We start from the raw sequence: 107,935 nt of genomic DNA on the forward strand, positions 1-107,935 counted from the left end.
TGGAGGCTGGGCTGGTGGAATACATCCAGTACTACAACCAGGAGCGCATCAAACTGAAACTGAAAGGTCTGAGCCCGGTAGAGTACCGGGAGCGGGCCCAATCGGCCGCCTGACCCCGTCCAAGTCTCGGGGGTCACTTCATGGACGGGTTTACGGCGTCCCCCACAACCTGGCCCACCCCGCCTACCCACAGGAAACCAGCTTTTGCCGTTGCTCTGGCTGTTGCTTCGGCCTCTGCGGGTTCCGGGCGCCGCCCGGACGACTACAATCCCGCTCATGCTGAAATTCTCGAATGAACCCCGCCGGGGGCGCCTGTGAGCGGCCGTGGGGGCAATGACGGCCAGGTCCGCATCATCGGCGGTCGCTGGCGCAATACCCGCCTGCCGGTGCCGACCCTGCCGGGGCTGCGGCCCAGCAGTGACCGCGTGCGCGAGACCCTTTTCAACTGGTTGATGCCCAGACTGGGCGGCGCGCGGGTGCTGGACCTGTTCGCCGGCAGTGGCGCGCTGGGCCTGGAGGCGGTCTCGCGTGGTGCCGCCCACGCCACCCTGGTCGAGCGCGACGCGCAGCTGGGACGCAATCTGACCGCGGCCGTGGCCAAGCTGCAGGCCGCCGATCAGATCACCGTGGTGCAGGCCGATGCCCTGCGCTGGCTGCAGGGCGCGCCCGCGCAGCAGGCCGATCTGGTCTTCATCGACCCGCCGTTCGCCGATGGCCTGTGGCAGGACGTGCTGGCGCAGCTGCCGCGGCACCTGGCCGCCGATGCCTGGCTGTACCTGGAATCGCCGGCCGGCCACGTGCCGGTGCTGCCGCCGGACTGGCTGCTGCACCGCGAGGGCGGCACCCGCGAGGTGCGCTTTGCCCTGTACCGCCGCGCCACTGCTACACTTTGACCTCATCTGAACATCTGCATCCGCCCATGACCGTGGCCAACCGCCGCATTGCCGTCTATCCCGGCACGTTCGACCCGATCACCAACGGTCATATCGACCTGGTCAGCCGGGCCGCGCCGCTGTTTGAAAAGGTCGTGGTGGGCGTGGCGCAGAGCCCGTCCAAGGGCCCGGCGCTACCGCTGGAGCAGCGCGTGCAGCTGGCGCGTGGCGCACTGGGCCACCATGGCAACGTCGAGGTCATCGGCTTCGACACCCTGCTGGCCCATTTCGTCCGTTCGGTCCAGGGCGGGGTGCTGCTGCGTGGCCTGCGCGCGGTGTCCGATTTCGAGTACGAGTTCCAGATGGCCAGCATGAACCGTCACCTGATCCCCGAGGTCGAGACCCTGTTCCTGACCCCGGCCGAGCAGCACAGCTTCATTTCGTCCTCGCTGGTCCGCGAGATCGCGCGCCTGGGCGGCGACGTGTCCGGTTTCGTGCCGGCCGCGGTGCTCGAAGCCCTGCGCAAGGTCCGCGAAGCGAAGGCGGCACAGTCGTAAGTCCTGCTGTACCCGCACCCCATTACGTACAACACCACGCACCATTCCGGGAGGAAACCCATGAACACCACCATGCGCGCGATGCTGATCGCTTCGTTGGCCCTGGCCTTCACCGCCTGCAAGAAGGAAGAGGCCGCTCCGGTCGATGAGGCCAAGCAGGCCCTGGTCGCCCCGGCCAAGGATGATGATGCAGGCTGGAAGAAGTACCTGCAGGAAGTGGCCATCCAGAACATGGGCAACATCAACAACAGCCCGTTCCTGTACTACCTCTCGCCGGAATCGGACCCGGACTTCCAGGCCAAGTACGAGCGCCAGACCGAGAGCGCGACCCAGGCCGTGGCCCGTGGCGTGCAGCCGGGCAACATGCTGGCCTTCGGTTCGTCGGCCTCGGGCAAGATGGCTGACATGATCCAGGCCGTGTTCAAGGACGTGTCGCCGGATTCGATGAAGGGCGTGCGCGTCGTCTTCATCGGCCAGTCGGCCGACAACGCCCGCGTTCAGGCTGCGATCCAGCCGACCGGTGCCGAGTACATTTTCGTCGAAGCCAAGTAAGACCGAGCCATGGCGGCCATGCTCCGGCATGGCCCGGGCGGCGTCCTGCAAGGGCGCCGCTGATGACCTGACCGGCCCGCGCGCCCGCGCTGGCCGGTCCTTTGTCCCAGGGCGCGGGCGAGGAGTATCGCCGTGTCGCTGAAAATCAACGAGCTCTGCGTCAACTGCGACGTCTGCGAGCCGGCCTGCCCGAACCAGGCCATTGCGATGGGTGAAACCATCTACGTGATCGACCCTGCGCGCTGCACCGAATGCGTGGGTCATTTCGACGAGCCACAGTGTGTGGTCGTCTGCCCGGTCGAGTGCATCGACCCGGACCCGGAGATCGTGGAAACGGAAGACCAGCTGCTGGCCAAGCTGCGCCAGCTGCAGCACGATCACCCCGAACTCTATGCGGAGCCCCCATCCGAATGAAGACGCTGATCGTCCGCCGCCTGTTGCTGCTCGGCCTGCTGCTGAGCCCGATTGCCTGGGCCGACAGCCCGGCCCGTGCCGAGCGCCCCGACGGCGCGGCCATTGCCAGCGGCCACGCGCTGGCCACCCAGGCCGGCATCGACATCCTGGCGCAGGGCGGCAACGCCTTCGACGCCGCGGTGGCGGTATCGTCCACGCTGGCGGTGGTCGAGCCGATCAGTTCCGGGCTGGGCGGCGGTGGCTTCTTCCTGCTGCACGACGCGGCCACCGGCAAGGACGTGATGCTGGACGCGCGCGAGACCGCGCCGGCCGCGGCAACGCCGCAGGCCTTCCTCGACAAGCAGGGCAACCTCGACCGTGACCGCTCGGTCAACGGTGCCTGGTCGGCCGGTATTCCGGGCCTGCCTGCGGCGCTGGTCGAGCTGTCGGCCAAGCACGGCAAGCTGCCGCTGTCTGCATCGCTGCAGCCGGCGATCCGCATCGCGCGCGAAGGCTTCCCGGTCTACGACCGCATGGCCAAGGGCTATGCCTCTCGCCGTGAGGTGATGGAGCGCTATCCCGGCACCCGTGAGGTCTACCTGCGCAACGGCAAGCCGATCGCCAGCGGTGACCTGTTCAAGCAGCCGGAGCTGGCACAGACGCTGGAGCGCTTGGCCGCAGGTGGCTTCGATGGCTTCTACAAGGGCCAGACCGGAAAGCTGTTGCTGGCCGGCGTGAAGCAGGCCGGCGGCAAGTGGACCGCTGAAGAGCTGGCCGGCTATCGCGTGAAGCAGCGCGAACCGATCGTGTTCAACTACAACGGCTGGAAGATCACCACCGCGCCGCCGCCGTCGTCCGGTGGCATCGCGCTGGCCAGCATGCTGCAGATCCTGGAAGGCTGGGACATCAACAAGATGGACCCGGCGCACCGCACCCACCTGGTGGTGGAGTCGATGCGCCGTGCCTACCGCGACCGCACCTTCTTCCTCGGCGATCCGGACTTCGTGCAGATCCCGCAGAAGGTGCTGACCAGCAAGGACTACGCACAGGGCCTGCGGGCGACCATCCATCCGGAGAAGGCCACGCCCAGCGACCTGCTGTCGGGCAACCCGACCCCGCTGGAAGACGACGAGACCACGCACTTCTCGATCATCGACCGTGACGGCAACCGGGTCGGCGCGACCCAGACCGTCAACCTGCTGTACGGCTCGGGGCTGATTCCGAAGGGCACCGGCGTGCTGCTGAACAACGAGATGGACGACTTCGCGCTGAAGCCGGGCACGCCCAACGCGTTCGGCGTGATGGGCTACGAGGCCAATGCGCCGAAGGCGGGCAAGCGCATGCTCAGCTCGATGACCCCGACCTTCATGGAGAACGCCGACAAGGTGGTGGTGCTGGGCACCCCGGGTGGCAGCCGCATCATCACCATGGTGCTGCTGGGCATCCTCGGCTACGACGCCGGCCTGGACGCGCAGCAGGTTGCCGCGCTGCCGCGCTATCACCACCAGTGGCTGCCGGACCTGATCGAAGCCGAGGACGATGCATTCGACGCGGCCACGGTGAAGCAGCTGCAGGCGATGGGTCACAAGATCGACCTGCCGGGCAATGTGGCCGCCGGGGGCCGCGGGTCCAGCCACGTGTGGGGCAACCTGCAGACCGTGGAATGGGACCGGAAGGCCAACAAGCTGTTTGGCGGCAGCGACCCGCGCAACCCGGTGGGCAGCGCCCTGGTCGTGCCGGCACGCTGATCCGGTCGTGCCGGCCGCTGGCCGCCAATCTGGCTGTTTACCGAAAACCCCGCCCTTGACGGCGGGGTTTTCTGTTTCCTTTCTAGCGATTATTTAACGAGCCGGCGCCGATAATCGACACATGAAACTCTGGTCTATTCGTGGAAACTCGCAGCGCCTCGACGGCGGCGCGATGTTCGGCAACGCGCCGCGCGCGTTGTGGGAAAAATGGGCGGCACCGGACGAGCTCAATCGCATCGAGCTGGCCTGCCGTGCGCTGCTTGCCAGCCCGCTGGAAGGCAAGACCGTGCTGTTTGAAACCGGTATCGGGGCGTTCTTCGATCCGCGCATGCGTGAGCGCTATGGCGTGCAGGAAAGCCAGCACGTACTGATCGATTCGTTGCGCGAAGCAGGTTTCGAGCACGAGGACATTGATGTCGTCGTGCTCAGCCACCTGCATTTCGATCATGCCGGTGGCCTGCTGGCGGCATGGAGCGAAGGGCGTGAGCCGGAACTGCTGTTCCCCAATGCGACTTATGTGGTCGGTGCGCAGCATTGGCAGCGCGCCATGCAGCCGCATCCGCGCGACCGTGCCAGCTTCATTCCGGAGCTGCCTGGCCTGCTGCAGGCCAGCGGTCGCCTGGAAGTAGTGGACGGCGAGTATTCGAAGGTTCTGGGTCGCAGCGTTCGCTTCAGCTACAGCGATGGCCACACGCCGGGGTTGATGCTGGCCGAGATCGTCGGCCACGCGCACGCCGGCGAAGATGCGCACGGCGGGGTGGTGTTCTGTGCCGACCTGATCCCGGGGCGCTCATGGGTACACGTGCCGATCACCATGGGCTACGACCGCAATGCCGAGCTCCTGATCGACGAGAAGCGGCAGTTCCTTGAGGACAAGCTGGCGCGCAACGTGCATCTGTTTTTCACCCACGACCCACAGGTGGCGCTGGCGCAGCTGGGTCGCGATGACAAGGGGCGTTTCGTGACCCTGCACGAGCAGGGTGAACTGAAGGCGCGCGCGCTGGGGTGACGGGTGTTCGGCAGGGCTGCTCCCTGCACCTGCACAAGCCGAAGCAAGATCAAGAACGGCATTCCGTGGGATGGCGGGGCGGTGTGGGTGGTCAGGACACGCCGTAAACCCATCCATGGGGGCTCGATGGCGCCATCCACGGCGCCTGCCCACCCACACCGCCCCCACCTCTGACAGGTGGCCGGTGGCTATTGGTGGGTGCCGACCGTTGGTCGGCACATCAGTCAGATATCGATATTCAAATGGGGTCGAATGCCATTGCTGTGCAACGGGCTCTGCCCCCATTCGATTGAACTGGACGAGCGATGCTACGACGCCTTCAGGCAGCTGCTCATGAAGGTCTTGCGCGCGTCACCGGCCAGCTTCTTGGCACCCGCGTCAGCGTTGCACTTGCGCATGCGTTCCTGTTGCGCGTTGGCCGGCTTGGCTTCGGCAGCGTGGCCACTGAGGCAGGAACTCTGCGCGGTCTTGTAGGCGTCACCCTTCGAGCCCTTGTTCTTGGCCGAGCAGTCGGCCATGCGCTGCTGCTGCGGTGTGGTGGCATTGGCAGCCAGGGGCAGGCCGACCAGCAGGACAGCGGCCAGCAGGAAAGAAGCTTTCATCGAGAGCACTCCAGGCGGTGGCGGGTGCGCGGAGCATTGGCCTGCAGGCAGCAAGGCCACGTGAAGAATCGTGCCTCGGCAGCGACCGCTTGCAGGGGCATTCAGATCGGCGTATTACTTAGCCATATGGGTAAGTATGATCCCGCCATTCAAGACGTGTTTCAGGCACTGGCCGACCCCACCCGATGCGCGATCGTGGCGGCGCTGGGGCAGGGGCCGCGCACGGTGTCGACCTTGGCCGAGCCTTTTGAGATGGCCTTGCCCTCGCTGATGAAGCATCTGGCCGTGCTGGAGCGCAGTGGCGTGGTGCGCAGCCGCAAGCAGGGGCGTGTACGCACCTGCGAACTGGTGCCGGAACGGTTGGGCCAGGCCGAGCAATGGCTGGCCGCGCAGCGCGTCGTGTGGGCAGCGCGCGCCGACCGCATGGTCGAGTTTGTCGAAACCCTTCACCGACAGGAGCAGGCCCATGGCCGTAGACGCAGCTAGCAACCCCGAGACCGATCTGGTCATCAGTCGCGTACTGAACGCACCGCGCGCCGCCCTGTGGCGGGCGTGGACCGACCCGGAGCTGCTGCGCCAGTGGTGGTGCCCGAAGCCGTGGTCCACCGAAGTGCGTGCCTTCGACCTGCGCCCGGGCGGCGCCTTCCACACCTTCATGCAGGGCCCCGACGGCGGCAGCAGTGACAACCCGGGCAGCTTTCTGGAGATCGTGCCGCAGCAGCGTCTGGTGTTCACCTCGATGCTGGGCCCGGGCTGGCGGCCGCAGTCACCGTGGCTGGGCTTCACCGCCATCATCTCGATGGAGGATGAGGGCCAGGGCTGTCGTTACACCGCGCAGGTGATGCACCCGGACAAGGCCCTGCGCGACCAGCATGAGCAGATGGGCTTCTTCGACGGCTGGAACACCGTCATCGGCCAGCTGGAAGCGTTCGCGGCCGGCCTGTAGGCCGGCATCCGGGGTGGGGTCAGAGCCCTTTCTGCGAAAGGGATCTGACCCCGGTTCACCGGATCAACCGACGCGGGTACCGAAGATGCGGTCACCGGCATCGCCCAGGCCGGGCAGGATGTAGCCCTTGTCGTTGAGCTGGGCATCGATGGCCGCGGTGTAGATTTCCACGTCCGGATGCACGGCCTTGACTGCTTCGATGCCTTCCGGCGCGGCCACCAGGAAGATGCCCTTGATGCGGCGGGCGCCAGCACGCTTGAGCATGTCGATGGTGGCGATCAGGGTGCCGCCGGTGGCCAGCATCGGGTCCAGGATCAGCGCGTCGCGCTCTTCCAGGCGGCCGGTCAGGCGCTCGAAGTAGGGCACCGGCTGCAGGGTTTCCTCATCGCGCTGCAGGCCGACCACGCTGACGCGTGCCGCCGGGATCAGCGACAGCACGCCGCTGAGCATGCCCAGGCCGGCGCGCAGGATCGGCACCACGGTGATCTTGGCGCCGGCGATGCGCTGCACGGTGACCGGGCCGGCCCAGCCGGCCAGGGTGTGCGGCTCGGTGTCCAGGTCGGCGGTGGCCTCGTAGGCCAGCAGCGTGCCGAGCTCGTTGGCCAGTTCGCGGAAATCCTTGGTGCTGAGCGCAGCGTTGCGCATCAGGCCGATCTTGTGCTGCACCAGCGGGTGGCGCACTTCGACGATCTTCATGGTCGGGAAGGGGGATAAGGAGAGAGGACGCCATTTTGCCGGATTGGGCGCCCAACCCCAAACCGGGGCCGGAGGCGGCCCGCATGAAATGTGCAGATGCATGTCATTGCCATGCAACCTTGCGGACATACCGTGCAGACCCATTCTTAACAGGAATGGGGATTCCCAGTGCATATCAAGACTCCGTTGGCCGTTGCCATCACCCTGACCCTGGCGATGGGGGCTGCTGCACCACTGCAGGCCGCCGGGCAGCAGGCGGTTGCCGCCACCGGTGCAGTGGCCGCCGATGCGGTCGACCTGGACCGCATTGAAGTGCGCGCCCAGCTTGAATCGCAGATCCGCGCGGTGGACCTCAAGCGCAGCAGCAACGCCATCGAGGATGCGGTGTCGTCCGACGCGCTGGGCCAGTACCCGGACAAGAACGTGGCCGAGTCGCTGCAACGCCTGCCGGGCATCAGCGTGACGCGCGACCAGGGCGAGGGCCGCTACGTGGTCGTGCGCGGACTGGATGCCAACCTCAACAGCGTCAGCGTCGACGGCATCGCCATCGGCACACCGGACAACTCCAGCCGCGCCGCACCGATGGACGTGATCCCGTCCGATTCGACCGAGCGCCTGCGCGTGGTCAAATCACCGACCCCGGACATGCCGGGCGACGCCATTGGCGGCGCGATCCTGGTCGAGACCGCCTCGGCGTTCGACCGCGAGGGCCGCAGCCTGCGTGGCAAGATCGAAGGCAGCCACCAGCAGCTTTCGGGCGAGACCAGCCCGAAGGCCGCTTTCAACTACAGCGAAGTGTTCAACGACACCTTCGGCATCGCCGCCGGCGTGAACTACCAGAAGCGGACGTTCGAATCGGACAACAGCGAAGTGGAGTACGGTGATGTCAGCGGGAACAAGGATCCGACCACCACCCGCCCGGGCGAAATCACCGCGCTGAACCTGCAGAACCGCAAGTACGAGATCGAGCGCAAGCGCATCGGCGCCAACCTCAATTTCGACTGGCGCCCGAACGAGGACAGCCGTTACTACCTGCGCACGCTGTACAGCCAGTTCGACGATGCCGAAACCCGCCAGCGCGTGATCTTCAACTTCAACAGCGCCGACATGATCGCCACCGGCACCGACCAGTATCGACTTGCCGGCATGCCGAAGGATTCGATCGACAAGCGCATGCGCTACCGGACCAAGGAAGAGAACACCTTCGCCGCCAGCCTGGGTGGCGAGAACAAGCTGACCGACGCGGTACTGGACTACAAGATCGGCTATACCCGCACCGAAGAACGCGTGGACGACGAGATCGAATCGCGCTTCAAGCTCAACGGCAAGGCCTTCAATGGCACGCTGGACCAGCGCAGTCGCCTGCCCACCTACACCTTCGACAACGACCAGTGGCTGGACAACGCCAACTACAAGTTCGACCGTGTGGTGGCCAAGCCGAAGAAGGTGGACGACGAGGAGCGCAGCGCGCAGGTCAATATCCGCTTCGACGGCGACAACAGCAGCTACAAGTTCGGCCTGCTCGGGCGCTGGCGCGACCGTGACGTGAATGTCGATGAGGCGTCGCTGCGCGTGGGTCCGGCGATCAAGCTCAGTGACTGGACGACCGGCTCGCCGGAACATCGCCACGGCCCGATGGGGCAGGGCATGGACTCATCGGCGATGCGCAGCTACTGGTCGCAGCACGGTGGCGAATACAGCGCGCGTCCGCAGGATGTCGGTGGCAACGCCGCGACGTCTCTGGAAGGCGACTACACCGCGCGCGAAGACGTGTTCGCCAGCTATGCGATGGGCACCTGGGACATCGGTGCGCTGCGCGTGATCGGCGGCGTGCGTGTGGAGAACACCCGCTTCAGCGCCACAGGCAATCGCGTGGACGTGGCCAAGGACGGGCGCTCCTACACCGCGACCCGGGTCACCGCCAGCAAGAGCTACAACAACGTACTGCCGGGCCTGCACCTGCGTTACGACGCCAGCGACGACTGGGTGTTCCGCTTCGCCGCCAACAAGACGGTGGCGCGCCCGGGCTTCGGCGATGCCTCGCCGCGCATCGGCCTGGTCCGCAACGACAATGAAGTGCGCCTGGGCAACCCGGAGCTGGATCCGTACGAGTCGACCAACATCGACCTGTCGGTGGAGAAGTACATCGGCGAAAGCGGCATCCTCTCGCTGGGCGTGTTCCACAAGTCGATCGACGGCTACATCGTGCAGGTCCGCCAGGCCGGCGCCGACGGCATCTACGACGGCCTGCCGGTGGTGACCTCGGTCAATGGCGACAAGGCCAAGGTGCGTGGCGCCGAGTTCAACTGGCAGCAGCAGCTGTCGTTCCTCCCGGCTGGCTGGGATGGCCTGCTGGTGGGTGCCAGCGGCACCTGGCTGGACACTGATTTCGACCCGGGCCTGGCCAAGCGCGCCGGTGAGGACTTCACCCTGCCGCGCGCCTCGAAGAACGTGTACAGCGCGCACATCGGTTACGAGAAGTACGGCCTGAGCACCCGCGTGGCAGCCGTACACCGCAGCGAGTACCTGGATACCCTTGGTGCCGGCCGTGCCTTCGACATCTACGTAGCGCCGAACACCCAGCTCGACTTCTCGCTTGACTACAGGTTCACTCCGCGCGTGAGCATGTATTTCGAGGCACAGAACCTGCTGGACAAGCCGCTGGAACTGTACCAGGGCACGCGCTCGCGCACCCTGCAGATGGAAGAATATGGCCGCACCTACGCACTGGGCCTGAAGGTGGCACTGTGAGCGGGCCTCGCATCACCCTGCTGGCCACCATGCTGGCCGTGACGTTGGTGGCCGGCTGCACGCCGGCCAACGGCAATGATCCGGCCGTGGCCAAGCCCGGGGCGAAGGCCACGAACGAGCGTGCGGTGACCACCATCGCCGAGGCATTCCTTTCACCGATGACGCCGGCTGACAACATCGATTCGCCTGCCGCCTGGCGTGCACCTGACGGAAAGCTCTGGCTGATCGCCACTGCCAAGGCCACCGACAAGCTGGTGGTCTACGACGGCAGCAGCGGCCAGCACCTGCGCGACGTAGGCAGCAGCGGCACCGCGCCAGGGCAGTTCGATCGCCCAAACGGCATCGCGGTGACCGACGATCTGCTGTGGATCGTGGAGCGCGACAATCACCGCGTGCAGGTGCTGAGCCTGCCGGACTTCACTCCACTGGCGACCTTCGCTGCGGACGATCTGCGCAAGCCGTACGGGCTGTGGGTCGACCGCCGTGCCGATGGCTACAGCGTCTACGTGACCGACTCCTGGGACAACGGCGAGGATGCACAGGGCCGTGACATCCTGCCGCCGCTGACCGAGCTGGACAAGCGCGTGCGCCAGTACCAGGTGACCCGCGATGGCGCGAAGGTCGAAGCGAAGCTTGTGGCCAGCATCGGTGATACCACTGAGGCGGGTGCCCTGCGCGTGGTCGAGTCGATCTGGGGCGACCCCGAGAACGATCGCCTGCTGATCGCCGAAGAGGACGAGGGCTACGCCAGCGAGTTCAAGGTCTACACGCTGGCCGGGCGTTTCACCGGCACCACCTTCGGCCGCGACGTGTTCAAGGCGCAGGCCGAAGGCGTAACCCTGCGCACCTGCGGCAAGGATGGTTGGTGGATCACCACCGAACAGGGCAAGCAGCGCAGCGTGTTCCACCTGTTCGACCGCCACACCCTGAAGCCGGTCGGCGCGTTCCAGGGCAATACGGTGGCCAACACCGATGGCATCTGGATGATGCAGCAGCCCAGCGCGCGCTTCCCGCACGGCGCGTTGTATGCGGTGCATGACGACCAGGGCGTGGTGGCGTTCGACTGGGAGAGCATCGCCAAGCAGTTGGCATTGCCGCTGGAGTGTGGTTCGTGAGCGGTCGTTGCCTGATGCGTACGTTGGCGCTGGGCCTGCTGCTGGCGGTGCCGTCGTTGTGCTTCGCGGCGGCTGAAGCGAACACCCAGGTGCCGCCGGGCAGCCGCCACTACGCAGCGACGACGGTGCCGGACCGCATTGTCGCTTCGCCGGCAGTCGATCCCGGCCATGGGTTCGCCGTGGCCTGGCGCACCGACGGCAGCGTGCAGGCGCCGCTGCTGGAGATTGCCCTTGCCGGTGATTCACCGGCCATCGAGGGCATCCGCCAGGTGCGCGCCACGACCCGCGCGCTGCAGACCGAGAACGGGCTGTCGCACCACCACCGCGCTGATGTCAGCGGCCTGCGGCCCGATACCCTGTACGTCTACCGCGTGCAGGGCAACGGCAGCTGGAGCGCCTGGAACCAGCTGCGCACGCTGGCTGCGCCCGACCAGCCGCTGACCCTGCTGTACTTTGGAGATACCCAGAACAAGAACGTGAGCCATGTCAGCCGCGTGGTGCGCGCCGCGCAGAAGGCCGCACCCGAGGCGCGCCTGAGCCTGTTCGCTGGCGATCTGGTCAGTGGGGGCGATGGTGCCGATGACAGCGAGTGGGGCGAATGGTTTGCCGCCGCCGGTTGGCTGGCGCAGGAAACCCTGGTCGCGCCGGCGATCGGCAACCACGAGTATGTCGAGGAGTTCGAGGACACTCCGCAGGAACGCCGCGTGCTGGGCAGGCACTGGCCGGTGACGTTCGCGCTGCCGGGCAATGGGGCATCCGCCGCACAGCAGACCAGCTACTGGTTCGATGCGCAGGGCGTGCGCGTCGCCGTGGTCGATGGCACGTCGGCACTCGACCTTGGCACGGCCAAGGCGCAGGCCCAGTGGCTGGACAAGGTACTGACCGGCAATCCGCAGCCGTGGACGCTCGTGCTGCTGCACCAGCCGTTCTATTCGCCGCGCGAAGGGCGCGAGAACGGCGCATTGCGTGACGTGCTGCTGCCGGTGGTTCGTCGCCACAACGTCGATCTGGTGCTGCAGGGCCACGATCACACCTATGGCCGCCGTGGTGAAGGACAGGCCGCGACGCCGCAGTATGTGGTGACCGTGGCGGGGCCGAAGCAGTACCGTCTCTCCGACGAGGCACGTAGGACGATGGATCCGGTGGCCGAGGACACCCAGCTGTTCCAGGTGTTGCACATCGATCCGCAGCACCTGCGCTATGAAGCCCGCACGGTGACCGGGCGACTCTACGATGCCTTCGAGCTGCGTCGCGACGCCAAGGGCGGCAAGCAGCGCACGGAGCTGACCGAAGGCCGCATCACGCCGCGTGACTGCCCGCGCGCGCAGACTGCCAAGGGCCGCGCCGATCGCTGCTGGGAATGAGGAGGAGATCCAGATGAAAACCGTACACCGTCTTGTCCCCATGGCTGCCATCGGCGGGGCCCTGCTCCTGCTCGCGACCGCGGTGGCCGCCGCCGATGGCGTGCTGCACCCGTTCCTGGTGGCGCAGCCGAAGCAGGCGCCGCAGGAAGTGAACCTGGCGGTGGAGATTCCGGCCGGCAGCTTCACCAAGTACGAGATCAAGGAGGACGGCCTGGTGCATGTGGATCGCTTCCAGTCGATGCCGGTCGCCTATCCGGCCAACTACGGTTCGATGCCGCGCACGTTGGCTGGCGACAACGATCCGCTGGACGCGCTGGTGCTGACCCGTGAACCCCTGCATCCGGGCGTGATCGTGCGCTTCCGGCCGATCGGCTACCTGAAGATGGTCGACGGCGGCGAGCACGACGAGAAGATCATCGGCGTGCCGACCGACAAGGTTGACCCGACCTACGCCAACATCCGCGACCTGGCCGATCTGCCGGAGATCGAACGACAGCGCATCGAAGCGTTCTTCCGGGTCTACAAGGACCTGCCGGCCGGGCGCAACCCGGTGCAGCTCAACGGTTGGGGCAACGCTGCCGAGGCGCGGACGCTGATCAGCGAAGCGATGAAGCGCTTCGAGAAATAGATCCACGCCATGGCTGGATTCAGTCCAGCAACGTCTCGATGAACAACTCGGCCTGCAGGCGGTCGCCCAGTACCCGGGCCACCGCCTGTACGGCTGCCTCCCGGTGTTCAGGACGGATGCCGCCATCGTCATCGTCGTTGTAGAGGTCATCGCCGGCATCGAGGTACACCGTGCCTGCAGCAGCCAGAGCCGCCATCAAGGTTGGCACATCGGCAGTGATCTCGCCGGCATCCAGCAGGCCGGCGCCGTGGTGGCTGAACAGCACACGGCCGTCGTCCAGGTCGAGGATGAACGGATCAGCGCCGCGATCGGCAATCACCAGCCAGTTCGATGGCCAGTCGTTGATCCGTTCGCCGCTGACGCCATGCCATCGATAGCCGGCCTGCTGGCTCCACAGGCGCTGCAGTGGCGGTATCCAGACATCAAGGCCGGGAACGGTGATGCCGGCGCGGCCAACCTTGGCATTGATCTCTTCGCCCAGCGGCCCGACCTGCGCGTAGAACGACGCCAGTGCCGTGGGCAGCGGGAACGGGCCCTGCCAGTCACGCTCGTGCTGCGCATGCAGCAGCCCGAAGCGGGCGAATGAGGCGTGCAGATCATCCATGTCAGAGTCCAACGGGTAGCGGCCGTGCAGCCTAGCAGACGGCGTCTGCGCGCATCCCCTTCACCACCGCTGGCTATCATGTGCGCCTTCCACAACGAAGGCAGTACCTGTGTCGGTAGCGTTGGTATGGTTCCGCCGTGATCTGCGGCTGCAGGACAATCCGGCCCTGCAGGCCGCGCTGGATGCCGGCCACGACGTGGTGCCGGTCTACATCCATGCGCCGCACGAAGAAGGTGAGTGGGCGCCGGGTGCCGCCTCCGATGCGTGGCGCCACCGTTCACTGGCCGCGCTGGATGCGGACCTGCGCACGCGCGGTTCCTCGCTGGTGCTGCGCAGTGGTGACAGCCTGCCGGCCCTGCAGTTGCTGATCGCGCAGACCGGCGCCGAGGCGGTGTACTGGAACCGCAAGTACGAACCGGCCACCCAGCCACGCGACGCCACCATCAAGCGCATGCTGCGCGAGCAGGGCATCGACGCGCAGAGCTGCAATGGCAGCCTGTTGTTCGAGCCTTGGGACATCGCCACCCAGCAGGGCCAGCCGTACAAGGTATTTACGCCGTACTGGCGCAATGTACTCAGTCATTGGCGCCTGCCGGCACTGCAGGCCGCACCGGAAGCACTGGCGCCGCACGCGGTCGACAGCCTGGCATTGGATGATCTCCAGCTGGCGCCGACGCTGGACTGGGATACCGGCTTCTGGGAGCACTGGCAGCCGGGCGAAGCCGGTGCGCTGGAAGCACTGTCCGTCTTTGAAGACGGTGCCCTGCGCGGGTATCGCGAGCAGCGTGACCTGCCGGACCGTGTCGGGACCTCGCGGCTGTCGCCGCACCTGCATTTCGGCGAAATCGCGCCCTGGCGGATTGCCCATGCGCTGGAAGGGCTGCGTAGCGCCGGCACCGACGCCGACATCGACGGCTACCTGCGCCAGCTGGGCTGGCGTGACTTCGCCTACCACCTGCTGCATCACTTCCCGAAGACGCCCACTGACAACCTCAACCCGCGTTTCGATCGCTTCCCATGGGCAACGCCCAGTGAGGCGCAGCTGCACGCCTGGCAGCGCGGCAACACCGGCGTGCCGATCGTCGATGCCGGCCTTCGCGAGCTGTGGCACACCGGCTACATGCACAACCGGGTGCGGATGATCGTGGCCAGTTACCTGTGCAAGCACCTGCGCGCGCACTGGCTGCATGGCGCACGCTGGTTCTGGGGCACCCTGGTCGATGCCGACCTGGCCAACAACACCATGGGCTGGCAGTGGGTGGCCGGGACCGGTGCCGACGCGGCACCGTACTTCCGTGTGTTCAACCCCGTGACCCAGGCCGAGAAGTTCGATCCGCAGGCACGGTACATCAGCCGCTGGGTGCCCGAACTGGCCGCGTTGCCGGTGAAGGCCCGGTTTGCGCCCTGGCAGCATCCGCTGCTGCTGGCGGCACATGCCCCGGGCTATCCGCGTACGCCGCTGGTGGACCTGGCCGCGGGCCGCGACGCCGCATTGGCGGCTTACCGCCAGTCGGGGGCGGGGTAAAGGGCGACCTGAGCGATCTGGTCAGTTAGCTGAACGCGGCCCTGTCGGTGTGCCCGATCATCATTCCGGCATCGCATCGGGCTGTTTATTCTCTTTGCGCCCGCAGGCCGCCGGCCGACCGGAAACCAAGGAGAACCTCATGATCCGCAACACCACCCGCAACGTCGCACTGGCCCTGATGAGCGCGGCCGTCCTGTCGGCCTGCGCCACCGGCGGCTCCTACGTACAGAGTGACCAGTACGGCAACCCCACCGAGCAGCAGAACCGCACCGGGCGCAACGCCCTGATCGGTACCGCCATCGGCGTGGCAGCCGGCCTGCTGACCGGCGACAGCGCCACCGAGCGCCGCCAGCATGCCCTGATCGGCGCCGGTATCGGTGCGCTCAGCGGCGCCGCCGTCGGCCAGTACCAGGATCGCCAGGAACGCGCACTGCGCGAGCGCACTGCCAACACCGGCATCGATGTGCAGCGCCAGGGCGACAACATCATGCTGAACCTGCCGGACGGCATCACTTTCGACTTCGGCAAGTCGACCCTGAAGCCGCAGTTCTACGGCGCGCTCAATGGCGTGGCAGGCACCCTGCGTGACTACAACCAGACCATGATCGAAGTGGTCGGCCACACCGACAGCATCGGCAGCGATGCGGTCAACAACCGCCTGTCGAAGGAACGTGCCGACTCGGTCGCGCAGTACCTGATCGGCCAGGGCGTGCAGAGCGTGCGCATCGAAACGCTGGGCGCCGGCAAGTCGTACCCGATTGCCGACAACAGCACCAACGCCGGCCGCGCCAAGAACCGCCGCGTCGAGATCCGGGTGATTCCGCTCAAGCAATAACGCGTAGCGTTACTGCTTGAGCCGGTCCGGCCATCGGCCGGAACGAAAATGCCGCCCTTGCAGGCGGCATTTTTGTGGGTGCCGAGCGTTGCTCGGCACGCCGATAGCGCATCCCTCTGTAAGCCATGCCGACCAAGGTCGGCAACTACCAGGAGATGGGTAGGCGCTCTTGTTGCAGGCTACGCCGCAGAAGCGGCCACCTTCTCCAGGATCCGCTTGCCGCTGCTTTCCAGAGCGGCGTCTTCCTTTTCCTTCTGCTGCTGCGCCAGCTTCGCACCCGGGCACTGCGCCAGCATGTAATTGGCGTCGAAGTTGAGCTTTTCGACCAGGAAGTCGACGAACGCACGCACCTTCGGCGAAACCAGGCGGCCGCCGGCGAACACGGCGTTGAAGTCCACTTCCGGGCCGGTCCAGCCGGCCAGCACGCGGCGCACCATGCCCGATTCAACGAACGGCTTGGCCATCACGTCGCCGGTCAGCAGCAGGCCTTCGCCACAGACCAATGCACCATTCAACGCAGACATGTCGTTGGCGGTCATCAGCGGGGTGACCGGGAAGTCACGCAGCTCGCCGCCGTTCTCGCCCAGCTGCCAGGTGAAGCGCGGCGAATTTCCGGTGTGGTACGGCTTGCGCATCGCCAGGATGCGATGGAACTGCAGCTCTTCCGGATGCAGCGGCTCGCCGTAGCGCTCGATGTAGGCCGGGCTGGCGAACACCTGCGTGCGCAGGCTGCCGAGCTTGCGTGCGACCAGGTTGGAATCGGGCAGGGCCCCCACGCGCAGCGCAAGGTCCGCTTCACCTGCAATCAGGTCCAGCTTCTCGTTGCCCATGTGCATGTCCAGGCGGATTTCCGGGTACTGCGCATGGAACTGGCCCAGCAGCGGGGCGATCCAGGTGATGCCGATCGAATAGGGCACGGTGAAGCGCAGCCAGCCGCGCGGGCCGGACTGCAGCTGGCTCACCGCGCTCTCGGCCTCTTCCAGTTCGCGCGCGATGCGCTGGCAATGTTCGTGGTAGATCGAACCGGCTTCGGTCAGGCCGAGGCGGCGCGTGGTCCGGTGCAGCAGGCGCGCGCCCAGGCGCGTTTCCAGCTCCTGCACTTTGCGGCTGACCGTGGTCTTGGGCAGGCCGAGCGATTTGGCAGCGGCAATGAAGCTGCCTTGCTCGACCACTTTGACGAAGATCAGCGTCTCGTTGAGATCGTGGGACATGGTCGGGGATCCTGGACGTCGGGGATGGGACAATCGTGACAGAACGATTGGACCGGGAGCGGGATGATTATTCCCCTTAATCAGGACTAATCAAGTAAAGGTTTGAGGTCTATCGTGGCGCCATTCGTTAATTGGAGCCCGTCCGCCATGAGCCTGCGCAACATTCTTGCCCGACTCCGGAACGCCGGCCAGAACACCCTGGACCTGGCGATGACCGTCGAAGCCCGTCCGAGTTCCTTGGTACACAAGGACTTTCGTGAGTTTACCGCGCCCATGCGTCAGCAGCGTGGCGGTGCCATCCGCCTGGCCCCTCACAAGGGTGACCGCCTGCGCCGAATCGGGACTATCCCGGATTTGGGAGGAAATGTCCCGTGAATGGGATGCTGACGCCTGAAGTCCTGGTCCTGGGCGGCACCGGTGCCGTCGGCCAGGGTGTGGTTGGCGCGCTGCTGGAGGCCGGCAGCCCGGTACTGGTTGTCGGCCGCGATCCGGGCCGGCTGGCGGCGCTGCACGAGCAGTTCGCTGACGAGCCGGGCCTGGAGACGCTGCTGGGGTCGCTCAGCGACGACGGATCGGCGCGCGCGCTGGCCGAACGCATCGCGCAGCGCCCGCGCCCGTTGGCGGCGGTGATCGCCGCAATGGGTGGACCGTACCGCCGCGGTCGCGTGGTCGACCGCAACGGTGACGAACTGATGGGCGCGATGCAGGCCGATCTGATGCCGCACGTGCACGCCGTGCGTCACCTGCTGCCGCTGCTGCAGGACAACGTGCATGCGCGCCGCTACGTGATGATCGGCAGCCCGGCCAACGCCAAGCCATGGGCGGGCTACGGCGAGACCTCGATCACCACCGCCGCGCTGCGCATGTACGCGCAGGTCGTGCACCAGGAAGCGCAGGCGCTGGGCGTGCGCGCGCAGATGCTGGAAGTCTGCAGCCCGGTGTGCACCCCGGCCAATGCGGCCAATGCCTGCATCGAGTGGCCCAGCTCGCTGCTGGTGGGTCGTCGCGTTGTGTCGCTGCTGGATGGTTGCCGTGACAACCGTGCCATCGTCCGCTGTGACAGCAGCGATGCCGAACTGCCGCGCGGCCTGCTGCACCTGGAAGTTCCCCCTTTGTGGCGCGATACCGCAGGCGTTGCTTGACCTCGACCATGGTTGAGGTCGCAGGATACGCCGCCGATTTTTGCAACACGTTCTCATATAGCTGTACCACCCCTCCGTACGGATGCATGCCATGACTTCCCCCAATACCACCCCACATCGTTTCGGCCATCGCATTGCGATGGTCGGCGTGTCGATCCTCGCCGCAGCCGTGCTTGCGGCCTGCAGCGGCGGCCACGCCGAAGAAGCCGGTGCACCGCCGCCGCCGCAGGTCAGCGCCGCTCCGGTACTGGTCAAGCAGGTCAGCCAGTGGGACGAGTTCAGCGGCCGCGTCGAAGCGGTGCAGAGCGTTGAACTGCGCCCGCGCGTGTCCGGCTACATCGACAAGGTCAACTACGTCGAAGGCCAGGAAGTGAAGAAGGGCGAAGTGCTCTTCACCATCGACGCGCGCAGCTACCAGGCCGAGTACGATCGAGCGGCTGCCGAGCTGGCCCGCGCCCGCACCCAGGCCACGCTGGCCCGCAGCGAGTCCGAGCGCGCCAAGCGACTGTCCGAGCAGCAGGCGATCTCCACCGAGACCGCCGAACAGCGTCGCGCGGCCGCCGACCAGTCCGGTGCCGCCGTGCAGGCCGCGCAGGCTGCGCTGGACGCGGCCCGGCTCAACCTGGAGTTCACCAAGGTGCGTGCACCGATCGACGGCCGTGCCGGTCGCGCGATGGTCACCGCCGGCAACCTGGTCACCGCCGGCGACAGTGCCAGCGTGCTGACCACGCTGGTCTCGCTGGATACCGTCTTTGTCTACTTCGATGCCGACGAAAGCACCTTCCTGCGCTACGCCCAGATGGCACGCAAGGGCGAGCGCCCGAGCGAGCGTGACAGCGAACTGCCGGTGAAGGTTGGCCTGTCCGGCGAAGAGGGCTACCCGCACTCGGGCAAGGTCGACTTCCTCGACAACCAGGTCGCCCGCAGCACCGGCACCATCCGCGTCCGCGCACTGCTGGACAACGCCGACCGCCAGTTCACGCCGGGCCTGTTCGCCCGCGTGCAGCTGCTCGGCAGCGGCCAGTTCCAGGCGCTGCTGATCGATGACAGGGCCGTGCTGACCGACCAGGACCGCAAGTACGTCTACGTGGTCGACAAGGATGGCAAGGCCCAGCGCCGCGACATCCAGCTCGGTCGCACCGCTGATGGCCTGCGCATTGTCGAACACGGCCTGGCTGCGGGCGACAAGGTGATCATCGACGGCGTGCAGAAGGTCTTCATGCCGGGCATGCCGGTGCAGGCCAAGGCGGTGGCGATGCAGCCACAGCCGGCGCCGGCACCGGGCCGCGATGCCACCGCCGCCCTGAAGCACTGATCCGCGTCCCCGCTTAGCTGCCGGCGCCAGCGGCAGCCTTCCCTGCCTTCGTCATTTCGGCGAGGGGCAGGGTGGCTGTTGCCCGCCGAATGCCTTTCCCAGGAATTCCTCCATGGACTTTTCCCGTTTCTTCATCGACAGGCCGATCTTCGCGGCGGTGCTGTCGATCGTGATCTTTGCCGCAGGCCTGATCACGATTCCAATCCTGCCGATCAGCGAGTACCCGGAAGTGGTGCCGCCGTCGGTGGTCGTGCGCACGGTCTATCCGGGCGCCAACCCCAAGGTCATCGCCGAGACCGTCGCCACGCCGCTTGAAGAAGCCATCAACGGCGTCGAAGGCATGATGTACCTGAAGTCGGTCGCCGGTTCCGACGGCGTGCTGCAGATGACCGTCACCTTCCGCCCGGGCACCGACCCGGACGCAGCGGCGGTGAAGGTGCAGAACCGCGTGGCACAGGCGCAGGCGCGCCTGCCCGAGGACGTGCGCCGGCAGGGCGTGACCACGCAGAAGCAGTCGCCGACCTTCCTGATGGTGGTGCACCTGACCTCCCCGCAAGGCAAGTACGACACCCTGTACCTGCGCAACTACGCCCGCCTGCACGTCAAGGATGCACTGGCGCGCATTCCGGGCGTCGGTGATGCGCAGATCTTCGGTGGTGGTGACTACGCCATGCGCGCCTGGCTGGATCCGGACAAGGTGGCGTCGCGCGGCCTGACCGCCAGCGACGTGGTGCGCGCCATGCGCGAGCAGAACGTGCAGGTGTCGGCCGGCCAGCTCGGCGCCGAACCGCTGCCGGACAGCAAGTTCCTGACCCTGATCAATGCCCAGGGCCGGCTGAAGACCGAAAAGGAATTCGGCGACATCGTGCTCAAGAGCGGCACCGATGGCGAGATCGTGCGCCTGTCCGACGTGGCCCGCCTGGAACTGGGTGCGGGTGACTACACCCTGCGCTCGCAGCTGGACGGCAAGAACGCGGTCGGTATCGGCATCTTCCAGTCGCCGGGTGCGAACGCGCTGGAAATCCGTGACCAGGTCATCTCGACGATGGACGAGATGCAGAAGACCATGCCGGCCGACGTGAAGTACGAAGCGGTGTATGACACCACCATCTTCGTGCGGGACTCGATCAAGGCTGTGGTCTCCACGCTGCTGGAAGCGATCGCGCTGGTGGTGCTGGTGGTGATCCTGTTCCTGCAGACCTGGCGTGCCTCGATCATCCCGTTGATCGCAGTGCCGGTGTCGGTGGTGGGTACCTTCGCCGCGCTGTACCTGCTGGGCTTCTCGATCAATACGCTGAGCCTGTTCGGCCTGGTGCTGGCGATCGGCATCGTGGTCGACGACGCGATCGTGGTGGTGGAGAACGTCGAGCGCAACATCGAGGAAGGCCTGTCGCCCACCGCCGCGGCCCACCAGGCCATGCGCGAAGTGTCCGGCCCGATCGTGGCGATCGCGCTGGTGCTGTGTGCCGTGTTCGTGCCGATGGCGTTCCTGTCCGGTGTCACCGGCCAGTTCTACAAGCAGTTCGCGGTCACCATCGCCATCTCCACGGTGATCTCGGCGATCAACTCGCTGACCCTGTCGCCGGCCCTGGCCGCGCGCCTGCTGAAGGCCCACGGCGCACCGAAGGATGGCCCGAGCCGCCTGATCGACCGCCTGTTCGGCTGGGTGTTCCGCCCGTTCAACCGCTTCTTCAAGTCCAGCTCGGAGAAGTACGAGCGTGGCGTGGCCCGCATCCTCGGCCGACGTGGCGCGGTGTTCGTGGTCTACGCGATCCTGCTGGTCGGTACCGGCGTGATCTTCAAGCTGGTGCCGCCGGGCTTCATCCCGACCCAGGACAAGCTGTACCTGATCGCCGGCGTGAAGCTGCCGGAAGGTTCGTCGATCGCGCGTACCGATGAAATGCTGCGCAAGGTGGCCAAGATCGCCCAGGAAACCGATGGCGTGGCCCACACCATCTCGTTCCCGGGCCTGAACGCGCTGCAGTTCACCAATACGCCCAATACCGGTGTGGCGTTCATTCCGCTCAAGCCCTTCGCCGAGCGTCATGGCCGTACCGCTGCGCAGATCAATGCCGAGATCAACCAGAAGATCGCCGGCCTGCAGGAAGGCTTCGCCTTCGCGATGATGCCGCCGCCGATCCTCGGCCTGGGCAACGGCAACGGCTACCAGATGTTCATCGAGGACCGCGGCAACCTGGGCTACGGCGCGCTGCAGAATGCGGTGCAGGCGATGCAGGGCACCGTGGCGCAGACGCCGGGCATGGCCTTCCCGATTTCCAGCTACCAGGCCAACGTGCCACAGCTGGATGCCGAGGTCGACCGCGTCAAGGCCAAGGCACAGGGCGTGCAGCTCACCGAACTGTTCGACACCCTGCAGACCTACCTGGGTTCGGCCTACGTCAACGACTTCAACCAGTTCGGCCGTACCTGGCAGGTGATCGCCCAGGCAGACGGTCCGTTCCGCGAGACGGTCGAGGACATCGGCAAGCTGCGTACCCGCAACGACCGCGGCGAGATGGTGCCGATCGGTTCGATGGTCACCATCAAGCAGACCTTCGGCCCGGACCCGGTGCTGCGCTTCAACGGCTACCCGGCAGCGGACCTGGCCGGTGAAGCCGACCCGCGTTTGCTGTCCTCGGCCGAGGCGATGACCAAGCTGACCGAGATCGCCGGCAAGGTGCTGCCGGTGGGCATGACCACCGAATGGACCGACCTGAGCTACCAGCAGGCGACCCAGGGCAAAGCCGCCTTCATCGTGTTCCCGGTGGCGATCATGCTGGCCTTCCTGGTGCTGGCCGCGCTGTACGAGAGCTGGTCGCTGCCGCTGGCGGTGATCCTGATCGTGCCGATGACCCTGCTGTCCGCGCTGTTCGGCGTCTGGCTGACCGGCGGTGACAACAACGTGTTCGTGCAGGTCGGTCTGGTGGTGCTGATGGGCCTGGCGTGCAAGAACGCGATCCTGATCGTCGAGTTCGCCAGAGAACTGGAGATGGGCGGCAAGGGAATCGTTGAAGCTGCGCTGGAAGCCTGCCGCCTGCGCCTGCGCCCGATCGTGATGACCTCCATCGCGTTCATCGCCGGCACCGTGCCGCTGGTGCTGTCGCACGGTGCAGGCGCCGAGGTGCGCTCGGTGACCGGTATCACCGTGTTCGCCGGCATGCTGGGCGTGACCCTGTTCGGCCTGTTCCTCACCCCGGTGTTCTACGTGGCCCTGCGCAAGTTCGTCACCCGCAACGGTGGTGGCCAGCTGGTGCAGCACGGCGAGCCGACCATCCACCACTGACATGGAACCCCGTCGCCGCCGGTCAATGGCCGGCGGCGGCTTCCCCCTCACAAGGCATGCATCCATGAATACCCATCAGAACAAGATCGCGCTGGTCACCGGCGCCACCCGTGGCATCGGCCTGGAAACCGTGCGCCAGCTGGCCCAGGCGGGCGTGCACACGCTGCTGGCCGGTCGCAAGCGTGAGACCGCCGTTGAGCTGGCGCTGAAGCTGCAGGCTGAAGGCCTGCCGGTCGAAGCCCTGCAACTGGACGTGACCGACGCGGCCAGCATCGCCGAAGCGGTCGAGCAGGTACGCCAGCGCCATGGCCGCCTCGACATCCTGGTCAACAATGCCGGCATCATGATCGAGAATCCCGCGCAGGCGCCGTCGGAGCAATCGCTCGAGACCTGGAAGCGCACCTTCGACACCAACGTGTATGCGCTGGTGGCGGTGACCCAGGCATTCCTGCCGCTGGTCAAGCAGGCCAAGTCCGGCCGCATCGTCAATGTGTCCAGCATGCTCGGCTCGCAGACCCTGCACGCGGATCCCTCCTCGGGCATCTATGACTTCAAGATTCCGGCGTACAACGCCTCCAAGGCCGCGGTGAACAGCTGGACCCTGAGCCTGGCCTACGAACTGCGCAACACGCCGATCAAGGTCAATACCGTGCATCCGGGTTACGTGAAGACCGACATGAACGGCGGCAACGGCGAGATCGAAATCAGTGAAGGGGCGCGGTCCAGCGTGGAAATGGCACTCATCGGTGAATCCGGTGCCAGCGGCAGCTTCACCTACCTGGGCGAGGTGCTGCCATGGTGATCCGCACGTTGGCGATGGCCGTCTCCAGCCTGGTGCTGGCGGGCTGTGTCAGCGTCGGCCCGAACTACAAGGCGCCGGTGCAGGAACCGGTGGTGCTGCAGGGGGCGCAGCAGCCGGTGTTCAGCACTACCTCGCCGGTGGCCAGCTGGTGGGCGCAGTTCGATGATCCGGTGCTGGAAGAACTGGTGCACGGTGCACTGTCGGATAACCTGGACCTGCGCGTGGCCGTGGCCCGCGTCAGCCAGGCCCGTGCGGTGTTCGTCGAAAGCCGTTTCGACCAGGCCCCGCACATTACCGCGGGCGGCAGCTACGACCGCCGCAAGCAACCCGATCCGCAGCTGGGTGGGCAGCGGGTGTTCAGTGAAAGCTACCAGCTCGGCTTCGATGCCGGCTGGGAGCTGGATCTGTTCGGCCGCAAGCGCCGTGCAGCAGAAGCCGCGCGCGCCGACCTGGACGCCGAGCAGGCCAACCTGGCCGATGCGCAGGTACTGGTCGCCGCCGAGGTGGCACGCAACTACTTCGAGCTGCGCGGTACGCAGAAGCGCATCGCGGTGGCCCAGCACACCCTGGTCAACCTGCGCGATACGCAGAAGCTGACCGAGGCGCGCTGGGAGCTGGGCGCCGGCAGCGAGCTGGACGTGCAGAGCAGTCGCGCCCGGCTGAAGGCGATCGAGGCCGATATCCCGCTGCTGGAAGTGGCCGAAACGCAGTCGCGCAATCGCCTGGCGGTTCTGCTGGGCCAGCGTCCGGAAACGCTGACCGCCATGCTTGCGCCGCACGACGTGCCGGCATTTGCCAAGGCGCTGCCGCTGGGCGATACCCGCGAGCTGCTGCGCCAACGCGCCGACGTGCGCGTGGCCGAGCGTCGCCTGGCCGCTGCCACCGCGCGGGTGGGCGTGGCCACTGCGGACCTGTTCCCGCGGCTGTCACTGTCCGGTTTCGTCGGCTTCCTCGGCGGCGACGCCAGTGGCCTGGTCAATGGCAACAACAAGGCCTGGTCGCTGACGCCGTCGCTGAGCTGGGCCGCGTTCGACTTCGGCACCGTGCGTGCACGCCTGCGTGCCAGCAAGGCTGAAGCCGAGGGTGTGGCTGCGCAGTATGAGCAGGCCGTGCTGCTGGCGCTGGAAGACACCGAGAACGCGCTGACCCGCTATTCCAAGCAGCAGGCGCGGCTGGCGATCGTGGTCGAGCAGGCGCAGGCGGCACGCCGGGCTGAGTCGCTGGCGCAGATCCGCTACCGCGAGGGCTCGGAAGACTTCCTGACCCTGCTGGATGCGCAGCGCACGCAGCTGGCGGCCGACGATGCGTTGGCGGCGGCTGAGTCCGAGGTCAATGTCAGCGTGGTGGGCGTGTACAAGGCACTGGGTGGCTGGGGGCAATCACCGCAGCCGCCGAGCGTGGCGCAGGTGCAGTAACCGCAGGGGACGGAAGCAGTGGCTTCCGTCCCTTTCTTCTGTCAGGGCCAGTGATTGGCCGGTGTGTCGCGCTCGCGCATGCGCACGATGCAGAAGCGATGGCCGGTGGGTGCTTCCATCACCCACCAGCGTTTGACGAAGCCGATCCGGCGCGCGCCGAGTTTTTCCAGTCGATCTGCCTCGGCATCGATGTCGTCGCTCTCGATGTCCAGGTGCACCCGTGAGGGGTGAGCGACACGTTGCACTTCCACGTTCAGGCCCGCGGGTGCGCCCTGCAGGTCGGCGTACTCGGCGCCATCTTCGCCATACGACGGCTGCGCCTGCAGACCGAGTGCGGCCGCCCAGAAGCGTGCGCCTTCGTCAGCGGGCGTGTCCTGGCAGTCGATGATGAATCCGGCCAGACGGCTCTGGTGCGCCATGACGTCCTCCGCAGATCGGGAATGGAGGGAGGGTAGCGCGTCGCGTGCTGTGGACGTTGTCACAGTCATGACGTTTCTGACTCTGCCAGAACCGGGGCCTGCGGTGTAACTAGTGGGGCAGATTCCAGGAGGGAAGGCGATGAGCGACGACAAACGTGATACCCAGCGCATGCTGTTTGGTGATCCGGGACCGCCTGGCGCAGGGCTGTCGGTAGCGGTCGTAGTGCTGATGGTGTTGGCTACCATGGCGGCTGCGATCGGCTTCATGCGCCTGCCGGACCAGATGCTGGGGCTGGGCCTGATCGGCATCTCCGTGTTTCTGGCGGTCGGTGCCCGCATCTGCCAGGCACGCAACCAGCATCAGGCGCTGTACCGGCTGATGTCGCGACAGCCGCCGCCGTAGCTGCGGCTGCCGTACAGGTTCAGTGCTTCGGCCAGTCCAGCTCGACCACCAGCGGGAAATGATCCGACGGCAGCACGCCGTCGATGCGACGGTCATCGGTCAGGAAGCTGCGTGCATGGAAGCCACGCACCAGCACCCAGTCCAGCTGCACGGTGGCCTTGCCGGTGAAATCGTGGAAGGTCAGGCGTGGCCCCTGCGGAACCTTCACCTGGGTACGGGTGTCCTGCAGCAGGCGGGTGAATGCCTGGTAGGTGTCACCACTGGGCTCGCTGTTGAAGTCACCCGTCAGGACCACCGGCAGATCGGCCGGCAGGGCTTCCACGCGCTTGCCGATCAGCTCGGCACCCTTCACCCGGCGCGGTTCATCCTCGTCGCGGTAGGGCAGGTGGGTGTTCATGAAATAGAAACGACGGCCATCGTCCAGGCGGCGGAACAGGGCCCAGGTGACCATGCGCGGGTACAGGTTGCCCCAGGTGATGCTGCCGGGTGCGTCGGGCGTATCGGACAACCAGAAGTTGCCGGACTCCTCGATGGCCAGCACCTTGCTGTCGTAGAACACGCCCATGTGTTCGTCACCGCTGCCACCGCGGCGGCCTTCGCCGAACCAGTGGTAGCCGGGCAGGTGTTCGGACAGGTAGTCGGCCTGCTCCTTCACCAGTTCCTGGGTGCCGATCACAGCCGGGTGCGCATCGAGGATGACCTTGACCATGGCATCGCGGCGGTCGGGCCAGCGCTTGCCCGGTTCGGTATCGGCCGGGGTGCGTACGTTGAAGGACATTACTTTCAGTGGCGCCGGTGCAGCAGCCCAGGCGACGGCAGGCAGCGCAAGCACCAGCAGCGCACACAGCGCGGGGCGACGGAAACGCGACAACATCGTGGAATCCCTCCATTCCATGAAAACGGTTTCATGAAGCATGCCATGGAAGGCGAGGGCAGCGGTATGCCGGGATGGGCGACTGGGAGATGCCGGACGGGCGCTGGACGCTCCGCCCGGCAGATGCCCCTTGCCCGATCAGGGGTCGTAGATCATCCCGTTCTCGTCACGGTTGTAGTGACCGGTGGCTTCGCGGGTGCCGTCGTCGTAGACCACGTACGACGTGCAGCGCTGGTGGAACACGTTGCCGCTGATGCGGAAGGGCACGCACTCCTCCTGCAGGCCGACCTCTTCGGCTGCATTCGCCGGCGGCGAGGGCACCAGGGCAGCAAGTGCAACTACTGCAGCGAAAGAAAAAGCGGTCATTCGATTGTGCAGCGTCATTGATCACACTCCTTGGAGTCGTAGTCGGTGTCCGATGCAGATCAGTCTGCCGGGAGGTACCACTGACCGTTCTCGTCTATCCAGTACACCGACGTGAGAACGGTGCCGTCTGCCAGAGTGCGGGTGACGGTGCAGCGCTGATGCACGAGGTTGGGCCCAAGTCTTACGGGCACGCAATCGGTCGTCGATCCGGGGGACCCGGCCGCGTGGCCGGTTGCCGGTACCACACTACCCAATGCCAACATCAATGCGGCCGTCGCGGCCAGTTGCAGTTTCATAAGCATCATCCTTGCTTTCTGCAATCGCGCACATGCGCATGGCGTGTGTAGCACGCGAACCAGACTGCCGGAAGTGTCTTGCCCGGATCAGTCCTCGATCTCGCCGCGCCGACTGGCAGCGCGTACCGCCTGCGCGGTGGTTGCCACCCCCAGACGCTGGCGCGCGCGACGCAGGTGATTTTCCACTGTACGGGCGGAAAGCCCCAGCGTGGCCGCGATCTCCGCCTGGCGGCGGCCGGCGGCGACCCAGCGCAGCACCTCGCGTTCGCGCGTGCTCAACGCACTTCCGGAAAGCTCGCTGGGTGTCTCTGCAAGCCGGCGTGCGGCACGGAATGCTGCAGTTGCAGCAGCATCCAGCAGCAGTCGCGCGCTGGCCGATGCATCGATCGCTGTCCCGGCAAAACTGATCGCGCCTTCCAGGCCGGTGGTGCCGAACACCGGCACCTGCAGACCGTGCAGGCCTTCACCACGTGGCTGCTTCACCACCTGATAGCGTTCGCCGCGAACACCCTGGCGCTTGCTCCAGAAGAACGGCGCGTCACTGTCCAGTACGTGCCGATTGACCGGGCAGGCGTGCAGGTAGCGCGCGAGGTCGGTACTGCCGCCGTCGCCGAACCAGTCGCCCTCGATCCAGTACACGCGCTGTGTACCGCGTTCCAACCCCGTGCCGGTGGCGAACACCAGCACGCGGTCGTAGCCGAGTGGTGCAGAAATGCTGCGTAGTACGGCGCCCACCGCACTCAGTGAGCGGGCGCGTTCCAGTTCCAGCAACGTCTGCACCAGTTCGCTCATCCGGGTCAGCGCCCGGCCAGGGCGTCGAGCAGCGTGCGCGCGGCCAGCTTGCCCAGCGCATTACCGGCCAGCGGGCTGTCGCCGGTCAGCAGCAGGCGGTCCTGCAGCACGCTGCCATCGATGCCGTCATTGACGATCTGCACGCCCTGCTGCGCCAGGCGCTCACCGAAGAACCACGGCAGCTGCCCGGGCATGTAGCCGATCTCCGGCGTCTGCCGGTCCATCGCATCGGGGAAGGCACAGATGCGGTAGCCGCGGAACAGCGAACCACCATCGGCCTCGTCCACGCCTGCGGCCAGCAATGCGGCCGGGCCGTGGCAAAGGGTGATGATGTGACGTTGCTCGGCCATCGCCCAGTGCAGGGCTGCCTTTACCGCGCGACTCTGCGGCAGTCCGATAAGTGCGCCATGGCCACCGGGGATGAACACGGCTGCATAATCCGATGCGGCATCGAGGCCTGCCACCACCTCATCCAACTGCAGTGGCTGGCGGAAGCGGGCTTCGTAGCGGTCGTACAGTCCGCCAATCTCCGTGTCCTCACGCGGGAACGCCCACCACTCGAACTTGGCGGCGTTGCCGGACAGCGTGGCCACATCGATGTCGAAGCCGGCCTTGTCCAGGTGGTACATCGGCAGCAGGGTTTCCACCGGATGGTTGCCGGTGGAGAACAAGTGGCCGTTGGTAGTGGGCAGATAGCGTTCGTCCGCAGCGATCATCAGCACCTTCCAGCGGCCATCGCGGCGTGCGTCGGGATAGTCGGCACCGGACAGGTTGCTCCTGGGCGATGTGAACTGCGACAGCGAGTAGGGCGACGGGAAGAAGGCATCGCGCTCGGCCGGGTCGGGGCTGGGCTGGCGGCTGGGCTCTTGCGTGTTCATGCGGACCTCCAGTGGGGTGGTGGGATCCAGCATAGAAGGGCTGATGCGTACAGGCGATGAGGGTTTTCCCTCAGCCGCGAGCAGCTACTTCACCGTGGCCGAATGCTGCTGCATGTCTTCATGCAGGATCCGCCGCAGTTCGACGATGGCCGGCGTGGCTTCCTGCACGCTGTGCCCGGATACGATCACCTTCTCCGAATCCGCGTGCGGCAGGTGCGAGCTCCAGTAGGGCACCAGCCCGTCGTCGGTCTTTTCCAGCGGCCCATCGGCCTTGGCGCGCGCGATGATCGAGTGGTAGTGCACCTTCGGCGACATCGGCAGGTCGGCCACCGCGCGGACGAAGGGATCGTCCTTGTCCAGATTCTGGATGCTGTTCATCTGGTAACCGTGCTTGCCATCATTGCGGTCGATCTGGCCGTCGTTGGCGATGGTGGCGACGTCTTCCAGCACGGTCAGCGGCAACCGCACCAGGCGACCGATCCAGCGGCCCAGGCGGGTGCCCGCCACGTCGGTGCCGCGGTGTGGCGTGGCGATGAATACCACGCGCGATACTTCCGGTTCCGGCAGGAAAGTCAGCACCGGTGCGCCCTTGGTACGCAGCAGTTCACGCTGTGCCGGCGTCATCTGCGCAGTCTCCAGCAGGGTCTCGACCAGATGATCGCCGGAAGAGGAGATCATCAGCCGCGCGATCACGCCACCCATGCTGTGCCCGACCAGCACCATGTCATGCGAAGCCTGCGCCTTGCCGCTGGGGTCGAAATGCTTGAGCACTCCGGACAGTGTATGACGCATCGCATCGTGGCTCATCGCGATGGGCATGTTGGTCGGGTAGTAGAACTGCCAGACCTGGAAGTCCTGGCGGATCTCGTCGTCGCGCATCAGTTCGTTGGCGACGTTCACCCAGGCTTCCGGGCTGCTGGCCAGGCCATGGATCATCAGCAGCACGCGGCGGTTCGGATCGTAGGGCTGCATCATGTACAGGTGCGGCGTGTCGATGCCGCCCTTGCCACCGAACAGCGAGCGCAGCGACTGGTGGCTGAAGTTGGAACGGGCCAGCCACAACGCATAGCCGGCGGTGAAGTTCGCGGCCAGCGGAACCTGTTGGCCATGCAGGGTGACTTCCGTGACCTGGTAGGGATCGTGGATCTCCAGCTCAGGCTCGTCGTCGTGCAGCACTTCCCACAGGTTCTTTCCCGAGAAGCGCAGCAGCACCGTCATTGAAGGGGAGGGCATCTCGCTCCAGCTTTGCGCGGCCGATGTGCTTGCCTGCGCGGCGGGCGTCGCTGCCGAAGGCGGGGTGGCCATGCTGCCAGCCGGGTCGTTCATCACCGCCACCAGTTCGGCACCGAAGCCATCGCGGCGATGCACGCTGCGCAGCGTGCCAGTGAACGACAGCGAGGCCGCCGGTACCAGTTCGGTAGGGGTACGCGTATCCAGCGGTGATGCTTCGCCTGAAGGGGCCAGCACGAAGGTCCAGCGGCCCAGCTGGAAGTGGCTGGCCTGGCCGTGCACGCGGCCCGTGGCATAGGCGTCGTACAGCTGTACCGAGGCTTCCTGCACGGCCAGGTTGTAGTAGTCGCGCACCTGGGTCTGGCGATCTTCGAAGCCGCGCTGGTTGGCGGTGCGCTCGGTGAAGAAAAGATAGGCATAGGCCTGGCGCGCGACCTGCATCCACGCATCCAGGCGCGGTTGGAAATCGGCATCCAGCTCGGTGATCGCGCTCTTGGCGCGGCCGGATGCCGAGTACTCACGCTTCGGCGCCGGCAGGGTCATCGCATACTGCAGCCACAACTCGGCCAGGCTGGAGCGTTTGTCTTCCTCGCGCACCACGATGCTGCTTTCCATCGCCTCGATGCAGGGCAGGCCCGGTTTGGCGCATACGCCTTCATCGAGGCCGGCCACCCGCAAGGTCTCCGTGGTCGCCGCGCTGAGCTTGCCGGAAGTGAGGATGTCACCGCGCTTGAGCGCGATGTACTGGCCGGGCGTGACCGAGGCCACCTGCACCGACGGCCCGAACTGGCGCAACGTGGCGCAGCCGCCCAAGGTGAGCAGCACAGTGATGATGAGGGTCGTGCGGCCGATGAAGCCCAAGCCCGTGGTTGCCATACGATCCTCCTGCGCGGTGGCGCCACTCTAGCGGTCGGCATGTCAAAGCGGAAGATACCGGGCGGTCGGTTTGGGGCGCTCAGGCGCTGCCATCCGAGCGATTCAGCCGGTTCCGTGTGACACTGGGGTGAATGGAGCGATGCAGGGACTGCGATGACGTGGCTTGAGACCCGGATCCCGCCGCCGCTGGTGATGCTGCTGTGCGCGGGGATCGGCTGGCTGGGGAGCCGACTGTGGCCGGAGGCGGTGTTGCCCCTGCCGATGCGGGCGCTGATGTCAGGCGGGGTGATGGCGATCGGTGTGGCGCTGAACCTGCTGCCGAAGCTTGCGTTCCAGCGGGCGCGCACCACGGTCAATCCGCTGCGCCCTTCGGCATCAAGCGCGCTGGTCACGCGCGGCATGTACCGTTACACGCGCAATCCGATGTATCTGGGCCAGGCAACGATCCTCACTGGCGCAATGTTGTACCTGCAGAACACGATCGCGTTGCTGGCTGTGCCGTTGTTCGTGCTCTACATCACCTGGTTGCAGATCATGCCGGAAGAGCGGGCGTTGCTGGCCCGCTTCCCCGACGTGTATCCGATGTTCCGCCAACGAGTGCGGCGTTGGCTGTAGCGGGCATCACCCATTATCGAGAGATCTGGCACTTCACGGCAGCGGAATAGCCTTCGTAGTCATCGCCTGCGATCACGTGCAGGGTGTGGCGCTTGTCAGTGGTCTTCACGTATGAAGGTTCCTGCGTGTTGGCGTGTTCGTTGACCGTGTTCACTGACCACGCTTTGGCCAGATGCGTGGCGTCAACGCCGTTCAAGTAGACGAAGAGGCTCTTCTCGCCCTCGGCCACGTTCACATCGGCACTGGTGACGGTGCCGCCGAACAGGGCGACCGGCTTGTCTTCCGGCTCGAAGGTGCCACCCGGTTTCCTGGCCAGGCCAGCGGCCTGCAGTGCATCGATGGCGTCGGCCTCGCTGAAGTCCGAGCCGGCCTTGCAGGCCAGCAGGGCTTCCAGCGTGGCGGTGCCGGGGGGCGCGATGGCCGGTGCCGCGGCGTGCGTGGCTGGGGTTGCGGCGAGGGTGACGAGGAACAGGGTGAGAGCGACGGGAGCTTTCATGGCAGATCCTTTAATGTGTCGCGGGATAGCCGGTGGCGGGGCGAACAGATCCCGGCCACCGGCCACATTCGGCGTGATGGGTCAGTCGAACCAGACCAGCGGCATGTCGGCATTGAGCGACATGTGGCGGAAATCTCCTAGCACCTGGGCCACGGCCTGCACGGTGTGGCAGCCCGTTCCCAGCGCGGACGATCCCGCGCTCAGGTAGCTGGCGGAGATGGTACGGGTGCTGACCGAGTCCGGTCTGGAGCCCAACTGCTGGGTGCCGAGGCTGCCCACCTGCTGGCCATCGATCTTCAGGAACAGGAACACGCTTCCGCCACCGTCGTTCGGGTCACCCTGCACGCGGGACTTTGTCGAGAAAAGCACCACGCCGTTGTGCCCCTGCGGAATGCAGACCTGGCCCTCGCCAATGACCACCTGCGAGCCCGCTGACGGACAGCCCGGCGCGAAGCCATTGGTCCCGACGCAGACATAGGCGAAGCGGCGGTAGGGGCCTGCGGCGGCGTAGTTGAATCCAGGATTCAACCCCTTTCCGACCACGCCAAAGCCGTTGGACAGCGTCACCAGTCGGGAGTTGGCGCCGAACTTGTACTTTACGTTGTTGGTGTTGGCGTCCTGCGGCTGGTAGTACGGCGATTCGGACGCGACGAAGCTGACAGTGCTGTAAGCCGGCGGATTGACGAACAGGCCTTGCGAATAGAAGGGAGCCTGCGTTTCTGCGCCACTGAAGATGTCATTGATCGACCAGGTCATCGATTCGATGCCGGGCTCCTGCTCGTTCAGGAAAATTCCCATCATGCCATCGCCGTAGTTGCCCCATGCGAACGCGCGGCCGGAAGCCATGGCCACGATGGGGCCACCGGGATTGCCGGCCTGGGCAGTCATCAGCAGCTTGCGGTCCTTGGCCTGCAACGCCATTCCTTCAGGACTGCCGACGGTATTGAAGTCCAGCTGCGCGGTGTCACTCGGAAGGCTGCTGTTGGTTACCGAGCCTGCAGATGTGATGAGCACGGAAAGGTTGCTGGCGGAGCCGAAATTGACGGCCGAACCGATGGCCTGTCCGGCCAGGTTGACCGTATGGTGTCCGGCGGGCAGGTACTTGGCACCGATGACATTGAAGGAGTGCTGTTGGGCCGATGTCGACTGCCGCCAGTCGATGTAGCTGTCGTTGGAGACCACCTCACCGTTGATGGTGATGTAGGCGTTGGCGGCAGAGCGGCCGCCAGGGAAGTACCGTCCATCCGACTGCACGTATACCCATCCAGGGGCGTTCAGATCGATGGTGCTCGAAAGCAGGGTTGCCGTGCCGGGTTGTACGCGCTGGTCAGCGGCCAGCTGTAGATAGCGGGAGCCTGGCGTGGCAGCGGAAGCCTGCCCCAGTGCCAACGCCACGGCCAAGCCCACAAACAGTGTGATGCGCTTCATCTGATGTCCTTTCAGGTTTCGGGTCACGTCGTGTGACGCAGGGACTCTACTGGATCCGGATCTCAGCTTCTGTGACTGGCTCCCGATGCGGGTGGCATCGGGGAATGTCGGGACAGCAGAGGAAGCGCCATCCTCGGAAAACAAAAAAGCCGGAACTCCATTGACGGGAGATCCGGCTTCTTGCGGCCTCGACAGGCCATACAGATGGTGGAGGTGGGCGGAATTGAACCGCCGTCCGAAGGCACTCCATCCCCAGCACTACATGCTTAGCTCACCGTTGGATCTCGTCCCCGAACAGCACGGCGTGCAAAGCGCATCCGGGAACCAGCCTGTTGTGTTCTAGTGCCGGACTGACAGGCAGCCACCCAGCGCGATTCCATGATAGTGACTCTACACCGCGAGCATGGACACAAGCGGTTTCGAGGCTTAGGCCTTAAGCGGCCAGAGCGTAGTTGTCGTCGTTGGCAACTAGAGTTTTGCAGCTGGATTTACGAGGAAAGCTACCCCCTCGGCATGCGCCAGGCGACTTCACAACCCCCGTCGAAACCAATGCACCCCCGGTTTCTTCAAGTATTGCAAGGCTTTTAGGCCCTTGGTTGACCAAATGTTGACCAAGAACCCGCCTAACGGTGCGAATGTTACGGGAATCTTCCTGAACAGTCACGCGATCAGCCGCCACTGGTCGGCGGACCGTCGCCCAGCTCAGGATGGTCGTTCAGATAGGCGACCACGTTGTCATCAAAGAACTGGCCGCGGTAGTAGCTATGCGGATCATTCAGGGCGACCAGTTCGGCTAGGTGCCTCCGGGTGGAGACGCGATTGATGATGAATTGCCGATCAATGATGAGCATCTTGTCGTGGGGCTCGGCTGACACATCGATCACCCGACCTGGGGGAGCTTCGGGTAGAGGGGTGTCACAAGGCGTCTTGTCGCTGTTGATCTCCATCAAACGATCAAAATGCGCAGCGGTCGCGTCGGTGCTGAGGATGTACTCCCCCCCTTCCATCACCCCCATGAATTCAAAAGTGCCCAGTGGCTCAGCGTGCTGAATCATGGAGATATGGCCTTCCTCGTGGAGCCGTCCACGGACCAAGCCCCCGCTGCGAGCGTCCACGATCCAACCGGCCAAAAAGGCGGAGGTGAACTCTTCAGGAGTGCGGATGAACAGCAAATCGTCGGCCGCCACCGGCTGGCGCGCGGCAGGTTCGGTCCCTGTGCCTGTCTGATCGTCGTCCATTCCCACGCTCCAGTCGTTCAGGCACTTCAGCATAGCCCACTAGATGGCAGACTTCGGCACCCACACTGCAGCGGCCTGGGCGCCGGCACCAGGGGCCGGCGAAGGGGGCCAGCGGCCGTACTTTGGGGCACCCGTCGTCCCGTCCCTATGCCCCTCCACGTCACCCGCGTAGCGTTCTTGCCCGCGCTAAGGGCCTGGGAGGCGAAGGTGTGGCGCATTTAATACAGATGCCGAAGCGGTCGATCAGTGCGCTTCGCTGGAGGGTCATCGAAGCGCTAGCGCGAACACACTTTGCGCCAAATTCCAAATTTGTGACGAGCGTCACTAGTTAATTCAAAGTGAATACGCGGCTTCCGTTCAGGCATGCGCGTACGAATGGGGGTTTTGTTCATAAATATGTATTTGAAAAATAACGGTTTGTTGAACTTACCAACAGATTTCAGCCTTTCTGAATGTTTTCCACAGAGTTGTCCGTTGAAGCGCTTGTGCACTTGTGCTAGCGGTCTCCGGGAGACTAAGATTTCCCCAGATCCAGAGGCTGTGGTGGCCGAACTGATCTGGCGGCCGGTCAAAGTGATCGGCCCTTTTTTGTCTCGAAGACTAAGGATAGTGAGACGAGGTTACGCATATGAAGAGAGACAATTTCCCCGTGCTACGTCATCGAAAGTCTGAGGATGGCCGACATGCAGTCGACGCCTCGCTACGCGTGCTCATCCTCCCGTCTGAGGACGGTGGGTACGTTGCTCAGGGCTTGGAGATCGACTACTTGAGTACAGGCCGCACTGTTGACGAAGTTCGTCAGAACTTTGCCGATGGTCTTCTTCGAACCATCGAAGCCTACTTGAGGCGTAATAGGCCGCTGACGGCTCTCTTTGCGAAGGGCAAAACGCCGCCAGAGGCGTGGAACCTTTGGCTTCAAAGTGACAACCACGATGTGCTGACCTGCGGGACTGTTGTTGAGCTCGACATCCCTCAGGACACTGGATTCTTTACATCACTCGCTTTCCGCGAGGCTGAGGTGGCTCACGCTGCATGAGGATTCGTAAAGGGCCATGGGACGGCGCTCAACCCAGGACACATGTGTTAGATGTGTTGAGAACGCACGGGGTTGAGGTGATTGCGCAAGGAAACGACTGGTACGAACTGGTCGATGCTGATGGCGATCCTGAGGTGCTGCTGATCACGAACCCGGTGTTTCCAGACATGGTGGTGAAGATCTGGGAGCGCTACGGTTCCATTCACGAGTTTGAGATCACGGATCTAGTGCGAAGGCATTGAGGAAGCCCCGCGTTTCAGTGGGGCACTCTGCGTCGTTTTCTTAACGTATGACTATGCGGGTTACTTGATGCCCGTATGCATAAGCTCGGGCTTCCAGACGGCCGCGGCCTTCGCGCCCGCATCGGGGACCATCGACGGGATCCACCGGCCGTACTTCTTGGCAGTGATCGTCCAGTCGCGATGCCCCATCTGCCGGGCCACCCACATGACGTTCTCGCCCGCGCTGAGCGCCTGGGACGCGAAGGTGTGGCGCATTTGATACGGGTATCGGTACCGGACACCAGCCTTGCGCAGCGCGCGCTGCCACTCGCCGGCGCGGATGCTCTGATCCGACCCCCACCGGGCGTTCGTTCTGGGATCGTGGAAGACGAACTCGCCGGCGGTGGCCGTATGGGCACGCTGGGCCTTCAGGGCGTCGATCGCCGGCTGCAGTAGCTGCACTTCGCGCACGCCGGACTCGGTCTTGGGGGCCTTCATCTTGCCCATGACCCAGGCGCGCCGGATCTTGACCGTGCCCTTGCGCCAATCGATGTCCGACCAGCAGAGACCGATCATTTCCGAGGTGCGCAGGCCCGTGGCGAAGTTGAACTGGCAATAGTTGCGGACCTGGTCGTCGCGGCAGGCGGCCAGGATCGCCTGGACTTCCTCCGGCGTGAAGGGATCGACCTCTTCGCGCGCGTTGGCCTTGGCGCGCCGCTTCACCCTGAATCCATCGAGGGGATTGCTTGGGATCAAGTCGTCGGCGACCGCCTCGTCCAAGGCGCCGCGAAGCGGGCCCAGGACGTTGTTGATGCGCTTGGCTGACGTCGACTCGTCGAACGTGGCCACCAGCTCCTTCAGGGCGATACGGTCGAAGTCACGCAGCGCGATCGCGCCGCAGCGCGGCACCAAGATGTTCTCGACGATGCGCCTGTAGCCAATCAGGCTGCTGTGCTCGAGCTCAGGCTCCTTCTGGGCCAGCCACCGTGTCAGCACCTGCTCCAGGTTGTCGAGGGCCGCTGGCTTCTCCGCCACCTGCACCGCGCGCTTGCTGCCGGGAAAGTGGGTGGCATAGTCGAACGTGCCCTTCTCGATCTCGACCTTGATCTGCCCCAGCAGGTTCTCGCAGTACCGAAGGTTCCGTGCGGTCGGAGGGAGTTTGACCCGCTCACGGCACCGCTTTCCCCGGTAGTAGAAGTCTATTGCGATGCTGCTCTGTGTAGCTGGCCTGACGCCGCCTTGCCGTGCATTACCCACTCTTCGTACCCCTCCAGGTCGATCAGGTTTCTTCCATCCGGCGCCTTGATGAACACGGCACCCTCCAGCCAGTCGCCCCGCTTGATCTTCGAGTTGACCGCGTCGACCGTGTAGCCGGTCAGCGTCTCGAACTGTTTGAGCGTGACGAACCGGACCGGGCGCAGGTTCGCGGGGGAACCGGGCCTCGGCAATCCTCGTGTGGGGGTGTCGTAGTTACTCACGAGGGAACTCTGGTAGCCAAGCTGTGGAGCTCTCGGGCGAAGTCATGGGAGAATCACTCAGGTCTAAGCGCAGAAAGGGGATGCGGGTGAGCACTTGTTTGGTGGCTGCTGATCTAGGGAACTTGGCCGATTGGGCAGGTGTCCTGATGGCTTTGCTATCCATGGTCGCAGCCTGGGCATCGGTTTGGGTTGGTGTGTTTGCGGTGTTGGCCACAACAGTCGTTGCAGTCCTTGCCTATCGGACGTCTCGCAAAGCGACGTCGATTGCTGCCGAGGCGACAAGAATCGCCAAGCAGCAGCACCTGGAAATCGTTGGGGCGAGGGACGGCAACGCTCGGATCGTCGCTCGAGTGCTGGTACACGAGGTCTCGGAATTGCCGACGCAGCTGTATATCCTGCATCAGCACTGCATCAGGGCTCTGAATCGAGGTGCTCCAACAACCGAAGAGGAGGTCGGTTTCTTGGAGCGCACATTCCGGTTGGGGGAGCAATCGCTTCTGCCTGGTACCGAGAAATCGGAAGATAGACTTCACTACTTGCCAGAGAACATTGGGAATGATCTCGCAGTGTTGATTGGGTACAGCCGCACATTGAGCGCAAACTGCAAGACGTTGCTTTCGCAGGTGAAGACGCACACTCGCACTAATCACTTCCCTGCAGAGATAAGGGTGTTTGCAGGCTCGATGGAGCAGGTAAGAAGTCTCAAGGAGTACGTCGAAATTTTCTCTGCCTATTGCATGGAAACAGCTGCAAACGTTCGGGCGTTCTCTGGGGCAGAACCCTACGATTTCTCCAAGTTCGATCTCCGCGCGGGGAGGGGAGAGCGCCCATAGGTGCGCGTTGTTTGCGATTAAGCCAGTATTGAGGTCGTTGCGGTCCTCACGCATTGGTGGCCTCGGTCAGTTGGATAGGTATGGCGATGTCGGCTGGCAGTCCTGACGGCTCGGCAGTGTCGGCGGCATCGTCGTAGGCGCGGATCGCGCGGGCGATCGCGTACAGGCGCCAGAGGAAGTGGAAGGTGTACTGCTGCAGCGAGGATGCGTATTCCCAGGCGTCAGTGATGCGAAAGTCGCTGTAGTCGGGGTCGCTCGGCGCGAAGTCCGACATAGCGCTGATCGCATTGCTCAGTGCGTCGTGGTCTTCCGAGTCATTCAGCACTTCGAGCTCGAGCTCCTGCCACAGCCGGGCCACCCATTCCGGGCGCGTGTCTGGATCCGCCAAGTCGTCAGGCTCTACGCGTTCCTCGACGTATTCCTTGAACAGGCGCATCACCAGGTCGCGGAAGAGGCGCGCGCTGAATTCCTTCTTCCCACCGTCGTTGGCCTCGCACTTCTCGGCCCAGTAGCCGTCATTTACGAACAGGCCGCCGGCCTTCTCATGCTCTGCAGGCGTTGCGCGGAAGAACTCGAACATGTCGTGCAGGCGGTTGAAAACGGCGGTGCCCATGTCGCCGGAGATCGCCAGGTGTCCGGGCCAGGTCACGATGTCGAATCCGTAGCAGTAGGTGCCGGGGCGCCGGAACTGCAGGTGGCGGTGCACGCCGTCGTCCACCACAATCCGCAGCTCATGGGTGGCCGTATCGGCAAGGAAGCGGGGGAGGACGTCACTGCGGTTCATGGGTATCTCCGGAACGTGCGGGGGAGGGCTGGGCAGCCTTCAGGGCGGTTTGCCAGGCAGGCACTGGGCTGTCCTCGGTGTCGAGCAGCTGCAGCAGGCCCGGGCGGTGGCCCGTGACGATGCGTCCGCCGGCCTTCAGCACTAGGAGAACCTGCGACTTTTTCGTGAGCGGATCTTGGCGAGGCAGATGACGGACGTTGGTGACCTTGCCGGCCACGATCTCTGCAACGGCAGTGTGATCAGGGCCCGCGGCAATGTCGCAGGCGAAGGCCGGCGTGGGTCGCTTGGCAGTCATCGTCAGCGCCTCTGGCTCGGCGGCAGCGTGGGGAGCTGCTGGGGCTCGGCAACCGCCGCCGTCAGGTTCCCGGTTTCGTGAGCCAACCGGATTGCGTCGAGCTCGACCTTCACCGCGCCGATGTAGGTGGTGGCCACGATGGTGGTGGCCTTGGCGCGCTCGATGACCTGGCCCATCTGCTCTGCACTCAGGTCGTCGTCGCCCAGGCGTTCGAGCATGGCCACCAGGTGATCGCGCACATCACTGACCTTGTTCTTCATCTTCTTCTTGCTCCTTGATTCGCCTCCTGACCCGGCGGGTGATTCGCGCCTTCAGGTGGACCAGTTCTTTCAGTTCCGGAGGGAACCGGTTGTGGTAGCTGTTGCGCCGCATGTTCTCGGCGAGGGTGACGGTCTCGAGGCGATCAGCAGTGATCTCTGCGGCGACCAGCGTCTTCAGGCCCGGCCGGAACACCACGATGTGTCCCTCCGGTACCGGGCCGTTTTCCGCCTCCCAGACCATCACGTGCACCGGTCGCCAGCGATTGACCGGGAACAGGGCTGGGTCGTCTGTGACCTTGCGCATCAGCACCTTCCGTTTCGGATCGACCTTCTCGGTCCCGATCGGCACGTAGTTGCGCGCCTCGCTGGCCGGCCGCCCCTTCTTGAACTGGGTTTCCCGCATTCGGCCGGCGTGCCAGCCCGGCCTGCGCAGTCCCTTGTTCGACGGTGTGGTGCCGGGCTTGAAGCGCGAGGCGATCGATCCCGGCTCCTGCGTCCCGTTCCAGAGCGCGGCCAGCGGTTGGGTATGGAAGTCGTCGGCCTTCTGCAGGCCCAGAGCCGCAGCCCGCCGGTACACCGCGGCTGTGGGCCGTTCGAGGACGTGCGCGATCAGGAAGGCGGGGAACCGCGGCCAGTTGAGCCGCAGCGTCTCGTCCTCGTCGACCGTCCATGGCCGGCGCGCGTTGGGGTGTGACTTGCGCACCATGGCTCACGGGGTCCAATCCGAGCCGTTCGGGAACTGGTTCTGCTGCCGCGCGCGCTCCCGGACTGCTTCCTTCCGGAAGTACGCGCGGTGCTCGACCTTCTGGCCGCGGATGCGGAAGCCCCAGCTGTGGGCGCGCGGGGGCAGCGTCAGCACCAGCGTCCAGGTACCTTGAGCTTGCAGGTCCTCGGCAAGGGCGATCCGATGCCAGCCCTCAGCACAGCGGAACAGCAGCTGGCCAGCGCCGTACCAGGTCGACGAATACGGTTCCTCGGCGATCGCCGACGGCACCGCGTCCGGTACCGCCGGCAGCGGCCCGTCGAAGGGCCGGTGCTCGAAGTACCCACCGCGAAGGATCAGGCTGAAGAAGGACCAAGGGTGATCATGGAAGATGCCACCGTGGTCGCTGCTGCGAATGTGGTGCAGGCGCAGGGCCAACCAGGGCCGGGGCTGGCCACGGTCGTCGACGCCGGCGCGACCAAGACGCAGCAGCCAGAAACGGTCCATGTAAGGCGTGCCATCGGCGTTGACCAGGTGGAAGTAGGGCGTGCGGGTGCCGCGCTGGATCAGTTCAGTGGCAACGCGGTCCAGCACGCGACGGCCCACAGTGCGGGGCGGCGCCTGGAGATCCATGTAGCTGCCGCAGCGGCCGCACGATTCAATATCCGGCCAGTCTCGGGCGCAGCCGAACAGGGCACAGATGAAGGCGCGCACCCGGCTCACGGCTGCTCGCCCTCGTAGGTCGCGACCAGGTCGCTGGCTGCGGTCAACGTGCCGGCCTCGATCTGGCGCAGGCGGCGGGCACGCTCAGCCCGGCCGCCGCCCGGCGGTGCCCAGGTCGTCCGGTGACGTGCCGGCATGCGACGCACAGGTGCTGCAGGTGCTGCAGGGTAGGGCCGCGCCTGGCTCAGCAGGCTGGCCAGGAGCATGTTGAGGAATGGGCGGCGGCTGGTCACGAGGATCGGATACATGAGGCCCTCAGGCGTAGGTGGTGAGGCGGAAGTGCTCGCGGACCAGGTCGTAGAGGCGACCCACTTCCCCGATCTGCAGTGCGAAACGGGTATCGAGCTCGGCACGCCGGCCGTCCTCATCACCTTGGTCGAGTTGGTCCAATGCGCCGTCCAGGAAGCGGAGCTTTCGAACGATCAGGTCGTCGCCGAGGACGAAGGAGAGGTGGTCATCCAGCACCAGGGCGAGCTTGGTGACCTGCTTGCCCGTCTCCAGGTGCAGGTCGACCTCGTCGCAGCGCAGTTCGTGGTGCTGGCAGCGAACGATTGCGCCGCCCTCGACCGGATCGCGCAGCTCGCACTCCTCGCCCAGGCTGAGGCCTTCGGGCAGGGGCTCGCCGGCAACCCAGCTGGTCAGGATCGCCCGCGGCGATACCTCGGCGTTCAGGGGCAGAGCGGGGAAGCTGCCGACCACATTGCGCAGCTGGCTCATGGCGGCCTCGCCGGTCTTGCGGCTGCTGGTGTCGACGAACACGACGCCGCGCTGGTGGTCCAGGTAGAGATCCGTGCGGGTTGGGCGGACGAAGGCCCGAGGCAGCAGCTCGTGCAGCAGGTCGTCCTTGATGCGTTTCCGTTCGCGGCCGCCGGGGCGACGCCCTTCCTGCTCTTCGATGTCCTGCAGCTTGAGGTCGAGCAGGTTGCTCACCACCGCCGGCGGCAGGATCTTCTCTTCGGCGCCGATGGCCATCCACACGCATCGGCCGACCTCATGCGACAGCAGCTCCTTCTCTTCGCGGCCGAACGGTGAAATGAAGCCGACCGAGCACATTTCCAGCGCGCCTACCGGTTTCAGGGCGCTTGCCTGCAGGCCTTCCTGCCAGTCGAACATCTGCAGTTGCGGATAGGTGAACATCGTGAGATTGCGGAAGAACATCAGGTGTCTCCGGTCTGTTCAGAAGTGACGCTGCTGCCTTCGGGCAGCTCGGAAAGGCCCAGGGTGTAGAGCGCGTCGTCGATCGCCGCCTGCTCGGCTTCTGCGATGACGCTGTGCGGTCTGACCACGCCCGGGATGTGGACGTGGAAGAGCCTCATGGTCGGCAGGCCTCGGCGATGCGCTGGAACTTGCGCGCCCAGGTGGCCAGGTCCGGCTTCATCCCCGCGCTCCAGGCGATCTGGAAGATCGAACCAAAGCGGATTCGCAGCGCGCGCCACTGGTCCGGTGGTGCGATACACACCGCGCGGTGGTAGCGCTGCACGCGCGCTGCGGCAGTGATCGCCGGCGGCATACGGTCCAGGTCGTGCTGCACGATGGCGTCGACGCCATGGCCCAGCAGGTGTAGGTCCGCCGTCATGACATCACCCTCCCGTGCACTACCCATAACAGGTCGGCCAGTGCCGACGGCACCGGGGACATGGCGCGGGCCTCGTAGAAGGCGGCTTCGATGATCTGCTCGAACGTACGGCCGTCAGGCGCGCGCGCGGCCTCGCCTTTGACCATCAGCAGCCCGGCGAGGTAGTCCTTGCTGGCGGCGCCGAGATTGGCGACCAGGTCATCGAGGTCGATCTCTGCGTCGACGGTCATGTTCACGATGGTCATGACAGCACCGCTCGGGATCCGAGGGTTGCGAACACGCCCAGCACGAAGCCGGCGGCGGTGCCGATGGCCAGCACGCGCCGGAACAGCGCACCGGTGGCCTCGGCGATGATCTCTTCCGTGTTCATGCGGCACCGCCTTTGACGCGGGCGATTGCCGCATCCAGACGGCGGAACAGATCTGCATCATTGGCGTCATGTCGCACGCAGCTGTTCTCGACGGCCTGGGCCGCACCGATCAGTTCATCGAGTGCTTCAAGGACGGATTGGAGGTCAGCAGCCTGCTTCTTCAGCATGGTTTCGCCCACTCGCACCATCTGGTCGCGGTCGGCAGTGGTCGCGAACTGAGCATTGGTGCGCGCGATTCGCGCGAGGATCTCCCGCACATCGATAGGGGCGCTCATGCGGTACCGCCTTGGGGCATCACGAAGCGATAGCCGCGCAGTCGAATGGTCTCGATGGCGTGCTTATGGCCAGCGGCAGCGAGCTTGCGGCGCACGCGCGACACAAGCACCTGCAGGACGTTGGACTCGCGCGACGGCGGTTTGCTGTTCGGGTACATCGCGGCATGCAGCGCGTCGACCTCCACCAGGCGATCAGGTGACCCGACCAGAACCTTCATCACCAAGGCCTCTGTGCGGCTGAGCTTGATGCTGCTGCCGGCGATCAGCAGGCGCTGGCGCGCGACGACCGCCATGGTGCCTTCGGCGCCCGCGCCGGCGGCCGTGGCGCAGCTGCTGCAGAGGTCGGGGCCGGCCCAGGAGCAACCGCCGGGGCAAGCCTGCAGGTCGGTGCAGCTGCAGACCCGGCAGCGACGTTCGGTGGCGGCCATCAGTGCACCTCCACGAAGGCCAAGTCATAGATGACGCACCGCGCCCGGGCCACCACAGGGGAGGTGGCTTCCGTCGACAGGGGGACGACGGTATTGGCCCGGGCGCAGGCGTCGGGGGAAACGGAGTAGGTGCCGGCGACAACCGCGTCGACGGCATCGAGCGCGAGCTGCCAGCGGTAGGGGGAGAAGTCCTTGGCGAGCGCGGCGGACACGCCGGCCGCGCAGTCCGGCACACGGCCGGTGTCGTTGAAGCCGTTGAGCACCGCCTGGGCAATGGTGGTGCGCAGGCCCCAGTCGTTCTCGCTGGACAGGGTGTAGACCTCCAGCGCCGCGCAGATGCGCGGGCTGGTGATCACCAGCGCAGCTGGTGCCCGGACGGCCTGGCCGGGTTCCTCTGTGGAAGGGGACGATGGGGAGAAGAGGGCGCCAAGGCCGGTGGCTCCGAGAGCCCCCAGTGCCAGGTACAGCGACGAAGACAGTGCAGACATGTGCTCAACCATCCGTGCTTGGGATGGTGAGCACTCTAGTGCTTAATTATGCCTTGTCAAGCACTTTAATGCCTATGGCAGTGGCGGAGGCATTGCGCGAGGCCACTTTCCGCGCTGGACCAAGGTGTCGCGAGCTGCCTTCAGTGCTTCGTCCGGAAGGACCGACGGCGCGGAGGCCCAGGCGTGCTCAGCGATCTGCATCAGCTCCCAGCAGACATCGCGGGTCTCGAGGTCGTAGTAGATGCGGCTGTTCGAGGGCTGATCCCAGAACCGCGCGACCGCCAGGCGCCAAGCGCCTTCTCGTGGGTCCATTGTTTCAGGCACGTTTGCATTGCCGCCGAGCCAGTTGCCAAATATGGCAGGCTGCCAATCGGCGGCTCGCGCCGCAAACCACCTGGCGACGCCGTACTCTGCGGTGGTGAGTACCACATCAATCTTGAGGCGATTCTTCGAGCCGTCCCGAGGGTAAAGGACCGCAGTGCCTGGAGTAGGTGCGGACCACTCCCAGAATGAGTGCTGAGGGAGACGCGCGGAATCTTGACGATCGACCGACGCTACAACGTAGATTGCAGGATTCTTCTCGACACGGAGTACGGCAGTCCCAGTGGCCTCTTCAATCCACTGGCACCAGCATCCCGTCCAGAGAAGCGACACAGGCTACCCCGCAGATCGCTGCTTAACCGAATGGCTGCCTGTGCCTCTGCCCATGGCCGAGACCAAGCGATCCACGGTTTCCCGATCCCCGGCCTCCAGGTCCAAGTAGTTTCCGAGCAACGTTGAAACCGACTCTAAGACAGCAGGATCTGAAGGGAAATTCGGCAGCAACAGTGCCCAAGGGGCTACGGAATAGGCTGCTGCTATGGCGTCGATAGTCCGGACTGTCGGATTCTTGAAATGCCCGCGGCCATACGTCATGAGGTCGCCGATCGCGCGTTGCGATACGCCAGCCCGCTGAGCCAGCGCTGCCTGGGAGTCGCCGCGCGCCTGCATGAAGCGGCGGACGTTGTCTGCAATCGTTACCACTGGGTCTACTTTCGCCATTCGTTCAGCGTAAGCACCGGTCTGCGCATTTTGGTGCTTGTCGAATAAGCATTGTAGTGCTACAAAGTCGCGCATGGACGCCGATACCCTCTTGCATCAAACCGTGGTGCGCCTGCGTGCGCATGAAGGGAAGTACGCCGAGATCGCCCGGCAGAACCCGGACATCGGCTATTCGTGGCTGACGAAGCTGGCGCACGGGCAGATCACGAACCCGACGATCGCCAGCCTGCAGCAGCTGATCGAGGCGCTGAATGCCTTCGAGGGCCTGGAGCGGGGCGGCCTAGCCGAAGTGGTGGCGCAGGCGGATCCGGTTATGGATCCGGTTATGGAATTGCGCGCCGAACCGAGCGGCGATGTGGACGCCGGCCGCATCGTCCCGCTGGAGACAGCCTGATGGCCCGCCGACACCTCAGCAATCCTCGCAAAGGGGAGGATCGAGGCCATGGCCGGGATCGCAGGGAGCTGCGCGCGCTGCGGCAGAGGGTCCGCGACCTGGAAGCCCAGGTCGCGCACTACCAGCAGCCCGCCAATGAACGTTTCGAGGCGGCAATGGAGAGTGTCCGCTCGAGCATCGCCGAGCAGGAGCAGCAGGCCGCAAGGATGGTCAGTCAGCGGCAGGCACTAGCCGAATACCAGGGAACACTGCGTCCGCAGCAGCTTCAAACTGGCGGAGAAAGTGCGGATCGGGGATCTTTTCCCCGAACGCTTCATACGCGACTTGCAGAGCCGCTTGGACGTCTCGCTTTGTGGCTTCGTCAGATCGTGCAAGGAGGCCATTGATGATGGTCTGTTGCACGACGTCGGTACCCATGTCCTTGAACTCCTTCGTCAGTAGGCCTTCGAAAGAGCTGTTGTTGGCTTCCGTCAAGCTGTTCAGTGCGTTGGCCATATCCACGATCTGTCTCTGCTGCTCGCCGATCTGCCGGCTCTGCTCGATGAGCGGCGCTCTCCAAAGCCGCGAGCCGCTGCACAACTTCCTGGTCCATGGGGATCTCCGTGGTGGGTTGGGTTGGGTGGTACCACCAAGCCTACCCGGAGATCGCCACCTTTTCCCGAGGGTGCCATGGCCGCTGATCGACGAAGCCCCCCCTCACGAAGCGCTGCGCGGCTGCCCGCGGATACCCCCACCGTCATGGTCGCGGCCCTGCAGCGCATCGGCGCGCTTGAGCGCCGGGTGCGCGCGCTGGAGCAGCGGCAGCCAGCTTCTAGCGTTCCTGCTCAGATCCAGCGCGTTGCCGTTCCAACAGCCGCTCCGCCTCCGCCGCTTCCGCCAGCTCCTGTCGGCTCTGCTGCGCCTTCAGGATCTGACGCTCGATCTCCAGCAGGCGAAGCACGGTTGCAGCGGCCACGCCGGCCGGGGCTTCGGGCGAGGTTTTGCCGCGCAGTGTTTGGATGGCGGCGCGAACCATCTCAAGCAGCATTTCTGTGTCGGGATGACTGCCAATGACGGCCAGCGTGAACCAGCTGTTCGCCTGCTTTTCAGCCTCCAACGCGGCGATTCGTTCGTCGAATTGGGCGAATCGGGCTTCCAGTTCGGATGGGGTCATGGGGGAGCTCAATTGTTCAGAGGACGCTGATTCTGCCAGCGGACCAGCACAGGCGCGTACCCCCATCTACGGAGCGTTGAATGACTGACGAATCTGAAAAGCCGAGCTTCGCTGCCGGCAGGGTTCACCCGGCCGCCGGTGGGCGACCGGGCTTCAGCTTCACTGGGGAGATTGAGCCTTGCGCGCCAGAACGTTCTTCCGGTTCTCGATCGTCTGCTGGAGCGCGACAAACGTCTGGTCGAACGCGGCGGCGGCCTCCGCTGAAGATGCTGGTGCTGCGGTCGCTGCGAAATTTTGCCGCACGGATACGAGGGCTCTTGCGGCCAGATCCAGGTCGGGGAGGGTAGCAATGAGCCCGTGCAGAGCGACGTTGGTCGCAATGGCGGTACCGCTGGCGACTTCCAGGTCATTGCGAAGCGTCTTGATCTGGATCTGACATCCCGCAATCAGGTCGCGCAGTTCCTGTTCCAAGAACGTGTTCATGGGTCTCTCCGGTTGGTGGGTTGGTTGGTTCGCACCCCCATTCTGCCAGCCGGAGGACCCGCCCTTACTACCGAGGACTCCCATGCCCTGGATCGAAGAAACCTGGCTGCATGACGCCCTGGCGGCCCTGAAGGCCACCTGCGACGTCGACGCCCACACCCGCAATGAAATGATCCAGTTCCTGCTGGACAACGGCTTCTGGGATCAGGAGAAGCTGAAGGACTGGGCCAGCGCTGTGGCTAAGTTCAACAGCTGCCTCAACCCCAACAAGGCCGAGTTCTTCAAGATCGGTGAGCTGTGGGCGCTGATGCGCCGCTTTGGCCGGCACCAGCTCTTCCTGGCCATGGCCGCAGATCTCGGCTATGAGGTCCGTCCCATCCCCACCGAGCATCGCCGGCAGGCGTTGATGCAGCAGCTGCTCGACGTGCAGGCGCAATGCGCGGCTGCCTCCGAGCGCGTCGCGAGCCAGTTGGAACGCCTCAACACGCCCGCGCCGGAGCCGCGCCAGGGTGCCGTCCATGGACAGGGTCGCGCGCAGTTCAGCAGCCCCAACGAATGGAGCGCGCCTGCCAGGGCAAACGCCGTCGTAGTGGTGGGCTGCCCGTAACGGGATAGGCCTGCGTAATGAGCAACGAAATCACGAAGCTCTGCTGGCCACTGCAGATGCCGCCGCCCGCAAAGGCGGTGCTGATGGCGATCGCGTGGCACGCAGACGACTTCGGCATGGCCTTCCCGGGCTTCACCACGTTGATCGAGAAGACCTGCCTGAGCAAGACAGCGCTGCTCAGCGCGATCGCGTGGCTGGAAGACAACCAGGTGCTGACTATTCGACGTGGCGGCAGCGACGCCGGCGGGACGAAGTACAGCAACCGGTACAGCCTCAACCTTGGCCGTCTGGACAAGAACGCATTCGCATCGAAACCGCGACGTGCATCCAAGCCGGTTCGCCATACGGACCTGTCCGAGAGCAACGAGGGTCCTGACCGGTCCGCCACGCGTACCTGTACGGAGGCCGAACCGGTACGCGTCACGGACGGGTCGGAAGAGACTGAAGGCGCCGACCGGTACGCGGCAGATACCGGTACGCAAGAACGACCGGTGCGTCTCGCGGACTCGACCGGTACGTCTGGCGGACCCGACCGGTCCGTCTCGCGTACTCAACCGGTCCGCGAGACGGACCCTAAAGGTCATGAAAGGTCAGTAAAGGTCATTGAATCGTCAAACGCGCAGGCGCGCGACGACGAAGCGGTGATGCCGCAGCTCAGCATCGACGAGGTCAATCGCGAGCTGATGGGCATCCCCCGTTTGCCGGCGGGTCTGGACCCGCAAGTCCTGGCCAGGTTCGTGCGGCACCGCCGTGTGCTGGGAAAGCCGATGACGATCAGCAGCTGGCTGGAGCTGCAGCCGCGATTCCGCCAGCTCACCGCCGACGGCCACGACCTCAACCGCTCCCTGCGCCAGACGATGGCTGCAGGCCTGGCACTGCCCGTAACACCGAAACCCGAGGGGACCGACCATGCCAACAATTCAGGCTCTGCTGCCGAACGCGTCCGACGTCGAGCAGAAGAGGACGAGCTCCGTGACGCCGCTGCAGAGGCAGACGCCGCCGCCGGCGCAGCAGGCGCCCTTGACGGCCCGGGCTACGCGAACGCTGTGGGTGCGCATGGCTGAGATCTACGGCTACCGCTGGACCAGCGCCTACGGCGAGGATCCCAGCGGCGGCGCCGCCGCGACGTGGGCGAAGGGGCTTGCCGGGCTCACCGGGGAGCAGCTGGCTGCGGGGCTGGGCTCGAGCATCGCCTCGGCTGACCCGTGGCCACCGACCCTGCCGGAATTCCGTCTGCGCTGCCTCGGCGTGCCGAGCTTCGCGGCTGTCCGCAACGACACCGGCCGCCAGGATGGCTTCACGCGCCTGGTGTGGCAGTACCTGGACGGCCATCGCTACCGCACGTCGAGCGCCGACAAAAGCGATCGCCTGTTGCGCGAAGCTTACGACCAGGCGCGCGAGTACGTGATGCGCGGCGGGAAGCTGCCGGAAGAGCCGTTGGCGGTGCTTGGCCAAGCCGCTGTGACCAGGCCGGTACCGGCCAGCCCTGAAGCCCTCCGCCGTGCCGAGCGCGAGATCGCGGAGATCTTCGGCAACGGATATGCAGAGCCCGGCAACGACGACCACGCGCCGACGACGGGGAAGATGGCAGCGGCAGGGCTGGATCGATGATCGACCAGGAGCAACTGCGCAGCTACCACCGGTCGCAGGTGCTGTATGCCCTGCAGCAGGCCAGCGAGCCGATGACGGCCTCCGAAGTGCACGAGGGCATGACTACACTGGCGCTCGCCCTGGGTCACCCCAGGGAATGCGCTGCCATCACTCCTGCCGCGGTCGCCGGCATCCTCCGCGGCATGCTCGGCGAGCAGCTGGTCATCCAGGGCGAGGACAAGGCCAATCGACGCTACGGTCGTGCCGAGCCGACCTGGTCGGCCGCAGCTGGCCAAGCACGGGTAGTGCAGCCGTCGGCCCCGGGCAGGAGCGCGGCCCCGTTGGCTGCTGCGTCACCGATGGCGGGGCAGGGAACCCAGCTCCGCCAGATCACCATTGATCAGCGCCTAGCATTCCTGCAGGCCGAGTGCGCCGCGCTGCTGGCGGATGTGACCAAGGAACATGCGGCATTCGAGCTCAGGGTTCGAAGCCAGATGGAGGCCTTCGAGGCGCGCGCCGCACGGTTGCTGGGTCTGCCGCAGGACGGTGGCCAATGAGTAACCGGGGCCTTCGCTACAACCGCATCGAGGACATGCCGCAGGGCATGCAGCAGCTGGTGCACAAGGCTGGCCAGGCTGCACCTACGCGGGGGCCGGCCGAGCACCACGTGCGTGCACCGATGGAGAAGCGGCCGAAGTACGGCAACGTGATCACCACCGTGGACGGGATCCGCTTCGACTCAAAGCGCGAGGCGCGCTACTACGAGCAGCTCAAACTGCGGCAGCAGGCCGGCGAGGTGCATTTCTGGCTGCGTCAGGTGCCGATCCACCTGCCCGGCGGAACCAGGTACGTCCTGGACTTCCTGGTGTTCCTGCGCGATGGGAACGTCGACTTCGTGGACGTGAAGGGGCGGGAGACGAAGGAGTTCCGCATCAAGAAGCGCGAGGTCGAGCACCACTATCCGATCAAGGTGCTGCTGGCATGAGCGGCTGGAGATCGAGCGGCAGCGCAGCGGGCACTCGGGTCGACCTCAGTGCGGTGGCCACCACCGACCTGCTGCGCGAGATCGAACGGCGCTGCTCGGCGGGCGGGCCGCCCAAGGTCTACCGCCCCACGAAGGACCGGCCATTTGCGACCAAGGCGCTCTGGGCCGAGGACAAGGTCAACCAGGCCCGTGCCCGGCTTGCGGAGCTCCGCGCGCTGCCGGTACCGGCCTGCGAGGCTGAGCGCGCCGCCCGTGCTGCTCAGGACTCGCAACTGGTCGCCGACGTCGTCAAGTACGACGGCATGGCCAAGGCATTCAAGAGGAAGGGCCAATGAAACCTGCAGAGCTCAAGGCGCGGTTCCCGACAGAGGCCGCGCTGTGCACGTGCCTGATCGACTGCCTGACCGCTGCGGACGGCTGGGAGATCTACCCCGAGACGGCCGGCTTCGACATCCTAGCTGTGTGGAAGGCCACCGGGCACCAGCTCGGTATCGAGGCGAAACTGCAGCTCAACGCCAAGGTGGCCGATCAGATCCTGCCGGCGCACTGGAGCAATGCGGATCAGCGAGGCCCTGATTTCAGGGCCGTGCTGGTTCCCTGTACAACGCCAGCAAACTACGGCATTGCACGGATGCTCGATGCGCTGGGCGTGCAGGTCCTGGTGCCAGATAGCTGTACCAGCCGATGGAATCCACAGCCGGGTGAGGGAATCCAGCGGGAAGTACACCGACACGGCCTCCATCAGTACGCGCCGTGGGACACCGCCGGCGGTGCGCTCAGAGAGTGGTGGGGCGCCACCGCATGGTTCGACTGGAACCCCACCCAGCGCTGCGAGCTGCCCGAGTTCGTGCCGAAGGTCGCCGCTGGCGTACCGGCACCGATTCAACTCACGCCTTGGAAGGTCGGAGCGCTGAAGGTGCTGGCCGATCTCGAGCTCGACGGATTCACCACCGCGAAGGGCGTCCGGGCCCATGGCGTGGATCCGCGCCGCTTCTGCGCTTCCGATGGATGGCTGAAGCAACTCGGCGAAGGGAAATGGGCCCGTGGGACTCTCCCGGCATTCGAGGACCAGCACCCCGAGGCCTATGCCCAGGTGTTGGCCCAGGCGCGCGAGGCGCGCGCTGCAGCTGCTGCAGAGAAGATCCAGGAACAGACGTCATGAACGAAACTGCAGTCGGTACCAACGCGCTCGCAGCCGCGCGAGAGCTCGAGGTGGCTTTCCTCGAAAGGAAGAGGATCCCCTCTTGCGCCAACTGCAATGGCAGGGCCAGGGTGTGCTGGCCCGCCCGCGAGTCACAGCCTGTGCAGTTCCAGTGCCAGCGGTGCGGTCCGCGAACCGGCGTATTTGATAGCGCAGCACCTCTCCAGTGCGGCCGGTGCGGCACCGCCGCGGCGGGCCTGTTCCCCCGCGGTGCACAGATTCAGTGCTGCAGCTGCGGGGCATCCTCAGCAGTGTTCGTTGGTCCGGATCCCGCCGGCGCTCTGGCGGCGGCGCTGGATGCCTGGTGCCGCCGTGCGCCCGTTCTTCCAGCGGCGGCGGACGACAGTGCAGGCCAGCGGCGCCGCGGCGCAGCCCCGGATGGATTCGACGACGAGGGCAAGGGCGACGTCCTGGAGCTGCTGTCGCGGCTGCTGGTCGGCGGGAGCTACCGCATGCCCGTTGAGGGCCGCAGCACCTTGGCGCCGCTGGGCAGCAGCGACATCGCCGGCGCGGTCGGCTACATGCGGAATCCGCTGGAGAAGCACACCGCGCTCGCCGTAGCGACGAGGATGGGTCCAGCTTCGATCGCAAAGCTCTCTCTTGCGGCCTATCGTCAGGTGGCCAAGGAAGTGCGTGCAATGCGGCCGCAGCCGCTGGATCTCGGCAAACCGGCCGATCGTTGGCGCCTGCGCCTGGTGATCTACGACGCAGCACATGAGCTGGTGTGGCCAGAGCGGCGGCAGCCGTTCGCCGGGCTGGCCAAGTCTGCCAAGATTCGCAAGGGCAACTACATCAAGGCCCATAAGTGCGCCAGCGCTGTCCTGGAGGAAGCGCTTCACGGTGGCAGGAAGGGGTTTCGGAAGGCGCTGTGGAGCAGCATGAACGAGATGCCTAGTGCTCAAGAGTGAGATGTTCGCTTGTGCCCTCGATGACTGCTCTATGTAGGTCGTCGAAGCCTTTCGTCAGTTGGTACAGCTCGAGTTGGCCCTTCTTCCAAGCCTTCAAAGCAGCCTCATCTACGCTCGAGCTGGCGAAATCTGGAATCGGCGTCTTCTCGCTCAATCTTGCAATGTGCATTGCGCGCGTTGCCATCTTGACTACCGCCTCGCTGACCTTCCTGCCGAACAGGTACCGAAACGTTGGGGCAAGCGCCAGCATTGCATCGGCTTGCTTCATTTCGTGGCGACGTCGGAATGCGTTTGCAGCATCACGTAGTTCTTCGTAAGCAGCGAACCTTCGGTCGAACAGGTCCAGCTTCAGCTTGTTTCTTGCCGTCCTCCATTGCCGCCAAGCGACGTAAAATACCATCAACGCGAGTCCAAGTTGGCCAGCTGCCGTGGCCAACTTAATCTGCAGATCAGTCATCCCGAGCACCGTCTCAACCATTGCGACACCCTCCCTGTATTGGCTGGGATTATCACATTTGTTAAGGTTTGTTAGGGGGCAGGCCGCTTCCCTACAATTCTTCAAATGGGGCGCTGGATGGATCCTTTGTGCGAGAACATTTTGATCGGCCTCGGGACTGGGCTAGTCACAGGGCTGTTGTCCGGCTATTACTCCGGCATGGTGATAAGCCGGACGTCTCGGTTTCACTCGCTGCTTAGAGACGCGCAACGCGTCTTGAAGCAAGTTGAATTGGAACAGCTTGATAGCGCTGTCGTCATTCGTTACTGGGAGCCCAGGCAGCTTGGCGCGGTCGCCGACGATTTGGCCACGGATCGCGAGGTGCACGCCGCCACAGTTGTGCGCACGCGATCTATCGATGTAACCAAGGCCTTCTATGCTGCGGTCGAGGGGAAGCTAAACGCAACGGAGTTTGAAGCCGTGCTGACGCGTACTCGCAATGAGATTTCCAAACTCCGACCTTCGAAGCGCGTTCTGATTCCGTGGGGCCAGTTATGAGCTTTTGGACATTGGCAATCGATTGGCCGGCAACCATGCTAGGGGGCGTTGCGAATGAAGATTGACTGGGTTCTGATCCTGGGAAACAGGCTTGCCATCGCGTGGGCCATTGCTGCCGTTAGCGCGTACCTATGCGACCGCTTCTCTGGGAACAGCGGCGCGACCTTGTACTCCATCGTGATGATCGGGTTTGCCATTACCGTCCTCGTGGACGGCTTTCTTGACGTGTTTGAGGCAGAAAGACCCCAGGGGCTGCCATGGGGAACAATGGTCTCTTTCATCATCATTGTGCTCAGTGCGATTGCGATGCTCGGTCTGTGGTTGGACACCTACTGCAAGCCGCCGGGGAACAAAGCTGCTTGGATTTGTTCATATATCTGACCTCAGTTGTTCCTCATGAGGAGGATTTCTTCCTCATGAGGAACCGCAGTTGCCTCGGGAACCGAAAGTAGGTTTGAATTTCTACAGTGGGCGTCCTTATGGGCGCCTCCATTCAAAGGCCGTTGATTGACCAGGACGTGGGAGTCCGCTGGTTGATCAGCGGCCTTCTTGTTTGCGGGGTAGAGCAGTCCGGCAGCTCGCGTGGCTCATAACCACGAGGTCGGTGGTTCGAATCCACCTCCCGCTACCAAACGGCCGGTAGTCATGGCCACCACTCAAGCCAGCACATAGGCCGTCGTGAGACGCGCCGCCGGTGTCCGCGCGACCTTGCAACCGCGGTAGTGGTGGGCCATGCCGGCCTCCTTTCATTGGGGGAACCGCGGTGAGCATCAAAGAGCAGATCACAACGGACCTGGCGGTCGCAGGTTCGAAGATCGGGGCGGCCGTGAGCGTCACCGCTGCGACCTACTCGCCGGGCTACACCCTGAGCGACTGGGCGCTGATCGGCACGATCATCTTCACCATCGTCCAGACGTTCACCGTCATGGTGAAGAACTGGGGTGACTGGTCGGCCTGGTGGACCGCCCGCATGGGCAACGCCAGGCGACTCTGGGCGTGGTTCCGCCGCCGTGGCTGACGCCAAGCTCAGCACCAAGCAACGCGTCGGCTTTGCCGCCGCACCGCTGGCGCTGATCGGCGCTTTGGTGTCCGCCCTGGGCACGAACGATTCGGCCCACGAGGGACGCCGGTACACGGCGTACTACGACTCGGCCGGCATCCTGACCGTCTGCGCCGGCATCACGGGCCCGGCAGTGGTCAAGGGCAAGCGCTACACCGACGAAGAGTGCACGAAGCTGGAGACGGCCTACGTGCGTACCATGCTGGGCCACATGGGCCAGTGCGTCCGTGGCGAGTTCGAGTTCCACGAGATCAAGGCCTGGGGCCACTTTGCCTACAACATCGGCACGCCGGCCTTCTGTGCCAGCACGGCGGCGAAGCGGCTCAACGCTGGCGAGCGCCAGGTCGCATGCACCGAAATGTGGAAGTGGCGGCTCGTCAGGATCGACGGTGTGAAGCGCGATTGCGCGCTGCCGCAGTGGCGTTCGAAGTGCGGCGGCATCATCGATCGCCGGCAGTGGGAAATGGCCACCTGCCAAGGCCGCCTGCAGTGATCACCAGGTCGGCGATCAGTGCCTGGTGGGCAGCCTGGAAGTGGGTGGCCATCCTGGCCGGCCTGCTGGCCATGTCGCTCTGGCTCAACGTCAGGCAGTACGGCGATCGCCGTGAGGCTGCGGCTGCGGCCCGCGCCGCCACCCTCGAGGACACGCTGGATGTGACGGCGGGGATCGCGCGCCAAGCTCGGACCGACAGCGCCGAACTGCTGCAGCGGCTCGAAGTGATCGCCGCACGCGGCGAGCGAACCAGAACCATCTACCGAGCAGCAGCTGCAGCGCAGCCGCTGCCAGCCAACTGCGCCCCGGGTCAGGCCCGGGTCGATGCCATCAACCAGGCCCTCGGGCCGACCAGCAGGACCGCGAAGTGACCCAGAAGGCCTCGATCGGACGGATCGTCCACTACACCCTGAGCGACACCGACGCGCTCCGCATCAATGCGCGCCGGACCGGCGGTCCCTCCATCCAGGAGCGGCTGCTCGACAGCACCTGGCCGGTGGGTGCCCAGGCGCACGTCGGCAACAGGGCCGCGGCCGGCGACGTGCTACCCGCCCTGGTTGTGGCGGTCCAACCGAACGGCCAGGTCAACGCCCAGGTGTTCCTGGACGGCAATGACGTGCTGTGGGTCACCAGCCGCGACGAGGCCAGCGAAGAATCTGGCAGCCATCCCGGCCGCTGGCACTGGCCGCAGCGCTGAGGCCATGAGGCTGTGCCAGGCTCTCCCGATCGCGGCACTGGTGCTGCTGGCCGGCTGCACGCAGCACCTGCAGCGTGTGCCGGCCCAATGCGACGCGATGTGCTTCCGCCCGTGCGTGGACGCCGGCGAAGACACCGGCGTGCGCGTGACGGCCGATCCGGCAGGCGCTGACGCCTGGGACAACATCGGCGGGGACGTGGTCGGCCAGCTGGCCGACAAGCTCCGCACCTGCGACGTGCGACGGAAGGTCTGCGAACAGTGCCTGCGCCGGCTCGACGCCAAGAACGTAATCCAGCTTTGAGCGCCATCCCGGCGCCATAGGAGAGCAACATGCAGAACCAGCAGGCCGGCACAAGCGCAATGGCAGACCCGCAGACCCCGATCGAATCCGCCACGAAGGACGTGGCCCGGGCGCAGCACGAGCTGCACATCGCTGTCGAGCAGCTTGCGCGGCGTCTTGCGCCAGTGCTGACGGCGAGCAAGCCGGACGCGGCACCGTCGACGGGCCGGCCACTCGGTGCCTCGCCGTTGCTTGAGGACCTCTTCGAGCGGCGGGACGCAGCGGCGGCCACCTTGGACATCATCAACGAGCTGCACGCTCAGCTGACCCTGTGAGCCGGACGCCCGCCAGCTTCAGCCTCACGGTCGTGCGCGGCGCGACGTGGGAGGACGACTTCACCTACACCAACCCGGATGGGAGCCCGTTCGATCTGACCGGCTACCAGGCGCGGATGCAGGTGCGGACGCTGGCGGGTCAGTTCGGGCTGTCCGAGGCCGACACCCTGGTCATGGAGCTCAGTACCGCGGACGGTTCGCTGGTCATCGCCGATCCGTTGGACGGGATGGTCTCGATCACCGTGCCAGCGGTGGCCACCGAGGTGCTGAACCCGGCGAACGCACGCAAGGTGAAGCACTGCTACAGCCTGGAGCTGTTCAAGCCGGCAGGCGCGGATCCGGAGTACGTGATCCCGCTGGTGGCCGGCAAGGTCACTGTCCAGGGCGAGACGACACGCTGATGCCTGTAATTCGAGCAAGCGAGGACGCGGCCCGCGTGATCGTGGTCGAGCGCCGCGGCGCCGTTGCCATCCGCGATCCCCGCACGCCGATCGTCGCGACGGCCCGGCCGACGCAGGTCGAGGCAATCCAGGCAGACACGCGGACGGTTGAGGTTGCAGCGCGCGGCGCGCAGGGCCCGGCCGGACCGGCCGGCACCTCGCCAGAAGCGACGTATCCAGTTGGCCAGCCGATCCATGGCCACCGCGTGGTTCGCGTGGACAACGGCAAGGCCTACCACCCCGACACGGCGGTGCTGGAGCACGCGCTGGCCTGCATCGGCATCGCCCTGCAGTCGGCCAACACCGGCGAAGTCGCCGTGCGCCTAGCCGGCACGATCGTGGAAGCCAGCTGGACCTGGCGCGACGGCGCGGTGTGGTGCGGCGCCGACGGCGGGCTGACACAAAACCCTGGCGCCACCGGCTGGTTGTTGTGCGTCGGCCGCGCGCTCAACGCCACCACCCTGATGATCGACTTCGACTCACCCATCGCGCGGATCTGAACCCATGGCCGACAAGACCCTGCAGCTCAAGAACAACATCACCACCGAGGTCGAGGGCGTCACCGCGTCGGCGGGCGCTTCCGACGCTGGCAAGATCGCGGCCCTCGGCCCGGACGGCCGCTTCGACGACTCGCTGCTGCCGGCTGGCATTGGCGCGGATACGAAGATCTACCCGGCCAGCGAGGTGCTGGCCGCCGGCGACTACGTGAACATCTGGGACGACGCCGGCACTGCCAAGGTGCGCAAGGCTGATGCCAGCGCCACCAACGCCGGCAAGCGTGCCCATGGATTCGTGCGCGCCGGTGTCGGCGCCATCGGCAGCGACGCTACCGTGTACTTCGAAGGGCCGAACAGCTCGCTTTCGGGTCTGACTCCGGGCGCAACCTACGTGCTGAGCCACACCACGCCAGGCGGTGTCGTGCCTCTGGCGTCGGGCACCACCGCCGCCGGCCACATTCTGCAGATCCTGGGCGTGGCCACAGACGTGAGCGAGATCAACGCCGAGATCGGCAACCCGGTGGTGCGGGCCTGATATGGCGGCTCGCCGTCCGCTTGTCCTGGACGCGAGCAATCGCACCAGGGAGCTTCCCGCCGGCGACATCCTGATAGGTGTTCCGCTCTATCTGCCCGTTGGTCTGCGTAGCGGCGGCATTGCTTCCTTGCCGCTGTCAACCACGTTCACGCTCACGATTGGGCTCAGGGCCGGTGGAACATTCGAAGTGCAGGCGACGACCGGATGACGATTCAAACGCCGCTCATTCTCAACCAGGCTACTGGACGGATCGAAGAGCTGTCGGTCGGTGACACGTTGTCCGGGCTGCTCACAGAGGGCTATGCAGGCGGCAACCGGCTGATAAACGGCGATTTCGACGTTTGGCAGAGGGGAACATCCTTCGCGACCACAGCGGTATACGGCCCTGATCGCTGGTTTATGCAGCAGGGGGGTGTATCGGGCCAGACACTTGCAAAGAACACCTTGTTGCCTGGCGACACCAACTTTCCGGGCAGTGAAAGCAACCTCATCGTCACTCTCACTGGGAACAGCAGTGCCAGCGGCGCACATCAAGTGTTCGAACAACGCGTGGAAGACTGCCGTACATTCGCGGGCGTGCCATCCACGCTGAGTTTCAGGGTGTTCAATCCTGGTGCAGCAGGGCGGAAAATCGCCGTCGAGTTTGTGCAGACGTTTGGAGCAGGCGGCTCGGGATTCTTGCTGGGGATTGCTCCCGAGGTTTTCACTCTGGCCGCCGGCCTGAACATCATAACCAAGACCGTCACGCTTCCGTCCGTCGCCGGAAAGACTGCAGGGGTGGGCAGTGCAGCCGTGGTTGCCATCTGGACAACCGCTGGCTCGGATTTCATTGAACGTACTGCCGGTCTGGGCTTGCAGACTGGTTCGCTCTACTTCGGGCAGATGAAGTGGGAGCTGGGGTCGGTCGCAACTCCATTTGTCAGGCGTGACCCGGGCGTCGAGCTGCTGCTGTGCTATCGATATGGTGAGCCAGTCGGGTTCATCGCCAACGCCGATGGGCCTTACTACTCGACGTACTACTACAAGGTGCCAAAACGCGTCGTTCCAACCCTCACTGTGCTGGGCAACTCGATTTCTCCGGCGACGTTGAATCCGCGCGGCTCCACCACTTGGTTCAGCATGGACGGGCGGGCGCCTTCTGCTGTTGCAAGCTACTGCTTTGCGGATGCGGAGATCTGAACATGTATCAGCTGACCGCGGATCCCACCGTTGTCTACTGTCCCGAACGCCAGTCATGGATTTCTGAGGGAACCTGGCTGTGGGACCAGTATCAGCAGTGGCTGAAGGATGGCAACAGGCCCATGCCCATGGGGCCGGCCTACGTGCTGTACTCGCCGGAGCACTTCCGGGCAATCCGCGATGCAGCATTCGCATGGATGAATTCCGAGGTGAAGGCGCGCGGATACGATGACCTGGCCAACTGCGCCAGCTACTTCAACAGCGGCGTGGAGCGGTATCGCTTGGAAGCGCGGGCGCTGGTTGCCTGGCGCGATGAAGTGAACCAGCGGCTGGAGCAGCTTGTACTTGCACCGCCTGCCGGCATCGAGACCTGGGAGCAGGTGCGTCCGCTTCTGCCGCAGCCTGAAGCATTCCCATGGCCGGCGCGTGTGGAGCTCCCACTGGAGGCTGGTGACGGCCCCACTGCTCAACTTTGATCAATCTGAGAGGAACCCAGCCAGTGGCCGGAAAGATCGACCCGGCGACGGGCCTGCAGGACCAGCAACGGCGGTTCGCGGACGAGTACCTGGTCGACTTCAATGGCACCGCCGCTTACATGCGTGCCGGTTACAAGGCCACCGGCGCTGCGGCCAGCGCCGCTGCCGCAAGGCTGCTGGCCAACGCCAAAGTGCAGGCCTACCTGGCTGGCCGGAAAGAAGAGCTGCTGCTGTCGCAGCGGGTCGATCAGGAGGCGGTGTTGGCCCGGCTTGCGTTCATGGCGCTGGGCGACATCCGCACCCTGTTCGACCAGCACGGCAACCTCAAGCCAATGAGTGAGCTCACGGTCGAAGAGGCCAGCCTCGTCCAGGGCGTTGAGGTGTTCGAAGAGTGGGAGGGGCGCGGCGACGAGCGCCGTGCGGTGGGCCTTACCAAGAAGATCAAGCTGGTCAACCGTCTGGACGCGGTGAAGACCCTCGGGACGCATTTCGGCATGTTCGCCAAGAAGGTCGAGCACACCGGCAAGGATGGCGGCCCGATCGAAACCCAGACCCGGATTCTGGGCGACGTGATGGATCTGATCGACGGATCCGATACGGGCCCCGGGCCGTCGGCGTCACGGAGCAAGTAGTCCGTGGAAGAACTGAGCGACCAGGACGCCAGCAGGATCATTGAGAAGCTGGGGGATCGGTGGTGGCGGCTGAACAACCTGTACTACATCACCGACAAGTTCGGTCGGCGGGTGCAGTTCAAGCTGAATGAGGTGCAGGCCGACCTCGATGACAACCTGCACACGTTGAATCTTGCGCTGAAGTCGCGCCAGCACGGCATCACGACCTGGGCCTGTATCCGCGCCTTGGACATGGCGCTATTCAAGAAGAACACCAAGGCCGGTGTAGTCGCCCATACCGCAGGCGATGCCGCGAAGTTCTTCCGCAGCAAGGTGCTGTACGCCTACGACAACCTCCCGGACTGGCTGAAGAAGATCCGGCCCGCAGTCCGGCGCGACATGCGCGACGGTGTCCTGGAGCTGGCCAACGGTTCCAGCATCGAAGTGTCGGTGTCACACCGCGGCGGCACGCTGACCTTTCTGCATATCTCCGAGTACGGGCCAATGTGCGCCATGTACCCGGAGCGGGCCGGGGAGGTGGCTTCGGGCGCACTGAACGCGATCGCCTCCGGCAACATCGTGGTGATCGAGTCGACCGCCTATGGCGCCGCCGGCGACTTCTACGAGCGTTGCCAGACGGCGATTGAGCTGGACCGGCAGATCCGCGCCGGCACGGCCAAGCTGACGGCGATGGACTACCGCTTCCACTTCTATCCGTGGTTCCGGGATCCCATCAACGAGCTCGATCCGGACGGCGTCACGCTCACCGCCGAGGACGAGGCCTACTTCGCCAAGGTCGAGGCGGAGATGAACTACACGCTGCGGCCTGAGCAGAAGGCCTGGTACGTCAAGAAGGCGGCCGAGCAGCGCGACAAGATGAAGCGGGAGCACCCCAGCACGCCGGAAGAGGCCTTCCAGGCGAGCACCGAAGGTGCGTACTACGGCAAGGAGATGGCCGCCGCCGACAGCAGCGGGCGGATCACCGATCTCCCGATCAACCCGCAGGTGCCCATCCACACCTTCTGGGACATCGGGCGCAGCGATGCGACGAGCATCTGGTTCATGCAGGAGAACGGCCCCTGGCTGGACTTCGTCGACTTCTACGAGAACTCGGGCTTCGGCGTGGCGCACTACGCCAAGGTGCTCAAGGAGCGCGGCTACCTGTACGGCAAGCACTTCTGGCCCCACGACGGCGCCAACGAGGACTGGTCGGCCAACGAGAACCGCGTCCAAGTCGCCGGCAAGCTGGGAGTCAAGCCGATTGTCGTGGTGCCCCGGATCAATGACATCACCGAGGGCATCGATATGGTCCGCAACATGCTGCCGCGTTGCCGGTTCGACCGGGTTCGTTGCGGTCCGCCGAAGGCGGGCGAGGGCCGAGGCGGCCTGGAGGCGCTGCGCCGCTACACAAAGGTCTGGAACGGCAAAACGGAGACGTACTCCGACCTCCCATTCCACAACTGGGCCAGCAACCCCGCCGATGCGTTCCGGCAGGCGGCTCAGGGCTACGTCACCAGCAGCGGCCGCCGTGTCGGCGAGTCGCGCGGCATGGCCAACGACAACTGGAGAACTGCATGAACGTTTCACCGCGCGAGCGGAACACGCCTACCTCGGTCGAACTGGTCGACCTACTGTCGATGCTGGTGGCCGCAGCGGATGAAGGGCAACTGGTAAGCGTTGCATTCATGTTGCGATCGCCGGAGGGCGACACCATGGTCGACTACCGTGGCAGCCACGAGCTGAGCGAGCTCACCGCCAGGACCGTCCTGCAGCGCATCGCCCAGGACATTGCTGTGACCCATCCGGCGATCGCCGCACGGATCGAGTCGGATCTCACCAGGAAGGCAAACTGACGTGGACGAGACCACGGTCCAGCAGCTGACCATCCATCTGCAGCAGGCCCGCGCCTATGCACGCTACCTGCCGGGGGGCGAGAACCATGGCACCCTGGTAGAGGACCACGTCCTGTCACCGGATCAGGCCGCCGCAGCGATAGCCGAAGAGCTGGACGCGGCGCTGAAGCTGCTGGGAGCCGAGGCATGACCGCCGAGGTCGAGCTCGCCCCGGACGGCTTCGTGTGGTGTGGCAAGAAGGGAGATCTCACCCTCTACCTGACCCACATCGTGCGCGATGGGGACGACGACGCGGCCCTCTATATCCGGAACGAGAACCGCCGCGTCGAGGGTCTGAACCCTGTAACCGGGATGATCGCCTATGGAAGCCCTGCCTATGTGGTGCCGTTCCGCGACTTCTGGATCTTCCGGCCGGAAGACAAGGATCGCGGCCGGCATCACCACATCGGCGACATGATCGCCCGCCTACAGAACGCCTCGGTCGCGCTCTATGGCCTGGACGTGCCGGCCTACCGCCACCGCATTCACGACGCCATCCTCGAATTCTGCGAGGACGTGAAGAACCTGCGGCCGCCGGCGGAGCAGACCCGGGAGCAGTGGCTCGGCGAGATGGCCCGGATGGGGATCCAGATCAAGATCAACGGGCAGAAGGTGAACTGATGCAGACGATCGAGAACTTGCGCAGCGAGCCGGCCTACGATCCCGGTGCTGCAGACGTGGCCACCGCGGCGCCGCCGGACGTGGCGGCCCATCCGCTCGACAGCCTGGAGAATCGGCGCCTCCACGCGAAGGTACTGGACTACTGGTACACGGCCCTCGATGCGTTCTACGACAACCGCATCGAGCAGATGCTCGACTACGACTTCTATGACCACATCCAGTGGTCGGAGGAAGACCGCGCTGTCCTGGCGGCCCGGCACCAGGCGCCGCTGACCTACAACAAGATCAAGATGGCCATCGACTGGGTCATCGGCACGGAGCGACGCACCCGCATCGATGGCGTGGTGCACCCCCGCGCCGAGGACGACGTCGATATTGCCGCGGTGAAGTCGGAGCTGATGAAGTACCTCAGCGACACCAACCGCGTGCCCTGGGCGCGTAGCCAGGCCTTCAAGGACGCCGCGATCGCCGGGTGCGGCTGGACCGAGGAATCGATCCGGACCGACCGCGCGGACGAGCCGGTGATGGTGGGCCACATTCCCTGGCGGCAGATGCGTCGGGATCCGGTCAGCCGGGCGCTGGATCTGAGCGACTGTCGTTTCCTGCTGCGGGAGAAGTTCGCGGACCTGGACTACGCCGAGGCAATGTTCCCGGACCGCATTGAACTGGTGAATCGGGCGGCCCAGGACCACTACGACGGCGACAACGGCGCCTTCGACGAAGAGCTGGACCTTCCCCAGGTCTTCCGCCGCTACGACAGCCGCGGCCATACCGTCACCGGGCGCCGCACCACAGGCAGGGCCTCCCTGGATAGTCGGTGTCGCCTGCGGGTTCGTCTGATCGAGTGCTGGTTCAAACGCCCTGTCGCGCACAAGCGCCTTTGGGGTGGCGAGTTCCGGGGCGATCGCTTCGACCCGAATAACCCCGAGCACCAGGCAGCGTTGGCAGCGATGAAGAGCCAGGCCGCGCCGGTCTACTCGCTCTCCGATGCCGTGGTCGAGGAAATGTGGTGTGCGATCTTCACCGAAGGCGGCCTGCTGCAGCTCAAACGCAGCCCGTTCCGGCACGGTCGTTTCCCCTACACCCCGTACTGGTGCTACCGCCGCAACCGCGATGGCATGGAGTACGGCTTGGTCCGCGGCGTGCGCGACTCGCAGGAAGACCTGAACAAGCGCATGAGCAAGCTGCTCTGGGCGCTGAGCACGAATCAGCTGTTCTACGAGGAAGGCGCCATCGATGAGGACCGCATCGAGGAAGTGAAGCGCGAGATCGCCAAGCCCAACGGTGTGATCCCACTGAACGCCGGCGGCATGAACAAGATCAAGGTCGAGCGCAACCTCGACGTGGCTGAGGCGCAGATCAAGCTGCTGGAGCTCGATGCGGCGCACATCCATGACGGCACCGGCGTGAACCGCGAGCTCCTCGGACGCGAGACCAACGCGGCCAGTGGCCGGGCGATCCTGGCCAAGCAGCAGGAAGGCGCCGTGAGCACGGCGGAACTGTTCGACAACTACCGCCTGGGCATCCAGCTCAGCGGCGAAAAGCAGCTGTCGCTCACCGAGCAGTTCATGACCGAGGAACGGCAGTTCCGGATCGTTGGCGAGCGCAAGGGTCTGGACTGGCGAGTGATCAACCAGCTGCGCCTCGACACGCTCAACAACGTTTGGGTGGTCGACAACGACATCAGCCGCAACCAGGCCGACTTCATCGTCGACCAGCAGGACTTCCGCGAGTCCATGCGCCAGGCCTTCGCCGAGCAGTTCTTCGACATGCTGGGCAAGCTGCCACCGGAGATGTCCATCCAGCTGCTGGACCTGGCCTTCGACATGATCGATATGCCGGGCAAGGACGAGGTGGTGCAGCGCATCCGCAAGATCACCGGCCAATCGGACAACGACCAGGACGTTGACAGCCCCGAGGCGCAGGCGCGTCAGCAGCAGGAAGCCCAGGACCGCGAGGTCGCCCTGCGCGAGCGCATGGCCAAGGTCGGACTGGACGAGGCCAAGCGCGAAGAGATCATGGCCAAGGCCAAGGCATTGCAGATCAAGACCAAGGGTGACGCGCTCAACGTTGCCGAGCTGATCGAGATCCTGCTCCCCCTCGCTCCGGCGGCAGACCGCCTCCTGAGCACCCAACAGACCCCCGAGGAAACCGCTCATGCAGCAGCCTGACAACGCGGGCCAGCATTCGCTGGCCGCGAACGAACTGGAAATGACCGAGGGTGAGCGCGCGGCGCTGGCCAGCGCTGATGGTGCCGCCCTTGGCGATGCCGCTGCAGCTACTGGCGCCACCGAAGCGTCGGCAGCCGCCACCGCGACCGCCACGCCGGCAGTCGAAGGCTCAGCTGCGCCAGCGGCGGGCGCTCCGGCGGACGGTGCGGCACAGCCTGATGCAGCGGCCGCTGCTGCCGCTGCTGCCGCGGCAGTTGCTGCAGAAGGGACGGCCTCTGCGCCGCCGGCAGCGTCCGAGCCGCCGCCGGCCACGCCCTTCGTGCCGACCTATGCAGCCGATGAGCGTGACTACGGCAAGGAAATCGGCGAGATCAACGGCAAGCTGCAGGCCCTGAAGGAGAAGTACAAGGCCGGCGACGTCGAGGATGAGGTGTACGAGCAGCAGTACGAGGATCTGCGCGACGAGCGCAGCCGCGTCGAGCGCGCTCAGGACATCGCTGCCCTGCAACAGCAGCTCAGCCAGCAGAATGCCGACCAGTCCTGGGCGTACCTGCAGCGCCAGTTCCTCTCCCGCCCGGAGAATGCCGCGATCGCCGCGAGCCCGATACGCTTCGCTGCGTGGGAGCAGGCGATGCAGTCGGTGGTCAACGAAGCCGCAGCCGCCGGCCGCCAGCTCACGGACTGGGACATTCTGGCCGGCGCGCGCGATCTGCTGGTGACCGAGGGCCTGCTGCAGGCTTCCGCTGCCGCGACCGCCCCGCCGGTGGCACAGGCACCGGCAAAGCCGGATCGCAGCGCGCCGCTGGCCGATGTGCCAGCCACGCTGACCACCGTGCCCGCGGCGGCTGATCCGACCTCCCGATCGACCGCGGATGCTGCGGCTGGAATGGACAACATCGAGGACATCGAGTCGTTCCTGGCCGGGAAGTCGGAGAGCGAGCGCGATCGCATCCTGCGGGATGTGCCGGGCTCCTTCGTGGCAGACAACTAAGCCCCATGCCCAAGCTGCACACCACCCTGGAGCCTGGCGACGTGGTCCTGATCCCGTCGGGGTCAGGTGCGTCGATCACCTTCACCGAGAAGAGCGGAAAGCGCTCGCGGGTGATCATCGAATCCAATACCCCGGTGACCATCACCCGAGCCGGTGAGCAGCAACCTACTGGCGGCGCACTGCAGCGCGTAGCGCGCCGGCCTACGCCCACAACGGGCTGAACATCCTCAAAACCTGCGCAGTAGTGCGGGTCAACGACAGAGGCGCAGAAGTGCCGTGATCTCCCTGGAGAAGCAACATGGCACAGACGATCGTGGGTCTGAACGACCCCAAGGCCCGGAAGCTGTGGTCTGCGGACCTCATGGTTTCGGTATCCAAACAGTCCTACTGGACGCGCAAGATGATGGGCAAGGGGTCGGAGACCTCGATGCCGGTCATGCTGCAGACCGACCTGGAACAGGAAGCGGGCGACACCATCAGCTATGACCTGTCCGTGCAGCTGTCCGGTGGCGTCATCGAAGGCGACCAGAAGGCCGAGGGCAAGGGCGAGAAGCTCGACTTCTTCACCGACAAGGTCTTCATCGACCAGGCCCGAAAGCCGGTCAGCTGCGGTGGCCGTATGAGCCGCAAGCGCACCGTCCACGACCTGCGAAAGGTCGGCCGCAACCGGCTGACCGAGTTCTGGGCGCGCTTCTACGACGAGCTCTTCTTCATGTACGGTTCGGGCGCCCGCGGCATCAACGAGGACTACAACGTCCCGCTGAACTACGCCGGTCGCGCAGGCAACCCGTTCGAGACGCCGGACAGCTCGCACATCCTGTTCGGTGACGGCGCCAGCAAGGCATCGCTGACCTCGGCCGGCAAGATGAGCCGTGTCCTGATCGAGCGCGCCAACACCAAGGCCGCTTCGCAGGGCGGTGGTTCGACCCAGGTGGCGGAGATCCAGCCGATCACCATTGCCGGCGGCGAGCACTTCGTGACCGTCATGCACCCGTTCCAGGCGCATGACCTGAAGACCTCCACGGATCCGGGCAACTGGCTGGACATCCAGAAGGCGGCTGCAGCTGCCGAAGGTGCCAGCAACCCGATCTTCAAGGACAACCTAGGCATGATCGGCAACACGATCCTGCACAAGCACAAGTCCGTGGTGCGCTTCGGGGACTACGGCGCCGGTGGCAACGTTGCAGCGGCTCGCGCGCTGTACCTGGGCCGCCAGGCCCTGGTGCTGGCCTTCGGCTCGCCGGGCAACGGCCTGCGCTTCGACTGGTCCGAGGTTCCGCTCGACCACGGCAACGACATCGAGATCTGCGCCGGTGCGATCTTCGGCATCAAGAAGACGCGCTTCAACGGCAAGGACTTCGGCACGATCGCCCTGGATACCGCCGCGGCCGATCCGAACCCGCAGTAAGCCTCGCAGCAAGAGCCCCGGCATGCCGGGGCTCTTGCGTTCAGAACCTACATCCTTCGCAGGAGAAATCTATGTCCACGAAACTCGCAATTGGCCGCAACAGCGGCGCATCGTCGCCGGCCGCCGGCCTGCTGGTGGTCAACGACTACAGCTGGCCGGTTGAAGCCGGTGCGGATGGTGATCTGGTGCTGATCGGCGAGCTGCCGGCCAACCACAAGCTGCACAGCCAGGGCTCGGGCCTGTTCGCCAAGCTGGACGCCGGCGGCAAGCTGGCCGCGCAGAACGTCACCATCTTCATCCCCGACGCGATCGACGGCGCCTCTGCGGCCGGCAATACCGTCATTGCGCCGACCGCAGTGGTTGCCGATACCGCGGCCTTCATCCCGGTGTCCTTGCACCTGATCGCCGAGGCCCTGGGCTCCAAGCCGGTGAACCGCCCGGTGTACGTGAAGCTCAATACCGCCCCCGGTGCTCAGCAGGGCGAGCTGATCCTGCGCCTGGCGGCCTTCCCGGCCTGAGCCCTTAATCGTAGCGGGGCTGCGGCTGCAGCCCCGCCTACCAGGAGCATCCCATGCTGATTGCATGCAAGTTCAAGCGCCCCAAGGCGCCCGTTGAGCTCGACGGCAACGTGTACTTTTTCGTGCCGATCGATCCAGCCAATGCCGATTCGGAGCACGTAGCCGACGTCGAGAACTCCGGCCACATCCAGCGGCTGCTGGGTATCCCGGAGGCCTACTACATCGCCCGGGCCCAGAGCCTGCAGACCGCCACCAAGCCGGTACTGCCGGTGGCCCCCATTGCAGAGCAGGACCCGCCGCCGCCGGCTGGCAGCGGCACCGGTGTCGGTACCGACGTCGCGCGCTCGGACATCACCACCGACAGCGGCACCGGCGTCGACGCCGGCAGCAACGAGCCGCCCGCCGGCGCCAACGTGGCTGCCACTCTGCCGCCGGAGATTGTTGAGGCCGCTGCCCAACTGAACGGCCTGAGCTGGCAGAAGCTGAAGGCCGAGCTGGCCAAGGGTGGCATCGCTAAGGTCGTGATCAAGGCTGCCCTCGACCTGGAGCTGGCCAAGCCGGAACCGGACCAGCGCGGCACTACCCTGAAGGTGCTGAGCCAGGCGCTCGAGGAAGCCTGACGTGGAGGCGCGCACCCTCAGCCAGTTGATCGAGGAATGCCGGGAAGAGCTCGACGACGACGTGGCTCCCTACCTGTGGAGTGACGCCGTGCTGACCCGGCATCTCAACGAAGCTGTGGAAGAGGCGTGCATTCGGGCGCGGCTGCTCGTGGAGAGCGGCCGCCCCGATATTTGCCACATCAACCTTGAGCCCGGTCGGGCTGACTACACGCTTCATCCGACCGTGTACGTGGTCCGGCGCGCAGTGCTGGCCAGCAACCTGTCCGACCCGCTCTGCAGGACCACCAGCACCGCTCTCGACGGACGGCACTGCCACTGGCGCACCGAGGCAGGGCGCCCGGAGTACCTGGTGCGCGATCGGCAGGCCCGTGACGTATCGGTCAGCCCGGTACCGCAGGAGTCGGACGTGTTGCAGCTCACCCTCTGGCGCGTGCCGGAGGCTGCAGAGGCGATGGAAGACAGCGAGGACGAGCCGGTGATCGATGCCATCCACCACCGGAAGCTGGTGCACTGGGCCTGCTGGCGGGCCCTGAACAAGCGCGATTCCGAGCAGCGAAGTACTGCGGACGCCGATCGCCACCTCGCACTGTTCGAGAGCTACTTCGGTGAGCGGCCCACCGCGCGAGCGCTGCAGCAGCTCTCGATCGACCCGACCACCGGCACCCAACCCATGTGGTTCTGACATGCCCGTTCGCGATGAAGATCTCCGCCCAGGTGGCCCGTGGCCACTGGGCATCAACAACGTAGCCGGAGAGGGGGCGCTGCCGACCGATGAGGACGGGATCCCGCGCGCGCTACGTGAGGCGGACAACGTCGATCTGAACACCGCCGGTCGGCCTCAACGCCGGCGAGGGCATCAGCGCTTCCACCCTGGGACGCTGACTCACTCTCTGTGGGGCCACGAGCTGCTGCACTACGGGCTTTTTGTCGACGGCGGCCAACTCCATGCTCTGCACGAGGACGAGCGTGTAGAGGCGCTGGGCATCGAGGTGGGATTGGACCCTGTGAGCTACGCGCTGATCGGTGACCGCGTCTTCTTCAGCAACAGCACGGCCAGTGGATTCCTCGACATCGACCTGCAGGGGCATCCCTGGGCGCCTGAGCACCCAGCGGGGCAGCCCGCCCTCGTGCAGGCGGCCGGCAGTGCCCTCGCGCCAGGCCTGTACCAGGTCGCGGTGACGTTCTTGGACCGGCTCGGCCGCGAGTCCGGCAGCACGCTGGCCGTGGCGATCGACGTTCCCGAAGGCGGAGGCGTCGAGCTGAATGACATACCGCTCCCGTTGGCACCGGGTACGGTGTCGGCTGCGATTTACATCTCCGGACCGAACGACCAGGTGATGCGGCAGTACGCCATTCTCCCGGCCGGTACCCGTTCGGCACCGGTGCTGTCGCCCGGTGAGGGCAGGGCGCTCACCACTCAGTTCCTGCGGCCCCTGCCGGCAGGCCACATTGTGCGCGGTGGGCACGGCCGGCAGTTCGTTGCATGCGGTCAAGAAGTCCTGTGGTCGGAAGCACTGCGCTACGGCATGTTCCGACCATCGGCCAACCGCATGCGGTTCAATGCACCGATCGACTTGATGGAGCCCATTGGTGATGGGTCTCCGGATGGAGCAGGCCTCTACGTTGCCTCCGGTGCGCGTACCTATTGGTACGCCGGCGCCGATCCCAAGGATTTCAGCCAGACGGTGGCGCGTGGCAGCGGTGCGGTTCCGGGTTCGGCCATGGTCGTCAACGGCGACGTGATCGGTCTGCAGTCGGCAGCCCCCGTGCTGATCTGGCTCGCGCGTGACGGCTACTTCTGCATCGGTCTGCCTGGCGGTCAGGTTCAGGTGCTGAAGAAGGGGGAGGCGGTCATCGATGACGCAGACCATGCCGCAGTGCTGCTGCGCCAGCAGGACGGACTCAGCCAGCTGGTTGCCGCGCTGCGGGCACCGCAAGGCCAGTCGCTGGCCGTGACCGATCGGGCCGTCGCCCACGTCATCCACCGGGATCCTTGACCCATGACTCTGTTGGCTAAACCGGACGACGTGAAGCGTCGCCTGGAGATCTGCCGCGCCTGTCCGAACGCCGAGCGCGTGGGACGTCGCCTCTTCCTGCGCTGCAGCCTCTGCAGCTGCCCCCTGGCAAGCAAGACCCGATTCCAAGGGGCCTCCTGCCCCGCGGGCAAATGGTAAACACCGAAGGAGCAAATCGATGAACGTCATGAAGGCCCTGCAGTCCATGGGCGCGGTGGGGCGCGATGCAATTCGCGCGATCCGCCAGCACAAGTACGAACGGTGCGAATCGGGTATTTACATTCCCGCCGCGCGCGTCAGCATCGGCGGCATCTTCCGGCATGCGCACGCGCCTGCTGGTGGCGAGCTCGGTCCGTGGCAGGTCGACCCGAACCGCCTGGTCAACGAAGGCCTGAACTATCTGCTGAACGCTGGAATGGGTGGCGGCAGTCAGCAAACCGCCTTCTACCTGGCCCCCTTCACTGGAAATGTCACCCCTGCAGCGGACTGGAAAGGCAGTACGTTCAAGGACGTGGCCTCCGAATTCACGGCCTACGCCCCGGCGACCCGACTGCCCTGGACCACCTCGCCGTCCACAGCAGAAGCCATTGGCAACACGGCTGCACTGGCTGCGGCGACATTGACCTATTCCGCAGGCGGTCCCTACAACCTGTATGGCATCGGGCTGCTGACTGGATCGGCAAAGGGCGCAACCGCGAACATCCTGATCGCAGCGACCCGGTTCGCGACCCCTCGCACCAACCAGCTCGCCGGCGACAAGTTGGCGATCGAGTACGTGCTCTCTGCCAAGGACGGGGGTGACGTCTCGTAATGAGCGGCGGGCGGCATACCGGCTGGACGCCGATCGTGGTGGTTGGCGATCGGGCGGCCGCTTCGCTGCATGTGCCGGCGGGGAGGAAGCTACTGGGATTCGTTGTGCAGGAGGCCGCTCGCAATGGGCTGGGGACTGCCAGTGCAAGGCAGGAAGCGGATGACGGAACCCTTATCGTGGCCGAGAAGATCGGTGAACTGACGCGGTTGACGATCGTCACGCCGGAGCCGGCACCGCCGCTCGACCCACTCGACCCCATGGGCGGCTTCATCCTGTGGCCTCGCTGGAACGTGCACACGGGTGACCCGGCCGACCGTGGCTCACAAGTGGACCCTGCAGGTGAGAACCCGACGGCCTGGCTCGAGTTCAGCGGCCGACGCCTGATCACGCGCTACTGGAAGCGCTGGGACGTTGTCGACAACATCACCGGGGCTCGGTACGAGAGCTACAACCAGCCAGACCGGTATCCCGCCGGTCTCCACTTCTTCGGCAACGTCGACTGGAAGGACGGTAGGGATGTGGCTCTGTCCTTCTATGGGTATGGCGTCCGGTACCTTCGCGACCTGACCCTGATCGACGACGGCGCGCGCTGGATCTTTCAGCAGGGCCAGATCCTGTTCGATCGCATTGCCTATCGTGATGCGATGGTCGATACACCTCCGGACTATCTGTCCTGGAGACTGACATCCGGTTGCCTTCGCAGGGGGGCTGATGGACACCATGAGCTGGTGGTGACGTTCACCCACTATGTGATCAACCAACCGACCACTGCTCAGTCGGCGTTCGTGGTGTTCAGTATCAATCGGAACGAGGGAACGCCCCAAAAGGGTGATTGGGAAGTAGTGCAAGGCAGCCACCGCCTCCTAGGAATGACCCCGGGCAGGATCAATCCACAGGACGAATCATCCGCGAACGGTTTCAACGACGCAGCGCTGCCCTGGTTCTTCAATGCCGATGGGACCAAGGCAATCCGCACGGTGAGCAGTGAGCCGACGACGGTGTTCGGCCTGGTCAATACGATGACGCAGGAGGTGGAAATCTCCGGGGACGGTATCGACCATAGGCTGAGCCGGGCCGACTACCTGATCGGTGACTACACCAACGCCCTTGGGGCCTTCGCGCTGGTCGCGCCGACTCGCGGCCTGGTGGCTTCCGACTATGCCGGTTCTGAGCGTAGGGATGCCTACCTCGAGCTGCGGCTGAGCCAGGGGCAGGTCGCCACCGAGGCGACAGGGTATCGCGGGACCCTGCGAGTGCTCGTCGTGCTGGAGTTTGATGGCGGGGAACTGCCATTGATCGACAGGGATTTCTCCGTCGGCAGCGATCGCCAGGACTATCACCTCTTGGCGTACATGGATCTTCGCCACAACCTGTTCTGCGGCTGGCGGATCCAGGGCGTGAATGGTGCCCACAGCATTCAACCATTCGCGTACATGGGCGGGCGATTGGTGTACGGCGAGATCGAGGCCGTGGACTGGGACCCGGCCAGTGGCCTGCCAGCTCCTTTCCTCGGGCTTGACACCCGGGCCCCCGGCGCTGTCGCCGACGGTCTCGTTTTCGGGAACTACTGGACCGGCGCGTCAGGCTCTGGATGGGGGCCGCGTGATGGCACCCAGCACGGGGTGATCTGGCGCAAGCACCCCCGCGAGGGCCTGATCTTCTTCTCGGCCGCTGCAAGCCTCAGAACAGCCATGGTCGAACGCCAAGGCGTGACCGATTTCCTCGGCTTCGATTGGAGCGGTGGCTGGAACTACTGCAAGGGTCGCTACTGCGTGTCGATCCCCGGGCCCTACACCGGCACGCTCAACTACCTGACGGGCTACGAGCTCGGCGCGGTCACCGGCGTGGTTGCCGATGACCGTCGCTTCTACCCGCTGACATCGCTGCCCAAACCCATATAGGAGCCTCAATGGCGGTCATCACTTCCACCGGGTTCGAAGCGCTGCTGCTCGGGCCCACGTCGTTCGACGGGATCTTCCGCAGCGGCTGCATCGAGATTCGCTCGGGGATCCAGCCCGCGCGTGCAGACCTGCCGCCTACGGGGCAGCTCTTGGCACGTATTACTCGCGATGGCGGGCCGTGGCAGGCGGGCGGAACGGCCAACGGCCTGCATTTCGTCCGCAATGGCCGCTATGTCTACAAGGATCCAGTGGAGCGCTGGCTCTTGCGAGGCGTGGCCAACGGCCTGGCCGGCTGGTTCCGGCTTGTGGGCAACGAGCCTGACCTCGGGCAGATCTCTTTCACCGCGCCGCGCATCGACGGAGCAATCGGACTGGATGACGGGTCCGCTGGCGACTTCCAGATGCGGCTTCCGACCCTTGCTGTGACTCCCGACACCAGCATCGAACTGGGTGACTGGTGGTACGCGATTCCCCCTCTCTGAACCAGGACCACGAACCATGACGATCTCGATTCCCCTTGCTCAGGCGCTGCTGCAGCAAGTCAAAGGCGCCCTCGATGGTGGTTTCATCTACATCTACGCCGGGCCGGTTCCGGCAACGGCAGACACTGCCCTGGACATGGCCGGCGCACATACCCAGGTCGCCAAGCTTGAGGTCGCCGGCCAAGGGCTGACCTTTGCGGCTCCAGTCGGGAACGTTCTGCCGAAGAACCCGTCCGAAGACTGGCAAGGCCTGATCGCCTTCGACGGCGCCAATGCTGCCGCACCGAACCTTTCGCCGTCCTTCTATCGCTTCTGTGCGGCTGGTGATGATGGAAGAGGGGCAACCACTGGCATCCGCCTGCAGGGCACCGCTGGGGGGCCTGCATCGAATGCGGCCGTGCTCTTCAGCTCCGACACCGTCGTAGCCAATGGCACCAACAGCACCGGCATCAGCATCTTCAACGTGGTCGCCGATCAGGCCAGCTGACATGTTGTCGAAGCCGCCGTCCGCAAGATTCATTCCCCCACAGCCTGCCCGTGAAGCACAGCCGTACAGTGCGGCTTATACGTTCTGCGGCGGGGAGCCCGCGAAGGGCTACTGGCGGCAGTCATGCAGCGAAGGGACGATGGCTGTCCCGAATAACGGCGCAGTGCAGCTACCGCAGAACGCTACGATTCTGGGCTACGAGCAGTCCGGCGGGACCAGCTACGTCCGGTACCAGGTTTGTCGCAGCGTATTCGTCCAGACGGCACCGCCAGGGCCTATCACGTGCACCAGCTATCCGGAGCAGAAGGCACGGCCGGCATCGCCTCGAGTCCCTGGGCGCTTCGAGTATGCGAGCGTGTTCGCGTGGGACGCCGGAGCTCGGAGTGAGGCCGAGCTCGATGGTGATCTGGCTATGAAATTGACAATGGGTCGTGTGGTTGGGGTTGTGGTGGGGCTGTGTACCGATCGGGACAGGCTGGAGGATCCTGCAGCCGTTCTTCATGGGCTCTACTTCCACCAGAGCCCCGGCGGCTTGATGCAGGTCTGCGCGATCGAGTCCGGGGCGAGGGTCAGCGAAGTTCGAACCTACAGCGCGGCAGATGTCTGGCAGGTCCGCAGGGTGGGGGGCGTCGTCGAGTACGTCTGCAACGGTGATCGCTTCTACCGCTCGCTGCATCTGAGCGAAGGTCCACTGCTGGTCGGCTGCGCCATGTTTGCCACCGGAGACGTCATCGAATGACCATTGAGTTCGTTCCCCTTGACGCCGCTTCGATCGACGGCAACGCCAGCTGCGCGTTGGTAGTTCGCGCGCGGGGTGCTGGCCATGGATTTGCCGGCAGCGGCGGTGCCCTGCTGAGGCTTCGCGGCGCCGGCATTGCGCAGGTGCGATTCGGCGGCGGTGTGGACCCGGTTGTCCCAGCGCACGGTGCCGCGGCTCTGCAGCTCAGCACGGATGGGGTGGCATCGCTCCACCTGGTCGGGGAGGGAGGCGCATCAGTCCAGGTCATTGCGGCTGGCTTCCAGGCCGCCCCTGGCCATGGTGGTGGCGCGGCGAGGCTTTCGATCCACGCACGTGGGCGCCAGCTCACAGAGCCTATGGCCTATGCGGGGCTTGAGGCCATTCCTCGCATGGTGTCGTCCTTCGGTGGGTTGTGGTTTGTCAGCCCACGAGCTGCATTGGACATGGGACAGTCGGAATCGACACTGCCGACCCACGTGCTGGGCGACGCAATGGCCTTCGGAGCAGGGCGGCGAAGCACCCAGTCAGGCAACAGCGCTGCCGCTGATGTGTTGAGCCTGGAGGACACAGTCGCGATCGTCTACCAGCTCTTGGTGGAAGAGGGTGTCGTGTTCACGCCGGCGGCGCAGGCGACTGTCTCAAAGCTGGAGCGAGTTCTAGACAGGCTTCTGCTGCTGGGGGCGTGCCGGTCCTATGCGGATGCGGTCAATGCGATTGCCGGCGGCTTGTGGTTTGGTGCTTTGACCGAAGTCCTCAAGTCCGAACGTGTCGCCGATAGCCTGGTCGCCTCGGATCTGGTTGGGAACCTGCAGCGTGCGGCGGACCGTCTCGCAGAAGAGCTGCTGATCGACGCAGACGCGTTTGGATCGGGTACCGGCGTCGTACTGATCAATGAGCGCGCGCTGGTGGCCGCCGGCGAAGTTGATTGTGCAGAGGCTCTGCAGCGCCTTGGTGACGGGCTGGGGTTCGTCACACGTTTGGCGTTGGACACCGGTGAGTACATTGCATGGGTTCTGAACACCGAGAGCCGCGGTCTGTCGCGGTACACGAATTATCCGTTCAACAGCTTCGCCAAGATCGGCAGCCGATACTACGGTGCGGCGAGCAACGGACTTCACCGACTCGACGGCGATGACGATGACGGCCAGCCGATCGCCGCACGCATCAGGCTCGGGCTTTCCGCGCTCGGGACGCGCCGGCTGAAGAGGGTGCCAGAGGCGTTCGTCGGGTACACCAGTACAGGCACGCTACTGCTACATGTGATCACGGTGAATGAGGAATCTGGTCAGAAGGAAGCCGCCATCTACAAGATTCTGGAGCGACCGGCGACAAGCACGCGCGAGACGCGCTGGAAGCTGGGCAAGGGAATCAAGGCAGTGGACTTCGACTTCATCATCGAGAACGTGGATGGAGCCGACTTTGATCTGGCGGCGATTGAATTCCGGCCGGTCTATCTCGAACGACGTACAAGGGGGTAGGTATGGCGGGGCCTTGTTTTTGGCGCGAGCTCAGTGGTGTGGTCCAGCAGTGCGGCGATGATCCGGAGCCCGAGGAATACCAGCTTCTGGTCACCAACGGATACGCATATCCGTGGAGGAATCCGGAGTTCTTCAATGGCGCCGCAGGCTTTGAGTACGGCGTCGACTTCGAGCTAAGGATCGACCTTCCGGACGGGCCAACTGCCATTCCGATGGTTTTCGAAGCGGAAGGGCGGTACCTGCTGGATGGGTACGTACCCGTTGATGCCACGCCAGGCCTAGCGGTCCAAGGCGGCAATCAATGGAGGGTTTTCATCTTGCTGCAGTGGTCTTGATTGGAGAAGAAACATGGCTTCGACCTGGTGTCCTGACCTGTCGGCGGATGCCGCGGTCACACTCGTTGGCAGTGCCCACGATAAGTTCATGGAGTTGGGGGCCCAAACGTACAGTTTGGCGATTTCCAACCTCGACGGTCTCAACAGTGTTCGCCTGGACCCTGTCGACTTCAATGTCGACTTTCGCTTCGCTGATCCCCAGGCGACGTTCCAGCGGCCACGGCGTCCGGACCTGGACGACGGGGCATTGGAGTTCCGCGCTCCCGATGTTCCGCTGCCCAGTGCGCCGGGATTCGCGGCCGCACCGATCTCGATCAGCGAAGCCCCCGAGCTCGATGCTCAACCACCGACGCTGGCGTTCGGTGCTAGGCCTACCACTCCCAGTGTGGTGGAGCCGACGCTCCCGATTGATCCGGCGGAGATCGTGCTGCCGCTGGAACCGAACTATGTCCTGCCGCTGGTGCCGACCTTTGAGGCGTTGAACCTGCCGGCGGTGCCGAATATCTCGCTGCCCGAGTTCGACGCCGAGAAGCCGGTTTTCATCGAGCCGCCATTCAACGACACCTGGCAGTTCGAGGCGACGCCCTACGTCAGCACGTTGGTCGACACGCTGACCTCAACGCTCAAGCCCATGATCATTGGAAGCGAGGCGCTGCCCAAGATCATTGAAGACGCAATCTTCCAGCGGGCCCGCAGCCGCATTGAGCTCGAGACCCAACGGAACGTGGACCAGGCAGTCGCAGAGTTTGGGGCCCGAGGCTTTGCCGAGCCCCAGGGCATGCTCGCAGGAAGGATCCTGGAGATCCGCCAGACCGGCCAAAGCGCCGTTGCTGAGGCTTCCCGGGATACTGCGATTAAGCAGTTCGAGGAATCGCTGGCCAACCAGCGCATGGCCATTGCCCAGGGCGCCGCCCTCGAGGGGACGCTGGCGCAGCTGCACACCGAAGAGCAGAAGGTGCTGCTGCAGGCGGCGACGTTCCAGCGCGAGACCGTCATCGCAGTGCTGAATGCCAGGGTCTCGGTCTTCAACGCGCGCCTGCAGGCCTACCAGACTGATGCCCAGGTCCTGCGGGATCGCATCCAGGCAGAGCTGGCCAAGGTCGAGGTCTTCCGCGCCCAGATCGAAGGCGAACGCGCTCGGGGTGAAATCAACGAGCAGCGGGTGCGCCTTTACGAGTCCCAGCTTCGTGGCGTGACTACCCTGGCCGACTTCTACCGCACCCGTGTGGAGGCGGTGAAGGTCCAAGCCGACATCAATCGGTTCGGCATCGACAAGTACCGCGCCCAGGTCGACGCCTACGAGGCGCGCTGGCGTGCCCACGTCGCCGAATGGCAGGGCTACACGGCAAGCGTAGAGGGAGAGGGCAAGCGGGCGGACCTGTATCGCACTTTGGTCGATGCCAACGCCAAGCGTGTGGATGCCTGGGCGGCGAGCAACAACATGCAGTTCGAGGCGGAGCGCCTGCGCATGGCGCAGCACGGTGTGAACCTGGACGTCTGGCGCGCCGGCATCGCCCGCTGGGACGCCACCCTGAGCGGTGAACGTGCTCGCCTGGCGGCCGTGGGCCAAGCCTTCGACGCGAAGGCTCGTATTTACAGCGCCGATGCAGGCGTGGAGCAAGTGGCTTCAGCGGCCGCCGACCGCAGTTTCGAGCTCGGCCTCGCGCGAGAGCGAGCATCGGTCGAGGCCCAGCTGCAGCACGCGCAGATGCGGATCCAGCAGATGCTCGGCTTGCTGTCCCAGTCGGGCGAGATCCAGCGCGCGAAGGCGCAGATCTCGAGCCAGTTGGCTGCCAGCACGATGAGCGCCGTCAACTACGGCGCAACCGTCTCCAGTGGCCGCAGTAAATCCAGTTCCTGTTCTCAGAACTTCAGCTTCCAGGGCGAGATCGCCGACGCGTGATCAGCCTCAACCACAAAAGGGGAACCGCATGGCCATCAATGATCGAGACGAACTGAATCCTGCCGGCGTCGCCCCCGGGCAGGCCCGCATTGCGCCCAGGCCGAGTGCCGGCACAGCGGCCGGCTCCGCGCTACGCACCGGCGTGGCGGGGAGCGCGGCGTTGGCACGGCGAGCCGTCGGCGCTGGTTTGCGTGCTGCTGGCACCGTGGCCGACGCCGTCACCTCGCCAGGGCGTGAGGCCGGCGGGTTTGTACGGGATGCCGGTAGGGCCGTTGCGGGTGCAGCACCATCATCGGAGCAGGGGCAGCCACTGCGTGCACCGAGCCAGCTGGACCCAGTTGGCGGCGCCTCCGCCGCGCTGAGCCGCCTGTCGCCGCTGCGCCTCCCGTCAGCCCCGAGACCTAAGCCATCCTTCTCTGGGGTCTCGGCCAGCGTCGATTCGACCGCGCCGCTCAGCGGCTCCCGCCTGGCCGGGCGACCGTCGATCGGGGCGGACTTCACAGGTGTCAGTTCGAGCGTGAGCTCCACGGCGCCACTTGCGGGTGCTGCAGGTGCCGTAGCTCCCCGGGCTGCAGCAACCACTGCAGTGGCGCCGAGCACCTACATGACGCAGGACGGCCGCACCGCCGCGTTGCCGACAGGCATTACCCGCACAGTGGATGCCAACGGCAATTCTGTGTTCACCGGGTCCGCCGCCACCGTCGCAGCCGCCAGTGGGGCTGCCTCAGCCGCTCCAGCAGGCGGCTCTCTGGCTCCCGTTGTGTCGCCCCTTGCTGCCGCCCCAACAACGCCGGCAGTGGTGGCGCCCCGGCCGACTCCGCAGATTGCGCAGCGCGGCCGTCAGGGAGGGATCATCGAGAATCCGGCCGATACCGCAGTGGACAAGCTCACCCGCGCAATGGGGAGCGCCAGCTTGAAGGGCAGCCCGAGCGGTCGTGCCGCCGTAGCCCAGGCGATCCTGGGCGAGGCAGGCGCGCGCCAGGCGGAGCGCGCATCTGCGCTCCGCACGCAGGACGAAGCCGATCTTGCTGCAGGCCAGGCAAACGAGGTCGCGGCGCAGGGCGACGCCAACCGCGCACTGCAGGCCGGTCAGTTCAATGCTCAGATGCAGGACAACGCTGCCAATCGCCAGGCGTCGCTGGAAACGACGCGCATCGCACGGCGTCCGGAGATCTCGGTTGCTGCGGACGGCAGCATGGGTGTTGTCGGTGGTGACGGCAGCTGGCGGCCCGTGACCGGTGCTGATGGCCAGAACGTGCGCGCCGCGCAGGCGCCACGACAAACCGGCGAACTCACCGACGCCGATCGCCTGAAGTCCTACACCGATCGATTCAACGCCATTTCCGGGAATGTCGCTATGGATGAGGCCGCGAAGAAGGCTGCCTTGGCCGAGCTCGACGCGGATCCGCTCTATCGCGGATTGCGGCCTGAAGAGTCGCCGCCGGTTGCCGGCGCGCGTAGGGCGCCGGATGGGAACTGGTACGTGCAGAACAACGACGGAAGCTACTCGAAGGTGAACCTCTGATGGCAACGTTTGAAAAGGTCGATGGAAACCCGTTTGGGGCAGCTCCAGCGGCGGGCCAGGCGCCGTCAGCGGGGGACAAGGTCGCGCGCCGACCGACTCTGTCACCCGTGCAGGGGGATCCGTTTCAGAAGGTCGCCAAGCGCCCCGAGCGCACCTGGGGCGAGGCTATCAAGGACACAGGGCTCGGCATCGCCACCGGCGCTGCGAACATCATCGGTGGCGCCATTGAGCAGCGAAACTCTCTGGAGCCGACGAACCTGGTCCGGCAGGGCCTGCGCGGCCTGGATCGCCTGGGCGTAAAGGGGGCATCGGAGACGGCCGCTCTGGTGCCGGGCACGCCGTCGGAAATCTTGGGTGGACGTCGTGCTGGATCCGACAGTGCGGGCCTCTCCAAGGCGACGCAGATGGCCACCGACTACCTCGGCGAGAGCCAGTCTGAAGCGCTCAAGCAGGAAAAGCAGGAGCTGCAGGACACCAAGGGCTTCTTCGCCAGCGCCGGCAAGGTGCTGTCCTCGCCGCGGCTGATCGGAAACTTCCTTGCCGAGCAGGTGCCGAACATTGCCACGATGGGCGCTGGCACGCGCGCTGCAGCGGCTCAGGCAGGCGAGCGGGCCATGGCCGGGGCGCTGGCCAAGGGCCTCGGTACCGAGGCGGCGGAAACAGCTGCGACTGCCGCTGGGCATCGGGCAGCGACGGCCGCTGCCACTGGTATGACGACGGTGATGGAGACGGGTTCGGCAGGCCAGCAGACATACCAGCAGGCCATGGCACAGCCGCAGTCGGTGTGGGACGCGAATCCGGAGTACAAGCGAATGGTTGCCGCCGGCGGCGACCCGCAGACGGTGAAGGAAACGATCGCGCGTGGCGCGTCCATGGAAGCGCAAGCCATCACGGCACCAATCGCCGCGATTGCCGGCCGCATCGCGGCGCCGTTCGAGGCTGACGTTTTCACCCGCGGCTTGGCACGCAAGCCGAAGGCGATGCTGGCTGGTGCCGCGCGAGAGACTGTCGAAGAAGGCCTCCAGGAGGGCGGGTCGCAGTTGGCCGGCAATCTCGGTCAGCGTCAGGTCGACCCGGCCCAGGCGGCATGGGAGGGCGTCCCCGAGGCCGCCGGTACCGGTGCGGCGATCGGCGGTTTGCTCGGCGGCGGTATGGCCGCCGGCGGCGCGATCGCCAGCCGCGGCGACAATCAGGCCGCGGTGGCAGCCGATGCTGAGCGCGAGCGCTTGGCACGTAGGCCGGTTCCCACGCCGCCATCGCTGCCGCCGCCACCGATACCACAGATGCTCGCGCTCCCGCCGCCTGAAGTGATGACCGCGGCCCCGGATGGGACCATCACTCCCGGCGGTGTTCGACCGGAGGTGATGGCCGAGCCCGAAATGCGGTTCCCGCAGGGCCGAGGCATGTCCGCGCCCTTCGACGGGCGCCGGGTCGCTGCACGTCCACAGCCATCGGTGCCTTTCCCCGACGCAGTCCCCGACTCGATCGCAGATGTAGCCAACCTGGTGTCCCAGGCTCGGCGGCCCAACGAACCTACTGCCATCGCGGCTATCGCCGAGGCCGAGCCTGCTCAAGTGCAGGGCGGCCAGACAGGCCTGGCTACGCCCGAAGTGCCGGCAGCTGCGGCACCGCCGCTGGCGCCCGCAGTCGCGCCACCTTGGGTTGACGCACAGACCGGTGAAGCGCTGCGCGAGCCCACCCCGACGGACATCAAGCAGCTGCTGCACAACGGCCTGCAGTACCAGGTCGAGACCCATGGTGGAATCAACACGCCGACGCTGCTGCGCTCCATGCGCGATCAGTACGGACTGTCCAGTGCTCGCGTGCGGCCGCTGCTCGAAGAGGTCAAGGGGGAGCGACGTCGTGGCCTCACGGAGCCGCAGGCGGACGTCGGCACTCCAGCAGCGGCGGAGGCAGCAAGCACGGCGCCGCTGCCGCAGCGGAATGCTGCGCCGCAGGCGGATCTGCAGCTGGACGGCCCCGCAACCACCGACCGTTCCGCGCCGGCGGCGCTGGCCAGCGGACCGCAGCTCGCACCAGGGCAGGTGGAGGCGCAATCGGATACCGGTTCGTCTCGCGCACCGGTCGCAGAGCCGCGCGCTGTTGGCGCGACGGACGCGACCACACTGGCCGAGACGGCTCCGGAGCGGCGCATTGCCGAGCCGGCGCCAGGACAGGAGACGGCGTCCGCGCCCAGTGGCGCGCCGAAGGTGGCCACTGCGGCTGCTGAGGCTGCGACGAACCCGCAGAACGATCTGCCTGCGCCGACGGTCGCGCAGAAGGAGGCCGGCAATTACAAGAAGGGGCACATCCGCATCAACGGCCACGACATCAGCATCGAAAACCCCGCCGGCAGCCAGCGGGATCCACGTTGGCCAGCGCTGAAGAACCACTACGGCTACTTCAAGGGTACCGTAGGCAAGGACAAGGACCACGTCGACGTCTTCATGACCGACCGCGCTGAGGATCCAGCGCTACCGGTGTACGTGGTCGACCAGGTCAACAAGGACGGTTCCTTCGATGAGCACAAGGTCATCATGGGAACCGCGTCGGAGCAGGAAGCCCGGGATACCTACCTGGCCAACTACTCGAAGGGCTGGGCCGGCCTGGGTGGCATCAAGGAAATGTCGCAGGAGCAGTTCAAGGCGTGGGTGCGCGACCCGAAGAAGACCACCCGTCGCGTCACCAGGGCCAAGCCGGCGGAGGCGGCGCCCGCCCTGCAGCCCGCTACGAACGTCGGCGACTCCGGGCAAGGTGTGAGTGCGACTGCCGAAACCGTTGGTGCACTTGCAGAAACCGGTAGTGCGTCGGCCAATGACGGAGGTGAGCCTGCAACTGCTGCAGCGCCAGCAAAACCCTCAGGGCCGGTGGACGCAGGGCCGGTTTACACGCCCAAGGTTCGCATCAAGGCAGGGTCTCCAGAGTACGACCGCGGCGACATCGGCACGCTCGGTGCCTACTTCAAGCCGGGGCGTATCGTGAACGCCTATGGCAACACTCGGGATCGGGTGATCGAATTCCGGCCGCCCGGGAAGGATCCGCGCTGGCAGGTGAAGGTGCAGATGGTGGACAAGGAAGGGAATGCTCTTCCGGGTGAGGCGCCGCGCTGGCACAGCACCGTTCCTAGCCCGCGCGATCTGGATTCCGTGCTCGGGAGGCCTGAGCGGAAGTCGAGAAGGGACGCGAAGGCGGCCAAGGTGGCCAAGGCCGCAGAGGCAAAGAAGGACGACAAGGCCAAGCCGGCGTCAAACCCTGAGACTTCGAAGCCTGCGCCGAGTGATACCGATCGAGAGAGCGGTAGCTCCCCTGTCGCGGAAAGCTCGGCGGGAAAGTCCGATCCACTCTTCTCCCGTCGAGGCTGGGAGGCGGACTTCCCGGACGTTGTCACGGCACATCGCCCAGGGCATCTGAGCGCGCATGCGGACTACGCTGCAGCCAAAGCCGGCGACGACACCGCGGCGCTGCGCGTGGCGCGCGACGTCATCACCCCCGAGTTTGTCCAGGACGTGCGTGCCGCGCTGCCGGAAGGCAGCAAGCCCCTGGTGGTTGCCGTGCAGTCCCAGGAAGCCGCCGGCAACAACCGCATCCCGCGGATGGCTGCCGAGGTGCTGGCCCAGCGGCTGGGACTGCAGGTGTCCGAAGACATCGTCCAGGCCGCGAAGGTCAACCGTAGTGCCGGCGATGCCCTGCACCGGCTGGCCAACCAGCCCCCGTTCACCGGCAAGGTGGAGAAGGGCCGCGACTATGTCCTGATCGATGACACGCTGACCCAGGGCGGCACCTTGGCCCAGCTGAAAACGCACATCGAGGACAACGGCGGAAAGGTGGTGCTGGCCACCGCTTTGACCGGCAAGGACTATTCGCGGAAAATCGCCCTCAACTCCCAGAGCCTGGCCGACGTCCGTGAACGTTTCGGATCAATCGAACCCTGGTGGCGCGACCAGTTCGGCTACGGCTTCGAAGGCCTCACCGAGTCCGAAGCGCGCACCATCCTCACCCTCGACAAGGGACGTCTCGATGCTGACGCCCTCCGAGATCGAGTCGCTGAAGGCCGAGTATCGGGCCTCCGGCCAGTGGGCGAAGGAGCAGCTGGCGAAGGATCCAGAGCTGAAACACCTGGGCCCGGCGGGCGGGTAAATCGATCGGCTGCACCGGCTGCCAGCGGCGGCCTGGACTTCGACCGCGCGCTGCAGCTCAAAACCGATCTGACCCAGCACTGGGGCGAGAACGCGCCCAGCGTTGTCGTAGTGCGCTCGGCCGAGGACTTCCCAGCCAGCGCCAAGGTCGATCCAGGCTATCGCCGGGCCGAAGGTGTGTACGACGGGCGGCCCACCGTCTGGATCAACGCCGGCAACATCGCCACCGAGCAGCGCTTTGCTCAGGTGCTGGCCCATGAGGCTATTGGCCACTATGGCGTGGAGTCCGTGGTGGGGGCCAAGGATTGGGCCCAGATCGTCGACGCGATTGATCAGCTGGCCGCGAACGGATCTGGTTCTGCGGCACTGAAGTCGGTGCTGGTCGACGTGACCAGGCGCTACGGCACCGTCGATCGCGAGACTTTCGCCAAGGAAGCGATCGCCGTCATGGCGGAGCGGGGGATCCGCAACAGCTTCACCAGCCGCGTGGCCGCGGCAGTGCGTCGCTTCCTCCGCCGGGTGATGCCCTCGCTCAAGTGGTCCGAGACCGAAGTTCGGGACCTGCTGAGCCAGGCCGACGGCTTCCTGCGCGCCGGCATGTCGGCGCAGGCGCAGCGGGAAATGGTGCGTTCCTACTCGTTCGCCCAGCCGCAGATCGACGGCCGCGGCGAGGCCTTCCTCGAGCAGAATGGCGGCCGATTTCTCCGCCGCGACGATCAGTGGTACCTCGCTGACGAGCGCGGCCGGCCGGCCGACTTCCCGACCCTCGGTGCCGCGCGCGCTGAGGCCGAGCGCACCGGTGGCCAGGTCCTGGCCGATCCGATCGAGAATGGGCCGCGCACCTGGAGCGTAGTGCTGCCCAACGGCGCCGAGGTGGCACGGGCCGCCCGCGGCCGCCTCTTCAGCATGCCGCCGGCAGACGCTCTCGCGGACATCGATGCTATCCAGCAGGGTCTTCAGGGTGAGAGCGTGCTGGCGCGTGCGCGGCAGAAGCTGGCAGACCTCAGCCTGCGCAAAGCGAAGGACGCGTTGCGGCCCACGTGGCTCGGTGCGCTGGCCACCCGCCACCTGACGGAGTTGGGGCGCGACTATTTCCCGACCATCGATCGCTATTCGGACTACCTGGCCGAAATGCAGGCCGATCGGAACAAGCTGCAAGCGGAGGCGGAGGCGATCGCCGAACCTGCCCGTCAGTGGGCTAGCAAGAACAAGGCGGAAAGCCGGCGCCTGTTCGATCTCATGCACCACGCCACGATGGACGGCGTCGACCCGTCCCGCGAGTATCAGCCCCTGCAGTTCAAGGCGCCAGGGGGCCAGGGACTGCAGGAGGTCAACCGCAAGAACGTTCAACACGCGATCAATGTGATCCAGCAGCAGATGAGGGAACGCAGCGGCGACACCAAGACAAACATGATGAACGAAGTGAAGACGCTGAAAGCAATGCTGAAGGTCGAACCACGCCGCCGCCGGCAATATGTGCCCTTGGTCGAGCAGTGGTCAAAGCTGTCTCCAGAAGCAAAATCGTTCTATCTGCAGTTCCGTGATGCCTATCGATCAAGGTCCGACGCAGTGGAAGAGGCCTTGATCCAACGCATCGAGGACCTGAAGGGGGGCGATTTGGTTGGAGGCCAGGTCATCAGCGACAGTAGCCGACGCATGCTGGTGAACAAGATCCGCGAGCAGTTCGAATCTGCGCGGCTGCAAGGCGTCTATTTCCCCCTGCAGCGCTTCGGCAAGTTCTTCGTTGCAGCGGAGAAGGACGGTACCAACACCTTCCTCATGTTCGAATCACAGAACGAGCTGGATCGAGCCGTGAAGGACCTTCAGGCCAGGGAATGGGCCATCACCGCCCGGGGGATGAAGATGGAGGGCAAGGCGGCCGACGCACCTAGCGGCACCTTCGTGGCCGACGTGATCGACCAGCTGCGGACGGCGCATGTCTCCGACGCTGTTCAGGACCAGGTGTACCAGCTGTATCTGCAGACCATGCCGGAGCTGTCGATGCGCAAGCACCAGATCCACCGCAAGTCGGTGCCTGGTTTCGACTCTGATGCCGTGCGTGCCTTCGCCTACAACATGCAGCACGGATCGCACCAGCTGGCCCGCCTGCGGTACGCCCACAAGCTGCAGGGTGTGCTGACCGACCTGAAGGACGCACAGAAGAAGATCCAGGCATCCCCCAGCGTCGACACGCGAAAGATCGTGGCCGGTGACGCCCTCCTGGACGAGCTAGGCAAGCGACACGAATGGATCATGAACCCGACCGATTCGGCGCTGACCAACCTGATCTCGTCCTTCGGCTTCACCTACTACCTGGGTGCCACGCCGGCGGCGGCGCTGGTGAACGTGACCCAGACCGCCCTGGTCAGCTATCCCTATCTGGCCTCACGACACGGCGGGGTCAAGGCGATGAACTACCTGCTGGCCGCCAGCCGCGACGCTGTGCGCACCGTGGGCAACATCCAGAAGACCCTGACCAACCCCGACGAGCTCCGCGCCTATCAGGCGTTGGAAGTCGCCGGCGCGATCGAGAAGACACAGGCCCACAACCTTGCCGGCATCGCTGAGGGCGGCAAGACCGGCTACAACCCAGCCTGGAGCAAGGCCATGGAGATCATCGGCTGGGGCTTCCACAAGACCGAGGTGATCAACCGCGAGGCGACCGGCATGGCCGCCTACCGCCTGGCACGCGCGGATGGCAAGTCGTTCGACGAGGCGGTGAAGTTCGCCCGCGACGCCATCTTCGATACCCATTTCGACTACAGCAACGCCAATCGTGCCCGCTTCATGCAGAGCGGCACAGCGAAGGTGCTGCTGATGTTCCGCCAGTACAGCCTGAACATGACCTGGGCGCTCGGGCGGATGGTGTGGCAGGCCACCAAGGGCCAGGACCCACAGGTGCGGCAAATTGCCCGGCGCAACCTGACCGGCCTGCTGGGCATGAGCGCACTGTTCTCCGGCGCCATGGGTCTGCCGATGATGGGCATGATCATGGGGGCGCTCAATGGCATCCAGGCCACCTTCGGGGATGACGACGAGCCGTGGGATGCAGAGACCGAGCTGCGGGCTTTCCTCACCGGCATGCTGGGGCAGGGCGGCGCGGATCTACTGCTGCACGGGCCGGCCGACAAACTGACCGGCGCGAACATTTCCGGCCGCGTCGGGCTGGACAGCCTGTGGATCCGTGACGCTGATCGCGAGCTCGACGGCCGCGGCATGTTCAACAACCTGCTCGAGCAGGCCGCGGGGCCGATGGGCGGCGTCCTGAAGAACGTGCTGGTCGGCAAGCAGCAGGTCGACGAGGGTCACATCATGCGCGGCGTGGAGACCATGCTGCCCAAGGGGCTCAAGGACATGATCAAGGCTGGCCGTTACGCGACCCAGGGCGTCAACACCCTGCGCGGCGATCCCGTCGTGGCCGATCTGTCGCCCTGGGAGATCCTGCTGCAGGCCAACGGCTTCGCGCCGGAAAAGGTGTCCAGGCAGTACGAGACGACCCGTGCGCTGAAGAACTACGAGCAGCACATCCTCGATCGCCGCAAATCACTTGTAAATGCCTTCGCTATGGCGCTGCGCAATGGTGACGTCAGCGATCGCGCCTCCGTTCTGGCCAAGATCCGCGACTTCAACAAGGTCAATCCGGAACTGGCCATCACTTCGAGCGGTCTGCAGCATTCCATCAAGAACCGCGCCCGCTATAGCGCCAGGGCCGAGGCCGGGATCATCCTCAACCCGAAGCTGGCCGCGCGTCTGAACAAAGCCGTGACGGAGTAGTTGCTGCAACTTTGCCCCGCCATCGGATCTGCTTGGATGAAACCAATGTGAAGACGCCGGCGATGGTGCCGGCCCTATCGATACAGGGGCATTGGTTGATGGACAAGAAGGACTTGCAGGTGGTTGCCAGTGGAAAGGGATCGCAGGAGAAAGCCCAGCCGAGGGACAGCGGTGCTGGTTTTCTTTCGCCTGCAACAGGCTTGGAGGTGGGGCCCAAGGCATCGAGGGGGCGGCACTCCCGCCGCCAGACGCTGGAGAAGGGCATGGAAGATGAGCGCCACAAAGCTCAGGTGATCTCGATGGAGGCCTTCAAGGCAGGCCGGGTAGGGCACATCCCGCCGGAGTTGCTGGAGATGTATGACCAGCTGACACGGGACCAGCACGCACAGGCCCGTAGCTCGATGGTGTTTCTGTCCACGATGCGGCGGATCCTGGGATTGCCCGACCTGTGAGGTCCACAGGGCCGCTGCGGCGGCCCCTTTCCCGGCTCAGCGCGCTCACGGAGCCATAAGGCCGGCATGCTGTAATCCGGCCATGTGCTATTCCGCCCAGATCACTGCTGCTTACCAGAAGCTGGTCCGCATGACCGGCGCCACGCTGTCTCTGCAGGAGTTCGCGGCGCTGTACGCGCACGACCCGGGGAAGAAGCGGCCCAAGACCCCGAAGGCAATGGACGACGCATTCCGGGCCGGCGCGAGCCCGGCGGAGCTGGCGGTGTGGGCCGAGGTCGAGCAGTGGAACCGGGCAGAGGCCGCGGTGCTGGAGCAGGAGCTGTTCGCCAACCGCAAGCGGCTGGCCGACGCTGAGCGCGCGCTGCAGGTGAAGGAGACGAAGAAGGCCCGCGAGGACGTGCGGATTGCCGGCAACAAGATCGAGCGCGCCAAGGCGCGGCTGGCGGATCTACAGCGCGTTGAGCCGAAGGACCGTGACAGCCGCATCTTTCCCGGCGTCTATGCCCCAGTGATCGTTTCCGAGGCAGGGAAGCTGGTCATCAAGCCCATGCGCTACCAGTGCCGCCTGGCTGGGAAGCCGGCCAACTATGACCAGCGATTCCCGGGCACCTACAACGCGCGCCGGGATAGCCTGGAGAAATTCTGGACGCCGGCATTCGGCCACACCCATGGGCTGATGGTGGTTGAGACGTTCTACGAGAATGTGGAAGGTCCGGAGGGCAAGAACCAGGTCGTGCAGTTCACGCCGCGCACCGGCGAACCGATGATGGTGGCCTGCCTGTGGTCGCACTGGACGGATCCCGCAGGAAAAGAGCCCGACCTGCTGTCTTTCGCCGCGATCACCGACGAACCCGAGCCCGAAGTCGCCGCGGCCGGCCATGATCGGACGATCATCAACATCAAGCCCGAGCACGTCGATGCCTGGCTCAATCCGGACCCGGCTGACCTGGCCGCGTTGTATCGGATCTTCGACGACAAGCGGCACCCCTTCTACGAGCACCGGCTCGCCGCATAGGAGGGGAGCGACCGTGGCGTGGCAATATAGTGCTCACAATCGCAGATGCTGCGACCGCCATTCGTATCCTGCCGGCAATGCCGCTTCCCGACTCCTTCTACTGGACCGCACGCTCTGCGAGCTGGCCGGACGACCCGCTGACTGTGATTGCCTGCCAGGGCGTCTGGGTCTTGTCCATGACCGAGCGTGTCGATGATGGCATCTGGGTCGCGCACCTCGATCGACATCGGTATGGTCCTGGTAACGGACCATGTCGGAAATGCACCAGCTACGAGCAGGGCCGCGCCGGCGCCGAGCTCTGGGTGGCGAGGCACGAGGCGAGGCTGAGGGACGACGTGGCAAAGATCGTGGAGTGGCGAAATGCGATCCGGGGCAATCGTCTGGCCAGGGACACCTTGAAGCCGCCATTTCCTGGAATGGAAGGCGAGTAGTCTGCATGGGTGCTGCGGCGCCGGTTTGCTCAAACCGGCGATTTGATCGATTCGTCAAATCGTTCAGGCAAAATGACCGCAGGAACTGGGGATCTGAAGATGCTGGAAGCTCTTTTCGTGGCAACAGCTGAGGTTGCTCCGGCGGCCACTGCAGCGGCAAACGATGGCACCGACTGGAAGTGGTTGGTGCCGGTGGCTACGCTGATCATTGGCTTCGGGTTGAAGTGGTTCCAGGACTACGTCACGGAGAAGGGGCGGAGAAGGCACGACAAGGACCTCCGACGTGAGCAGCGCTATGACGTGCTGCGGATGCGGCGCTTGGAGGCTGAGCGCGCAAACCTGCTGGAACTCCAGCCGCTGGTGGTCACCTTCATGCGTGCCGCGACCGATGCTTACAAGGTGAAGATGAAGGCTCTCGGATGGGAAAGGGGGGCCGCAGCCTTTTTGCCCGCTAACTCGATGGAGCGCGAGGCTTTGCTGCAGTCTGTGGCCAAGGTCAACGATGAAGTTCGCCAAGCGTCGGCCGCGCTTATCCCTTTGCAGTCAAGACTTCATTCTGAGGAAGTTAGATCTGCGTTAAACGGCTTGATCGATGTTGTCTGGGCAACCATGGATGCCAAGGCCAGCTTGACGATGATGAGGAACTGGGAACTGGTCGATCAGCCGCATAACGAACTACACACAGTGATGGGCCGGATCATCAAGCAGCTTGAGGATGAGAACCAGCAACTCGGTGATCCGCCGGTGGACTGATCATGGTGTTGGTCAACATCAAATGTTGACCAAGAAGTTGACCAAACGCTGCCAATCGAGCCCATTTCTGCCCACGCGGCAGTCATGAACAAAAAAGCCCATCAAGCAAAGGCATTGATGGGCTTTCATAGTGGTCGCGCCTACCCGTAGCTATGACGGCACGGCCAAGGTGGGCGGAGTATCTTAGTTACTTAGCGTGAAGATTGTTGTGAGCTGCAACGTTGGCAAATGGCCTTGCAGCGCGCCTGGCGAGGATCTGCTGTAGGAGGGATTTCGATGCCCCTTCGACGTTTACGATTCGCACAGCTTGTCGGAACGCAGGCTCACCTAGCTCAATCAGCAGTACACCTAGGAACTCGTCCGCAAATGAAGGCGTCAGCACAACACCTTCCAAATCAACGGTAACTGGGTGCGGTGGATGCAGCGCTGAGCGTAGGAGACGCCGTGCCGCCATTCCGCTAGGGCGGGTTGTGGTGCTGGTACACATATCACGTACCTTGAACATGTCAGAAGAAATCTGGCTTGTCTTGTTCATCATCGTTCGCCGGCCATTGTTTGTAGACGTTGCCAAGATCCAAGGGCTTGCTGAGGTCCCACTCGAACACAATCAGTGTGCCAGGTAGGGCGTAATCAAAGTCTGAAATTTCAGACACCTTACCGTTATCGATGAAGAGAGCTTCATTGCAAGACTGAACCAGCAGCGTCGAATTGCGAGTCTGCATTGCCAAGTCCTTAGCAATTGCAAGTCCGTACCCGGCGTGCCCGACACCTAGCTTGCTGGAAACACCCAGCTCGCACGCTAGAGCGCAGGCATTCTCTCTCCTGAGTCGAGGCGCCAAATCACTGCTCTCCATCAAGCTCTTTCGAATTCCGATGCCACTGTCAGCGATAGCGATCTGGGCCCTGGCGTCTTTGTACCAAGTCTGGGCGCACGCTAACCCGTGAAGGCCGTCGTTGGCCCGAGCATGGTGGTAACAGTTGCCTAGCAACTCTGACAGCATCGTGAAAATATTGCCCTGAACTTCATTGCTAGCATTTTTGCCATCATCCGTCAACATTTCCGCCAAGGCGGCCGCCGATGAGTCAACGGCTGGCAGTCCGGTAAGGGGCGTAATCTCGTGGTACCGGCTGCCAGTGTTGGAAGGTAAGGGCTGGTTGCTCGCGGGCTCAAGGCCAATTGCTTCTCGAAGCTTAAGCAGGGCGGCGTACTGCTCAATGTGCTCCGGGAGCCTGACAATCCTCGCCTGTTCTTCCTTTAGAAGCAGCGCCATGGTCACAAAGTGAAAGGGCAGCAAAAACTTGGGCGTCTGACACTGACGCTCATGCTTCAGTTCCTTAAGACGTTGGTGCCACCCTTGAATGTCCCCCAGCTTTGTCTCGCGCGCCATACAGCATCCTTCCGTCCATGAAAAAGAGCATCGGAGTCTACGTGATGGGTCAGCAAATGTTAACGATGTGCTACGGCGGGCGCTCGGCACTCGGTCAACATCGGATGTTGACCAAAAAGTTGACCAAACGCTGCCAATCGATGCCCATTTCTGCCCATGCGGCAGTCGTGAACAAAAAAGCCCATCAAGCTAAGGCATTGATGGGCTTCGTTATTTCTGCTTCCTGGAAACCGGCGCCGATGGCGTCACGGGGACAATGCACCCCCGGTTTCTACAGTGCTGCAAGGTACAGGGCCGATCCCGCGTTGCCACGGTCAGGGCCTGCCCAACGGTTGCAATGCTACGGCAAAACAGCTGAACAGTCACCTTTGCAGTCCACAACACGTTGTAGAGCCGCCGTCATAGCGGATTGGTAACGTCATTGGCACGAATTTGCGACACACTGGCGACGACCATCCGAGCCAGGACAGACACGGAGACTGTGGGTGACCGATGCAAGCCAACAACGCAGCCTGCGACAGCTGATCGGGCCGGTCGGTGCCGACTATCAGCGGCGCGCGTTGCCGCCCGGCTGGGTCTGGGCCGTGCTGGCGGTGCTGCTGGCGGCCACCTGGGTGACGGAGTTGCCGGCCACGGCCGCGGCGGCACTGGTCGCCAGCGCGGTGGTGGTGCACTGGTCGCAGCGCGGTCGCATCCATTGGCTCGGCTGGCGCCTACCGGGCCTGGCCGTACTGGCGGCCCTGCTGTGGGGGCCGGAAGTGCTGTCGCAGTGGTTCGAGCACGGGCTGGCCGTGGTCCTGATGTCGCTGGCCAGTCTCAGTATTGGCGTGCACGTGTGGCAGTCGCGGCAGTTGGCGCGCCAGCTGCAGGGCGCCGCCGATGCGCTGGATGATGCCCAGTTGCTGTCGTTGCTGCCCGATGATGCCGCGCAGCTGGCCCAGCAGTGGCGGGAAGGCGATGACCGCTACGCGCCGGAACTGGCGGTGGTGATGCACCTGGCGGTGATGCACGCGGCGCTGGCGCCGCGCATGCGCGGGCAGGGCATGCTGGCGGGGTGACCCGCCTTTTGTAGCGTCGAGCCATGCTCGACTGCTTTTCTTACCGAAGCCGAGCATGGCTCGGCTCTACAGAAGACCAAGACAGCCGAGCATGGCTCGGCTTTACAGGGTGATGCGCAGCGGCCTTACGCGTCGCGGTTGCCGCGACGCATCACGCGCTGCTTCTCGATCGCCCAGTCGCGGTCCTTGGCGGCATCGCGCTTGTCGTGGGTCTGCTTGCCCTTGGCCAGCGCGACTTCGAGCTTGATCTTGTTCTTGCTCCAGTACATCGCGGTGGGCACGATGGTGTAGCCATCGCGCTCGACCTTGCCGACCAGCTTGTCGATCTCGCTCCGGTGCAGCAGCAGCTTGCGCTCGCGCCGGTCGTTGGCCACCACGTGGGTGGAGGCCTGGATCAACGGGGTGATCTGGGCGCCGATCAGGAAGATCTCGCCGTGCTTCACGTAGGCGTAGGCATCGATGATGTTGCCGCGGCCAGCGCGGATCGACTTCACCTCCCAGCCCTGCAGTGCCAGGCCGGCCTCGAAGCGTTCTTCGATGTGGTACTCGTGGCGGGCACGCTTGTTCAACGCGATGGTCTTGTTGGCCGTCGCGCTCTTTGCTTTATCCTTGCCGCTGTTCTTGCTCATTTCCGTATTGTCTCCGATTCGGGCCCGCCCGGTCGATTGCCGAAACGTCCTGTATTCATGCCTACTATCCGCCGCAGCGCCCTGGTCGAACATTCGTCCGCGCGCATGTTCGACCTGGTCAACGATGTCCAGGCCTATCCGCGCCGCTTCCGCTGGTGCTCGGCTGCCCAGATCCTGGAGCAGGGCGAGGACCGGCTGGTGGCGCGCCTGGACCTGGGCCTGGGTTCGTTCAGCACCTGGTTCCAGACCGAAAACACCCTGCAGCGCCCGCACAGCATCGACATGCAGCTGCGCGATGGCCCGTTCAAGCAGTTGCACGGCCGCTGGGAATTCCATGCGCTGGCCGAGGACGCCTGCAAGGTCACCCTGACCCTGGAATTCGAGCCCAGCTCGCGCCTGCTGGGGCCGGCCCTGGCGATCGGCTTCCAGGGTCTGGCCGATCGGATGGTCAATGATTTCGTCCGCGTCGCCGACGAGGCCTGAGCGATGATCGAGGTCGACGTGGTGCTGGCCTGGCCGCAGCAGGTGCTGTCGCGCCGGCTGCAGCTGGACGAGGGCGCGACCGTGGCCGATGCCATTGCCGCCGCCGCGCTGGAAGGCAGTGACCGATGCCCGGCCGTGGCCGTGCATGGCGTACTGGCGCGCCCGCAGCAGGTGTTGCTGGAGGGTGACCGCATTGAGCTGCTACGCCCGTTGCTGGCCGACCCCAAGGACAACCGCCGGCGCCGCGCGCTCGGCGGTTGATGCCCGCAACCCGTCCGTGGGGACGGGCAGGGGGCCTCAGCGGCCCTTCTTCTTCTTGTCCTTCGGCAGGTTGCGGCCGAACTGGCGCACGGTCTGCTGGGCCAGGGCCTTGTCGTTGCCCGGGAAGTAATCGCCTTCCCAACGGGTCACGGTGTCATTCTCGAAGAACACCACGAAGTTCTTCACTTCAGTACGTCCCAAGCGGTTCACCCGCTGGCTGGAGGTGTAGTCCCAGCGCTGGGCGTGGAACGGATCGGGAATGGACGGGGTGCCCAGCAGCGCGGTGACCTGCTGCTTGCTCTGCCCGACCTGCAGCTTGGCCACGGCATCTTCCCGGATCAGGTTGCCCTGATAGATGGGTTGCTTGTAGATGATGCCGCACCCGGTGGTGGACAGGGCGACGGCGGCGACCAACAGGAGATTGCGCATCGGGACTGGCGGTTGGGGAAATCAAACCGATGATACACTCCCGGCGTGCCACCGCGACCCAATCCGAGGCAGCTGGCGCTAAATCGCCAATGAACGGAGACCTATGGAAACCCACGACCTGCGTAAAGTCGGCCTGAAGGTGACCCATCCGCGGATGCGGATCCTGGCGCTGCTCGAGCAGCGCAATGCCCAGCACCACATGACCGCCGAAGACATCTACCGCCAGCTGCTGGAGCATGGCGACGAGATCGGCCTGGCGACGGTGTACCGGGTGCTGACCCAGTTCGAGGCCGCCGGCCTCGTGCTCAAGCACAATTTCGAGGGCGGCCAGGCGGTCTACGAACTTGACCGTGGCGGCCACCACGACCACATGGTCGACGTGGACAGCGGCAAGATCATCGAGTTCGAGAGCCATGAGATCGAGGAGCTGCAGCGCAAGATCGCAGCCGACCACGGCTACGAACTGGAAGAGCACTCGCTGGTGCTGTACGTGCGCAAGAAGCGCAAGTAAGCCGATCCAGCCAGCCAGATGCGACGAAACCCCGGGCCTGCCCGGGGTTTTTCGTTGCTGGGTCGCGTGCTGGGGTCAGAGCCCTTTGCTGGCGCAAAGGGATCCGACGCCGGCCGACCCCTGACCTCCAAGCAGCACGTCCAGATCCACCGCCTCGGCCATCGCCCGGTTCCCCGCATCACCCGGATGCAGGTGATCGCCGGAGTCGTAGGCAGCGGCCATCCGTGACGGATCGGCCGGATCGCGCAGGGCCGCGTCCAGGTCGATCACCGCGTCGAACGGCCCGTCGGTGCGCAGCCAGGCATTGAGCTGGCGGCGCAGGGCGTCCTTGTCCGGGTGGTAGTAGTCGTCCAGCGGCGTGCCTGGCAGGGCGCCGGCGAACGGCATCAGGGTGGCGCCGAGGATGCGTAGACCCCGCCGATGGGCCTGTTCGGCCAGGGCGCGGTAGCCTGCCTGCAGCTCGGCAAGCGTGGGCCGCGCCTGCTTGCGCGCGAAGGCGGTGCCGGGCCAGCTGATGTCATTGATGCCAACCAGCACGATCACGCTGGACACGCCAGGCTGATCCAGCACATCGCGTTGGAAGCGGGCGAGCGCGGATTCCCCCATGCCGTCGTGCAAGAGGCGGCCACCCGAGATGCCGGCATTGACCACCGCCGCCCCGTACGGGACCAAACGTGCGGCCAGATGGTCGGTCCAGCGCTGGTCCTGGTCGAGGCTGGCGGTGGCGCCGTCGGTGATCGAATCGCCGATCACCACCACGCTGCGTGCGCTGGTCGGCGCCTCGACCTCGATGCCGGCCAGGAACAGGCGGGCCGTGGTGCTGCTGGCCCCGCTCAGTGTCTGGGCCTGGCTCTGGTCGCCAGGCGCAATCCAACTGGTCTGCCTGCCCTCCCAATGGAACGTCTGTACCGGCATCGGCCCCGGCACGAAGACGCTGACCTGCAGCGCCTGCCGGTCAGCCGTGGCCAGTGGCAGCGGATCGCTCAGCCGTTCCTGCCCGGGGCCGATCAGTACCCCGGGCTGGCCTTCGAAACTGAGCGGCTGCGGGGTGTCCCCCGCCCGGGCGGCCACGCTCGCCGCCCCGATCCGCAGTGGTTGGGTGCCGTAGGCATTGCTCAGCCGCACCCGCAGCCGAGACCCGCCCAGGCTGATACGTGCCGTCTGGCGGAAGGTCTGGTCCTGCAGTGCGGCCGGGACCAGGGTCGGAAACAGGAATTCCGCGCCCCAGACCGGTTGCGGGCTGGCCTGCCAGCTGGCGACCCAGTGCGGCGCAGGGGGGGCGCTGGCGGCGCTTGCGGCACTGGACAGGCCGATCAATGCGGTTGTGACGAGCTGGCTGAAACGATTCATCGGGCAATCCCGGGTGGAGGGATTGCCATGGTGATTCCGTACTCATCTGTGAACTAGACTGCGCGTGGACAATCATCTGTGAACTGGATTCATTGCCATGGCGCGCTCCGACATCAACCGATCCGGCGAACTGGAAGTGTTCGTGCGGGTGATCGAGACCGGGGGCTTTTCCGCAGCCGCCCGAACGTTGGAGATGACCCCGTCGGCGGTCAGCAAGCTGGTGGCGAGGCTGGAACAACGGCTGGGGACGCGCCTGCTGCAGCGTTCCACCCGCCAGCTGCAGCTGACTCCCGAGGGCTGCGCGTTCTACGAGCGCGGCCTGCGCGTGCTGGCCGACCTGGACGAGGCCGAGCGCTGTGCCAGTGCTCACGCCGAGCCGCGTGGACGCCTGCGGGTCAATTCCAACGTGCCGTTCGGCCAGCATTTCCTGTTGCCGTTGCTGCCGGCGTTCCTGCAGCGCAATCCGCAGGTAGGCGTGGACCTGACCCTCAACGACGAGGTGATCGACCTGCTGGAGCAGCGCACCGACGTGGCGGTGCGGGCCGGTCCGCTGAAGAGCTCGAGCCTGGTGGCGCGGCGCCTGGGCGCGACGCGGATGATGATCGTGGCTGCACCGGCCTACGCGCAGCGGCACGGGCTGCCACGCACTGCCGAGGAGCTGCAGTCGCACAACCGGCTGGATATCGGCCATGCGCGCGCGATGCAGGGCTGGCCGTTGCTGCAGGACGGGCGCGAACGCATGCTGCTGCCCAGTGGCAACGCGCGCGCCAGCAACGGCGATGCGCTGCGCCAGCTGGTGCTGGGTGGGTTGGGCATAGCGCGGCTGGCAGCATTCCAGGTGCAGCAGGATATTGCCGCCGGGCGCCTGCTGCCGGTGCTGGAAGAGGCCAACCCCGGTGACCTGGAAGAGGTGCACGCGGTGTTCCTGGGGCAGGGCGGCTACCTGCCGCTGCGGGTGCGCGCGTTTCTTGATTTCCTGGTGGAGAACGTCGACCTGACGCAGCCACGGGGGTAGTGCCGGGCGCTGGCCGGCAACCTCACGATCTTCGCCCACCTGTGTTGGGTTGCCGGCCAGCGGCCGGCACTACCGCGCGGAAGCCGGGCCTATGCCCGGCTCGGGCGGCGTTACACCTGCAGCAGCTTGCGCGCGGCGGCGCGCGCTTCCTTGCTCACTTCCACGCCGCCGAGCATGCGTGCCAGCTCTTCCTCGCGCGCCTTGCTGTCCAGCTTTTCCACGGCGCTCTGGGTCATGCCTTCCACCGGGGCCTTGCTGACCCGGTAATGGGCATGGCCCTTGGAGGCAACCTGCGGCAGGTGGGTCACGCACAGCACCTGGCGCTTCTCGCCGAGCGCGCGCAGCTTCTGGCCGACGATGTCGGCAACCGCGCCGCCGATGCCGGAGTCGACTTCGTCGAACACCATGGTCGGTACTGCATCCAGGTCCAGCGCGGCCACTTCGATGGCCAGCGAGATGCGTGACAGTTCGCCGCCGGAGGCCACCTTGCGCAGGGCGCGCGGCGGCTGGCCGGCATTGGCTGCGACCAGGAATTCCACGCGCTCGGCACCCTGCGGGTCGGGCTTGGCGGCGTCCTGCGGTTCCAGCTCGATCAGGAACTGGCCGCCGCCCATGCCCAGCTCGGCGATGATGCCAGTGGTGGTGGCCGACAGCTCGGCAGCAGCGCTGCGACGGCTGGCGGTCAGCACTTCGGCCTGTGCGCGCCAGGCGGCGGCGGCCTTGTCGATCTCGCCGGCCAGGCGCTGCAGGCGTTCGTCGGCGCCGCGCAGCTGTTCCACTTCGGCGTGCATGCGCTCGCGCTGCGCACCCAGCTCGTCCATCGGCACGCGGTGCTTGCGGGCCAGGTCGTGCAGACGGCCGAGGCGGCGCTCGTTCTCCTCGAACTGTTCCGGGTCGGCGTCGAGGTCGTCATGCACCCGATCCAGCAGCGACAGGGCTTCGTGCAGCTGGATCGAAGCGTTCTCGATCAGGCCATCCACCTCGCCCAGGCGCGGGTCGTGCTCGATCAGGCGCGACAGCTCGTGGCGCACCTGCTGCAGCAGGTCCAGCGCGGAGCTGCCGTCGTCGCCGTTGAGCTGGTTGCTGGCGGCCTGGCAGGCGCTCAGCAGGGCGCTGGCATGGGCCTGGCGGCGGTGGCTGGCGCCGAGTGCGGCAATCGACTCCGGCTCCAGGTCTTCACGGTCCAGCTCGCGCAGCTGGTGCTCCAGGAAGCCGATCCGGTCACTGACGTCGCCCTGTTGCGACAGCGCCAGCGATTCATCGACCAATGCCTGCCAGGCCGCGGCGGCGCGTCGCACCTGGCGGCGCTCGTTCTCGTTGCGCGCATAGGCGTCGAGCAGGGCCAGCTGCGACGGGCGCGTCAGCAGGGCCTGCTGTTCGTGCTGTCCGTGGATCTCCACCAGCAGCGAGGCCAGGTCGCCCAGCTGCGCCAGGGTCACCGGGCGGCCGTTGATCCAGGCCCGCGAACCGCCATCGGCGCGGATGACCCGGCGCAGCTGGCACTGCTCCTCGTCGTCCAGCTCGTTGTCGGCCAGCCACTGGCGTGCAGCCTGCAGCTGCTCCAGCGCAAACTCGGCCGAAAGCTCGGCGCGCGCGGCGCCGTGGCGGACCACGCCGCTGTCGGCGCGCAGGCCGGACAGGAAGCCCAGCGCGTCGACCATCAGCGACTTGCCGGCGCCGGTCTCGCCTGAAACCACGGTCATGCCTGGCCCGAACTCCAGTTCGGTGGCGCGGACGACGGCGAAATCCTTGATCGAAAGATGTCTGAGCATGGGTAAGGGGGGTATCAGCAGCCGCGCAACGCTAGCACGCGGGCGAGGGAGGTCCAATGACTTGCCAAGGTGATGCGCCGCCATTATCTAGTGTCCGTGTCTCACAGGTTGATTCCATGCACGGTTCTCCCGACCAGCTTGCCCCGCGTGCGCGCCATCTGCTGCGCACGCTGATCGCGCGTTACATCCAGGATGGTGAGCCGGTCGGCTCGCAGACGCTGGCGCGCGTGGCCGGGCTGGAGGTCAGTCCGGCCACCATCCGCAACATCCTGGGTGACCTGGAAGACCTGGGGCTGCTGGCCTCGCCGCACACCTCCGCCGGGCGCGTTCCGACCGCGCATGGCTACCGCGTGTTCGTCGACAGCTTGCTGCAGATGCAGCCGCCGGGCGAAGGCGAGCTGGCCCGGTTGCGGCAGGAACTGGCTGGCGGCGGCAGCACCCAGGCCCTGCTCGGCAGCGCCTCGGAGCTGTTGTCGGCGATGAGCCACTTCGTCGGCGTGGTCAGCGCGCCGCGACGCGAGCAGTTCGCCTTCCGCCAGATCGACTTCGTGGCGCTGGACGGGCGCCGGGTGCTGGCGATCCTGGTGTTTGCCGACAACGAGGTGCAGAACCGCGTCATCGAAACCCGGCAGGAGTTCGCGCCGGGCCAGCTGGAGCAGGTCGCGAACTACCTCAATGCCCATTTCGCCGGCCTGCCGATGGCCGAGATCCGCACCCGACTGCTGCTGGAACTGCGCGATGCCCGCTCCGAGCTGGAACAGCTGCTGGCGCACAGCATCGAGCTGGCCGAGCAGGCCCTGCAGCCGGCGGCCGACGACATGCTGGTGGCGGGCCAGACCCGCCTGATGGGGGTGCAGGACCTGTCCGACCTGGAGCGCCTGCGCGAGCTGTTCGAGCTGTTCTCCAGCAAGCGCGAGATCCTGCAGCTGCTGGAGCGGACCATCCAGGCGCCCGGCGTGCGCATCTTCATCGGCGAGGAGACCGGGATGATGCCGCTGCAGGGCGTCTCGCTGGTCACCGCCCCTTACACGGCCAATGGCCAGGTGCTGGGCGTGCTGGGGGTGATCGGCCCCAAGCGGATGGCGTACGACCGCGTGATCCCGCTGGTCCAGGCTACCGCCGATGTACTGGGCGCGGCGTTTTCGCCAGCCGGCCGCCCGCCGGGAACATCCGACGCTTGAAACGCAGCATCCCGCCCACACTAGGGTGGGTGGAGGCGGAGATTGACCGCCAGGGACCCAGACATGAACCACGAACAGCCAGATATCGAATCCCAGCAGAGTGCCGCCGATGCGGCCGCCACCGCCGGCGTCAACGACGAAGTCGAGCGCCTGCGCGCCGAAATCGAACAGGTCAAGGCCGATGCCCTGCGTGAGCGCGCCGACCTGGAGAACCAGCGCAAGCGCGTTGCCCGTGACATCGAACAGGCCCGCAAGTTCGCCAACGAGAAGCTGCTGGGCGATCTGCTCCCCGTGTTCGACAGCCTGGATGCCGGCCTGAAGGCCGCCGGCGACGACCCGCACCCGCTGCGCGAAGGCTTGGAGCTGACCTACAAGCAGCTGCTGAAGGTGGCCGCCGACAACGGACTGGTCCTGCTGGACCCGATCGGCCAGCCGTTCAACCCGGAACACCACCAGGCCATCAGCCAGGTGCCGACGCCGGGCGCCGCCCCGGGCAGCGTGGTGACCGTGTTCCAGAAGGGCTACCTGCTCAACGAGCGCCTGCTGCGGCCGGCGCTGGTGGTGGTGGCCGCCGATTGATGGACCAGGCCGGGCTTTGCCCGGTCCCGGTTGTGCCAGGCCATGCCTGGCAAGGTTTTCCAGGCGCTGAACACAGCGTTCGGGAGATGGCTTGAATGTTCCACGAGCCTCCCCCACATCGTATTCATCCACCGGCCGAACGGCCGGACTGACACCAACAAGCATCCTCAGGAGTCTCCCCCATGGGCAAGATCATTGGTATCGACCTCGGCACCACCAACTCGTGCGTGGCGATCATGGACGGCGGCAAGGCCCGCGTCATCGAGAATTCGGAAGGCGATCGCACCACCCCGTCGATCGTCGCCTACACCAAGGACGGCGAAGTCCTGGTCGGTGCCTCGGCCAAGCGCCAGGCCGTGACCAACCCGAAGAACACCTTCTACGCGGTGAAGCGCCTGATCGGCCGCAAGTTCACCGACGCCGAAGTGCAGAAGGACATCGCGCACGTCCCGTACAGCATCCTGGCCCATGACAATGGCGACGCCTGGGTGGCCACCAGCGACGGCAAGAAGATGGCTCCGCAGGAAATCTCGGCCAAGGTGCTGGAAAAGATGAAGAAGACCGCCGAGGACTTCCTCGGTGAGAAGGTCACCGAAGCGGTCATCACCGTGCCGGCCTACTTCAACGACAGCCAGCGCCAGGCAACCAAGGACGCCGGCCGCATCGCCGGCCTGGACGTCAAGCGCATCATCAACGAGCCGACCGCGGCCGCGCTGGCCTATGGCCTGGACAAGGGCGACAACAAGGATCGCAAGATCGTGGTGTACGACCTGGGCGGCGGCACCTTCGACGTCTCGGTGATCGAGATCGCCAACGTCGACGGTGAAAAGCAGTTCGAAGTGCTGGCCACCAACGGCGACACGTTCCTGGGTGGCGAAGACTTCGACAACCGCGTCATCGAGTACCTGGTTGAAGAGTTCAACAAGGACCAGGGCATCGACCTGCGCAAGGATCCGCTGGCCCTGCAGCGCCTGAAGGATGCTGCCGAGCGCGCCAAGATCGAGCTGTCCAGCGCCCAGCAGACCGAAGTGAACCTGCCGTACGTCACCGCTGACGCGTCGGGTCCGAAGCACCTGAACATCAAGCTGACCCGCGCCAAGCTGGAAGCCCTGGTGGACGACCTGATCAAGAAGTCGATCGAGCCGTGCCGCGTCGCCCTGAACGATGCCGGCCTGCGTTCGAGCGACATCAGCGAAGTGATCCTGGTCGGCGGCCAGACCCGCATGCCGAAGGTGCAGCAGGCGGTGACCGAGTTCTTCGGCAAGGAACCGCGCAAGGACGTCAACCCGGACGAAGCCGTGGCACTGGGTGCTGCGATCCAGGGCGGCGTGCTGGGCGGCGACGTCAAGGACGTGCTGCTGCTGGACGTGACCCCGCTGTCGCTGGGCATCGAGACCATGGGCGGCGTGTTCACCAAGATCATCGAGAAGAACACCACCATCCCGACCAAGGCCTCGCAGGTGTTCTCCACCGCCGAGGACAACCAGTCGGCCGTGACCGTGCACGTGCTGCAGGGTGAGCGCGAACAGGCCCGCTTCAACAAGTCGCTGGCCAAGTTCGACCTGTCCGGCATCGAGCCGGCCCCGCGTGGCCTGCCGCAGGTGGAAGTGTCCTTCGACATCGACGCCAACGGCATCCTGCACGTGTCGGCCAAGGACAAGAAGACCAACAAGGAACAGAAGGTCGAGATCAAGGCCGGTTCGGGCCTGTCCGAGGAGGAGATCGCGCGCATGGTCGCCGACGCGGAAGCCAACCGCGAAGAAGACAAGAAGTTCCAGGAACTGGTGCAGGCCCGCAACCAGGCCGACGCCCTGATCCACGGTACCCGCAGCGCCATCACCGAGCACGGCAGCAAGGTCGGCGGCGATGTCATCGGCAAGGTCGAGGCGGCCCTGGCCGACCTGGAAACCGCGATGAAGGGTGACGACAAGGCACAGATCGAAGCCAAGTCGAAGGCACTGGAAGAAGCTGGCCAGTCGCTGTTCGCCGCTGCTTCGGCCGACCAGGGCGGTGCCCCGGGTGCCGACGCCGGCAATGCCGGCAAGGCGCAGGACGACGTGGTCGACGCCGAGTTCACCGAAGTCAAGGACGACAAGAAGTCCTGATCCGGACCGACACGGGACGCTGGCCACCAGCGTCCCGTTGTCGCATCAGGGTCCTGACCGCCCACCGGCGTGTCGGGGCGCCCGACGCAAGAGCGGACCTGGTTCCGCTCTTCCGCTTTGACGAATCCCGACTTTCCGGAACCAGATCCACGATATGAGCAAGCGCGATTATTACGAAGTGCTGGGCGTTGCCCGCACCGCCACCGACGACGAGCTGAAGAAGGCGTACCGTCGCTGCGCGATGAAGTTCCACCCGGACCGCAACCCGGGTGATGCGGCGGCCGAAGCCTCCTTCAAGGAGTGCAAGGAAGCCTACGAAGTGCTGTCCGACGGCAACAAGCGCCGCATGTACGACAGCCATGGCCACGCGGCGTTCGAGCACGGCATGGGCGGCGGCGGGCCGGGCGGCCCGGACATGAACGATATCTTCGGCGATATCTTCGGCAACATCTTTGGCGGCGGTGGCGGTGGTCCGCGCCAGGCGCGTCGCGGCGCCGATATCGGCTACGTGATGGAGCTGGACCTGGAAGAAGCCGTGCGCGGCGTCGAGCGCCGCATCGAGATTCCGACCCTGGCCGAGTGCGGCGACTGCGATGGCAGTGGCTCGGAAGACGGCAAGGTCGAAACCTGCAATGTGTGCCATGGCCGCGGCCAGGTGCGCATCCAGCGCGGCATCTTCGCCATGCAGCAGGCGTGCCACAACTGCGGCGGCCGTGGCCAGATCATCGCCAAGCCCTGCAAGACCTGCCACGGCAACGGCCGTGTCGAGGAAGACAAGGTGCTGTCGGTGAAGGTGCCGGCCGGCGTCGATACCGGCGACCGCATCCGCCTGCAGGGCGAGGGCGAAGCCGGTCCGGCCGGTACGCCACCGGGCGACCTGTACGTGGAAGTGCGCGTGCGCGAGCATGCGATCTTCCAGCGCGATGGCGACGACCTGCACTGCGAAGTGCCGATCCGCATCTCGCAGGCGGCACTGGGTGACACCGTGCGCGTGGCCACCCTCGGCGGCGAAGCGGAGATCCGCATTCCGGCCGAGACCCAGACCGGCAAGCTGTTCCGCCTGCGCGGCAAGGGCGTGCGTTCGGTGCGCAGCCGCAGCGAGGGCGACCTGTACTGCCGCGTGGTGGTGGAGACTCCGGTCAACCTCACCCCTGAGCAGCGCAAGCTGCTGGAACAGTTCGAAGCCACCTTCGTCGGCGAGGAAGCACGCAAGCATTCGCCGAAGTCGGCCACCTTCATGGATGGCGTGAAGGGCTTCTGGGACCGGATGACGTCCTGAGTTTTCAACGCAAGTGTTGAACGGTAGCGCCGGGCCATGCCCGGCGTTTTCGTTTGCGATCAGCGGAAAAACGCCGCCGGCGTCTGCCCCAGCTGGCGCTTGAACATGCTGGTGAACGCGCTGGGGCTGTCGTAGCCCATCGCCAGCGCGACATCGATGACCTTGTCGCCGACCGCCAGCCGCTCCAATGCGGCCAGCAGTCGCGCCTGCTGTCGCCACTGGCCGAAGGTCATGCCCAGCTCGTGGGCGAAGTGGCGCTGGATGGTTTTCACGTCCACTTCCAGCGCCTGTGCCCAGTCCTGCAGCGTGGCGTCATCGCCGGGGTGCTTCTGGATGTGCTGGCAGATCCGCTGCAGGCGCGGGTCGGTGGGCGAGGGCAGGTGCAGCGGGAGCACGTCCATGCGATGCAGTTCGTCCAGCAGCAGGCGCACCACGCGGCCATCGCGGCTGTCTTCGATGTGCTCGCCCTTGATCAGGGTGGCTGCCTGCAGCAGTTCGCGCAGCAGCGGTGCCACCTGTACCGCGAACGGTTCGGCCGGCAACTGCGGGGCGAACGACGGATCGATGTACAGGCTGCGCATGTGCACGGCGGCAATGCAGTCCACCGCGTGCACCATGCCCGCCGGCATCCAGATCGCACGGGTGGAGGGCACGACCCAGCGACCGACTTCCGAGCGCACCACCATCAGCCCCGAGATGGCATAGACCAGCTGGTGGCGCTGGTGCTTGTGGCCTGCGATATGGGTGCCTGCCGGGTACTGGGTAACCCGGTAGGTGACCGGACGATGCAGTGGCACATCACGCCACGGCGCAGCCGGGTCGACATCGCCGGCAATGTCCTTTTTGCGATAGGCCATGACCCGAACGCGGCAGAAGGGAGGGGAGGGCAACCGTAGCATGCGCGGCTCGCCCCCAACCTGACTGCGTCCATGTCCGCCTTGGCTTCTCCCGCAACGACCTCACGTCCGGTGGCTCCCGGTGTGCTGGCAGCTATTTCCACCTCGCATGTCGTCAACGACATGATGCAGTCGCTGATCCTGGCCATCTATCCAGTGATCAAGGGCGGCTTCAACCTGAGCTTCACCCAGATCGGCCTGATCACGCTGACCTACCAGCTGACCGCTTCGATCTTCCAGCCACTGGTTGGCGCCGCCACCGACCGTCGCCCGGCGCCGTACTCGCTGCCGATCGGCATGGCCTCGACCCTGTGCGGCATGCTGCTGCTCGGCTTCGCGCCGAACTATGCGGTGGTGCTGATGGCTGCGGCGATGGTCGGCATTGGTTCGGCCATTTTCCATCCGGAAGCATCGCGCATTGCGCGGCTGGCCTCGGGTGGCCGCCATGGCTTCGCGCAGTCGGTGTTCCAGGTGGGTGGCAATTTCGGCACCGCGCTCGGTCCACTGATTGCTGCAGCGGTGATCGTGCCGCATGGCCAGCATGCCGCGTCGTGGTTTGCCGGCGCCGCGCTGATCGGCATTGCACTGCTGACCTATGTCGGCCGCTGGTACGCGCTGCACCTGGGCACCCCGCGCCCGGCCAGCACCGCCTCGATGGCGCCGCGCCATCCCCCCCGCACCGTGGCCAAGGTGCTGGCGATCCTGCTGGTGCTGATCTTCAGCAAATACTTCTACATGGCCAGCATCGGCAGCTACTTCACCTTCTACCTGATCCACCATTTCGGCATTCCCGTGGCGCAGGCGCAGCTGCATCTGTTCGCATTCCTGGTGGCGTCCGCCGCCGGCGGCTTCCTCGGCGGCCCGCTGGGTGACCGCATCGGCCGCAAGCCGATCATCTGGACCTCGATCCTGGGCGTTGCCCCGTTCGCCCTGATGCTGCCGCATGCGGATCTGTTCTGGACCACGGTGCTGGCGGTGCTGATCGGTTTCGTGTTGTCGTCGGCGTTCTCGGCGATTGTGGTGTACGCACAGGAAATGATGCCGCACCGCATCGGCATGGTGTCCGGCCTGTTCTTCGGCTTTGCGTTCGGCATGGGTGGACTGGGTGCTGCCGTGCTCGGCCTGCTGGCGGACAAGACCAGCATCGAGTACGTCTACCAGTTGACTGCGTTCCTGCCGCTGCTCGGCATCGTGGCGGCGTGGCTGCCGCCGTCGCGGCCTGCTGTTCACTGAGGGGTGCTTCTTTTTGCAGGGCTGCGCCCTGCACCCGCAGAGGCAACGGCAAAAGCCAAAGCGCGCTATCCGTGGATTGGCGGGGTGGGGTCGGTTGAGGGGGACACTGCAAGTACGTCCATGTAGCTCGGTCGCGCCGTTTTCCGCGATCTGTCGGAACAGCGTTCTGCTTTGGTGGGTGCCGACCGTTGGTCGGCACGGGGTCGGATATCGATATTTGACAGACGTGTCGATCAACGGACGACACCTACCAACAGCCGCAGTTGCCAGTAGAGCCACGCCATGCGTGGACGAATTCATTCGGTATCCGACAGATGTGCCGACCAACGGTCGGCACCCACCAGCAGCTGTCGGCCAACTGTCGAAGGTGGGCGGTGTGGGTGGGCAGGACCGTTGGCGCCATGGATGGCGCCATCGAGCCCCCATGGATGGGTTTACGGCGTGTCCTGACCACCCACACCGCCCCGCCATCCCACGGATAGCCCGCTCTGGCTTTTGATGTTGACGTTGATTCTGCCGGCGCAGGGCTGCAAGCCCTGCCGAACCCCCCACCGGGCGTAGAATGCGGCCATGAGCGAATCCCTTGATAACCACCTGGTCCAC

General features: G+C 65.3%; 126 protein-coding genes, 1 tRNA gene and 1 other RNA gene (1 of these 128 cut by a window edge). 85 read left to right on the plus strand and 43 right to left on the minus strand.

Going from position 1 to position 107,935, the window contains the following annotated elements:
• From AC5P5R_RS09455 to AC5P5R_RS09485, 7 genes are all read left to right on the plus strand, one after another.
• Positions 1–113, plus strand: a 113-nt coding sequence (locus AC5P5R_RS09455) for an IS3 family transposase (protein WP_495201421.1), incomplete at its 5' end; no start/stop codon positions are given.
• Positions 114–314: 201 nt separating this feature from the next.
• A complete protein-coding gene (gene rsmD, locus AC5P5R_RS09460) occupies positions 315–893 on the plus strand; it encodes a 16S rRNA (guanine(966)-N(2))-methyltransferase RsmD (protein WP_049461091.1) in 579 nt (192 codons plus the stop codon).
• 26 nt (positions 894–919) lie between these two features.
• Complete coding sequence (gene coaD, locus AC5P5R_RS09465; RefSeq protein WP_005409091.1) at positions 920–1,429, plus strand: pantetheine-phosphate adenylyltransferase; 510 nt, start codon at positions 920–922, stop codon at positions 1,427–1,429.
• Positions 1,430–1,489: 60 nt separating this feature from the next.
• Positions 1,490–1,981 (plus strand): hypothetical protein, encoded by a 492-nt coding sequence (locus AC5P5R_RS09470; RefSeq protein ID WP_100438400.1) that lies wholly within the window; start codon positions 1,490–1,492, stop codon positions 1,979–1,981.
• A 132-nt stretch (positions 1,982–2,113) separates the two neighbouring features.
• Positions 2,114–2,395 (plus strand): YfhL family 4Fe-4S dicluster ferredoxin, encoded by a 282-nt coding sequence (locus tag AC5P5R_RS09475; RefSeq protein WP_004153175.1) that lies wholly within the window; start codon positions 2,114–2,116, stop codon positions 2,393–2,395.
• Positions 2,392–4,122: a gamma-glutamyltransferase gene (gene ggt, locus AC5P5R_RS09480; protein ID WP_099605424.1), complete on the plus strand. Its 1,731-nt coding sequence runs from the start codon at positions 2,392–2,394 to the stop codon at positions 4,120–4,122. Before AC5P5R_RS09475 ends, ggt begins: the two co-directional genes overlap by 4 nt.
• A gap of 121 nt (positions 4,123–4,243) precedes the next feature.
• Entirely contained in the window at positions 4,244–5,131 is an 888-nt protein-coding gene (locus AC5P5R_RS09485) for an MBL fold metallo-hydrolase (RefSeq protein ID WP_005412984.1), read from the plus strand.
• A gap of 308 nt (positions 5,132–5,439) precedes the next feature.
• Here AC5P5R_RS09485 and AC5P5R_RS09490 read toward each other — a convergent pair whose 3' ends face one another.
• Complete coding sequence (locus AC5P5R_RS09490; protein ID WP_100438401.1) at positions 5,440–5,733, minus strand: PsiF family protein; 294 nt, start codon at positions 5,731–5,733, stop codon at positions 5,440–5,442.
• A 60-nt stretch (positions 5,734–5,793) separates the two neighbouring features.
• On the opposite strand from AC5P5R_RS09490, the gene AC5P5R_RS09495 reads away from it, so the two are divergent.
• Together AC5P5R_RS09495 and AC5P5R_RS09500 are read left to right on the plus strand one after the other, a co-directional pair.
• The gene (locus AC5P5R_RS09495) at positions 5,794–6,219 is read left to right on the plus strand and encodes an ArsR/SmtB family transcription factor (protein ID WP_224119407.1); all 426 of its coding nucleotides are present in this window, start codon (positions 5,794–5,796) and stop codon (positions 6,217–6,219) included.
• Positions 6,200–6,679: an SRPBCC family protein gene (locus tag AC5P5R_RS09500; protein WP_100438436.1), complete on the plus strand. Its 480-nt coding sequence runs from the start codon at positions 6,200–6,202 to the stop codon at positions 6,677–6,679. The genes AC5P5R_RS09495 and AC5P5R_RS09500 overlap by 20 nt, the downstream gene beginning before the upstream one ends.
• 63 nt (positions 6,680–6,742) lie before the next feature.
• On the opposite strand, the gene upp is transcribed toward AC5P5R_RS09500, so the two are convergent.
• Positions 6,743–7,375, minus strand: a complete 633-nt coding sequence (gene upp, locus AC5P5R_RS09505; RefSeq protein WP_005416149.1) for a uracil phosphoribosyltransferase — start codon at positions 7,373–7,375, stop codon at positions 6,743–6,745.
• A 216-nt stretch (positions 7,376–7,591) separates the two neighbouring features.
• Between upp and AC5P5R_RS09510 the strand changes: the two genes are divergently transcribed.
• From AC5P5R_RS09510 to AC5P5R_RS09525, 4 genes are read left to right on the plus strand one after another with little or no spacing between them, the layout of a single operon-like run.
• The gene (locus AC5P5R_RS09510) at positions 7,592–10,126 is read left to right on the plus strand and encodes a TonB-dependent receptor (RefSeq protein ID WP_217279027.1); all 2,535 of its coding nucleotides are present in this window, start codon (positions 7,592–7,594) and stop codon (positions 10,124–10,126) included.
• A 29-nt stretch (positions 10,127–10,155) separates the two neighbouring features.
• A complete protein-coding gene (locus tag AC5P5R_RS09515; protein WP_032966030.1) occupies positions 10,156–11,241 on the plus strand; it encodes a phytase in 1,086 nt (361 codons plus the stop codon).
• Between the two features lie 14 nt (positions 11,242–11,255).
• Positions 11,256–12,605, plus strand: a complete 1,350-nt coding sequence (locus AC5P5R_RS09520; RefSeq protein ID WP_194434588.1) for a purple acid phosphatase family protein — start codon at positions 11,256–11,258, stop codon at positions 12,603–12,605.
• Between the two features lie 13 nt (positions 12,606–12,618).
• Positions 12,619–13,233, plus strand: coding sequence for an inorganic diphosphatase (locus tag AC5P5R_RS09525; RefSeq protein ID WP_012479786.1), 615 nt, complete (start codon positions 12,619–12,621; stop codon positions 13,231–13,233).
• Between the two features lie 19 nt (positions 13,234–13,252).
• Here the strand turns inward: AC5P5R_RS09525 and AC5P5R_RS09530 are convergent, their stop codons facing one another.
• Entirely contained in the window at positions 13,253–13,837 is a 585-nt protein-coding gene (locus tag AC5P5R_RS09530; RefSeq protein ID WP_062606080.1) for a hypothetical protein, read from the minus strand.
• 109 nt (positions 13,838–13,946) lie between these two features.
• Between AC5P5R_RS09530 and AC5P5R_RS09535 the strand changes: the two genes are divergently transcribed.
• Positions 13,947–15,362: a cryptochrome/photolyase family protein gene (locus AC5P5R_RS09535; protein ID WP_099497828.1), complete on the plus strand. Its 1,416-nt coding sequence runs from the start codon at positions 13,947–13,949 to the stop codon at positions 15,360–15,362.
• Positions 15,363–15,501: 139 nt separating this feature from the next.
• The gene (locus tag AC5P5R_RS09540; RefSeq protein ID WP_100438405.1) at positions 15,502–16,197 is read left to right on the plus strand and encodes a YiaD family glycine zipper/OmpA-like lipoprotein; all 696 of its coding nucleotides are present in this window, start codon (positions 15,502–15,504) and stop codon (positions 16,195–16,197) included.
• A 179-nt stretch (positions 16,198–16,376) separates the two neighbouring features.
• Here the strand turns inward: AC5P5R_RS09540 and AC5P5R_RS09545 are convergent, their stop codons facing one another.
• On the minus strand, positions 16,377–17,408 hold the full coding sequence (locus tag AC5P5R_RS09545) for a LysR family transcriptional regulator (RefSeq protein WP_005409107.1): 1,032 nt from the start codon (positions 17,406–17,408) through the stop codon (positions 16,377–16,379).
• Between the two features lie 147 nt (positions 17,409–17,555).
• Here AC5P5R_RS09545 and AC5P5R_RS09550 point away from each other — a divergent pair, with 147 nt between their 5' ends.
• The 6 genes from AC5P5R_RS09550 (at position 17,556) to AC5P5R_RS09575 (ending at position 25,365) form a co-directional block, all read left to right on the plus strand.
• A complete protein-coding gene (locus AC5P5R_RS09550) occupies positions 17,556–17,783 on the plus strand; it encodes a hypothetical protein (RefSeq protein ID WP_005409108.1) in 228 nt (75 codons plus the stop codon).
• Positions 17,780–18,550: an SDR family NAD(P)-dependent oxidoreductase gene (locus AC5P5R_RS09555; protein WP_005409109.1), complete on the plus strand. Its 771-nt coding sequence runs from the start codon at positions 17,780–17,782 to the stop codon at positions 18,548–18,550. Before AC5P5R_RS09550 ends, AC5P5R_RS09555 begins: the two co-directional genes overlap by 4 nt.
• Positions 18,551–18,641: 91 nt before the next feature.
• Positions 18,642–19,865 (plus strand): efflux RND transporter periplasmic adaptor subunit, encoded by a 1,224-nt coding sequence (locus tag AC5P5R_RS09560; RefSeq protein ID WP_049449210.1) that lies wholly within the window; start codon positions 18,642–18,644, stop codon positions 19,863–19,865.
• Between the two features lie 112 nt (positions 19,866–19,977).
• Positions 19,978–23,148 (plus strand): efflux RND transporter permease subunit, encoded by a 3,171-nt coding sequence (locus AC5P5R_RS09565; protein WP_005409111.1) that lies wholly within the window; start codon positions 19,978–19,980, stop codon positions 23,146–23,148.
• Between the two features lie 64 nt (positions 23,149–23,212).
• Positions 23,213–23,950 carry an SDR family oxidoreductase gene (locus AC5P5R_RS09570; protein WP_005409112.1) on the plus strand — a complete coding sequence of 246 codons (738 nt, stop codon included), beginning with the start codon at positions 23,213–23,215 and terminating at the stop codon, positions 23,948–23,950.
• The gene (locus AC5P5R_RS09575) at positions 23,944–25,365 is read left to right on the plus strand and encodes an efflux transporter outer membrane subunit (RefSeq protein WP_005409113.1); all 1,422 of its coding nucleotides are present in this window, start codon (positions 23,944–23,946) and stop codon (positions 25,363–25,365) included. Before AC5P5R_RS09570 ends, AC5P5R_RS09575 begins: the two co-directional genes overlap by 7 nt.
• 41 nt (positions 25,366–25,406) lie before the next feature.
• Here the strand turns inward: AC5P5R_RS09575 and AC5P5R_RS09580 are convergent, their stop codons facing one another.
• Entirely contained in the window at positions 25,407–25,784 is a 378-nt protein-coding gene (locus AC5P5R_RS09580; protein WP_005409114.1) for a VOC family protein, read from the minus strand.
• A gap of 139 nt (positions 25,785–25,923) precedes the next feature.
• On the opposite strand from AC5P5R_RS09580, the gene AC5P5R_RS09585 reads away from it, so the two are divergent.
• Complete coding sequence (locus AC5P5R_RS09585) at positions 25,924–26,187, plus strand: hypothetical protein (RefSeq protein ID WP_005409115.1); 264 nt, start codon at positions 25,924–25,926, stop codon at positions 26,185–26,187.
• A 19-nt stretch (positions 26,188–26,206) separates the two neighbouring features.
• Here the strand turns inward: AC5P5R_RS09585 and AC5P5R_RS09590 are convergent, their stop codons facing one another.
• From AC5P5R_RS09590 to AC5P5R_RS09615, 6 genes are all read right to left on the minus strand, one after another.
• Positions 26,207–27,061, minus strand: a complete 855-nt coding sequence (locus AC5P5R_RS09590; RefSeq protein ID WP_164281566.1) for an endonuclease/exonuclease/phosphatase family protein — start codon at positions 27,059–27,061, stop codon at positions 26,207–26,209.
• Between the two features lie 138 nt (positions 27,062–27,199).
• On the minus strand, positions 27,200–27,427 hold the full coding sequence (locus AC5P5R_RS09595) for a hypothetical protein (protein WP_240458872.1): 228 nt from the start codon (positions 27,425–27,427) through the stop codon (positions 27,200–27,202).
• Positions 27,428–27,486: 59 nt separating this feature from the next.
• Entirely contained in the window at positions 27,487–27,723 is a 237-nt protein-coding gene (locus AC5P5R_RS09600) for a hypothetical protein (protein WP_151356393.1), read from the minus strand.
• Between the two features lie 87 nt (positions 27,724–27,810).
• Positions 27,811–28,515 carry a PA1136 family autoinducer-binding transcriptional regulator gene (locus AC5P5R_RS09605; protein WP_164281565.1) on the minus strand — a complete coding sequence of 235 codons (705 nt, stop codon included), beginning with the start codon at positions 28,513–28,515 and terminating at the stop codon, positions 27,811–27,813.
• A 5-nt stretch (positions 28,516–28,520) separates the two neighbouring features.
• Positions 28,521–29,393, minus strand: a complete 873-nt coding sequence (hchA, locus tag AC5P5R_RS09610) for a glyoxalase III HchA (RefSeq protein ID WP_043035483.1) — start codon at positions 29,391–29,393, stop codon at positions 28,521–28,523.
• 84 nt (positions 29,394–29,477) lie between these two features.
• The gene (locus AC5P5R_RS09615; protein ID WP_043035470.1) at positions 29,478–31,499 is read right to left on the minus strand and encodes an esterase/lipase family protein; all 2,022 of its coding nucleotides are present in this window, start codon (positions 31,497–31,499) and stop codon (positions 29,478–29,480) included.
• 153 nt (positions 31,500–31,652) lie between these two features.
• On the opposite strand from AC5P5R_RS09615, the gene AC5P5R_RS09620 reads away from it, so the two are divergent.
• Positions 31,653–32,114, plus strand: a complete 462-nt coding sequence (locus AC5P5R_RS09620) for a methyltransferase family protein (RefSeq protein ID WP_043035469.1) — start codon at positions 31,653–31,655, stop codon at positions 32,112–32,114.
• A 13-nt stretch (positions 32,115–32,127) separates the two neighbouring features.
• Here the strand turns inward: AC5P5R_RS09620 and AC5P5R_RS09625 are convergent, their stop codons facing one another.
• From AC5P5R_RS09625 to AC5P5R_RS09640, 4 genes are all read right to left on the minus strand, one after another.
• On the minus strand, positions 32,128–32,610 hold the full coding sequence (locus AC5P5R_RS09625) for a hypothetical protein (protein WP_043035468.1): 483 nt from the start codon (positions 32,608–32,610) through the stop codon (positions 32,128–32,130).
• A gap of 81 nt (positions 32,611–32,691) precedes the next feature.
• The gene (locus AC5P5R_RS09630) at positions 32,692–34,038 is read right to left on the minus strand and encodes a hypothetical protein (RefSeq protein ID WP_043035467.1); all 1,347 of its coding nucleotides are present in this window, start codon (positions 34,036–34,038) and stop codon (positions 32,692–32,694) included.
• Between the two features lie 205 nt (positions 34,039–34,243).
• Positions 34,244–34,597, minus strand: a transfer-messenger RNA (tmRNA) gene (gene ssrA, locus AC5P5R_RS09635).
• A gap of 109 nt (positions 34,598–34,706) precedes the next feature.
• Entirely contained in the window at positions 34,707–35,276 is a 570-nt protein-coding gene (locus AC5P5R_RS09640) for a hypothetical protein (RefSeq protein WP_164281564.1), read from the minus strand.
• Between the two features lie 628 nt (positions 35,277–35,904).
• Between AC5P5R_RS09640 and AC5P5R_RS09645 the strand changes: the two genes are divergently transcribed.
• Together AC5P5R_RS09645 and AC5P5R_RS09650 are read left to right on the plus strand one after the other, a co-directional pair.
• Positions 35,905–36,312, plus strand: a complete 408-nt coding sequence (locus tag AC5P5R_RS09645; protein WP_049397837.1) for a type II toxin-antitoxin system HicB family antitoxin — start codon at positions 35,905–35,907, stop codon at positions 36,310–36,312.
• Positions 36,309–36,554: a hypothetical protein gene (locus AC5P5R_RS09650; RefSeq protein ID WP_164281563.1), complete on the plus strand. Its 246-nt coding sequence runs from the start codon at positions 36,309–36,311 to the stop codon at positions 36,552–36,554. Before AC5P5R_RS09645 ends, AC5P5R_RS09650 begins: the two co-directional genes overlap by 4 nt.
• 60 nt (positions 36,555–36,614) lie before the next feature.
• Here AC5P5R_RS09650 and AC5P5R_RS09655 read toward each other — a convergent pair whose 3' ends face one another.
• Both AC5P5R_RS09655 and AC5P5R_RS09660 read right to left on the minus strand, forming a co-directional pair.
• Positions 36,615–37,790, minus strand: a complete 1,176-nt coding sequence (locus AC5P5R_RS09655; RefSeq protein ID WP_164281562.1) for a site-specific integrase — start codon at positions 37,788–37,790, stop codon at positions 36,615–36,617.
• Positions 37,733–38,011: an excisionase gene (locus AC5P5R_RS09660; RefSeq protein ID WP_164281561.1), complete on the minus strand. Its 279-nt coding sequence runs from the start codon at positions 38,009–38,011 to the stop codon at positions 37,733–37,735. The genes AC5P5R_RS09655 and AC5P5R_RS09660 overlap by 58 nt, the downstream gene beginning before the upstream one ends.
• A gap of 146 nt (positions 38,012–38,157) precedes the next feature.
• Between AC5P5R_RS09660 and AC5P5R_RS09665 the strand changes: the two genes are divergently transcribed.
• Positions 38,158–38,844, plus strand: a complete 687-nt coding sequence (locus AC5P5R_RS09665) for a hypothetical protein (protein WP_088435605.1) — start codon at positions 38,158–38,160, stop codon at positions 38,842–38,844.
• 46 nt (positions 38,845–38,890) lie between these two features.
• On the opposite strand, the gene AC5P5R_RS09670 is transcribed toward AC5P5R_RS09665, so the two are convergent.
• The 15 genes from AC5P5R_RS09670 to AC5P5R_RS09740 form a co-directional block, all read right to left on the minus strand.
• Positions 38,891–39,628: a hypothetical protein gene (locus AC5P5R_RS09670; protein ID WP_164281560.1), complete on the minus strand. Its 738-nt coding sequence runs from the start codon at positions 39,626–39,628 to the stop codon at positions 38,891–38,893.
• Positions 39,615–39,923 carry a hypothetical protein gene (locus AC5P5R_RS09675; RefSeq protein ID WP_164281559.1) on the minus strand — a complete coding sequence of 103 codons (309 nt, stop codon included), beginning with the start codon at positions 39,921–39,923 and terminating at the stop codon, positions 39,615–39,617. The genes AC5P5R_RS09670 and AC5P5R_RS09675 overlap by 14 nt, the downstream gene beginning before the upstream one ends.
• Positions 39,924–39,925: 2 nt before the next feature.
• Positions 39,926–40,183, minus strand: a complete 258-nt coding sequence (locus tag AC5P5R_RS09680; RefSeq protein ID WP_164281558.1) for a hypothetical protein — start codon at positions 40,181–40,183, stop codon at positions 39,926–39,928.
• The gene (locus AC5P5R_RS09685; protein WP_164281557.1) at positions 40,164–40,889 is read right to left on the minus strand and encodes an HNH endonuclease; all 726 of its coding nucleotides are present in this window, start codon (positions 40,887–40,889) and stop codon (positions 40,164–40,166) included. Before AC5P5R_RS09685 ends, AC5P5R_RS09680 begins: the two co-directional genes overlap by 20 nt.
• 3 nt (positions 40,890–40,892) lie before the next feature.
• On the minus strand, positions 40,893–41,609 hold the full coding sequence (locus AC5P5R_RS09690; RefSeq protein ID WP_240458871.1) for a hypothetical protein: 717 nt from the start codon (positions 41,607–41,609) through the stop codon (positions 40,893–40,895).
• Positions 41,606–41,857 carry a hypothetical protein gene (locus AC5P5R_RS09695; RefSeq protein ID WP_164281556.1) on the minus strand — a complete coding sequence of 84 codons (252 nt, stop codon included), beginning with the start codon at positions 41,855–41,857 and terminating at the stop codon, positions 41,606–41,608. Before AC5P5R_RS09695 ends, AC5P5R_RS09690 begins: the two co-directional genes overlap by 4 nt.
• 7 nt (positions 41,858–41,864) lie before the next feature.
• Positions 41,865–42,767, minus strand: coding sequence for a recombination-associated protein RdgC (locus AC5P5R_RS09700; protein ID WP_164281555.1), 903 nt, complete (start codon positions 42,765–42,767; stop codon positions 41,865–41,867).
• Entirely contained in the window at positions 42,767–42,925 is a 159-nt protein-coding gene (locus AC5P5R_RS09705) for a hypothetical protein (protein ID WP_005409166.1), read from the minus strand. Before AC5P5R_RS09705 ends, AC5P5R_RS09700 begins: the two co-directional genes overlap by 1 nt.
• Positions 42,922–43,185: a hypothetical protein gene (locus tag AC5P5R_RS09710; RefSeq protein ID WP_164281554.1), complete on the minus strand. Its 264-nt coding sequence runs from the start codon at positions 43,183–43,185 to the stop codon at positions 42,922–42,924. The genes AC5P5R_RS09705 and AC5P5R_RS09710 overlap by 4 nt, the downstream gene beginning before the upstream one ends.
• Positions 43,182–43,430 carry a hypothetical protein gene (locus AC5P5R_RS09715; protein WP_164281553.1) on the minus strand — a complete coding sequence of 83 codons (249 nt, stop codon included), beginning with the start codon at positions 43,428–43,430 and terminating at the stop codon, positions 43,182–43,184. The genes AC5P5R_RS09710 and AC5P5R_RS09715 overlap by 4 nt, the downstream gene beginning before the upstream one ends.
• Positions 43,427–43,555, minus strand: a complete 129-nt coding sequence (locus tag AC5P5R_RS09720; protein WP_258393989.1) for a hypothetical protein — start codon at positions 43,553–43,555, stop codon at positions 43,427–43,429. The genes AC5P5R_RS09715 and AC5P5R_RS09720 overlap by 4 nt, the downstream gene beginning before the upstream one ends.
• Positions 43,552–43,830: a hypothetical protein gene (locus AC5P5R_RS09725; protein WP_111112014.1), complete on the minus strand. Its 279-nt coding sequence runs from the start codon at positions 43,828–43,830 to the stop codon at positions 43,552–43,554. The genes AC5P5R_RS09720 and AC5P5R_RS09725 overlap by 4 nt, the downstream gene beginning before the upstream one ends.
• Positions 43,827–44,258, minus strand: a complete 432-nt coding sequence (locus tag AC5P5R_RS09730; RefSeq protein WP_164281552.1) for a helix-turn-helix domain-containing protein — start codon at positions 44,256–44,258, stop codon at positions 43,827–43,829. The genes AC5P5R_RS09725 and AC5P5R_RS09730 overlap by 4 nt, the downstream gene beginning before the upstream one ends.
• Entirely contained in the window at positions 44,258–44,746 is a 489-nt protein-coding gene (locus AC5P5R_RS09735) for a hypothetical protein (RefSeq protein WP_240458870.1), read from the minus strand. Before AC5P5R_RS09735 ends, AC5P5R_RS09730 begins: the two co-directional genes overlap by 1 nt.
• Positions 44,747–45,403: 657 nt before the next feature.
• Positions 45,404–45,862 carry a helix-turn-helix domain-containing protein gene (locus AC5P5R_RS09740; protein WP_254388769.1) on the minus strand — a complete coding sequence of 153 codons (459 nt, stop codon included), beginning with the start codon at positions 45,860–45,862 and terminating at the stop codon, positions 45,404–45,406.
• On the opposite strand from AC5P5R_RS09740, the gene AC5P5R_RS09745 reads away from it, so the two are divergent.
• The gene (locus tag AC5P5R_RS09745; RefSeq protein WP_164172721.1) at positions 45,861–46,181 is read left to right on the plus strand and encodes a hypothetical protein; all 321 of its coding nucleotides are present in this window, start codon (positions 45,861–45,863) and stop codon (positions 46,179–46,181) included. The genes AC5P5R_RS09740 and AC5P5R_RS09745 overlap by 2 nt on opposite strands.
• 210 nt (positions 46,182–46,391) lie before the next feature.
• Here the strand turns inward: AC5P5R_RS09745 and AC5P5R_RS09750 are convergent, their stop codons facing one another.
• From AC5P5R_RS09750 to AC5P5R_RS09760, 3 genes are all read right to left on the minus strand, one after another.
• Positions 46,392–46,676: a hypothetical protein gene (locus AC5P5R_RS09750; RefSeq protein WP_164281550.1), complete on the minus strand. Its 285-nt coding sequence runs from the start codon at positions 46,674–46,676 to the stop codon at positions 46,392–46,394.
• 316 nt (positions 46,677–46,992) lie between these two features.
• Positions 46,993–47,334: a hypothetical protein gene (locus AC5P5R_RS09755; RefSeq protein WP_164281549.1), complete on the minus strand. Its 342-nt coding sequence runs from the start codon at positions 47,332–47,334 to the stop codon at positions 46,993–46,995.
• A 159-nt stretch (positions 47,335–47,493) separates the two neighbouring features.
• Entirely contained in the window at positions 47,494–47,817 is a 324-nt protein-coding gene (locus AC5P5R_RS09760; RefSeq protein WP_100449833.1) for a hypothetical protein, read from the minus strand.
• 82 nt (positions 47,818–47,899) lie between these two features.
• On the opposite strand from AC5P5R_RS09760, the gene AC5P5R_RS09765 reads away from it, so the two are divergent.
• From AC5P5R_RS09765 to AC5P5R_RS09800, 8 genes are all read left to right on the plus strand, one after another.
• Entirely contained in the window at positions 47,900–48,424 is a 525-nt protein-coding gene (locus AC5P5R_RS09765; RefSeq protein WP_164281548.1) for a phage regulatory CII family protein, read from the plus strand.
• Positions 48,425–48,441: 17 nt separating this feature from the next.
• Positions 48,442–49,488: a helix-turn-helix domain-containing protein gene (locus AC5P5R_RS09770; RefSeq protein ID WP_164281547.1), complete on the plus strand. Its 1,047-nt coding sequence runs from the start codon at positions 48,442–48,444 to the stop codon at positions 49,486–49,488.
• A complete protein-coding gene (locus AC5P5R_RS09775; RefSeq protein ID WP_164281546.1) occupies positions 49,481–50,035 on the plus strand; it encodes a hypothetical protein in 555 nt (184 codons plus the stop codon). Before AC5P5R_RS09770 ends, AC5P5R_RS09775 begins: the two co-directional genes overlap by 8 nt.
• Complete coding sequence (locus AC5P5R_RS09780) at positions 50,032–50,571, plus strand: hypothetical protein (RefSeq protein WP_012479875.1); 540 nt, start codon at positions 50,032–50,034, stop codon at positions 50,569–50,571. The genes AC5P5R_RS09775 and AC5P5R_RS09780 overlap by 4 nt, the downstream gene beginning before the upstream one ends.
• The gene (locus AC5P5R_RS09785; protein WP_164281545.1) at positions 50,568–50,999 is read left to right on the plus strand and encodes a DUF1064 domain-containing protein; all 432 of its coding nucleotides are present in this window, start codon (positions 50,568–50,570) and stop codon (positions 50,997–50,999) included. The genes AC5P5R_RS09780 and AC5P5R_RS09785 overlap by 4 nt, the downstream gene beginning before the upstream one ends.
• On the plus strand, positions 50,996–51,334 hold the full coding sequence (locus AC5P5R_RS09790) for a hypothetical protein (protein WP_164281544.1): 339 nt from the start codon (positions 50,996–50,998) through the stop codon (positions 51,332–51,334). Before AC5P5R_RS09785 ends, AC5P5R_RS09790 begins: the two co-directional genes overlap by 4 nt.
• Positions 51,331–52,161 carry a hypothetical protein gene (locus tag AC5P5R_RS09795; protein ID WP_164281543.1) on the plus strand — a complete coding sequence of 277 codons (831 nt, stop codon included), beginning with the start codon at positions 51,331–51,333 and terminating at the stop codon, positions 52,159–52,161. Before AC5P5R_RS09790 ends, AC5P5R_RS09795 begins: the two co-directional genes overlap by 4 nt.
• Positions 52,162–52,451: 290 nt before the next feature.
• A complete protein-coding gene (locus AC5P5R_RS09800; protein ID WP_240458869.1) occupies positions 52,452–53,108 on the plus strand; it encodes a hypothetical protein in 657 nt (218 codons plus the stop codon).
• Here the strand turns inward: AC5P5R_RS09800 and AC5P5R_RS09805 are convergent.
• The gene (locus tag AC5P5R_RS09805) at positions 53,092–53,565 is read right to left on the minus strand and encodes a hypothetical protein (RefSeq protein ID WP_164281541.1); all 474 of its coding nucleotides are present in this window, start codon (positions 53,563–53,565) and stop codon (positions 53,092–53,094) included. The two genes, AC5P5R_RS09800 and AC5P5R_RS09805, sit on opposite strands and share 17 nt — an antisense overlap.
• 255 nt (positions 53,566–53,820) lie before the next feature.
• Between AC5P5R_RS09805 and AC5P5R_RS09810 the strand changes: the two genes are divergently transcribed.
• From AC5P5R_RS09810 to AC5P5R_RS10000, 39 genes are all read left to right on the plus strand, one after another.
• Positions 53,821–54,102 (plus strand): hypothetical protein, encoded by a 282-nt coding sequence (locus AC5P5R_RS09810; protein WP_240458868.1) that lies wholly within the window; start codon positions 53,821–53,823, stop codon positions 54,100–54,102.
• A 54-nt stretch (positions 54,103–54,156) separates the two neighbouring features.
• A complete protein-coding gene (locus AC5P5R_RS09815) occupies positions 54,157–54,483 on the plus strand; it encodes a hypothetical protein (RefSeq protein ID WP_005409188.1) in 327 nt (108 codons plus the stop codon).
• Between the two features lie 173 nt (positions 54,484–54,656).
• A tRNA-Met gene (locus AC5P5R_RS09820) sits at positions 54,657–54,733 on the plus strand.
• Between the two features lie 132 nt (positions 54,734–54,865).
• Complete coding sequence (locus AC5P5R_RS09825; RefSeq protein WP_229302640.1) at positions 54,866–55,120, plus strand: hypothetical protein; 255 nt, start codon at positions 54,866–54,868, stop codon at positions 55,118–55,120.
• Positions 55,113–55,655 carry a lysozyme gene (locus AC5P5R_RS09830; RefSeq protein ID WP_164281539.1) on the plus strand — a complete coding sequence of 181 codons (543 nt, stop codon included), beginning with the start codon at positions 55,113–55,115 and terminating at the stop codon, positions 55,653–55,655. Before AC5P5R_RS09825 ends, AC5P5R_RS09830 begins: the two co-directional genes overlap by 8 nt.
• Positions 55,652–56,026: a hypothetical protein gene (locus AC5P5R_RS09835; RefSeq protein WP_005409191.1), complete on the plus strand. Its 375-nt coding sequence runs from the start codon at positions 55,652–55,654 to the stop codon at positions 56,024–56,026. Before AC5P5R_RS09830 ends, AC5P5R_RS09835 begins: the two co-directional genes overlap by 4 nt.
• Entirely contained in the window at positions 56,023–56,352 is a 330-nt protein-coding gene (locus AC5P5R_RS09840; RefSeq protein ID WP_164281538.1) for a hypothetical protein, read from the plus strand. The genes AC5P5R_RS09835 and AC5P5R_RS09840 overlap by 4 nt, the downstream gene beginning before the upstream one ends.
• 4 nt (positions 56,353–56,356) lie before the next feature.
• Entirely contained in the window at positions 56,357–56,653 is a 297-nt protein-coding gene (locus AC5P5R_RS09845) for a hypothetical protein (RefSeq protein WP_164281537.1), read from the plus strand.
• Between the two features lie 29 nt (positions 56,654–56,682).
• Positions 56,683–56,967, plus strand: coding sequence for a hypothetical protein (locus AC5P5R_RS09850; protein WP_164281536.1), 285 nt, complete (start codon positions 56,683–56,685; stop codon positions 56,965–56,967).
• A complete protein-coding gene (locus AC5P5R_RS09855) occupies positions 56,964–57,368 on the plus strand; it encodes a hypothetical protein (protein ID WP_164281535.1) in 405 nt (134 codons plus the stop codon). The genes AC5P5R_RS09850 and AC5P5R_RS09855 overlap by 4 nt, the downstream gene beginning before the upstream one ends.
• Before the next feature lie 35 nt (positions 57,369–57,403).
• Complete coding sequence (locus AC5P5R_RS09860) at positions 57,404–57,907, plus strand: hypothetical protein (RefSeq protein ID WP_240458867.1); 504 nt, start codon at positions 57,404–57,406, stop codon at positions 57,905–57,907.
• A 4-nt stretch (positions 57,908–57,911) separates the two neighbouring features.
• Positions 57,912–58,439 (plus strand): hypothetical protein, encoded by a 528-nt coding sequence (locus AC5P5R_RS09865; protein WP_164281533.1) that lies wholly within the window; start codon positions 57,912–57,914, stop codon positions 58,437–58,439.
• Positions 58,440–58,643: 204 nt separating this feature from the next.
• A complete protein-coding gene (locus AC5P5R_RS09870; RefSeq protein WP_164281532.1) occupies positions 58,644–59,618 on the plus strand; it encodes a hypothetical protein in 975 nt (324 codons plus the stop codon).
• A gap of 2 nt (positions 59,619–59,620) precedes the next feature.
• Positions 59,621–60,094 carry a hypothetical protein gene (locus AC5P5R_RS09875; protein WP_164281531.1) on the plus strand — a complete coding sequence of 158 codons (474 nt, stop codon included), beginning with the start codon at positions 59,621–59,623 and terminating at the stop codon, positions 60,092–60,094.
• 23 nt (positions 60,095–60,117) lie between these two features.
• Positions 60,118–60,726 (plus strand): terminase small subunit, encoded by a 609-nt coding sequence (locus AC5P5R_RS09880; protein ID WP_240458866.1) that lies wholly within the window; start codon positions 60,118–60,120, stop codon positions 60,724–60,726.
• 3 nt (positions 60,727–60,729) lie between these two features.
• Positions 60,730–62,283: a terminase large subunit gene (locus AC5P5R_RS09885; RefSeq protein ID WP_164281529.1), complete on the plus strand. Its 1,554-nt coding sequence runs from the start codon at positions 60,730–60,732 to the stop codon at positions 62,281–62,283.
• Positions 62,280–62,558 (plus strand): hypothetical protein, encoded by a 279-nt coding sequence (locus AC5P5R_RS09890; protein ID WP_005409202.1) that lies wholly within the window; start codon positions 62,280–62,282, stop codon positions 62,556–62,558. Before AC5P5R_RS09885 ends, AC5P5R_RS09890 begins: the two co-directional genes overlap by 4 nt.
• Before the next feature lies 1 nt (position 62,559).
• The gene (locus AC5P5R_RS09895; RefSeq protein ID WP_164281528.1) at positions 62,560–62,748 is read left to right on the plus strand and encodes a hypothetical protein; all 189 of its coding nucleotides are present in this window, start codon (positions 62,560–62,562) and stop codon (positions 62,746–62,748) included.
• Complete coding sequence (locus tag AC5P5R_RS09900) at positions 62,745–63,218, plus strand: hypothetical protein (protein WP_164281527.1); 474 nt, start codon at positions 62,745–62,747, stop codon at positions 63,216–63,218. Before AC5P5R_RS09895 ends, AC5P5R_RS09900 begins: the two co-directional genes overlap by 4 nt.
• Positions 63,218–65,389, plus strand: a complete 2,172-nt coding sequence (locus AC5P5R_RS09905) for a portal protein (RefSeq protein WP_164281526.1) — start codon at positions 63,218–63,220, stop codon at positions 65,387–65,389. Before AC5P5R_RS09900 ends, AC5P5R_RS09905 begins: the two co-directional genes overlap by 1 nt.
• Complete coding sequence (locus AC5P5R_RS09910) at positions 65,376–66,380, plus strand: hypothetical protein (protein ID WP_164281525.1); 1,005 nt, start codon at positions 65,376–65,378, stop codon at positions 66,378–66,380. The genes AC5P5R_RS09905 and AC5P5R_RS09910 overlap by 14 nt, the downstream gene beginning before the upstream one ends.
• A gap of 5 nt (positions 66,381–66,385) precedes the next feature.
• Positions 66,386–66,601: a hypothetical protein gene (locus AC5P5R_RS09915; protein ID WP_005409207.1), complete on the plus strand. Its 216-nt coding sequence runs from the start codon at positions 66,386–66,388 to the stop codon at positions 66,599–66,601.
• Between the two features lie 77 nt (positions 66,602–66,678).
• The gene (locus AC5P5R_RS09920; protein WP_005409208.1) at positions 66,679–67,788 is read left to right on the plus strand and encodes a N4-gp56 family major capsid protein; all 1,110 of its coding nucleotides are present in this window, start codon (positions 66,679–66,681) and stop codon (positions 67,786–67,788) included.
• Between the two features lie 71 nt (positions 67,789–67,859).
• A complete protein-coding gene (locus AC5P5R_RS09925; protein WP_005409209.1) occupies positions 67,860–68,306 on the plus strand; it encodes a hypothetical protein in 447 nt (148 codons plus the stop codon).
• Between the two features lie 53 nt (positions 68,307–68,359).
• Positions 68,360–68,926, plus strand: a complete 567-nt coding sequence (locus AC5P5R_RS09930; protein WP_164281524.1) for a hypothetical protein — start codon at positions 68,360–68,362, stop codon at positions 68,924–68,926.
• Position 68,927: 1 nt separating this feature from the next.
• On the plus strand, positions 68,928–69,608 hold the full coding sequence (locus AC5P5R_RS09935; RefSeq protein WP_164281523.1) for a phage adaptor protein: 681 nt from the start codon (positions 68,928–68,930) through the stop codon (positions 69,606–69,608).
• A 1-nt stretch (position 69,609) separates the two neighbouring features.
• Positions 69,610–70,923, plus strand: a complete 1,314-nt coding sequence (locus AC5P5R_RS09940) for a hypothetical protein (protein WP_164281522.1) — start codon at positions 69,610–69,612, stop codon at positions 70,921–70,923.
• A gap of 196 nt (positions 70,924–71,119) precedes the next feature.
• Positions 71,120–71,752, plus strand: coding sequence for a hypothetical protein (locus tag AC5P5R_RS09945; RefSeq protein ID WP_164281521.1), 633 nt, complete (start codon positions 71,120–71,122; stop codon positions 71,750–71,752).
• Positions 71,753–71,928: 176 nt separating this feature from the next.
• Entirely contained in the window at positions 71,929–73,653 is a 1,725-nt protein-coding gene (locus tag AC5P5R_RS09950) for a hypothetical protein (RefSeq protein ID WP_240458865.1), read from the plus strand.
• Positions 73,654–73,661: 8 nt separating this feature from the next.
• Positions 73,662–74,135, plus strand: coding sequence for a hypothetical protein (locus AC5P5R_RS09955; protein WP_005409215.1), 474 nt, complete (start codon positions 73,662–73,664; stop codon positions 74,133–74,135).
• A gap of 16 nt (positions 74,136–74,151) precedes the next feature.
• Entirely contained in the window at positions 74,152–74,622 is a 471-nt protein-coding gene (locus tag AC5P5R_RS09960) for a hypothetical protein (protein ID WP_049397782.1), read from the plus strand.
• A gap of 412 nt (positions 74,623–75,034) precedes the next feature.
• The gene (locus AC5P5R_RS09965) at positions 75,035–75,361 is read left to right on the plus strand and encodes a hypothetical protein (protein ID WP_239508699.1); all 327 of its coding nucleotides are present in this window, start codon (positions 75,035–75,037) and stop codon (positions 75,359–75,361) included.
• Positions 75,358–76,839, plus strand: coding sequence for a hypothetical protein (locus AC5P5R_RS09970; RefSeq protein WP_164281519.1), 1,482 nt, complete (start codon positions 75,358–75,360; stop codon positions 76,837–76,839). Before AC5P5R_RS09965 ends, AC5P5R_RS09970 begins: the two co-directional genes overlap by 4 nt.
• A 348-nt stretch (positions 76,840–77,187) precedes the next feature.
• The gene (locus tag AC5P5R_RS09975; protein WP_164281518.1) at positions 77,188–79,077 is read left to right on the plus strand and encodes a coiled-coil domain-containing protein; all 1,890 of its coding nucleotides are present in this window, start codon (positions 77,188–77,190) and stop codon (positions 79,075–79,077) included.
• 604 nt (positions 79,078–79,681) lie between these two features.
• Complete coding sequence (locus tag AC5P5R_RS09980; protein WP_164281517.1) at positions 79,682–80,602, plus strand: hypothetical protein; 921 nt, start codon at positions 79,682–79,684, stop codon at positions 80,600–80,602.
• The gene (locus tag AC5P5R_RS09985; protein WP_164281516.1) at positions 80,602–88,512 is read left to right on the plus strand and encodes a PLxRFG domain-containing protein; all 7,911 of its coding nucleotides are present in this window, start codon (positions 80,602–80,604) and stop codon (positions 88,510–88,512) included. The genes AC5P5R_RS09980 and AC5P5R_RS09985 overlap by 1 nt, the downstream gene beginning before the upstream one ends.
• Positions 88,513–88,544: 32 nt before the next feature.
• The gene (locus AC5P5R_RS09990) at positions 88,545–88,964 is read left to right on the plus strand and encodes a hypothetical protein (protein ID WP_164281515.1); all 420 of its coding nucleotides are present in this window, start codon (positions 88,545–88,547) and stop codon (positions 88,962–88,964) included.
• Positions 88,965–89,046: 82 nt separating this feature from the next.
• Complete coding sequence (locus tag AC5P5R_RS09995) at positions 89,047–89,979, plus strand: SOS response-associated peptidase family protein (protein WP_164281514.1); 933 nt, start codon at positions 89,047–89,049, stop codon at positions 89,977–89,979.
• Between the two features lie 503 nt (positions 89,980–90,482).
• The gene (locus AC5P5R_RS10000; RefSeq protein ID WP_164281513.1) at positions 90,483–91,163 is read left to right on the plus strand and encodes a radical SAM protein; all 681 of its coding nucleotides are present in this window, start codon (positions 90,483–90,485) and stop codon (positions 91,161–91,163) included.
• Between the two features lie 187 nt (positions 91,164–91,350).
• Here AC5P5R_RS10000 and AC5P5R_RS10005 read toward each other — a convergent pair whose 3' ends face one another.
• Both AC5P5R_RS10005 and AC5P5R_RS10010 read right to left on the minus strand, forming a co-directional pair.
• Positions 91,351–91,701 carry an STAS-like domain-containing protein gene (locus tag AC5P5R_RS10005; protein WP_425515486.1) on the minus strand — a complete coding sequence of 117 codons (351 nt, stop codon included), beginning with the start codon at positions 91,699–91,701 and terminating at the stop codon, positions 91,351–91,353.
• The gene (locus AC5P5R_RS10010) at positions 91,670–92,551 is read right to left on the minus strand and encodes an ATP-binding protein (protein ID WP_164281511.1); all 882 of its coding nucleotides are present in this window, start codon (positions 92,549–92,551) and stop codon (positions 91,670–91,672) included. Before AC5P5R_RS10010 ends, AC5P5R_RS10005 begins: the two co-directional genes overlap by 32 nt.
• A 485-nt stretch (positions 92,552–93,036) precedes the next feature.
• Between AC5P5R_RS10010 and AC5P5R_RS10015 the strand changes: the two genes are divergently transcribed.
• Positions 93,037–93,609: a hypothetical protein gene (locus AC5P5R_RS10015; protein ID WP_005409230.1), complete on the plus strand. Its 573-nt coding sequence runs from the start codon at positions 93,037–93,039 to the stop codon at positions 93,607–93,609.
• 125 nt (positions 93,610–93,734) lie between these two features.
• On the opposite strand, the gene smpB is transcribed toward AC5P5R_RS10015, so the two are convergent.
• Positions 93,735–94,238, minus strand: a complete 504-nt coding sequence (gene smpB / locus AC5P5R_RS10020; protein WP_005409231.1) for an SsrA-binding protein SmpB — start codon at positions 94,236–94,238, stop codon at positions 93,735–93,737.
• A gap of 57 nt (positions 94,239–94,295) precedes the next feature.
• On the opposite strand from smpB, the gene AC5P5R_RS10025 reads away from it, so the two are divergent.
• Together AC5P5R_RS10025 and AC5P5R_RS10030 are read left to right on the plus strand one after the other, a co-directional pair.
• Positions 94,296–94,721, plus strand: a complete 426-nt coding sequence (locus AC5P5R_RS10025) for a type II toxin-antitoxin system RatA family toxin (protein ID WP_005409232.1) — start codon at positions 94,296–94,298, stop codon at positions 94,719–94,721.
• A gap of 3 nt (positions 94,722–94,724) precedes the next feature.
• A complete protein-coding gene (locus AC5P5R_RS10030) occupies positions 94,725–94,982 on the plus strand; it encodes an RnfH family protein (protein ID WP_100438406.1) in 258 nt (85 codons plus the stop codon).
• 36 nt (positions 94,983–95,018) lie between these two features.
• Here the strand turns inward: AC5P5R_RS10030 and AC5P5R_RS10035 are convergent, their stop codons facing one another.
• Complete coding sequence (locus AC5P5R_RS10035; RefSeq protein WP_005409234.1) at positions 95,019–95,411, minus strand: outer membrane protein assembly factor BamE; 393 nt, start codon at positions 95,409–95,411, stop codon at positions 95,019–95,021.
• Between the two features lie 103 nt (positions 95,412–95,514).
• Here AC5P5R_RS10035 and fur point away from each other — a divergent pair, with 103 nt between their 5' ends.
• Positions 95,515–95,922, plus strand: coding sequence for a ferric iron uptake transcriptional regulator (fur, locus tag AC5P5R_RS10040; RefSeq protein WP_005409235.1), 408 nt, complete (start codon positions 95,515–95,517; stop codon positions 95,920–95,922).
• Between the two features lie 75 nt (positions 95,923–95,997).
• Here fur and AC5P5R_RS10045 read toward each other — a convergent pair whose 3' ends face one another.
• Entirely contained in the window at positions 95,998–97,272 is a 1,275-nt protein-coding gene (locus AC5P5R_RS10045) for an SGNH/GDSL hydrolase family protein (protein WP_164281510.1), read from the minus strand.
• A 97-nt stretch (positions 97,273–97,369) separates the two neighbouring features.
• Here AC5P5R_RS10045 and AC5P5R_RS10050 point away from each other — a divergent pair, with 97 nt between their 5' ends.
• Positions 97,370–98,287 carry a LysR family transcriptional regulator gene (locus AC5P5R_RS10050; protein WP_164281509.1) on the plus strand — a complete coding sequence of 306 codons (918 nt, stop codon included), beginning with the start codon at positions 97,370–97,372 and terminating at the stop codon, positions 98,285–98,287.
• Positions 98,288–98,397: 110 nt separating this feature from the next.
• On the opposite strand, the gene recN is transcribed toward AC5P5R_RS10050, so the two are convergent.
• Entirely contained in the window at positions 98,398–100,059 is a 1,662-nt protein-coding gene (recN, locus tag AC5P5R_RS10055) for a DNA repair protein RecN (protein WP_005409238.1), read from the minus strand.
• Between the two features lie 116 nt (positions 100,060–100,175).
• Between recN and hrcA the strand changes: the two genes are divergently transcribed.
• The 4 genes from hrcA (at position 100,176) to dnaJ (ending at position 105,203) form a co-directional block, all read left to right on the plus strand.
• Positions 100,176–101,240, plus strand: coding sequence for a heat-inducible transcriptional repressor HrcA (hrcA, locus tag AC5P5R_RS10060; RefSeq protein WP_005409239.1), 1,065 nt, complete (start codon positions 100,176–100,178; stop codon positions 101,238–101,240).
• Positions 101,241–101,303: 63 nt separating this feature from the next.
• Positions 101,304–101,819, plus strand: coding sequence for a nucleotide exchange factor GrpE (gene grpE / locus AC5P5R_RS10065; RefSeq protein ID WP_005409240.1), 516 nt, complete (start codon positions 101,304–101,306; stop codon positions 101,817–101,819).
• Positions 101,820–102,001: 182 nt separating this feature from the next.
• Positions 102,002–103,924, plus strand: coding sequence for a molecular chaperone DnaK (dnaK, locus tag AC5P5R_RS10070; RefSeq protein ID WP_005409241.1), 1,923 nt, complete (start codon positions 102,002–102,004; stop codon positions 103,922–103,924).
• A gap of 154 nt (positions 103,925–104,078) precedes the next feature.
• A complete protein-coding gene (gene dnaJ / locus AC5P5R_RS10075; RefSeq protein ID WP_005409242.1) occupies positions 104,079–105,203 on the plus strand; it encodes a molecular chaperone DnaJ in 1,125 nt (374 codons plus the stop codon).
• 59 nt (positions 105,204–105,262) lie between these two features.
• Here dnaJ and AC5P5R_RS10080 read toward each other — a convergent pair whose 3' ends face one another.
• The gene (locus tag AC5P5R_RS10080; protein WP_043035461.1) at positions 105,263–106,060 is read right to left on the minus strand and encodes an AraC family transcriptional regulator; all 798 of its coding nucleotides are present in this window, start codon (positions 106,058–106,060) and stop codon (positions 105,263–105,265) included.
• Positions 106,061–106,132: 72 nt separating this feature from the next.
• Between AC5P5R_RS10080 and AC5P5R_RS10085 the strand changes: the two genes are divergently transcribed.
• Both AC5P5R_RS10085 and pdxY read left to right on the plus strand, forming a co-directional pair.
• Positions 106,133–107,332, plus strand: coding sequence for an MFS transporter (locus AC5P5R_RS10085; RefSeq protein WP_032966631.1), 1,200 nt, complete (start codon positions 106,133–106,135; stop codon positions 107,330–107,332).
• Between the two features lie 570 nt (positions 107,333–107,902).
• Positions 107,903–107,935, plus strand: the start of a protein-coding gene (gene pdxY, locus AC5P5R_RS10090) for a pyridoxal kinase (RefSeq protein WP_099481072.1). It continues 876 nt past the right edge of the window; 33 of the gene's 909 nt are visible here — the first part of the coding sequence; the start codon lies at positions 107,903–107,905; its stop codon lies off the right edge, out of view.

The organism is Stenotrophomonas sp. YJH_SMC_19 (genome assembly GCF_059367915.1).

Coding starts and splice junctions, on each gene's coding strand:
- coaD (WP_005409091.1), top strand. CDS start 920: ATGACCGTGGCCAACCGCCGCATTGCCGTCTATCCCGGCACGTTCGAC.
- AC5P5R_RS09470 (WP_100438400.1), top strand. CDS start 1,490: ATGAACACCACCATGCGCGCGATGCTGATCGCTTCGTTGGCCCTGGCC.
- ggt (WP_099605424.1), top strand. CDS start 2,392: ATGAAGACGCTGATCGTCCGCCGCCTGTTGCTGCTCGGCCTGCTGCTG.
- AC5P5R_RS09485 (WP_005412984.1), top strand. CDS start 4,244: ATGAAACTCTGGTCTATTCGTGGAAACTCGCAGCGCCTCGACGGCGGC.
- AC5P5R_RS09490 (WP_100438401.1), bottom strand. CDS start 5,733: ATGAAAGCTTCTTTCCTGCTGGCCGCTGTCCTGCTGGTCGGCCTGCCC.
- AC5P5R_RS09500 (WP_100438436.1), top strand. CDS start 6,200: ATGGCCGTAGACGCAGCTAGCAACCCCGAGACCGATCTGGTCATCAGT.
- upp (WP_005416149.1), bottom strand. CDS start 7,375: ATGAAGATCGTCGAAGTGCGCCACCCGCTGGTGCAGCACAAGATCGGC.
- AC5P5R_RS09510 (WP_217279027.1), top strand. CDS start 7,592: ATGGGGGCTGCTGCACCACTGCAGGCCGCCGGGCAGCAGGCGGTTGCC.
- AC5P5R_RS09515 (WP_032966030.1), top strand. CDS start 10,156: ATGCTGGCCGTGACGTTGGTGGCCGGCTGCACGCCGGCCAACGGCAAT.
- AC5P5R_RS09520 (WP_194434588.1), top strand. CDS start 11,256: ATGCGTACGTTGGCGCTGGGCCTGCTGCTGGCGGTGCCGTCGTTGTGC.
- AC5P5R_RS09525 (WP_012479786.1), top strand. CDS start 12,619: ATGAAAACCGTACACCGTCTTGTCCCCATGGCTGCCATCGGCGGGGCC.
- AC5P5R_RS09530 (WP_062606080.1), bottom strand. CDS start 13,837: ATGGATGATCTGCACGCCTCATTCGCCCGCTTCGGGCTGCTGCATGCG.
- AC5P5R_RS09540 (WP_100438405.1), top strand. CDS start 15,502: ATGATCCGCAACACCACCCGCAACGTCGCACTGGCCCTGATGAGCGCG.
- AC5P5R_RS09545 (WP_005409107.1), bottom strand. CDS start 17,408: ATGTCCCACGATCTCAACGAGACGCTGATCTTCGTCAAAGTGGTCGAG.
- AC5P5R_RS09550 (WP_005409108.1), top strand. CDS start 17,556: ATGAGCCTGCGCAACATTCTTGCCCGACTCCGGAACGCCGGCCAGAAC.
- AC5P5R_RS09560 (WP_049449210.1), top strand. CDS start 18,642: ATGACTTCCCCCAATACCACCCCACATCGTTTCGGCCATCGCATTGCG.
- AC5P5R_RS09565 (WP_005409111.1), top strand. CDS start 19,978: ATGGACTTTTCCCGTTTCTTCATCGACAGGCCGATCTTCGCGGCGGTG.
- AC5P5R_RS09570 (WP_005409112.1), top strand. CDS start 23,213: ATGAATACCCATCAGAACAAGATCGCGCTGGTCACCGGCGCCACCCGT.
- AC5P5R_RS09575 (WP_005409113.1), top strand. CDS start 23,944: ATGGTGATCCGCACGTTGGCGATGGCCGTCTCCAGCCTGGTGCTGGCG.
- AC5P5R_RS09580 (WP_005409114.1), bottom strand. CDS start 25,784: ATGGCGCACCAGAGCCGTCTGGCCGGATTCATCATCGACTGCCAGGAC.
- AC5P5R_RS09585 (WP_005409115.1), top strand. CDS start 25,924: ATGAGCGACGACAAACGTGATACCCAGCGCATGCTGTTTGGTGATCCG.
- AC5P5R_RS09590 (WP_164281566.1), bottom strand. CDS start 27,061: ATGTTGTCGCGTTTCCGTCGCCCCGCGCTGTGTGCGCTGCTGGTGCTT.
- AC5P5R_RS09595 (WP_240458872.1), bottom strand. CDS start 27,427: ATGACCGCTTTTTCTTTCGCTGCAGTAGTTGCACTTGCTGCCCTGGTG.
- AC5P5R_RS09600 (WP_151356393.1), bottom strand. CDS start 27,723: ATGAAACTGCAACTGGCCGCGACGGCCGCATTGATGTTGGCATTGGGT.
- AC5P5R_RS09605 (WP_164281565.1), bottom strand. CDS start 28,515: ATGAGCGAACTGGTGCAGACGTTGCTGGAACTGGAACGCGCCCGCTCA.
- hchA (WP_043035483.1), bottom strand. CDS start 29,393: ATGAACACGCAAGAGCCCAGCCGCCAGCCCAGCCCCGACCCGGCCGAG.
- AC5P5R_RS09615 (WP_043035470.1), bottom strand. CDS start 31,499: ATGGCAACCACGGGCTTGGGCTTCATCGGCCGCACGACCCTCATCATC.
- AC5P5R_RS09620 (WP_043035469.1), top strand. CDS start 31,653: ATGACGTGGCTTGAGACCCGGATCCCGCCGCCGCTGGTGATGCTGCTG.
- AC5P5R_RS09625 (WP_043035468.1), bottom strand. CDS start 32,610: ATGAAAGCTCCCGTCGCTCTCACCCTGTTCCTCGTCACCCTCGCCGCA.
- AC5P5R_RS09630 (WP_043035467.1), bottom strand. CDS start 34,038: ATGAAGCGCATCACACTGTTTGTGGGCTTGGCCGTGGCGTTGGCACTG.
- AC5P5R_RS09640 (WP_164281564.1), bottom strand. CDS start 35,276: ATGGACGACGATCAGACAGGCACAGGGACCGAACCTGCCGCGCGCCAG.
- AC5P5R_RS09645 (WP_049397837.1), top strand. CDS start 35,905: ATGAAGAGAGACAATTTCCCCGTGCTACGTCATCGAAAGTCTGAGGAT.
- AC5P5R_RS09650 (WP_164281563.1), top strand. CDS start 36,309: ATGAGGATTCGTAAAGGGCCATGGGACGGCGCTCAACCCAGGACACAT.
- AC5P5R_RS09665 (WP_088435605.1), top strand. CDS start 38,158: ATGGCTTTGCTATCCATGGTCGCAGCCTGGGCATCGGTTTGGGTTGGT.
- AC5P5R_RS09670 (WP_164281560.1), bottom strand. CDS start 39,628: ATGAACCGCAGTGACGTCCTCCCCCGCTTCCTTGCCGATACGGCCACC.
- AC5P5R_RS09675 (WP_164281559.1), bottom strand. CDS start 39,923: ATGACTGCCAAGCGACCCACGCCGGCCTTCGCCTGCGACATTGCCGCG.
- AC5P5R_RS09680 (WP_164281558.1), bottom strand. CDS start 40,183: ATGAAGAACAAGGTCAGTGATGTGCGCGATCACCTGGTGGCCATGCTC.
- AC5P5R_RS09685 (WP_164281557.1), bottom strand. CDS start 40,889: ATGGTGCGCAAGTCACACCCCAACGCGCGCCGGCCATGGACGGTCGAC.
- AC5P5R_RS09695 (WP_164281556.1), bottom strand. CDS start 41,857: ATGTATCCGATCCTCGTGACCAGCCGCCGCCCATTCCTCAACATGCTC.
- AC5P5R_RS09700 (WP_164281555.1), bottom strand. CDS start 42,767: ATGTTCTTCCGCAATCTCACGATGTTCACCTATCCGCAACTGCAGATG.
- AC5P5R_RS09705 (WP_005409166.1), bottom strand. CDS start 42,925: ATGAGGCTCTTCCACGTCCACATCCCGGGCGTGGTCAGACCGCACAGC.
- AC5P5R_RS09710 (WP_164281554.1), bottom strand. CDS start 43,185: ATGACGGCGGACCTACACCTGCTGGGCCATGGCGTCGACGCCATCGTG.
- AC5P5R_RS09715 (WP_164281553.1), bottom strand. CDS start 43,430: ATGACCATCGTGAACATGACCGTCGACGCAGAGATCGACCTCGATGAC.
- AC5P5R_RS09720 (WP_258393989.1), bottom strand. CDS start 43,555: ATGAACACGGAAGAGATCATCGCCGAGGCCACCGGTGCGCTGTTCCGG.
- AC5P5R_RS09725 (WP_111112014.1), bottom strand. CDS start 43,830: ATGAGCGCCCCTATCGATGTGCGGGAGATCCTCGCGCGAATCGCGCGC.
- AC5P5R_RS09730 (WP_164281552.1), bottom strand. CDS start 44,258: ATGGCCGCCACCGAACGTCGCTGCCGGGTCTGCAGCTGCACCGACCTG.
- AC5P5R_RS09735 (WP_240458870.1), bottom strand. CDS start 44,746: ATGTCTGCACTGTCTTCGTCGCTGTACCTGGCACTGGGGGCTCTCGGA.
- AC5P5R_RS09745 (WP_164172721.1), top strand. CDS start 45,861: ATGGACGCCGATACCCTCTTGCATCAAACCGTGGTGCGCCTGCGTGCG.
- AC5P5R_RS09740 (WP_254388769.1), bottom strand. CDS start 45,862: ATGCGCGACTTTGTAGCACTACAATGCTTATTCGACAAGCACCAAAAT.
- AC5P5R_RS09750 (WP_164281550.1), bottom strand. CDS start 46,676: ATGGCCAACGCACTGAACAGCTTGACGGAAGCCAACAACAGCTCTTTC.
- AC5P5R_RS09755 (WP_164281549.1), bottom strand. CDS start 47,334: ATGACCCCATCCGAACTGGAAGCCCGATTCGCCCAATTCGACGAACGA.
- AC5P5R_RS09760 (WP_100449833.1), bottom strand. CDS start 47,817: ATGAACACGTTCTTGGAACAGGAACTGCGCGACCTGATTGCGGGATGT.
- AC5P5R_RS09765 (WP_164281548.1), top strand. CDS start 47,900: ATGCCCTGGATCGAAGAAACCTGGCTGCATGACGCCCTGGCGGCCCTG.
- AC5P5R_RS09770 (WP_164281547.1), top strand. CDS start 48,442: ATGAGCAACGAAATCACGAAGCTCTGCTGGCCACTGCAGATGCCGCCG.
- AC5P5R_RS09775 (WP_164281546.1), top strand. CDS start 49,481: ATGGCTGAGATCTACGGCTACCGCTGGACCAGCGCCTACGGCGAGGAT.
- AC5P5R_RS09780 (WP_012479875.1), top strand. CDS start 50,032: ATGATCGACCAGGAGCAACTGCGCAGCTACCACCGGTCGCAGGTGCTG.
- AC5P5R_RS09785 (WP_164281545.1), top strand. CDS start 50,568: ATGAGTAACCGGGGCCTTCGCTACAACCGCATCGAGGACATGCCGCAG.
- AC5P5R_RS09790 (WP_164281544.1), top strand. CDS start 50,996: ATGAGCGGCTGGAGATCGAGCGGCAGCGCAGCGGGCACTCGGGTCGAC.
- AC5P5R_RS09795 (WP_164281543.1), top strand. CDS start 51,331: ATGAAACCTGCAGAGCTCAAGGCGCGGTTCCCGACAGAGGCCGCGCTG.
- AC5P5R_RS09805 (WP_164281541.1), bottom strand. CDS start 53,565: ATGACTGATCTGCAGATTAAGTTGGCCACGGCAGCTGGCCAACTTGGA.
- AC5P5R_RS09815 (WP_005409188.1), top strand. CDS start 54,157: ATGAAGATTGACTGGGTTCTGATCCTGGGAAACAGGCTTGCCATCGCG.
- AC5P5R_RS09845 (WP_164281537.1), top strand. CDS start 56,357: ATGAGGCTGTGCCAGGCTCTCCCGATCGCGGCACTGGTGCTGCTGGCC.
- AC5P5R_RS09850 (WP_164281536.1), top strand. CDS start 56,683: ATGCAGAACCAGCAGGCCGGCACAAGCGCAATGGCAGACCCGCAGACC.
- AC5P5R_RS09865 (WP_164281533.1), top strand. CDS start 57,912: ATGGCCGACAAGACCCTGCAGCTCAAGAACAACATCACCACCGAGGTC.
- AC5P5R_RS09870 (WP_164281532.1), top strand. CDS start 58,644: ATGACGATTCAAACGCCGCTCATTCTCAACCAGGCTACTGGACGGATC.
- AC5P5R_RS09875 (WP_164281531.1), top strand. CDS start 59,621: ATGTATCAGCTGACCGCGGATCCCACCGTTGTCTACTGTCCCGAACGC.
- AC5P5R_RS09890 (WP_005409202.1), top strand. CDS start 62,280: ATGAACGTTTCACCGCGCGAGCGGAACACGCCTACCTCGGTCGAACTG.
- AC5P5R_RS09900 (WP_164281527.1), top strand. CDS start 62,745: ATGACCGCCGAGGTCGAGCTCGCCCCGGACGGCTTCGTGTGGTGTGGC.
- AC5P5R_RS09905 (WP_164281526.1), top strand. CDS start 63,218: ATGCAGACGATCGAGAACTTGCGCAGCGAGCCGGCCTACGATCCCGGT.
- AC5P5R_RS09910 (WP_164281525.1), top strand. CDS start 65,376: ATGCAGCAGCCTGACAACGCGGGCCAGCATTCGCTGGCCGCGAACGAA.
- AC5P5R_RS09915 (WP_005409207.1), top strand. CDS start 66,386: ATGCCCAAGCTGCACACCACCCTGGAGCCTGGCGACGTGGTCCTGATC.
- AC5P5R_RS09920 (WP_005409208.1), top strand. CDS start 66,679: ATGGCACAGACGATCGTGGGTCTGAACGACCCCAAGGCCCGGAAGCTG.
- AC5P5R_RS09925 (WP_005409209.1), top strand. CDS start 67,860: ATGTCCACGAAACTCGCAATTGGCCGCAACAGCGGCGCATCGTCGCCG.
- AC5P5R_RS09930 (WP_164281524.1), top strand. CDS start 68,360: ATGCTGATTGCATGCAAGTTCAAGCGCCCCAAGGCGCCCGTTGAGCTC.
- AC5P5R_RS09940 (WP_164281522.1), top strand. CDS start 69,610: ATGCCCGTTCGCGATGAAGATCTCCGCCCAGGTGGCCCGTGGCCACTG.
- AC5P5R_RS09945 (WP_164281521.1), top strand. CDS start 71,120: ATGAACGTCATGAAGGCCCTGCAGTCCATGGGCGCGGTGGGGCGCGAT.
- AC5P5R_RS09955 (WP_005409215.1), top strand. CDS start 73,662: ATGGCGGTCATCACTTCCACCGGGTTCGAAGCGCTGCTGCTCGGGCCC.
- AC5P5R_RS09960 (WP_049397782.1), top strand. CDS start 74,152: ATGACGATCTCGATTCCCCTTGCTCAGGCGCTGCTGCAGCAAGTCAAA.
- AC5P5R_RS09965 (WP_239508699.1), top strand. CDS start 75,035: ATGAAATTGACAATGGGTCGTGTGGTTGGGGTTGTGGTGGGGCTGTGT.
- AC5P5R_RS09970 (WP_164281519.1), top strand. CDS start 75,358: ATGACCATTGAGTTCGTTCCCCTTGACGCCGCTTCGATCGACGGCAAC.
- AC5P5R_RS09975 (WP_164281518.1), top strand. CDS start 77,188: ATGGCTTCGACCTGGTGTCCTGACCTGTCGGCGGATGCCGCGGTCACA.
- AC5P5R_RS09980 (WP_164281517.1), top strand. CDS start 79,682: ATGACGCAGGACGGCCGCACCGCCGCGTTGCCGACAGGCATTACCCGC.
- AC5P5R_RS09985 (WP_164281516.1), top strand. CDS start 80,602: ATGGCAACGTTTGAAAAGGTCGATGGAAACCCGTTTGGGGCAGCTCCA.
- AC5P5R_RS09995 (WP_164281514.1), top strand. CDS start 89,047: ATGTGCTATTCCGCCCAGATCACTGCTGCTTACCAGAAGCTGGTCCGC.
- AC5P5R_RS10000 (WP_164281513.1), top strand. CDS start 90,483: ATGACCGCAGGAACTGGGGATCTGAAGATGCTGGAAGCTCTTTTCGTG.
- AC5P5R_RS10005 (WP_425515486.1), bottom strand. CDS start 91,701: ATGATGAACAAGACAAGCCAGATTTCTTCTGACATGTTCAAGGTACGT.
- AC5P5R_RS10010 (WP_164281511.1), bottom strand. CDS start 92,551: ATGGCGCGCGAGACAAAGCTGGGGGACATTCAAGGGTGGCACCAACGT.
- smpB (WP_005409231.1), bottom strand. CDS start 94,238: ATGAGCAAGAACAGCGGCAAGGATAAAGCAAAGAGCGCGACGGCCAAC.
- AC5P5R_RS10025 (WP_005409232.1), top strand. CDS start 94,296: ATGCCTACTATCCGCCGCAGCGCCCTGGTCGAACATTCGTCCGCGCGC.
- AC5P5R_RS10030 (WP_100438406.1), top strand. CDS start 94,725: ATGATCGAGGTCGACGTGGTGCTGGCCTGGCCGCAGCAGGTGCTGTCG.
- AC5P5R_RS10035 (WP_005409234.1), bottom strand. CDS start 95,411: ATGCGCAATCTCCTGTTGGTCGCCGCCGTCGCCCTGTCCACCACCGGG.
- fur (WP_005409235.1), top strand. CDS start 95,515: ATGGAAACCCACGACCTGCGTAAAGTCGGCCTGAAGGTGACCCATCCG.
- AC5P5R_RS10045 (WP_164281510.1), bottom strand. CDS start 97,272: ATGAATCGTTTCAGCCAGCTCGTCACAACCGCATTGATCGGCCTGTCC.
- AC5P5R_RS10050 (WP_164281509.1), top strand. CDS start 97,370: ATGGCGCGCTCCGACATCAACCGATCCGGCGAACTGGAAGTGTTCGTG.
- recN (WP_005409238.1), bottom strand. CDS start 100,059: ATGCTCAGACATCTTTCGATCAAGGATTTCGCCGTCGTCCGCGCCACC.
- hrcA (WP_005409239.1), top strand. CDS start 100,176: ATGCACGGTTCTCCCGACCAGCTTGCCCCGCGTGCGCGCCATCTGCTG.
- grpE (WP_005409240.1), top strand. CDS start 101,304: ATGAACCACGAACAGCCAGATATCGAATCCCAGCAGAGTGCCGCCGAT.
- dnaK (WP_005409241.1), top strand. CDS start 102,002: ATGGGCAAGATCATTGGTATCGACCTCGGCACCACCAACTCGTGCGTG.
- dnaJ (WP_005409242.1), top strand. CDS start 104,079: ATGAGCAAGCGCGATTATTACGAAGTGCTGGGCGTTGCCCGCACCGCC.
- AC5P5R_RS10080 (WP_043035461.1), bottom strand. CDS start 106,060: ATGGCCTATCGCAAAAAGGACATTGCCGGCGATGTCGACCCGGCTGCG.
- AC5P5R_RS10085 (WP_032966631.1), top strand. CDS start 106,133: ATGTCCGCCTTGGCTTCTCCCGCAACGACCTCACGTCCGGTGGCTCCC.